This is a genomic window from Bacillus sp. TH50 (assembly GCF_016650565.1).
GTDB classification, from domain to species: Bacteria; Bacillota; Bacilli; order Bacillales; family Bacillaceae_G; genus Bacillus_A; species Bacillus_A mycoides.
The window spans coordinates 346029-437562 of sequence record NZ_JAEKFM010000008.1 but is presented as its reverse complement, the minus strand read 5'-3'; the positions used below and the strand labels follow the sequence as shown (position 1 = coordinate 437562).

General features: G+C 32.9%; 75 protein-coding genes, 23 pseudogenes and 1 riboswitch (1 of these 99 running past the window's edge). Of the genes and pseudogenes, 36 read left to right on the top strand and 62 right to left on the bottom strand.

The window, feature by feature from the left end; genetic code table 11:
* The first annotated feature begins 56 nt into the window (after nt 1-56).
* The 3 genes and pseudogenes from JFU23_RS30175 (at nt 57) to JFU23_RS30165 (ending at nt 1762) form a co-directional block, all read left to right on the top strand.
* Entirely contained in the window at nt 57-290 is a 234-nt protein-coding gene (locus JFU23_RS30175; protein WP_193665755.1) for a CGEA protein, read from the top strand.
* 216 nt (nt 291-506) lie between these two features.
* Nucleotides 507-752, top strand: a complete 246-nt coding sequence (locus tag JFU23_RS30170; protein ID WP_085311207.1) for a CGEA protein — start codon at nt 507-509, stop codon at nt 750-752.
* A 31-nt stretch (nt 753-783) separates the two neighbouring features.
* Nucleotides 784-1762 (top strand): annotated as a pseudogene (locus tag JFU23_RS30165) (CgeB family protein).
* Nucleotides 1763-1887: 125 nt separating this feature from the next.
* Here JFU23_RS30165 and pseI read toward each other — a convergent pair.
* The 9 genes and pseudogenes from pseI to JFU23_RS30120 form a co-directional block, all read right to left on the bottom strand.
* A complete protein-coding gene (gene pseI / locus JFU23_RS30160) occupies nt 1888-2937 on the bottom strand; it encodes a pseudaminic acid synthase (RefSeq protein WP_201033537.1) in 1050 nt (349 codons plus the stop codon).
* Nucleotides 2930-3491: pseudogene (gene pseH, locus JFU23_RS30155) on the bottom strand (UDP-4-amino-4,6-dideoxy-N-acetyl-beta-L-altrosamine N-acetyltransferase). The gene pseI and the pseudogene pseH overlap by 8 nt, the downstream one beginning before the upstream one ends.
* Before the next feature lies 1 nt (nt 3492).
* Entirely contained in the window at nt 3493-4593 is a 1101-nt protein-coding gene (gene pseG, locus JFU23_RS30150; RefSeq protein ID WP_201033536.1) for a UDP-2,4-diacetamido-2,4,6-trideoxy-beta-L-altropyranose hydrolase, read from the bottom strand.
* Nucleotides 4594-4632: 39 nt separating this feature from the next.
* A pseudogene (locus JFU23_RS30145) lies at nt 4633-5627 on the bottom strand (cytidylyltransferase domain-containing protein).
* Nucleotides 5628-6833: a UDP-4-amino-4,6-dideoxy-N-acetyl-beta-L-altrosamine transaminase gene (gene pseC / locus JFU23_RS30140; protein ID WP_201033535.1), complete on the bottom strand. Its 1206-nt coding sequence runs from the start codon at nt 6831-6833 to the stop codon at nt 5628-5630.
* On the bottom strand, nt 6833-7795 hold the full coding sequence (locus tag JFU23_RS30135) for a dTDP-glucose 4,6-dehydratase (protein WP_201033534.1): 963 nt from the start codon (nt 7793-7795) through the stop codon (nt 6833-6835). Before JFU23_RS30135 ends, pseC begins: the two co-directional genes overlap by 1 nt.
* Nucleotides 7792-8817: an SDR family NAD(P)-dependent oxidoreductase gene (locus JFU23_RS30130; RefSeq protein ID WP_201033533.1), complete on the bottom strand. Its 1026-nt coding sequence runs from the start codon at nt 8815-8817 to the stop codon at nt 7792-7794. Before JFU23_RS30130 ends, JFU23_RS30135 begins: the two co-directional genes overlap by 4 nt.
* A gap of 228 nt (nt 8818-9045) precedes the next feature.
* Nucleotides 9046-10449: a CDP-glycerol glycerophosphotransferase family protein gene (locus tag JFU23_RS30125; RefSeq protein WP_201033552.1), complete on the bottom strand. Its 1404-nt coding sequence runs from the start codon at nt 10447-10449 to the stop codon at nt 9046-9048.
* Nucleotides 10450-10453: 4 nt separating this feature from the next.
* Nucleotides 10454-11221 carry a glycosyltransferase family 2 protein gene (locus JFU23_RS30120; RefSeq protein WP_201033532.1) on the bottom strand — a complete coding sequence of 256 codons (768 nt, stop codon included), beginning with the start codon at nt 11219-11221 and terminating at the stop codon, nt 10454-10456.
* A gap of 310 nt (nt 11222-11531) precedes the next feature.
* Here JFU23_RS30120 and JFU23_RS30115 point away from each other — a divergent pair, with 310 nt between their 5' ends.
* Nucleotides 11532-12821: a glycosyltransferase family 2 protein gene (locus JFU23_RS30115; protein ID WP_201033531.1), complete on the top strand. Its 1290-nt coding sequence runs from the start codon at nt 11532-11534 to the stop codon at nt 12819-12821.
* Nucleotides 12822-13099: 278 nt separating this feature from the next.
* On the opposite strand, the pseudogene JFU23_RS30110 reads toward JFU23_RS30115, so the two are convergent.
* A pseudogene (locus tag JFU23_RS30110) lies at nt 13100-13808 on the bottom strand (IS6 family transposase).
* 318 nt (nt 13809-14126) lie between these two features.
* Nucleotides 14127-14435 carry a hypothetical protein gene (locus JFU23_RS31150; protein WP_307873345.1) on the bottom strand — a complete coding sequence of 103 codons (309 nt, stop codon included), beginning with the start codon at nt 14433-14435 and terminating at the stop codon, nt 14127-14129.
* Nucleotides 14436-14911: 476 nt separating this feature from the next.
* On the opposite strand from JFU23_RS31150, the gene JFU23_RS30100 reads away from it, so the two are divergent.
* The 3 genes from JFU23_RS30100 to JFU23_RS30090 are packed head-to-tail and all read left to right on the top strand — an operon-like array spanning nt 14912 to nt 18634.
* The gene (locus JFU23_RS30100) at nt 14912-16420 is read left to right on the top strand and encodes a spore germination protein (protein WP_201033530.1); all 1509 of its coding nucleotides are present in this window, start codon (nt 14912-14914) and stop codon (nt 16418-16420) included.
* Entirely contained in the window at nt 16407-17510 is a 1104-nt protein-coding gene (locus tag JFU23_RS30095) for a GerAB/ArcD/ProY family transporter (RefSeq protein ID WP_201033529.1), read from the top strand. Before JFU23_RS30100 ends, JFU23_RS30095 begins: the two co-directional genes overlap by 14 nt.
* Nucleotides 17507-18634 (top strand): Ger(x)C family spore germination protein, encoded by a 1128-nt coding sequence (locus JFU23_RS30090; protein ID WP_201033528.1) that lies wholly within the window; start codon nt 17507-17509, stop codon nt 18632-18634. Before JFU23_RS30095 ends, JFU23_RS30090 begins: the two co-directional genes overlap by 4 nt.
* Nucleotides 18635-18930: 296 nt before the next feature.
* On the opposite strand, the gene mgtA is transcribed toward JFU23_RS30090, so the two are convergent.
* The 4 genes from mgtA to JFU23_RS30070 form a co-directional block, all read right to left on the bottom strand.
* On the bottom strand, nt 18931-21561 hold the full coding sequence (mgtA, locus tag JFU23_RS30085) for a magnesium-translocating P-type ATPase (protein WP_207200029.1): 2631 nt from the start codon (nt 21559-21561) through the stop codon (nt 18931-18933).
* 497 nt (nt 21562-22058) lie between these two features.
* Nucleotides 22059-23387: a magnesium transporter gene (gene mgtE / locus JFU23_RS30080; RefSeq protein WP_201033527.1), complete on the bottom strand. Its 1329-nt coding sequence runs from the start codon at nt 23385-23387 to the stop codon at nt 22059-22061.
* 213 nt (nt 23388-23600) lie between these two features.
* Nucleotides 23601-23777: riboswitch (M-box (ykoK) riboswitch) on the bottom strand.
* Between the two features lie 381 nt (nt 23778-24158).
* Nucleotides 24159-24554 carry a hypothetical protein gene (locus tag JFU23_RS30075; protein ID WP_207192991.1) on the bottom strand — a complete coding sequence of 132 codons (396 nt, stop codon included), beginning with the start codon at nt 24552-24554 and terminating at the stop codon, nt 24159-24161.
* An 18-nt stretch (nt 24555-24572) separates the two neighbouring features.
* A complete protein-coding gene (locus JFU23_RS30070) occupies nt 24573-24815 on the bottom strand; it encodes an alpha/beta hydrolase (protein ID WP_201033525.1) in 243 nt (80 codons plus the stop codon).
* A gap of 37 nt (nt 24816-24852) precedes the next feature.
* Here JFU23_RS30070 and JFU23_RS30065 point away from each other — a divergent pair.
* A pseudogene (locus JFU23_RS30065) lies at nt 24853-24993 on the top strand (IS6 family transposase); the annotation flags it as partial.
* Here JFU23_RS30065 and JFU23_RS30060 read toward each other — a convergent pair.
* The 6 genes and pseudogenes from JFU23_RS30060 to JFU23_RS30035 all read right to left on the bottom strand — a co-directional run.
* Nucleotides 24982-25149: pseudogene (locus JFU23_RS30060) on the bottom strand (IS4 family transposase); the annotation flags it as partial. The pseudogenes JFU23_RS30065 and JFU23_RS30060 sit on opposite strands and share 12 nt — an antisense overlap.
* A 111-nt stretch (nt 25150-25260) precedes the next feature.
* Nucleotides 25261-25791, bottom strand: coding sequence for a GNAT family N-acetyltransferase (locus JFU23_RS30055; protein WP_002204269.1), 531 nt, complete (start codon nt 25789-25791; stop codon nt 25261-25263).
* Nucleotides 25792-26032: 241 nt separating this feature from the next.
* The gene (locus tag JFU23_RS30050) at nt 26033-26476 is read right to left on the bottom strand and encodes a carboxymuconolactone decarboxylase family protein (RefSeq protein ID WP_002010721.1); all 444 of its coding nucleotides are present in this window, start codon (nt 26474-26476) and stop codon (nt 26033-26035) included.
* Nucleotides 26477-27188: 712 nt separating this feature from the next.
* Complete coding sequence (locus JFU23_RS30045; protein WP_201033550.1) at nt 27189-28226, bottom strand: serine hydrolase domain-containing protein; 1038 nt, start codon at nt 28224-28226, stop codon at nt 27189-27191.
* Between the two features lie 817 nt (nt 28227-29043).
* The gene (locus JFU23_RS30040; RefSeq protein ID WP_201033524.1) at nt 29044-30834 is read right to left on the bottom strand and encodes a helix-turn-helix transcriptional regulator; all 1791 of its coding nucleotides are present in this window, start codon (nt 30832-30834) and stop codon (nt 29044-29046) included.
* Between the two features lie 4 nt (nt 30835-30838).
* Nucleotides 30839-31429: a sensor domain-containing protein gene (locus JFU23_RS30035; RefSeq protein ID WP_201033523.1), complete on the bottom strand. Its 591-nt coding sequence runs from the start codon at nt 31427-31429 to the stop codon at nt 30839-30841.
* A gap of 277 nt (nt 31430-31706) precedes the next feature.
* Here JFU23_RS30035 and JFU23_RS30030 point away from each other — a divergent pair, with 277 nt between their 5' ends.
* Nucleotides 31707-33743 carry a serine hydrolase domain-containing protein gene (locus JFU23_RS30030; protein ID WP_201033522.1) on the top strand — a complete coding sequence of 679 codons (2037 nt, stop codon included), beginning with the start codon at nt 31707-31709 and terminating at the stop codon, nt 33741-33743.
* 321 nt (nt 33744-34064) lie between these two features.
* Nucleotides 34065-35400: pseudogene (locus JFU23_RS30025) on the top strand (IS4 family transposase).
* A 334-nt stretch (nt 35401-35734) separates the two neighbouring features.
* Here the strand turns inward: JFU23_RS30025 and JFU23_RS30020 are convergent.
* Nucleotides 35735-36112: a hypothetical protein gene (locus tag JFU23_RS30020; RefSeq protein WP_002166862.1), complete on the bottom strand. Its 378-nt coding sequence runs from the start codon at nt 36110-36112 to the stop codon at nt 35735-35737.
* 255 nt (nt 36113-36367) lie between these two features.
* Nucleotides 36368-36829, bottom strand: coding sequence for a helix-turn-helix transcriptional regulator (locus JFU23_RS30015; RefSeq protein WP_201033521.1), 462 nt, complete (start codon nt 36827-36829; stop codon nt 36368-36370).
* Nucleotides 36830-37848: 1019 nt separating this feature from the next.
* Between JFU23_RS30015 and JFU23_RS30010 the strand changes: the two are divergent.
* A pseudogene (locus JFU23_RS30010) lies at nt 37849-38721 on the top strand (hypothetical protein); the annotation flags it as partial.
* Between the two features lie 1644 nt (nt 38722-40365).
* Here the strand turns inward: JFU23_RS30010 and JFU23_RS30000 are convergent.
* Nucleotides 40366-42294 carry a methyl-accepting chemotaxis protein gene (locus tag JFU23_RS30000; protein ID WP_201033520.1) on the bottom strand — a complete coding sequence of 643 codons (1929 nt, stop codon included), beginning with the start codon at nt 42292-42294 and terminating at the stop codon, nt 40366-40368.
* A gap of 837 nt (nt 42295-43131) precedes the next feature.
* Here JFU23_RS30000 and JFU23_RS29995 point away from each other — a divergent pair.
* The 5 genes from JFU23_RS29995 (at nt 43132) to JFU23_RS29975 (ending at nt 46300) form a co-directional block, all read left to right on the top strand.
* Nucleotides 43132-43512, top strand: coding sequence for a GntR family transcriptional regulator (locus tag JFU23_RS29995; protein WP_002144210.1), 381 nt, complete (start codon nt 43132-43134; stop codon nt 43510-43512).
* Nucleotides 43509-44207, top strand: a complete 699-nt coding sequence (locus tag JFU23_RS29990; protein ID WP_002144211.1) for an ABC transporter ATP-binding protein — start codon at nt 43509-43511, stop codon at nt 44205-44207. Before JFU23_RS29995 ends, JFU23_RS29990 begins: the two co-directional genes overlap by 4 nt.
* On the top strand, nt 44204-44998 hold the full coding sequence (locus JFU23_RS29985; RefSeq protein WP_201033519.1) for an ABC transporter permease: 795 nt from the start codon (nt 44204-44206) through the stop codon (nt 44996-44998). Before JFU23_RS29990 ends, JFU23_RS29985 begins: the two co-directional genes overlap by 4 nt.
* 39 nt (nt 44999-45037) lie before the next feature.
* Nucleotides 45038-45772 (top strand): Bax inhibitor-1/YccA family protein, encoded by a 735-nt coding sequence (locus tag JFU23_RS29980; RefSeq protein ID WP_201033518.1) that lies wholly within the window; start codon nt 45038-45040, stop codon nt 45770-45772.
* Between the two features lie 252 nt (nt 45773-46024).
* Nucleotides 46025-46300 carry a hypothetical protein gene (locus JFU23_RS29975; RefSeq protein WP_201033517.1) on the top strand — a complete coding sequence of 92 codons (276 nt, stop codon included), beginning with the start codon at nt 46025-46027 and terminating at the stop codon, nt 46298-46300.
* A gap of 67 nt (nt 46301-46367) precedes the next feature.
* Here the strand turns inward: JFU23_RS29975 and JFU23_RS29970 are convergent, their stop codons facing one another.
* The 6 genes from JFU23_RS29970 to JFU23_RS29945 all read right to left on the bottom strand — a co-directional run bounded on the left by JFU23_RS29970 (nt 46368) and on the right by JFU23_RS29945 (nt 51248).
* Nucleotides 46368-46601 carry a YuzF family protein gene (locus JFU23_RS29970; protein WP_002068860.1) on the bottom strand — a complete coding sequence of 78 codons (234 nt, stop codon included), beginning with the start codon at nt 46599-46601 and terminating at the stop codon, nt 46368-46370.
* 238 nt (nt 46602-46839) lie between these two features.
* Nucleotides 46840-47073 carry a hypothetical protein gene (locus JFU23_RS29965; RefSeq protein WP_201033516.1) on the bottom strand — a complete coding sequence of 78 codons (234 nt, stop codon included), beginning with the start codon at nt 47071-47073 and terminating at the stop codon, nt 46840-46842.
* A 272-nt stretch (nt 47074-47345) separates the two neighbouring features.
* Entirely contained in the window at nt 47346-47510 is a 165-nt protein-coding gene (locus tag JFU23_RS29960) for a BC1881 family protein (RefSeq protein WP_016119583.1), read from the bottom strand.
* A gap of 557 nt (nt 47511-48067) precedes the next feature.
* Nucleotides 48068-48529, bottom strand: coding sequence for a CarD family transcriptional regulator (locus JFU23_RS29955; RefSeq protein ID WP_002130368.1), 462 nt, complete (start codon nt 48527-48529; stop codon nt 48068-48070).
* 215 nt (nt 48530-48744) lie between these two features.
* The gene (locus JFU23_RS29950) at nt 48745-49653 is read right to left on the bottom strand and encodes an acyl-ACP desaturase (RefSeq protein ID WP_002065481.1); all 909 of its coding nucleotides are present in this window, start codon (nt 49651-49653) and stop codon (nt 48745-48747) included.
* Nucleotides 49654-50051: 398 nt separating this feature from the next.
* Nucleotides 50052-51248, bottom strand: coding sequence for an MFS transporter (locus JFU23_RS29945; protein ID WP_201033515.1), 1197 nt, complete (start codon nt 51246-51248; stop codon nt 50052-50054).
* Between the two features lie 114 nt (nt 51249-51362).
* Here JFU23_RS29945 and JFU23_RS29940 point away from each other — a divergent pair, with 114 nt between their 5' ends.
* The 4 genes and pseudogenes from JFU23_RS29940 to JFU23_RS29925 all read left to right on the top strand — a co-directional run bounded on the left by JFU23_RS29940 (nt 51363) and on the right by JFU23_RS29925 (nt 54977).
* On the top strand, nt 51363-51893 hold the full coding sequence (locus JFU23_RS29940; protein ID WP_201033514.1) for a CGNR zinc finger domain-containing protein: 531 nt from the start codon (nt 51363-51365) through the stop codon (nt 51891-51893).
* A 1-nt stretch (nt 51894) separates the two neighbouring features.
* Nucleotides 51895-53317 (top strand): annotated as a pseudogene (locus JFU23_RS29935) (IS4 family transposase).
* Nucleotides 53318-53747: 430 nt separating this feature from the next.
* Nucleotides 53748-54212, top strand: coding sequence for a DinB family protein (locus tag JFU23_RS29930; RefSeq protein WP_201033513.1), 465 nt, complete (start codon nt 53748-53750; stop codon nt 54210-54212).
* A 465-nt stretch (nt 54213-54677) separates the two neighbouring features.
* Nucleotides 54678-54977, top strand: coding sequence for a hypothetical protein (locus JFU23_RS29925; protein ID WP_201033512.1), 300 nt, complete (start codon nt 54678-54680; stop codon nt 54975-54977).
* A gap of 271 nt (nt 54978-55248) precedes the next feature.
* Here the strand turns inward: JFU23_RS29925 and JFU23_RS30855 are convergent.
* Nucleotides 55249-55371: pseudogene (locus JFU23_RS30855) on the bottom strand (recombinase family protein); the annotation flags it as partial.
* A gap of 90 nt (nt 55372-55461) precedes the next feature.
* On the opposite strand from JFU23_RS30855, the pseudogene JFU23_RS30850 reads away from it, so the two are divergent.
* Nucleotides 55462-55677, top strand: a pseudogene (locus JFU23_RS30850) (hypothetical protein); the annotation flags it as partial.
* Nucleotides 55678-55825: 148 nt separating this feature from the next.
* Here the strand turns inward: JFU23_RS30850 and JFU23_RS29920 are convergent.
* The 3 genes and pseudogenes from JFU23_RS29920 to JFU23_RS29910 all read right to left on the bottom strand — a co-directional run.
* Nucleotides 55826-56251: a DUF4879 domain-containing protein gene (locus tag JFU23_RS29920; protein ID WP_201033511.1), complete on the bottom strand. Its 426-nt coding sequence runs from the start codon at nt 56249-56251 to the stop codon at nt 55826-55828.
* Nucleotides 56252-56757: 506 nt separating this feature from the next.
* Nucleotides 56758-57636 carry an Rpn family recombination-promoting nuclease/putative transposase gene (locus JFU23_RS29915; protein WP_201033510.1) on the bottom strand — a complete coding sequence of 293 codons (879 nt, stop codon included), beginning with the start codon at nt 57634-57636 and terminating at the stop codon, nt 56758-56760.
* 74 nt (nt 57637-57710) lie between these two features.
* A pseudogene (locus tag JFU23_RS29910) lies at nt 57711-58316 on the bottom strand (recombinase family protein); the annotation flags it as partial.
* Nucleotides 58317-58578: 262 nt separating this feature from the next.
* On the opposite strand from JFU23_RS29910, the gene JFU23_RS29905 reads away from it, so the two are divergent.
* Nucleotides 58579-58953: a hypothetical protein gene (locus tag JFU23_RS29905; protein ID WP_088045367.1), complete on the top strand. Its 375-nt coding sequence runs from the start codon at nt 58579-58581 to the stop codon at nt 58951-58953.
* 54 nt (nt 58954-59007) lie between these two features.
* On the opposite strand, the gene JFU23_RS29900 is transcribed toward JFU23_RS29905, so the two are convergent.
* The gene (locus tag JFU23_RS29900) at nt 59008-59859 is read right to left on the bottom strand and encodes an IS3 family transposase (RefSeq protein ID WP_172805416.1); all 852 of its coding nucleotides are present in this window, start codon (nt 59857-59859) and stop codon (nt 59008-59010) included.
* A gap of 23 nt (nt 59860-59882) precedes the next feature.
* Nucleotides 59883-60203, bottom strand: coding sequence for a helix-turn-helix domain-containing protein (locus tag JFU23_RS29895; RefSeq protein WP_201033509.1), 321 nt, complete (start codon nt 60201-60203; stop codon nt 59883-59885).
* Between the two features lie 531 nt (nt 60204-60734).
* On the opposite strand from JFU23_RS29895, the pseudogene JFU23_RS29890 reads away from it, so the two are divergent.
* Together JFU23_RS29890 and JFU23_RS29885 are read left to right on the top strand one after the other, a co-directional pair.
* Nucleotides 60735-60930: pseudogene (locus JFU23_RS29890) on the top strand (IS3 family transposase); the annotation flags it as partial.
* Nucleotides 60931-60992: 62 nt separating this feature from the next.
* Nucleotides 60993-61223: a transposase gene (locus JFU23_RS29885; RefSeq protein WP_002187325.1), complete on the top strand. Its 231-nt coding sequence runs from the start codon at nt 60993-60995 to the stop codon at nt 61221-61223.
* A 252-nt stretch (nt 61224-61475) separates the two neighbouring features.
* On the opposite strand, the gene JFU23_RS29880 is transcribed toward JFU23_RS29885, so the two are convergent.
* Both JFU23_RS29880 and JFU23_RS29875 read right to left on the bottom strand, forming a co-directional pair.
* On the bottom strand, nt 61476-62306 hold the full coding sequence (locus JFU23_RS29880; protein ID WP_201033508.1) for an ABC transporter permease: 831 nt from the start codon (nt 62304-62306) through the stop codon (nt 61476-61478).
* Nucleotides 62299-63504, bottom strand: coding sequence for a quaternary amine ABC transporter ATP-binding protein (locus JFU23_RS29875; RefSeq protein WP_088045364.1), 1206 nt, complete (start codon nt 63502-63504; stop codon nt 62299-62301). Before JFU23_RS29875 ends, JFU23_RS29880 begins: the two co-directional genes overlap by 8 nt.
* Before the next feature lie 246 nt (nt 63505-63750).
* Between JFU23_RS29875 and JFU23_RS29870 the strand changes: the two genes are divergently transcribed.
* Together JFU23_RS29870 and JFU23_RS29865 are read left to right on the top strand one after the other, a co-directional pair.
* Nucleotides 63751-64608: a glycine betaine ABC transporter substrate-binding protein gene (locus tag JFU23_RS29870; protein WP_201033507.1), complete on the top strand. Its 858-nt coding sequence runs from the start codon at nt 63751-63753 to the stop codon at nt 64606-64608.
* Nucleotides 64609-64778: 170 nt separating this feature from the next.
* Nucleotides 64779-66109 (top strand): IS3 family transposase gene (locus JFU23_RS29865; protein ID WP_201033506.1). Its coding sequence is split into 2 segments (ribosomal slippage): nt 64779-65163 and nt 65163-66109, totalling 1332 coding nucleotides; the frame shifts between segments, so codons are not numbered across the junction.
* A gap of 220 nt (nt 66110-66329) precedes the next feature.
* Here the strand turns inward: JFU23_RS29865 and JFU23_RS29860 are convergent.
* A complete protein-coding gene (locus JFU23_RS29860; protein ID WP_201033505.1) occupies nt 66330-66839 on the bottom strand; it encodes a ClbS/DfsB family four-helix bundle protein in 510 nt (169 codons plus the stop codon).
* A gap of 80 nt (nt 66840-66919) precedes the next feature.
* On the opposite strand from JFU23_RS29860, the gene JFU23_RS30845 reads away from it, so the two are divergent.
* Nucleotides 66920-67339 carry a helix-turn-helix transcriptional regulator gene (locus tag JFU23_RS30845; protein ID WP_235702255.1) on the top strand — a complete coding sequence of 140 codons (420 nt, stop codon included), beginning with the start codon at nt 66920-66922 and terminating at the stop codon, nt 67337-67339.
* Nucleotides 67240-67881, top strand: a complete 642-nt coding sequence (locus JFU23_RS30840) for a WYL domain-containing protein (protein ID WP_307838379.1) — start codon at nt 67240-67242, stop codon at nt 67879-67881. Before JFU23_RS30845 ends, JFU23_RS30840 begins: the two co-directional genes overlap by 100 nt.
* 363 nt (nt 67882-68244) lie before the next feature.
* Here the strand turns inward: JFU23_RS30840 and JFU23_RS29850 are convergent.
* From JFU23_RS29850 to JFU23_RS29830, 5 genes and pseudogenes are all read right to left on the bottom strand, one after another.
* Nucleotides 68245-68508, bottom strand: a pseudogene (locus JFU23_RS29850) (siphovirus Gp157 family protein); the annotation flags it as partial.
* A gap of 13 nt (nt 68509-68521) precedes the next feature.
* Nucleotides 68522-68671 (bottom strand): hypothetical protein, encoded by a 150-nt coding sequence (locus JFU23_RS29845; protein ID WP_162533051.1) that lies wholly within the window; start codon nt 68669-68671, stop codon nt 68522-68524.
* 96 nt (nt 68672-68767) lie between these two features.
* A complete protein-coding gene (locus JFU23_RS30835) occupies nt 68768-68926 on the bottom strand; it encodes a hypothetical protein (RefSeq protein WP_242483565.1) in 159 nt (52 codons plus the stop codon).
* A 473-nt stretch (nt 68927-69399) separates the two neighbouring features.
* A complete protein-coding gene (locus JFU23_RS29835) occupies nt 69400-69579 on the bottom strand; it encodes a hypothetical protein (protein ID WP_078177517.1) in 180 nt (59 codons plus the stop codon).
* Nucleotides 69580-69763: 184 nt separating this feature from the next.
* Entirely contained in the window at nt 69764-69907 is a 144-nt protein-coding gene (locus JFU23_RS29830) for a hypothetical protein (protein ID WP_002144241.1), read from the bottom strand.
* A gap of 129 nt (nt 69908-70036) precedes the next feature.
* On the opposite strand from JFU23_RS29830, the pseudogene JFU23_RS29825 reads away from it, so the two are divergent.
* The 5 genes and pseudogenes from JFU23_RS29825 to JFU23_RS29805 all read left to right on the top strand — a co-directional run.
* Nucleotides 70037-71314: pseudogene (locus JFU23_RS29825) on the top strand (IS4 family transposase); the annotation flags it as partial.
* A gap of 240 nt (nt 71315-71554) precedes the next feature.
* A complete protein-coding gene (locus JFU23_RS29820) occupies nt 71555-72766 on the top strand; it encodes an IS110 family RNA-guided transposase (protein ID WP_201033503.1) in 1212 nt (403 codons plus the stop codon).
* A 142-nt stretch (nt 72767-72908) separates the two neighbouring features.
* A pseudogene (locus JFU23_RS29815) lies at nt 72909-73064 on the top strand (IS4 family transposase); the annotation flags it as partial.
* A 513-nt stretch (nt 73065-73577) separates the two neighbouring features.
* On the top strand, nt 73578-73868 hold the full coding sequence (locus JFU23_RS30365) for a sodium:proton antiporter (protein ID WP_207192992.1): 291 nt from the start codon (nt 73578-73580) through the stop codon (nt 73866-73868).
* Between the two features lie 70 nt (nt 73869-73938).
* Entirely contained in the window at nt 73939-74331 is a 393-nt protein-coding gene (locus tag JFU23_RS29805) for a DUF3244 domain-containing protein (protein ID WP_201033501.1), read from the top strand.
* 348 nt (nt 74332-74679) lie between these two features.
* Here JFU23_RS29805 and map read toward each other — a convergent pair whose 3' ends face one another.
* The 9 genes and pseudogenes from map to JFU23_RS31300 all read right to left on the bottom strand — a co-directional run.
* Nucleotides 74680-75420 carry a type I methionyl aminopeptidase gene (gene map / locus JFU23_RS29800; RefSeq protein ID WP_016093807.1) on the bottom strand — a complete coding sequence of 247 codons (741 nt, stop codon included), beginning with the start codon at nt 75418-75420 and terminating at the stop codon, nt 74680-74682.
* A gap of 511 nt (nt 75421-75931) precedes the next feature.
* Nucleotides 75932-76093, bottom strand: a pseudogene (locus JFU23_RS29795) (IS4 family transposase); the annotation flags it as partial.
* Nucleotides 76094-76235: 142 nt separating this feature from the next.
* Nucleotides 76236-77447, bottom strand: a complete 1212-nt coding sequence (locus tag JFU23_RS29790; protein WP_201031483.1) for an IS110 family RNA-guided transposase — start codon at nt 77445-77447, stop codon at nt 76236-76238.
* A gap of 41 nt (nt 77448-77488) precedes the next feature.
* The gene (locus tag JFU23_RS29785; protein ID WP_201033500.1) at nt 77489-78964 is read right to left on the bottom strand and encodes an IS4 family transposase; all 1476 of its coding nucleotides are present in this window, start codon (nt 78962-78964) and stop codon (nt 77489-77491) included.
* A gap of 271 nt (nt 78965-79235) precedes the next feature.
* Nucleotides 79236-79532: pseudogene (locus tag JFU23_RS30830) on the bottom strand (hypothetical protein).
* Nucleotides 79533-79547: 15 nt separating this feature from the next.
* Nucleotides 79548-79847, bottom strand: coding sequence for a hypothetical protein (locus JFU23_RS29780; RefSeq protein ID WP_201033499.1), 300 nt, complete (start codon nt 79845-79847; stop codon nt 79548-79550).
* Between the two features lie 83 nt (nt 79848-79930).
* Complete coding sequence (locus JFU23_RS29775) at nt 79931-80146, bottom strand: hypothetical protein (protein ID WP_201033498.1); 216 nt, start codon at nt 80144-80146, stop codon at nt 79931-79933.
* A 65-nt stretch (nt 80147-80211) separates the two neighbouring features.
* Nucleotides 80212-80412 (bottom strand): methyltransferase, encoded by a 201-nt coding sequence (locus JFU23_RS29770; RefSeq protein WP_201033497.1) that lies wholly within the window; start codon nt 80410-80412, stop codon nt 80212-80214.
* Between the two features lie 379 nt (nt 80413-80791).
* Nucleotides 80792-80968: pseudogene (locus JFU23_RS31300) on the bottom strand (helix-turn-helix domain-containing protein); the annotation flags it as partial.
* Between the two features lie 288 nt (nt 80969-81256).
* Between JFU23_RS31300 and JFU23_RS29765 the strand changes: the two are divergent.
* The gene (locus tag JFU23_RS29765; protein ID WP_002191560.1) at nt 81257-81532 is read left to right on the top strand and encodes a hypothetical protein; all 276 of its coding nucleotides are present in this window, start codon (nt 81257-81259) and stop codon (nt 81530-81532) included.
* 112 nt (nt 81533-81644) lie between these two features.
* On the opposite strand, the gene JFU23_RS29760 is transcribed toward JFU23_RS29765, so the two are convergent.
* The 4 genes and pseudogenes from JFU23_RS29760 to JFU23_RS29745 form a co-directional block, all read right to left on the bottom strand.
* Nucleotides 81645-81878, bottom strand: a complete 234-nt coding sequence (locus JFU23_RS29760) for a hypothetical protein (RefSeq protein WP_002187308.1) — start codon at nt 81876-81878, stop codon at nt 81645-81647.
* 293 nt (nt 81879-82171) lie between these two features.
* On the bottom strand, nt 82172-82318 hold the full coding sequence (locus JFU23_RS29755; protein WP_000738547.1) for a BC1881 family protein: 147 nt from the start codon (nt 82316-82318) through the stop codon (nt 82172-82174).
* A 546-nt stretch (nt 82319-82864) separates the two neighbouring features.
* The gene (locus JFU23_RS29750) at nt 82865-83326 is read right to left on the bottom strand and encodes a CarD family transcriptional regulator (protein WP_002130368.1); all 462 of its coding nucleotides are present in this window, start codon (nt 83324-83326) and stop codon (nt 82865-82867) included.
* Between the two features lie 215 nt (nt 83327-83541).
* Nucleotides 83542-84450: pseudogene (locus JFU23_RS29745) on the bottom strand (acyl-ACP desaturase).
* A 477-nt stretch (nt 84451-84927) separates the two neighbouring features.
* Between JFU23_RS29745 and JFU23_RS29740 the strand changes: the two are divergent.
* Nucleotides 84928-85227 carry a hypothetical protein gene (locus tag JFU23_RS29740; protein ID WP_201033496.1) on the top strand — a complete coding sequence of 100 codons (300 nt, stop codon included), beginning with the start codon at nt 84928-84930 and terminating at the stop codon, nt 85225-85227.
* Between the two features lie 319 nt (nt 85228-85546).
* Here JFU23_RS29740 and JFU23_RS30825 read toward each other — a convergent pair.
* Nucleotides 85547-85669: pseudogene (locus JFU23_RS30825) on the bottom strand (recombinase family protein); the annotation flags it as partial.
* A 90-nt stretch (nt 85670-85759) separates the two neighbouring features.
* Between JFU23_RS30825 and JFU23_RS30820 the strand changes: the two are divergent.
* Nucleotides 85760-85975, top strand: a pseudogene (locus JFU23_RS30820) (hypothetical protein); the annotation flags it as partial.
* A 148-nt stretch (nt 85976-86123) separates the two neighbouring features.
* Here the strand turns inward: JFU23_RS30820 and JFU23_RS29735 are convergent.
* The 4 genes and pseudogenes from JFU23_RS29735 to JFU23_RS30815 form a co-directional block, all read right to left on the bottom strand.
* The gene (locus tag JFU23_RS29735; RefSeq protein WP_151304133.1) at nt 86124-86549 is read right to left on the bottom strand and encodes a DUF4879 domain-containing protein; all 426 of its coding nucleotides are present in this window, start codon (nt 86547-86549) and stop codon (nt 86124-86126) included.
* 1761 nt (nt 86550-88310) lie between these two features.
* A pseudogene (locus JFU23_RS29730) lies at nt 88311-88934 on the bottom strand (IS4 family transposase); the annotation flags it as partial.
* Nucleotides 88935-89044: 110 nt separating this feature from the next.
* Nucleotides 89045-89320, bottom strand: a complete 276-nt coding sequence (locus JFU23_RS29725) for a barstar family protein (protein WP_201033495.1) — start codon at nt 89318-89320, stop codon at nt 89045-89047.
* Nucleotides 89321-89334: 14 nt separating this feature from the next.
* On the bottom strand, nt 89335-91534 hold the 3' portion of the coding sequence (locus tag JFU23_RS30815) for an S-layer homology domain-containing protein (protein ID WP_307838450.1). The gene runs 917 nt beyond the window's last position; the window shows 2200 of its 3117 coding nt (coding positions 918-3117); its start codon lies beyond the right edge, outside the window; it ends in the stop codon at nt 89335-89337.

Below are 91534 nucleotides of genomic sequence, written 5' to 3'. Positions count from 1 at the left end.
ATAAAATGTTTGGACTGTATTATTTTAATCAAAACTTAAAGTTAGGAGGATTTAATATGGCAGATTGTACAGGTTTAGCCTGTTTTTTATTCTCTTCGTGGCCAACGGGAACAGTTGTTACAGTTACTACTAGATCAGGTCAAATTATTGGACCTGCTATTTTTTCACTGTTCTTTCCGAATATATGTGCAGTAGTATTGGTAGAAGAAGATGTGATAACCCCCTCTTCTACCAATACTATATTCATAAGTTGTGAAGATATAGAAAGTGTTACTTTAATCACTCCTTAAGATGATTCATATTGTTCTAGCTTAATCCATATTTAAGACATTCTAATGAATGTCTTTTTTCATGAAAAATCTAATCAGCGTACCCTAAAATGTACCATTCTATTGTTTCAATAAATTGCCTTAATTTCATTTTTTTCTCTTCTAAAGGTTACTTGTCTACACATCGTTCTACAAACTTTCATATGATATAGTATATTGTTTAAAGGAGGGATAAATTTGTTCTTATGCAATTTATTTGGTTGTTCAGGTGGAGTATGTAGTATTTTTAAAAATTTACAACCAGGCGAAGTCGTTACTGTTACTGGTAAATCTGGAAATATTATTGGACCTGCTATTTTTACAAATTTCAATCCTACTACTTGTATCGTCACATTAGAAGAGGAAAATTCAGTTACTCCTCCTACTACAAGTATTACTAAGATCAGTTGTAAAGAAATAGAAAGTGTTACGTTTATCTCATAATATATTTTAAACCTAAAGCAGGGATTGAAATATGAAACTCTTATACATTACTTCTGGTTACTCAAAAATCTATCAATATCTAGATCAAAGCATACAGAGAGCATTTATCGATCAAAATTTTGAATGGTTAGCAGTACAGCCGTGTGAATTACTCGAACAATTGGATTTCATTACGGCAACATTTCATCCTGATATTGTTTTCACCTTATTAGGGAATCATCTACCACAAAAAGCAATTCATTATTTTAAAAAAAGGAACATTAAATTAGCTGTCTGGTTAACTGAGGATCCATTTTATATAGATACTTCGCTTCTTCTATTAAATAACTTTGATTTTATATTTACTATTGATAGCGAAGCACTTAAATATTACACAGCTTTAGGATATATCAATGTATATCACTTACCATTAGCAACTAATATAGATGTATTTAAACCTAGTCTAAAAAATCCAAAATATAAAAGTGAAGTTTTGTTCATTGGATATCCTTATCCAATCCGTGTGAAATTGATACAGTTTCTTTTGGAAAAAACCCCTTATCACTATACCATTATTGGTAAGCACTGGAGAAATAAGTTATTAAAAAAATGGAAAAATCACCGAAGAATTAAGATTATAGAAGAATGGATTCCACCTCAAGAAGTTGCTCTCTATTATAATAACGCTAGTCTTATATTAAATCCGCATCGTAGTCATCTATTTCCACAGAATAAAAATAAAAATAGAGTGAAAAATAATACTATTAATAATCGTACCTTTGATATTGCAGCTTGCCAAGGATTTCAAATTATTGAAGAAAAATCTGACCTTTCATCTTTCTTCAATAAAGATGAAATTATATCCTATAACAGCTTTGAAGACTGTTTAAATAAAGTATCTTTTCATTTGAATGATACGATTTCGAAAAGAATTAATAGTCGAAAAAATTCATACAAAAGTTATTACACAGCATACTTTTCATGAGAGAATCCATTTTATTACGACTATTTTACAATCACAACTTCATTAGGTTATTAAATTAAAAATATCTTTTCTTCTATAATCATTCTGAATAACTTAAAATGCCTTTTCATTAAATTGAAAAGGCATTTTAAGTTATTCAACGAATTCCTAGTAGTATCTAATTGTACCCTATCAAATAAGATCCCACGAAACAGGCGTTCCTTTTTCAATGTCCTTATTCGCTTTCTTTCCGATAATTTTGGATAAGTGTTTTGGCAATAAACCATTCCCTGGTCTAATAGCTTTAATATTCTCATTTGTAAAGACTTCTCCCGCTTTTATGTTTTCTACTACATATAATGATCTTCTAAATTTTAACGAATCTTTTTCTATATCAGTAGGGCCATAATATACATTCCCCAAAGATTCCCATGCTTTTTCAGTTTCGCTTACTAATAATTTAAATTCAGCAGGTTCCATTGAAAAATCAGCGTCAACTCCTCCATCCGATCTCGAAAGCGTTAAATGTTTCTCAATTACTGTGGCTCCCAAGGCGACACTCGCTACAGATACTCCTACCCCAAGTGTATGATCAGACAAACCTACTTCACATTTAAATAACTCCTTCATATGAGGTATCGTAGCTATATTTGTAGATTTCGGAGATGCAGGATACGTACTTGTACATTTTAATAGAATTAATTCTTTACATCCCTCTTCTCTCGCAGCACTTACTGCTTCATCTAGTTCAGCAATCGAAGCCATACCTGTCGAAATGATTATTGGTTTTCCTGTTGCTGCTACTTTACGTATAAGGGGAATATCAGTATTTTCAAAAGATGCGATTTTATAACAAGAAACATTTAATGACTCTAGAAAGTCTACAGCTGTTTCATCAAACGGCGTACTAAATGGTACCATCCCTAACTCTATACAGCGATCAAAAATGGGTTTATGCCACTCCCATGGTGTATAAGCTTCTTTATATAAATGATAAAGTGTTTTACCTTTCCATAAGCTTTTCGTATCCTGAATTAAAAAATCACCATTTTCTATATTTAAAGTCATTGTATCTGGTGTATATGTTTGAATTTTAAATCCTTGTGCCCCAGCCTCCGCAGCTGCCTCTACAATTTGCAACGCCCTATCTAATGATTGATTATGATTCCCTGACATTTCTGCAATAATAAATGGTGGCAAGCTATTGCCAATCTCTCTACCTCTGATATATACATTACTCATTTTTTTCACCTTCAAGTTCTTTTTTTATTGCTTCTTTCCTTTCCGCCCATTGTTCATGAGACAGGGCCATTGTAATAACATCAATATAATTCATTATCCCTGTAAATATAGTTTTCATATCTTCCATCTTCTTGGAACCCAAATTTCTGATGGAAATTTAAACTAATACGGTTTGATTCTATTATTTCTGCACAAACTTTGTGTATGTCATTTGTTTCAAAAATATAGTCTAATGCTAATAAACCTAATACCGTTCCAGCACGTTTTACGCTTTGTTTGTCACCTATATAAAATCCCCAATAACAAGTCCGATCCATTTTATCTATTTTTGTAAAATTAACAAATCCAATTGGTTTTTCTTCATATGTTAATAATCTTGCAACTTTTGTATCATCCACTACTAGTTTTTCATACCACTTTAAATGTTCGTCTATTGTTATTTGATGATCTTCATACATAACCGAGCGAATTTCTTTTGTATTCCGCCACTGTAAAATAAGTTCTAAATCTTTCTTTTCTAACTTTTTCAATTGAAAATCCCCAATATTTAACATACTATCCTCCTAAAATAATTTTTGCTATTTCATTTGAATTACTGGCACACTTTATGGCAAGAGCTTTATTAGACATTTCTCTCACTTTATCTGAATCTGTTAAAAGTTTGTTTAGACATTTCGTAATGGTTTCATCTGAAACACTTTCAGCTGTACCGATATTCCATGTAGCTCCGGCCTCCGCCACAGCTTTGGTTACTTCTATTTGATTTTGTGCAGTTGTAATTGTTATAGAAGGTAATCCAAGAAAACAGCGCTCCCATGTTGTTGTTCCCCCAGCTCCTATCCCTAAATCCGCTCGTATCATAAACTCTTCAATATTCTCTATTTGACAATAAAATGAAGCGTTTGAAATGCTCTTGCAATAATTTTGAATATCTTTCTTATGAGGATTTTGGCTTCCTACCACTACATCTATTTTTAAAGTATCACTATTAATATTTTCTAAAGCTCTTAACGTTTTTAATGTCTCATTTGTTACATCATGTCCACCAAAAAAAATAAAGATTCTCTCAATTTCTCCTGTTCTTTTTCGTGAAAATTTCTTAGCGGCATGAAACTCTGGCCGTAGTATAGCGTATTTAGGCCCCAATTTTACTAATGAGTGCTCTGGTATTAAATCTTTATAGCGACCATTAAGGTTATCGTATAAATTTTGGTCTAGTAACAAATCACAGTCGTGCATTCGATTTGCAAGATCATCGATTACCATGATTTTTCTTACATTTTTTCTTAAAGCAGACTCCCACTTATTATCTAATCCATAATGATCAACAATTACCCAATCAAAGTTGGGAAGTTGTGACAAGATATCATTTGTCTGTTTTGCATCAACAAACCAATGATATTTTAGCCAGTATAAATAACTCCCGTGTACTGTACTTAAGAAATTCGTATTTTCACCATCTGCATCTAATAAAAATACATGAAATCCTTTATTTAAAATATATTGATGCAAATCACCTTGTAGCTTACGACAAATGAAATATACTTGAGCACCTTTATTCCGTAACTCATGAGCCAATGTTAAACAACGCATAATATGACCAGTACCTATCTCAATAGATGCGTCGGCGCGAAAGGCAATTTTTTTCTCAAGCAAGTTACTCCCTCCTCACTAAAAGCACTACAATTTATTAATTTATAATTTTGTTTCTCTATTTAGCTCATCTACTAATGATTGTTGATTTGCCCATTTCAATTTCACATGACTATTAATTTGAATAAGTTCAGAATTTCGAAGGATGTAATCTTTTATTTGATGAAAAAATAAAGGTTTAGATTTTACATTCAAAATTTTATAAAGTTTATTGAACATATCTAGATCTGGTTGTTCGTCTAATGTTAACCTCCAAGTAGGATAACAAAATGCTGGGGGAGTTTCACTATATTGATACGGAATAAATGTGGATTATTAATAAAATAAAACGGAAGGTATTCTGCATAGGTTAAGGTTTTTGGGGTTTGTAGCAAACGTTCAATTGCTTCTAATGTGAAAATATCGCCTGCTGTTCCGACAGGTAACGTACTTAGCTGTGCTTGTGTATAATCTGCTCCACTTTTCAAATGTTGCTCTAGTAAATAATTATTGATTTCTGGTGATACAACTGGGCAATCTCCTGTAATCCGCATAACAATGTTTGCATTTTCTTGTTTTGCAGCTTGGAGTATGCGATCTGCGGTATTTTCTGGATCACCTCTGAAAATTTTAACCTTCCCACCTAGATCAAATTTTTCTAAAGGATCATCTTGTGCTACATCTGAAGTAGCAAGTATGACTTGGTGTCCCCCAGGAATAGCTAATGCATTTATAAGACAGCGTTCAATAGAAGGGATTCCATGTATTGGCAATATTGCTTTTAAAGGCAACCTAGTAGATTTTAATCTACAAAGTACAATAATTACTACTTTAGGAGGTTCAATAACCTCATTCGTTAATGGAGTTCCTGCTTGCAAATTATATAAAGCTACTTGAGGTAATAATTCCTCAAACTGAAGCTGGTTCAGTGCATTTTCAACGATACCTAGTTCCATATCAACTTTATTAGCTGTAATGATTTCTCCTTTTTTTATATCAACTTTTGTTACTGCTCTTAACAACTTTTTGTTTCGCAATTCTAATAACACCCCTTTCATTTAATGTTTAGCAACTCTATAAAACGAAAGAACTTTTCTTACTGCTTTTATTACATCCCATACATCATCCTCTGCCATTTTAGGAAATAGAGGAAGAGTAATAATTTCCTCGTATAAATTTTCTGCTTCTGGACAAAGGCCCTTTCCATAACCTAAATTTTGATAAAACGGTTGTAAATGAACCGGTATATAGTGCACATTCACACCAATATTTTCTTTTTGTAATGCCTCATAAATTTCTTTTCGATTACCCTTTAATAATTTAGTATTTAACCGAATGATATAAAGGTGCCAACTTGAGTGGGTTTGGGGCAATTGCTTTGGTATGATGATTTCAGGTAAACTATTAAATTCTTTATTATAAATGTCTACATATTTCTTTCTAATCTTAATAAAAGAATCTAATTTACTTAACTGTGATAAGCCAAGAGCAGCCTGTATATCAGTCATCCTGTAATTGTAACCCAAAAATTGCATTTCATAATACCAAGGCCCATGATTATCAAGAAGTTTTTGAGGATTCCTTTCAATTCCATGTGTACGAAATTGAACAAGCTTTTCATAAAGCAAAGTATTATTTGTAGTAATTACTCCACCCTCTCCTGTTGTAATATGTTTCACAGGATGAAAGCTAAACATTGTCATATCACCAATTGAACCAATCTTTTGGTTTTTATAAGTGGCTCCTAATGCATGTGCTGCATCTTCAATGATAATCAAGTTATTCTCATTTGCTATTTTTTTTATTTTATCTAATTCTACAGGCTGCCCAGTAAAGTGTACGGGAATAATAGCCTTTGTTTTGTTTGTAATCTTTTCCTCTATAGACTTAGTACTGATATTGTATGTTTCATAGTCTATATCAGCGAAAACTGGATTTCCACCCTGGTATAAAATACAATTTGCACTTGCTACAAATGTCATTGAGGTTGTAATTACTTCGTCTCCCTCTGTGATTCCAGCTGCATAGCAGGCAGCATGCAAAGCAGCTGTACCACTTGAAAAAGAAACAGCGTATTTTGCCCCAACGTATTTTGCTATAGCCTCCTCAAACTGTTGAATCGTTGGTCCTGTCGTTAAAAAGTCTCCTTTTAATATATCTATAACTGCCTGAATATCATGGTCATCAATTTGTTGTTGACCATAAGGCAAATATGTTCCTCTAACAGGATTTCCCCCATGTATACCGAGAATTTCCCTGGCCATTATTCTTTCTCCTTAGGGTTAATTTTTAAAGATTTAATCCACTCTTCTGTTTTAATAACTCCATCTTCTAAAGAAATTTTCGGTTCCCAATTTAATATTGTTTTTGCTTTTTCATAGTTACATAATAATTTTTGAATTTCACTTTGTGGATGGATATGAGTTACATGTTGAATCCTTACTTTATTTCCCGAAATCAATTCTGCTAATTTATTAATTGATATATCTTGTCCTGTTCCTGCGTTGATAATATGACCATTTGCTTTAGAAGAATAGCCTGCTTTCAAAACGAAATCTGCACAATCTTCAACATATAAAAGGTCTCTCGTTTGTTTCCCATCCCCATAAATATTTAGTGGTACTTTATCTAATTTATTATTTATAAAAATGGCAACAACCCCACCTTCACCTCCAGTTTTCTGGAATGGTCCGTACGTATTAAATGGACGAATTACCACAACTGGAAGCTTATAAGCATAATAGTAAGATAAAACCATATTTTCAGCAGCTATTTTTGATCCAGCATATGGAGAAGCTGGTTTAATGGGGTCTAATTCTGATATTCCTTGTGTATTAGTAGCTTTATCATATACCATACAAGTACTCATAAAGACCATTTTGACATTATGCTTATGACATTGTTCTAACAAATTAAAAGTACCTATTGTATCATTTTCAAAAGTCGTTCTAGCATCATCTATACTATCTTGAACATTAATACTTGCTGCTAAATGATAACAAAGGTCAAATGAATGATTTTTAAATAATTGGTCAACCAATTTTTTATCTTTAATATCTCCTTGTATACATTGCTTCAAGTTTAAATCATGAACGAACTCGATAATATTTGCTGTAGTTGAATTCGCTAAATTGTCTAATATCCATACTTCATGCTTATCTTGCAATAATCGCTTTACAACCCACCTACCAATAAATCCTGCACCACCAGTTACTAATATTTTCATAATTTCTCCCCTCCTGCTAGTAGTTGCTGGTTTATAATCAAATTTCTAAGCTCTTCTTTTGAAATCGCATCTTGATAATCAGAACGATAAAATCCTGGCTTCGCTCTATTGGCATTTTCATATTGAGCACCCTTTTTTAGTGGACTTGGTATGATAAACATATCCGGTAATTCAAAAGCCTGTAAAGATTCATCATGTGTCATAAGTTCTTCATACATTTTTTCACCAGGTTTTAATCCAATTTCTTCAATCTTAATACTATCCTTGGACAAACTATACAACTTTGTAACTTCTTCTATCATCACTTCACTTAAATCTTTTAATGAAATAACTGGCATTTTCAATATGAAAGTTTCACCGCCCTTTGCTATTTTCATTGCTTCAATTGTTAACATAGTTGCTTGGTTCAGTGTCATCATAAATCTGCTCATACTAAGATCCGTTACAGTTATTTTGTGATTTTGTTTAATTTGGTTTTCAAATAAGGGAATAACAGAGCCTCTTGACCCCATAACATTCCCGAAACGAACACTTGCGAATATCGTTTCACTTGAACCTTTTGAATATTCCGCTGACGTAATCAATCTTTCAGCAGTCAATTTTGTTGCACCGTAATTATTTGTTGGTGAAATTGCTTTATCAGAGCTTGTAAAAATCACCTTTTTTACTTTCTGGGCAATTGCCGCTCTTATTACATTTTGTGTTCCAAAAATATTGGTCAAAACCGCTTCAAACGGATTATATTCACAAAAAGAAACATGCTTCATCGCTGCAACATGGAACACATAATCAATATTTTCCATTGCGCTATATAGGCGATCATAATTGCGAATATCCCCGATTAAATAACGTATATTTTGATTATTATCCCTAAATTCTTCTTGTAATAAAAATTGATTATATTCACTTCTACTAAAAATCCTTACAACTTTTGGCTTTTCCTGTAGAACATTAGAAAGAATGCTTTTTCCAATTGTTCCTGTTCCACCAATAATTAAAACGTTTTTATCTTTAAAAAACATAGAAATGTATACCTCCTCTTATTAAAATAACTTTTAGCCAAGAATATTCTCTCCTCAATTCGTGTGTAGTTCTATAGGCAAACAATTAAGTGAGAGATAAACTAGCTTTTGCATATTGAAACATACGTTTTTATTGCAAATTTATGTTACATATTGATCATTAAAATCTGAGGATATGGTGTTGTTTTAGGAATCCCTTACTTCAAAAATAAATAAGGGATGATGAGCTCAATCTTTTTCACTTTGAATTAAATTTATCAATTTTTTAGTGCATGCTTCTTGCGGATAGTTTTCATTAATAAATTTTCTTCTTAATTCTTTCGCTAGATTTGATTGTGAAGAATCATTTAGGACCTTTTTAACTGTGCTAAGCATATCTTCAATAGAGTGATTTACAAGCCAATCTAGTGTATCGTAATATTTATAATCTCTATCTTCTAATAGCGATTTATAAACAACTACAGGTATATCTAATAACATTGCCTCTAACCCTACCGTTGAATTCGAGATAACCACAAGATTTGCATGTAAAATAACATCATACATGTTCACTTCATTTGTTATATATTTAACATTAGGATATAAGTTACTTAACCTAATATATTCTCCCACTAGGTTACGCCCTTTTTCCCAAGGATGAGGCTTTATAATAACCGTAATATTTTTGTCCTTCACTAACTTTTCTGTCAGTTCAATATAAAATGAAGTTTTAAATGGCTGGGTTGCAATAAAAATTACTTTTGTAGTGGGATCTATTTTTAATGTTTTAAAAAGCTTCTTTTTATCCATATATGTCCTATTGAAGATGTCATCAAATCTGGGGTGCCCCACAATCTCTATTTGAGATTCACTACTCCCTTTTTGAAGGTACCAATCTTCTTCATATTTCCCATATACGACCTGTTTTGTAGCGAAAACTGGAAAGTATGCTTCTTCACCCATTATCGCACCATGCTGAAGACAATAACTCGGTATCCCTTCACTTTTAGATAGAAAAGTAAGAGCTCTGCTTGCTATATCCTCCGTTGTGCCAACAATCACACCAGAAATAACTTGTTCTTTAAAAATGAAATATGCCATATTAAGTTTCTCAATCATAATAGGGAGGTCGCTGAGTAATTTTTTTTGAAAAAACATGTTTGAAAATAGTGGATGTTTATTAAACTTTGAATAGATTTTTTTAGCCTTTTCGATAAAAACATGTGCAGTATTAGGGGCTTTATTTATATAATCTGGTGCACAAATTGTAGGAAGACCATAAAGTTCTGTCTTTTTTGATCTAGTTAATATCTTTGTATGATTTGGATTAAAGTGAGTAAAATTACTTACTGAAAAACGGAGATAATCTGAATTCAGGAGAATCACTCCATTTTGATTTATTCTTTTTATCTTTGATTGAAATGAAGACATTCTTTTTTCAAACTCTAACTGCAACTGTGTTTCCTCTATAGGTTCAATTGACAGTTGTTTATAAAAATCTTTTTCTTTCATTTTATTTTTTACATCTTCGTCCAAATATTGATAGAAATTACTCAGTAATGGTAAAGCAACATTATAATGCTTTAATTCTGAAAAAATATTTATATACTCTAGATTTAATAACCAATAATTTTTCAAATAGATGTCACTCAACATTTCACCCTCTTTTTTTTCTTAAGTCTTCTCTTAATTCTTTACATGTTCTTTGTGGTGGTAATAATTGTACAAATTCATTTTTTTCTTCCGCAAATAACTGCGCATGGATTGAATGTGAAGTTATATAATTGATATCTAAAACTTCATCTAAAGGATGAAAATCCCAATAATGATTTAATCTCCAAAAAAAGCGTGCATCTCCAATACGATAAAACTGAGGATCTTCATCCCAGTAAGAACTCCACCTTTTTTCAAGAATCGGCAAAACAGATGCTCTATGCATTATAGAACAATGATCAATTGCGCATGGCGCATTATTAGTGACTTTTTTTGCAGGCCTTTCAACAATTTTGATAGGTAAATCTGATTCATCTAGATGGATCGTTTTTGATGCAGAATATACAATTTGAACATCTTTATTCTCATCAAGATAACTAGACATCATTTTAAGTCGCTCTTTTTCGTATTGATTATCATCTGTAATATAAGTAATATACTCCCCTTTTGCATGTTTAAGTGCCTCGTTAATTAAAGCAGCATATCTGACTTTTTTTGTTCGTTCAGAAATATGGGCTACATTACTTTTATAAAAGTGTACATTTTTCTTGTTTATGAATGGTTGAATCACTTTCTGAGTCATTTCGTTAGAATCATCATCCATAATAAAAAGTTCAAAATCTTGGAAAGTTTGGTTTAATACACTTAATATCGATTTTTCTACAAATGTGGGCTTATTATAACTCGTCATAATAACTGTAATTTTAGGCAAATATTACTCTCCTCCTTATCATTAAATACAAAAATAGTTACGTTATTATATAAACGAGAAAGGACGAATCCGTTCCGATAATTTTTAAAAAGATTTATATATGTAATAAAATGATAAAGTAGCTATTTTATTTGCCCATGCATCTTTTTTATAATCCGCTATAGTCTATACCATATCTATGAACAAGTAATAAACTATTTAAGTACAAAAAAGAAAATATCAATAGTTAGAAACAACTAACTCCAAAGATTCAATTAATATCCACCTGAAAATATTAAGCTATCCAAAATTCTCACAAGAGGTGACAACTTTGAAACCCCTAATTTCAATTATCCTCACTAGCTATAATAAACCTTCTTTAATTAATCAAGTTATTGAAAGTGTTCAGATGCAAACTTTTAAAGAATGGGAACTTTTCATTATGGATGATAACTCTTATCCAGATACTATAAATATCATAAAAAAGTATTTAGATGACCCTCGACTTTATTATAAGAATAGTTTTATACAAGGTAATGAAAGATATAAAACCACAAGATATGCAACGCTCATTAATGAGGCGCTTCCATTAACATGCGGAGATTTTATTTGCTATTTAACCGATGATACTATGTACGTTCCAAATAGATTAGCTGAAATGTTATCTTTCTTACAAAAAAGTCCTGAAATAGATGTGGTGTATTCTTCTCAGCACGTAAAATGTGTTGATTATAATCTACAACCTACTCATGAATATGTAAGAAAAGCCTCGGAAATTTTATATACAGCTGCAAATGTTGTGGATCACTGTTCAGTTATGCATACAAGAAGAATTTTATTAAAGGTTTATCAAAAATACAGTAATTATTGGGAGACCGATTCTCTATATTGGTTTAACGGAGATGCAATGTTTTGGAAACGTCTAAATACATTCCAACCTTTCTATCCTATTAACAAAGTGCTCGATATTACTTTCAAAACACCTTTTTCCTTCCAAAATCTATATGCCAACCTCCCATCTAAAGATTTAAATGGTATATTGCTTAGAAATTCACAAGGTGACGTATTTTTAGTTGATAATTATAAACGTAGGTCCCTATCAAAAGAAATGCTTTCTTACTTCAAATATAATCAAAATCAAATTGTCCCAATTCCTGAACCATTTATTTACAAATATACAGAAGGACCACCTATATCTCTTACAGAACCCATTCCAAATTTACGTGTTGTAAAAAATGAAAAAGGAGAATTATTTTATATAGAAAATAATCAAAAACGTCCATTTATTAACACTACAGCATTTCGCAAGTTTAAATTTTCAGCTCAAGAAATTATTAAAGTTTCGCAACGTAGTTTAGATGAATTTTCAGATGGACCACCTATTTACCCGAATTTATCTAATTACACGATTCTACCTGAAGGGAAAGTATTTATCTATCATCACAATTATTTCATTATGACAGATCGCATGCTTCACCCAATAGATAAAGACATGTTACAAAAACTGTATCTATTAAAGAACTGTATACCGATTTCAAAAACTAGCTTATCCTACTTTAAAATTGGTCCTCCTATTTCATCATATCCATCTCACTTAGCTGAAGAGTACCAAGAAGACTGACAAACGAGATTGTGCCAAGAAGGACTATCCCCATGCCCATCAACTTAAGAAAAGTAAACACCCCAAAACAAAAAAATGAGCTGTTTTCTCAAAATATCTACCTGTAGAGAAAGAAAGTTTTCATTTAGGGGGTACTTCAAAACCTTAGCTTGCTAGTAGGGGTCACCATCTATCAATATTAGTAATGCAGATAACATTATCCTATCGAATAAAACGGTTCTGGTGCAAAAATAAAGTAAAAGAGAATAAAGCATATATATTCCTAACGGAATCGTATCTTATGCTACAAGTCCAAACAATTGATGGACGAATTCTTTCTGATTTTGGATAGACTGGTTCCGTAAATTAATCTGTTCTTTTTTAATCATATGCATGGCTTCTACTCCAGAAAGAATGGATATAGCTGTGTCAAAAGATTTGAGCCCTAGCATAGAACGGATACGCTTCTTTATAAAGCGATGATCTTGTTCTACTATATTATTCAAGTACTTTTGTTGTCTAAGTTGCATACCATCAGGTATGCTTTTTTCTTTTTTCAACAGTTCAATTGCTATAGGATAAGCCGGATTCTTATCGACTGTCATCACACGTGGCTTTGATACATGAAAAGACCGCAAAGCTTTCTTGAAAAAGCGCTTTGCAGCCTTTCGGTCTCTTGTTTTGCTTAGACAAAAATCGATTGTGTTTCCTTTCGAATCATCAGCACCGGTACAGGTACATCCATTGCCCTTTAACTTTTATATATGTTTCATCAACTCTCCAAGAGTCATTGGTTTGCTTGAGGTGACGACGAATTCGTTTGTCCAATTCCGGGCCATACTGATGAACCCAACGCATAATCGTGGTATGAGAAATAGATAAGCCCCGTTCCTTCATCATTTCCACCAAATCACGAAAACTGAGGTTATACCGTAGGTACCATCTTACCGTTAACAAAATTATATCAGGCTGATAATGCTTCCATTTGAACAAATTTTCCTTTTTCATACTGATCACACACCTTTTCTAGAGTAGTAATATCAGTATGTCCAAGTTTTATAGATTTTTTGCACCAGAACCTCTTTCGGATAAACGATGTCTAATGTGCCATCTGGAAAGTTAGATTTATAACTTATATCCTTAACGATTTTTGTTTCTTGTAGGGCTTTTTCATAACCCAGTGACGGAATGAACGTTCCCCCTTCGAATGCTTTTTTAATCCAAAAACTATGAGGAAAGATATAAGAATTTTTTCCATGCTCCTCTAGGTTTTTGTTTTTTTATTTTCATAATAAAATCTTCTCCATTTCTTATTTGGTTACTACCTTAATTTAGACCTAGATTAGAATATGAATTAAATTTGTTTCCCCCTCCTTGACCTGGTGATAATGGTTCACCGTTGAATATATTGTTTATTGGTAGATCAGCTGTTACTCCTGTTAAAAGGGTTACACCACCAATGAATCCACTAAGAGATGGTGTTGCTCCAAATTCTTTTGCAGCATTAATCCCTACATAAATAACCAAATAACTAAATATCTCATTTTTAATAACATTAAAAATAGTTACATACTGCTGCCATGTAGCACTGTCTAAAGTTCCTGCAGTAATATTGTTTGACAAAATTACTGCAATAACCGCGATTAAACCAGCCCCAACAAAAGGTGGAATTAAAGGGGTGAATATATTCCCGATTTTTCTTAAAAATGTTTTAAAAGGTGTATTATTTCTTTCTTTTGTTCAGCCTTCATTTCTGCACCTTTTGCTTGTAAATCTTCAGCGGACGGTGCTGCTGAGCCAACATACTTCTCTTTCCCTTGTGCTACAACAATATCGAATTGTTCTATATGCTAATATGCTTGTACGATTTTGTAATATGTAAAATTAATGTTCTTTAAACTTTTATATACGGGGCCATCAAACCAAGCAAACAGGTCACCACAAAAATAATGATAAAATGAAATTCTTTGTTTCAAGAAGGCTTTAAAATTTCGTTCTGGGGGTGCCACAAAATTTCAAGTTGATAGCGATGTGTTGCTATCCCAATGAATAAAATTTGATTATATAAAAATAATAAAAACACGACTGTTATACGTAAAGAGGTGTAAATCATGTCTTTAAATGAAAAGACCTTAGAAACCATGGAAAATACCATTGTTGAAACTATCCAGACAAATAATTTACAAGAACTTAAGAATACATTAGAACAAATCTTTGATATTTGTGCCGATTTAGTTGAACATCCATTACAATTAAAAACAAAAACGAATGTTTTACTATATTATTTTGAAGGTCTGACAGATGGTTTTGCACTAAAAGGAAATGTCGTTACACCATTATTACAAGAAATAAATGAAGACAGGCAAGTGTTTAATTCTAATATTATTGCTACTTATACAAAAACAGTATATACATGGAATGAAATTAAAAAAGGGCTGCTCGAGGGACAATGTGTACTGTTTATGGAAGGAGAAAAGAAAGCCCTTCTCATAAATACAAAGGGATGGGCAGAAAGATCGATTCAGGAACCTATTTCAGAAGTTACCATTAAAGGTTCTCATGATGGGTTTATTGAGAATGCCACTAAAAACATAGGTCTCATTCGTAGATATATTCCTTCTACTGAGTTAAAAATCAAAAAATTGACAATCGGAGAACGGGCCACTACTTTTGTATATTTACTTTACTTAGGCGATGTAGCTAACGAAGATGTGGTACAGGAAGTGGAGACAAGAATCTGTAAAATTAAAACTGATACAGTATTGAGCATAGGAGAATTGTCCAACTTTACAAAAGATCAAAATTGGACTCCCTTTCCACAGGCTTATTTAAGTGAACGCCCAGATGCTATTTCTAATCATATTCTTGATGGTAAAGTAGCAGTGTTAATTGATAGATCTCCTGGTGCAATGATCGTTCCAATGAATTTAATTGGATTTTTTCAGACTCCCGATGATTATAATGTACATTGGCTGATTGCATCATCTTTTCGCTTATTACGATTTTTAGGATTTATTATAGCTATATTTTTACCCGCAATATATATTGCAATGGTTTCATTCCACTTTGAAATCATTCCTTTAGATCTATATACTTCTATTGCAACGTCAAGAATTAAAGTCCCTTTCTCGCCTTTACTAGAAGCATTTATTATGGAAATCACATTAGAAATGCTTCGTGAAGCTGGTATTCGTCTACCACAACCAATTGGACAAACAATTGGAATTGTTGGAGGTATTGTAATTGGACAAGCAGCTGTTCAAGCAGGACTTGTGAGTAATGTTATGGTTATTATCGTATCTATTACTGCCATTGCATCATTTGTTGTTTCTAATTATGATTTATCAAGTTGTATTCGGCTTATTCGTTTTCCAATGATGTTATTTGCCTACTTTTTTGGAATTGTAGGTATTGTTAGTGGATTAATGCTCTTATTTGCTCATTTTGTTTCACTAACTTCCTATGGTTCACCATATGGATTGCCAATTGCACCTTTTCGTTTCCAAGAATTAAAAGATTCTTTTGTAAGATTTCCTATTTCCATGATCACGACCCGCTCGAGTACAGGACAGCCGAAACAAAAAAAGAAAAAAGAAGGTGGTTCGCATGGGGAATCTTAAATTTCAAAACATAACTTTATTTGAATTTATTGTTTTCATCCATTCACTGCAACTTGCATCAGGTATGTTAATTATGCCAAGTCCACTTGCCACTACCGCTGGCACAGATGGCTGGATTTCTATCATTCTGGGATGGATAATCACTTCTATAATTGGCGTATTTATTATATTAATGTTACAAAAAAACCCTAACAAAAATTTCTCACAGATTTTAACAACTTATTTTGGTAAATGGCTGGGGACAATATTTATTCTTTTATATGCCTTTTATCTATTTTTTGCTGGTTTTAATACTTTATTAAAGGCAACTGATATTGTAAAAGTGTGGATATTCCCTTCCACTCCCGCTTATCAAATCGCCATATTATTACTATTGCCTTTTATTATTTTATCACTGAGTGGGATAAGGGCTCTTACTAGTTACTCTATGCTTGTTTTCTTCTTCACTACTTGGATGCCAATCTTTCTCCTTTTCTCATTACAGAGTAATTACAATCCATTACACCTACTACCCATTTTAAAAGATGGTATATATCCTATTGTAAAGGCAACTAAAGAAACAATTACCCCTTATGCCGGCTTAGAAATTGCATATTTTATTTATCCGTTTTTACAAAAAAAACATAAAGCGATAAAAGGAATACTTATAGCGAATACAGGAACCATGTTTTTCTACCTATATGCTACTATTCTTTCTTATATATATTTTAGCCCTGAAGGTATAAAGGAAGTGATTTGGCCAGTATTTCATCTGTTAAAAGGGGTTAGTTTTTCTTTCATAGAACGATTAGAAATTATATATATTGCTTACTATTTGATTGTATTTTCCACTACAATATATCCGTATTTATTTTTCAGTTTCGAATCTGTGACCATTTTATTTCAAAAAACCGTTCGCAATTGGATGCTGGTTGGTTTTATGCTATTAATAGTCGGCTTATTCATTTTTCTAAACCCCGATGTGGATCAATATTTATTTATATATTCTCTTATAGATATCTTAAATATCATTTTCTTTATTCTATTACCAATCTTCTTTTTCGCTTACAGCATTGTTTTTACTTGGTTTACTAGGAGGAAACAGCTTTGATTCGAAAATGGATATGGATTGTAATCTGTTGTGTATGTTTAATTGGTTGTAGTCAGAGAATTCCTCTTGAAAAAGTTTCTTTAATCCTTTTAATCGGCTTAGATAGAACTTCTAATGGAAACATAAAAGTGGGCACAAGCATACCACTTTTTCATCATAAACAGCAAAGCAGTACTGTAGAGCATTGGATTCAGGCGTCAACCATATATGATGGATTTAGCAAAATGGATACGAAATTAACAGGGTATGTGACATCATCCAAAGCTGAAGTTATTTTAATTGGGGATAAATTAGCACAAGAAGAAAATTGGATACAGGCGCTCGATTCCTCTTACCGTGACCCTTACGCTACGATCAATGCTAAAGTGGTGCTTGTTGATGGACCGACAGAAGATGTGTTTAAAGTTAATAGGCCTGATAAGCCATCACTTCCATCTTATATAAATGGTGTAATCGAATCGTCTATTCAAAATAATCAATCCGTCTCTTCCACGATTCAACAATTAATGAGAGAAAAAAATGAACAGGGAATGACGCAAACTGTTCCCATTATCAAGAAAACAAATAATGAAATTGATACGGTAGGAATTGCATTTTTAAATCATCAAGGAAAGTACTTAACGAAGATTCCTAAAACCGATGTGAAGTTTTTCAACCTTATTAATAAGTCAAAAAATACAGGTCGGATGATACTACACCTTGTTCTTTCTCCAAAAAAATCTGATAAAAAGCCAAATACGTCTGTTTTCGTACAAAATGCAAAGAGAAAAATTCGTGTTGATTTCCAAAAAGGTAAATTTATTTTTAATATAGATGTAAGTATGAATGTATCCTTAATTGAAAAAACCAACGGAAACTTAACTAAAACTCGTTTACATGGTAATAAGAATATAGGTAGATTGGAACATGAAATCCAGGAAGAGTTCAATAAAAAATTACAAGGCATGTTACAGGATATGCAGAGAAATAAAATTGATCCAATTGGTTTATCATTACACGCTAGAGCTTTTCAATATAAAGAATGGAAAAAGGTAAAAGAAGATTGGTTGCGCGCTTTTTCAAAAGCTAAAATACGTGTGAATACACACGTTAAAATAAAAGATACAGGAACAATTAGAAATTAAACTATCTAGATTATTTTTAGCCAAGAAAACTTCCCCCTCAATTTGTGTGAAGGTGCATAGCACCAATAAGTTAAGTGGAAGATGAATTCACCTTTTCTGTAGGGAAACATGTGTTTCTAGGGTATATATGGTTCTGGTGCAAAGTTTCTCAAGAGATAAACAGAGGCATGAATATATGAGGAAATATTATGAGGCTACTAGTAATTCCTGTAATTCATGATATACCGAAAAGGCGAAGTCTCCAAAGAGACTCCGCCTTTTCAACGTACAATGAACTTCAACAAAATGTTTTAGTTTTAAAGCCATCTATTAAACTTCCTGATGTATATTCTCTTTATAATTTCAGTAACTAGAGCATATATTGTTAAAATTCCAAATAACCACGGGAAATAATACAACGGAAGTGGAGTTAAGCCAATTTGGATACTTAACCTGGTAAATGGAAGGGAAATCCCTATAATCATAACTAAACCTGTAAGTATCAAAACAGGTCTAGCAGCCGTACTTTGTAGGAAAGGAATATGTTGAGTACGAATCATATGCACAATCAATAATTGTGTTAATAATCCTACTACGAACCAACCCGTTTGAAATAAGGATTGCATTTCAGGAATATTTGCACCAAATATATTCCACATTACAATAAAAATGGTTATATCAAAAATACTACTTACCGGCCCAATAAAAATGATAAAGCGAAATAAATCTTTCTTATCCCAACTTCTTGGTTTTACTAAAAATTCATTGTCTACTTTATCCCATGGAATTGAAAGTTGGGATAGATTATATAGCAAGTTCTGACATAATATCTGAATTGGTAGCATTGGAAGAAAAGGAATAAAGGCACTAGCAATTAATAAACTTAATACATTTCCAAAATTCGAACTTGCTGTCATCTTAATATACTTTAATATATTCCCAAACGTTGTACGACCTTCCACAATAGCATCTTCTAATACATATAAGTTCTTTTCTATAAGTATAATATCTGAACACTCTTTAACAATATCATCTGCTGTATGGATAGATATACCAACGTCAGACTGCTTTAAAGCAAACACATCGTTAATTCCATCTCCCATAAACCCAACTGTATGCCCATTCATTTGTAGTGCCTTAATAATACGGAATTTTTGACTAGGATTTAATTTTGCAAACACACTCGTATTACTCGCAAGTTTTACTAATACCTTATCAGGAAGATTATCAATTTCATAACCAAGTACTGGTTCTCCTATATACAAGCCCATTTTCCTACATATATTTCTTGTAACGGACTCATTATCACCAGTTAAAATTTTTACTTGTACTCCTTTCTTTTGTAGAGTATGAAGTGCAGCGATAGCAGATTGTTTGGGTGGATTTAAAAAACCTACATATCCAACAAGTGTCATATCTGATTCATCATCAATAGAGTAACCCCCTACTTTATCACTCTTTAACTCATTATATGCAACTGCAACAACACGCATCCCCCGTTCATGCCAGAGTTCAATTAAGTGTTTATTTTTACGTTGAATGTCATCTGTAATAGGAATTATCTTATTATTTTCTTTTATATAACTACAAAATGATGTAACTTCTCTAACAGCACCTTTACATAACAATATTCGTTCGTTAGCATTTTTTTCTATTACAATAGAAACTCGTCTTCGATCAAAATCAAATGGGCATTCATCTATTTTTGAGTATTGAGATATATCAAATTTACTACTATCTCTTACATAACGCATAACCGATAGATCAATTTCATTTTTATATGCTGTATGAAAGTAACCATTTAAATACGCTAATTTCAAAACCTCATCCGACTTCTCTCCATTAGTATCTGTATGGCATACCAGGTCCATTTTATCTTCTGTCAATGTGCCTGTTTTATCGGTACAGAGAATATCCATAGCTCCGAGATCATGGATAGAAGATAGTTGTTTTACAAGTACCTTCTTTTTACTCATATTAATAGAACCTTTAGCCAAATTAGCGGTTACAATCATTGGAAGCATCTCTGGAGTAAGTCCAATCGCTACAGCTAAAGCAAATAAAAATGCCTCATACCAATTCCCATTTATAACTCCATGTATCATCATAACAATAGGTGTCATGATAATCATAAATTTAATTAATAGCCAGCTAACTTTGCTTACCCCTTTATCGAATCTAGAATCAGATTTCTTGTTCAGTTTAAACTGATTCTTTGCTATTGAACCAAAGTAAGTATCTGTTCCAGTACTTACAACTATCGCTTTTGCGGTACCACTTATAATATGTGTTCCCATAAAACAAAGATTTTCTAATTCAATTAAATTCTGGATTTTTCTAATTTTACGTTTTTTGTACATATGGAAATATTGATTTGATTTTTCAATGGGCAATGCTTCCCCTGTTAGAGAAGATTGATTTACAAGTAAATTTTCTGATGAGATAATTCGTACATCTGCAGGTACAATGTTCCCAGCAGATAATTCTATAATATCTCCTGGTACAAGATCCTCAAGAATAACTTTTACCTTTTCACTTTCTTCTAATAACGCCCTCTTATTTTCCCTATACGAAACATTTTTTCCCCTGAGAACAGTTACCTTTTCATATACAAGATTTTTTAATTTTTCTATAGACTTTTGAGAACGAATTTCTTGTATGAACCGAATTAACACACTTAAAGCCACCATTATACCTACAATAATAGTACCTATTTTATCATTAGTAAGAAAAGATAATATTCCTAATATGATTAAAAGAAAAATAAATGGACTTCTAAAAGAATTAAATAATGTTATATACCATTTGATTCTTTGTTGATAAACCACTTTATTTTTTCCGTATACTCCAAGCCGCTTAGTAGCTTCCTCCTGAGAAAGTCCATGAGACGTTGTTTTAAAAAAAGCTAGCGTCGACTCAACATCACATTTTGCAATCTCACTTAGCATTTTATAATTTTTGCTTAGTACTTCCTGATTATAAAAAGATTTTTTTATTAATTCGCAACAACTTTACCTCCTATTCATTTAATAAAATCCCCCTGTTTTTCAAAATATAATTTTAAAACTACATTTTTTTAACTACCATGAATTTTTAATCAAATTTAGAAGCGCTATTGCACTTAAATAGTATTATTCTCACCATAAAAAGTAATATTTATTTATAAGTTTTACTTTTATTAGCAGCAAAACTTTAGAATATAATGTGGTCTGTCGCTAGTATAGTGTAGACGCTTTATTTATTTTTTTGAAGTTAGTTTTAACTATATAATGGGTTATTAAGGCCCATAAAAATCCTTAAACAGTTCCTATTAATACATCCAGCGGATAATCTATTAACTTTAATACTTTTTTCATTTCTATTCTCTCTTTCTCTATACTTCCAACATACTTGTTTGCAAACTTTGTGGAAACTAACTTAGGTATAAAAACGAAAAATAAATTTTTTATAAACCTAATAGCATTTTTGCAATGGTAAAGTACAGAACTAACCCCGTCCCATCGACTAACGTCGTAATGAACGGACCCGAGATAACAGCTGGATCCAGCTTTAACTTATTTAGAATCAAAGGTAATACAGATGAAACAATAGACGACCAAATAACAATGAATAATCCTGTAATAGCTACAACTTGTGCGACTTCAGTACCTACGCCTAAAGTGTATGCACGAATTAATGCTGCCACGGCTAATGTAAGCCCAAGTAAAACACCTACTAATGCCTCTTTTTTCATGACACGAAATATATCTTTAAATTTCACCTCATTTAGAGCTACAGCACGCACCAATGTAGTTACAACTTGTGTACCTGTATTTCCACCAGTTCCGATTAACAATGGAATAAAGAAAGCCAGTGCAACTACATGAGTCAGAGTTTCTTCATAATGTCGAAGTACAGAACCAGTATATGCTTCTGCTACAAACAGAAGTAATAACCAACCTATACGTTTACGGTATATATGCCAAATAGAGGTTTCGAAATATGGCTTATCTAATGGGGTACTTCCTCCTAATTTTTGAATATCTTCGGTTGCTTCTTCTTCGAAAACATCCATTGCATCATCAAAGGTAATAATACCTATCATCCGATTTTCCATCGTTGTTACAGGTATAGCGGATAAATCATAATCCATTAGCTTTTGTACAGCTTCCTGTTGGTCTAAGTCTACTGAAACTGAAATAACATCTGATGCCATTATTGATGATAAAGTTTTATCATCTGATGCTAGCAATAATTCACGAATAGAAACAATTCCATTAAGCTGTCCACGTGTATCAAGAACATAAATATACGATATAGATTCTACCCCTGCCCCAATTTTCCTAATATGCGACAGCGTATCTTTCACTTTCCAATTTTCCCTGGCAGCGCTATAGTCAATTGTCATCAGGCTGCCCGCTGTTCCAGGTTGAAAAACCAGCAGATCTCTAATTTTTTGTTGAGATTCTTCAGATAAAAGTTGTATCAATTTTTCAGCCTGAAGTGGATGAATTGAAAGAATTACATCAACGAGGTCATCAATGGATTGCCTAGCTAATAGCTTTCCCCCTTTATCCACAGACAAGTTGGTGTAAATATTATATTGCTCCTCTGGAGTAAGGTAACTAAGAATTTTCGCTCCTTTTTCAATAGGAAAACATTTCATTAAAGATATCTGATCTTCATGATGAAAATCTTTCATTCCCATTGCAATATCATAGGACTGAGTTTTTAAAAGTTCTCGCTCTAGGTGTATGTCTTTTGTCGTTAATAATTGTTGTAAACATTTTTTCATCGTAATTCCTCCTTAAGGACAGTAGTACTATTTATTCATTTTCCCACTTCTGGGAAAACAAATTTCTTAATAAATATGGGATCAATATCATCAATCATTAGTTTTCCCCCCTTTTTTAAGAGATTTATTACAAATAAAATTTTGCATATAAAAAACCTCCCCTAGTGATTCAACTAAAGGAGGTTGATTTAAAAAAGACATAGCTAAATAAAGCTCATTCCCCCCTAGTTGAGTTTTGGCACTATACAACGTAAAGGATGAATCATTCATCACTTAGCTATCTTAAGAAGAGCCTTAATCCGACAATTCCTGTTCTACCCATTGGCATCTTTCGATATTTTTGGGCAATAGCCTGTGTTTGTATAGGAGCCTCACCTAACAGGTTATAAATATTAAAATTTTTTTGCTTGTTTCATGTTAAAGAATATCCACTATTTTTAGACTTGTCAAGTACATATAAAACTTATTATTCCACTTTTTGGTGTCAATCCAATACCAAATGCTAGATATTAACATTTTATATTTATACAATAAATTTCACAATTTATGCATTTGATTTTCTAAGTTATACAATATCTAAACCTTCGTGAGTGGATTGCTTAATGTGCCACACGTATAATGATAGAGATGTAAATACCAGTATTAATTCACTGAAATTAACAATGTAATTGGCATTGTTTTTTAGGGTAGGAACTCCCCTTATAGGTTGGTAAACTTAGATGGCTATAAACAATCATCTACCTCCCAAGAAGCTCCTACTTATAATTATCTCTAATAGGTTAGTTCTGCCTTTAAGAACTTCAAAATTTCAGGGGACACTATTGTATTTGGATATTCATCTATCGAGCAAGAACCTCGTATTTTATCGACACATAACCAAAAATTCCCCTGATCAGGTACAGAAAAAGATTCAGTATTAACATTATATTCCTTCAAAACTTTAATAAAATTTATAACTTCTGCCGGAGAAACAATTTCATCTTTCTCTCCCCAAATAACAAAAAAGATACTTTTAAACATTGGGTTATTTGTTGCTTTCTTTATTTGATATATGGGAGAAGCATCTATATAAGCTTGAGTTGACTGATAAGGCGTTGTGTCCATCATTTTCAAGATCACATGATTGGTCCCTTGTTGTTCAGGTAGTTCATAGTTTTTTTGTATCATAAAGACCATATACTGGAATTACTGCACGTATTTTAAAACAAGCATTGCAGCTAGATAGCCACCTGCTGAGTCACCCATAACTCCTATATTTTGTGGATTTAAATTCCATTCATATGATTGATCCACAATATAGTCGATTGCTAATCTCATATCATCCATGATGCCCGGCCAAGTAGAATAAGATGGAGTAGCCAAGCGGTAATTTAGGTTCTGGTGCAGAAAATTTAAAATGACTGAAAATAGTCTTTCAAACTTGGACATACTGATACTATTACTCTATAAAAGGTGTGTGATCAGTATGGAAAAGGAAAATTTTTTTAAATGGAAACATTATCAACCTGACATTATTTTATTAACGGTTAGATGGTACCTACGGTACAATTTAAGCTTTCGTAATGTGGTGGAAATGATGGAGGAACGAGGGCTAACTTTGGCTCATCCATACACATAATGCGACTAAATCTTTTGCTTGGTATTTACTTGTTCGTTGTACGAAACCAACATCTCTAGCAAGATCTCGTAAGATATTTGGAGATAAAAAGCTTTGAATCTCTTGAGCAAATAGTTGTAATTCATCAGATACAGAAATAGACATACAAAAAACGCCATCCTTTCCTATGATTCTACAGAAAGAATAACGTATTTTTTTCATTTTGAGGGTATTTAATAGCCTACATTTTAAGGAATGTAGGCTATTAAATATAAGTTAATCCGTTATTAATTTTGAATAAATACTTAGATCAATAAACTTTTCATTAGATTTTTCACACTTTCTCATTGTCCCTTCGAATGTAAAGTTTAACTTTTGTAAGACTTTTATTGAATTGATGTTTTCAGATTCAACTTTTGCTTCTATTCTATTGAATTCTAAAGTACTAAACGCATAATCCATTAAAGAGAGAATGGCTTCTGGCGCATATCCCTTACCCCAAAAAGCTTTACTAATATCGTAACCAATTTCTGCTTTGGCGTTTTTGAAATCAAATGAATTATAACCACAAGAACCGATAATTTCATTTGATTCTAATTCAATTATTGAATAACGAATAGCTCTGTTTTCCCGAGATAACTTATCAAGCATTTCAATCATATCTACCGCTTGGCTTTCATCAGTAAAACTATTGATATTCATAAATTTTGTAACTTCTGGATCAGCCCAAATTGTAAACATGCTAGCTGAGTCTGATGCTTTCATTTTTCTTAAAACTAATCTTTCGGTTTGTAGTTCTGTAATCAATATTTTTACCTCCATTATGTTTTTATTTTGGGGTTAAGATATTGATATCTGCGCATAGTTCAGTCCCTTCGTGTTTCAAGATAATATTATTATAAAAGCTATAAAGGATGAAACAATAAATTTCAAAAATTTGGTTATGTCACAGTTTATGATAACTGCGTAATAAAGAAAAATGAAACAATTGCATTGTGATTTTTAAACATCTTTAATTTTATTCTTATTTACCGTTCGTTGAGAGCAATTATTTTTTCGTTGCTGTATTTCCCATTGCAATAGAAATTCTATTCCAACTGTTGATTTGATTGATTACCAAAACAAGGTCAACATATTGTTTCTCGTCATAGTGTTCACGTACTCGCTTATATAGGTCTTCAGGAACTCTTTTAGTAGGAATTAGAGTAATATGCTCAGATAGTTCAAGAGCAACTTTTTCTTCAGGTGTATAAAAATCACATTCATTCCAAGCATTCAAACAATAAATTCGTTGTTCGGTTTCACCCATCTTACGCGCATCGGATGTATGCATATCTATGCAGAAAGCACAACCGTTAATTTGAGAGACTCTAATCTTTATAAGTTCTCTAGTAATTCGATTAATTGTAGACTTCTTAGTGTACTTCTCCATATCCATCATAATTTTCATGCCATCAGGTGCAACATCATAGTAGGAAATTCTTTGACTCATAAGGCAAGACCTCCTTTAATTTTAAGATACTTATAATTATACCGTCACACGAACATTTGTGCTAATATTTTGTTTGTAAGGCATTCGAAATCAAAGAGAATTTCAGTTGTAGACAGTGTAATTAGTTGTTTCATGCTACGTAAATATCGCAAATGAGTAACCGTATTTTCCAAACAAATATTTTCACTTTTTAATTATTTTATTATTACCGTCAGAATAAATTGAATAACTTTATTAATTTTTAAATGATTTTATTATAAATGAAACAATTTTATTATCACCAAACAATTACATAATTTTGATCAAACTTTATTCGAAAGCTACAGTGTTTTTATCTTCCTATAGTTATTTATGGGGATTTAGTTAATTTTTTCGTTTTGGAGAACAACTAATTTCTTAGCTTGATAGGCATGTGGCGTTACCCCATCGCTATCAAGCTAAGAAAAGCAATTTCCCTCAAAACGAAAATTTTGTATTTATTATATCCCTGCATTCTCATTAAATAAAAATGAGAATGCAGGGATACTCGATTTGCAATATTACCGCAACGATAATAGTGATTATCCAGAACATTAAAAATACAAATCTGATTCTAAGGTTATTTCCGTTTGTTTGATTGGATTCTGAGAAAGTGTAAGGTACATACTTTTAAACAATATTAAAAAACGTGGGTAAACCAAATCCAAATACTGTATCCTTCGCTCTATTTTTTTTACTTTTCTAAAACAATTTCTGCTATTTCATAAGCATATTTTTTAGAGTCAAATTCGTCATAGTTACTTAATACCGCAACAGACAAATATTCTTTTGGAAACCTCATGAAGTGTGAACGATAACCTGCCCAGCTTCCTGAATGTTCCAGGTATCGACAATTAAAACCTTCTGCAACTCTCAGCCCAAAAGCATAATCTTCATTGTCAATAATCGATTCTCCAGTTGGAGAAATTTTCGGACCTATTTCGCTCATTCTTTTAACAAGGTCTTTTCCACCAACGGTACCTATAGTTAAATTCTCTCCCCATTTTACCAGGTCTTCAACTGTTGTATGAACTGCCCCATCCCCTGTATGTTCCCAAGGGCTTTCATAGATTTTATATATTCCTTGTTCATTCTTCGAATATCCGCTAGCAATTGCTATAGTAGTTGGGTAGTAATCCACAATTGTTGTGGCCCTCATATTTAAAGGGTCAAAAATACGCTCCTTTTTAAACTGACATAGAGACTTGCCACTTACTTTCTCTATCACTTGTGATAATAAAAAATATCCTGTATTGCTATACTCAAATTTTGTTCCAACTGGGAACCTTGCAATTTGATGACTTTTAAGATGTTCTAGCGATTCTTCCACAGTTAATGTATCAGTATATTTAATATTTGCTGCTTCAGCCAATCCCATATAATCAACTAGTCCACCAGTGTGATGAATTAGGTGTCTCAATGTTACAGGTTCAGCATATGCTCCTATAGAAGGGACAAACTTTACAATTGAATCATCTAAATTCAATTTCCCCTCTTGTTCTAAAAGTAATATAGAAAATGCTGTAAATTGTTTAGAAACTGAAGCAATATTAAAAATATTTTTTGTATTTATGGGTAGATTTCCCTCTATAGAAGCTAAGCCAACTGCACCTTTATAAGTTACTCCGCTATCGAAACTAGCAATATATGCAAAGCCAGGAGCTTTTGGCGAAAACTTGTTAAATAATTGTTTAATCGATGTATGTGTCTTTTCATTATATGTATTATTCATCTCAATCACATACCCTTCCTTTAAATGATTAGCAATATATTAACCTGTTATCTTTCTCATATTTAATCCAATTGGACTCCGTATCGGATTATGAAATCCAACAATGGGATGACCAGCTTCAGGCTGGTTGCGCAGACCTACTTGGATACTTCAGTTTTGGACTATCTTTTGCATCATTCCAATATATTTTAAATTTTAGAATTAGGTTCCACATTTCACTTCAACTCAAAACGACATATTTTATATTTGACTACAATAAAGCATCATCACACTAATTTCTTTAGTTTCTAAATTCTTCTCTTTTTAGAGGGCTTAAATTTAGTGAGTGCTATTATGCCCGACTTTACGGAAGTACCTCTTTCAATCCCAAAACCACTCATGGCAACGTAATAGATATTTTCGAAATGAGGGAAATAGCATCTAAATCACAGATGTTATTGACCAAAATATCTATTTTACTTTCAGATTTAGGACCGATGTACTAGCGAATATGAAAACTATTTACCAGTCCTCTGTGAAGATAGGCTTTAATAAAATATTCAACTCCCTTATACCTTATACCTTTTCCCGATTTCGGTTATAGTCTACAATTTTTATAGTCATCGACATCTTATTCCATAGTGTTTTACCTTTTCGATATAAAAATCCGAATACCCATTTTAAACAACTAAATTATATTAGACTATATTCACAAAAAAGCAGGGGGGTTCCAACTCTTTATTTTTCATTGTAGTTTCAAATGTAGTATTGGGTAGTGATGCCCTGCATTATCTGTAAGTTCCCCATTGACTTCAGCTAACTAGTTCAAGTGAGAGTGTCAAGAAAGTAATCCTGTATCTTTTGCCTTTTGTACGGCTTCTTCTCGATTTTTAACTCCTAGCTTCTCATAGAGATTGGAGGCGTAATTTCTTACCGTTCCGTTTGACAAGTAAAGTTTCGAAGCTATTGTTTTATAACGGCTTCCTTGTGATAATAGTTCCAAAATCTCTAGTTCTCGTTTCGTTAATCCATACTCTTTTCCATCTGATTGTGATTCAAATGATCCTGTTTCTTCATTTTTTCCCCACATTCTATGGAACAAGTCATGATTAATCATCGTGCCTCCTCGATAGACTAGACGAATTGATTCAGCTAGTTCACGCGAATCTATGGACTTCAATAAATATCCATCCGCACCATTTCGTATGATTTCTTTTGCCCTTTCTGTATTCTGAAAGGTTGACAGAATGAGTACACGAATGTCCGGCCATTTTTCCTTAATCATTTTGGTCGCATGAATTCCATCCAAATTAGGCATCTCTAAATCCATTAATACTACATCTGGTTTTAGTCTTTCACACAATTCCATAGCCCGTTCTCCATCTTCAGCCATTCCCACTACCTGTAAATCCTCCTGTCCATCCAAAATTGTATGAAGACTTTCTCGAATAAATGAATGATCATCGACAATACACATGCGGATTTGTTCATTAGACAGTTGTGCTTGTTTCGGTAAAACACATGAAATTAACGTCCCTTCCCCCTTTTTGGAATAAACAATGACTCTTCCTTGAGACTGACTCACGCGCTCTTTCATTGCAGTTAATCCAAAGCCATCCTTCCACTCTTCTACCCCACAGCCATTATCCTGTACATCCAATCTTATCTGTTGTGGTTCAAAGTGAAGTGACACAATGATTTCTGTGGAATGCCCATGGCGAACAGCATTTGTTAGTGATTCCTGCAAGCTCCGATATAGTGTCATTTTTGATTGTTTGGAGGCCATATACTCTTCCCCTATTATTCGAGTACGTACATTTACTTTTGCATGTTTCTTAAATTCCTTTGTCAATTGTTGTAATGTGACAGCTAAGGGAAGCGATTCTTGTGATAAATCCAATTGATGTACATACAGTCTTACTTCTTCCATACTGTTACGGGCCAATTGTAATAATGAATCGAGCTGTTGCTCTCCTTCTTTAGACTTTAATTCCATACGTAATGTTTCCATTCCCATAATAATTGAGGTATAGGAATGCCCCATCGTATCGTGTAAGTCTTTTGAGAGCCTATCACGTTCCTCCAGTAAAGTAATCCGCTCAACTTGGGATACGTATTGTTCCAATACATGTTTCTGGTTCCGAATAGTTTCACTTTGACGGTAATTAATAGCCAGTAAACGAAAGAAAGAGCCCATAGCAAAAGCTAAACTGAGTTGTAGGATGATTACCCATAAATCTGTTACTTTGGAAAATATCGCAATGAGCAACGGGAACAAAATAATTGTGATAGGACCCGACCAGCGGTAAGATTTATGAGCGCTATTTGCCGCAATCATAAAAGTTGGCATTAAAAAAGTAAGATACGCTGACGGAAATAATAAAGTTAAATAGAAACACACTCCGCCAAATAATATTATTTCAGTAAACAAATAATAGCGATAACTGAACATTAAACAAATCCAAGGTACTGAAAATGAAGCGATTTCCCAAAGAATGATGATCCAAAGTGGTACTGTCAAATGATCTTGTCGTTGGATAGTCGTTGATATCAATGATAGCCAAATAATAAAACGTATACAAAGTAAGGCCCAATCGTACCAGAACCATAGTTTCAAAGTCTTAAACAAATTATCACTCCTTTATAGCTTTAAACATGGAACGCGTGTACATTCCAATCATTCGAACTAAGCAGTTTCCAATAAGATTATGTATCCAGATGAGAATGAAACCAACAATCATGACAAAAATTGCCGTCTCCCATGAATTCACCGCAATTCCCAATAAGTATATATTAAAACATCGAAAAAGTAAGGGGGTAACGATACATACTAGCGGCATTACATACAGTAAAACAGCACATATAAGACTCATTATTCCGACAAAAAATTTCTGCATGAGCCAAAAAATAGCCCTCCAGTTGCTATTATTAAGAATTGTATCTCTTGCTTTAATCCATTTATCTCCCTCCTCTTTTATTCTTGGTTCGAATAACTCTATCGATATATCTGTATAAACCTTCGTCTGAATACGTTCATACTGAATAAACGTATGAGTTGTTTGTAGCACCCATGCCAACAAAGGAATACCCAAAAAGATAATCGTCATTACTAATGCCAATGTAATGCTGACCAGATAGAAACAAAAGTAAAAGAATCCGGATACAAAGGTAAATAACAAGAAATAAAAATCTTGCAAAGTTTTTTGAGCTGATGCTTTCGTCATTAAAATCTCTCCTCCTCATTCATTGCTAATGCGTTAAAAGCTACTTTTTGATTCTAAGTATTTTTCTGTCACATATGGTAGTGTCAAAATGTCATAACTTTTATGACATAACTATCAATACAGCCTTATCCACTCAATTTTTGTTGTTCTTTATAAATATGACAGAAGTTCACTATCTACTATGACTTGCTGCTTGCTACACTCTGTTCATAAGCTAGCGAGTCGCTAACTCGTTGTGCTAACAAAAAATCCTAACTAAATAAAGGAGCGTTCAAAAATGAAACAAGCAATTAACAAACTGGGGATCGTTGCAATTCTTCTTTCTTCTTCAACCATGATTTCTGCATGTTCCCACCAATCATTAGAAGGAGAAACATCAAAACCATCGGCATCCACAACTAATATTGAAATGATGAAAGGACCCAATAATAAAAAAGAAATAGAATTTTTTGCTGATTCATTGTTTGAGGAAAAAATGAAAAAGTATAATGTGAATGGTTCTAGTTTTGTCGTCGTTCATGATGGAAAGGTTGTTGTTAATAAAGGGTATGGATATGCTGATAAAGAAAAGAAAATTCCTGTTACTAAGGACACGGTCTTTCAAATTGCTTCAGTCTCAAAAACTTTTACTGCCTTGGCTGTGATGCAACAAGTCGATAAAGGAAATCTTAAACTAGATCAAGACGTACAAAAATATCTTGGTGGATTACAAATACCTAATCAAACAGGGAAACCTCTAACACTGTTTGATATGCTCACTTATACCAGCGGATTAGATTTTCCCGACCTTACGAATATAACTGGACCTGAATATATCGATAACAACAATAGCATACCAATGAAGGAATTTTTCTCTAAACATATGCCAACGGTGGTACGGCCACCAGGGGAAGTTTATACGTATGACAACGTCTCATTTGCGCTCGCAGGGTTTGCAGTAGAGAATGTTACTAACACCCCTTTCTCGAAATATATGGAAAAGAATGTTTTTAAACCATTAGATATGAAATCTACAAGTATGAGCTTTACACCTGATTTTCTCGAAAGAATGGCTACACATTATGGTCCCACTGGCGATCCGATTCCAACAAGTGGGAGCGGTTTAAGGGATACACCACAAGGAAGCATTTTATCTACTGCGGAAGACATGTCAAAATACATGATTATGCAACTACAGAAAGGGAAGTTTAAAGACAAAGAAATTGCAAGTAAAAAAAGCATGGATATGATGCATGACTATCAAGTTTTTGATGATAAGACGACTCCTGTTGCGACAATTGGATTTGAAACGCCTTTTAATAAATTTGCTAATGGCCAACACGTTGTAATTAAAGGGGGAAGCATGCCAGGACATCAATCAATGCTGATTTTAGTGCCTGAACAAAAAACAGCATTCTTCATGTCTTACAATAATGATTCAACAATGAGCATAGACATATATGAAGCTCTCATGGATCACTATTTCCCTGCTAAGAAGAATGAAGTAAAAACAAGTTATCTCCCGTTAGAGGAAAAAGAAGCTCATAAATACTTGGGCTTATTCCAAAATACGCGTTTCGCTACAATTCGCACTCATTTTACTTATGAAAATGGGAATTTAGTCATGGAGGGTGGAATAACTGGAAAACAAGTTCTCAAAATGATTCATCCGTTGTTATTTGAAGATTCGGAAGGCAACAAAGTTGCTTTCAAAAAGAATTCAGCTGGAGAAATCACATATTTTCACTACAATTCTCCTAAAAGCCTTGATTTTGTAGCAGATGCCCAGAAAATTAACAACAAATCACCTTTTGATGACGTTCCACAAAAGAGTAACTATAGACGTCACATTAATAATCTTCATGCCCTAAATATTATGGGTGCTAAAACAGGTAATCTATTCAATCCGATGGAAACCATGACACAAGGAGAGTTTGCGGATACGTTGTTACTTGCTCATGGATGGAACGGTTTTCCAGACGACTCCAAGGAGGCAAGGGAGAAAATGATGAAAGGAATTCCAGAGTATAACCGTGCTACTCCGATTACCCGACAGGTCGCAGCAACCATGATTCAAAACGTAAAGCAAATTCAAGACTTGAAACCGATTCAACCTGACAAAGCTATTAAAGTTAAATTACTTGATGCCGCAGATGACTGGGCAGTCCAATCGATTCAGGCACTTGCCTCCCAAGGAATTCTAGACCCTGATACTTCCATTAACGCTGACGGATCCTTTATGTTCCGTCCGAAAGATCTGTTACTGCGTCAAGAAGCAAGTGCCTTGCTAGATTTAGCTTTTGGCTATTATGCATTGCCTATTAAACGGCAGTAGATATTTATCCTAAATTAAATGCTGGTATCTCATCAGCATCCAGCTAAAATAAAACAAGAAATTCAACTTTGTAAAATCGTTATGGAAACGGAAACGCTTCGAATCATAATCCGACACATCTGAAGTTTTTACATTTAAAGAAGGAACCTATTAGGAAATATGATAGGTTCCTATTTTATTATATAGAGGGCACCATACATACCCTTCAACTTAAGAAATTAATTGTTCCCCATCGCTATCAAGCTAAGGTTTTACACTACCCATAAAGCAAAAAAGGCGTTATCCTTTCTGTAGAATTATAAGAAAGGATGGCGTTTCTTTATGAATCTTTCGATTCTTGATGAATTTCAACCGATTTCTGAAGAATTACAACGACATATGTCTTCTCATGTTCTAGAACACTTACCCAAAGAAAAAGGATTCGTTCAGCGAAAGAGTAAATATCAAGCAAAGGAGTTAGTTGCTTTATGTGTATGGCTTAGTAAACAGGTCGCAAGTACATCACTCACGCAATTATGTAGCTGTCTTGAAGTATCTACAGGTGTTCTTATAAGTCCTGAAGGACTTAACCAACGATTTAATGCTTCCGCATTAAAGTTTCTTGAACAAGTTCTAGCTAACCTTCTAACCCAAAGAATTCATTCAACACAAGAAATAATTCATCAATATACTACGAACTTTAAGCACATTCGGATTCTAGATTCTACAACATTTCAGCTTCCAGATAAGTTTTCTTCACATTATCAAGGTTCAGGTGGAAGTAGCCATACGGCAGGAGTCAAAATTCAATTAGAGTATGACTTATTGAGCGGGAAGTTCCTGTACGTTTATGTAGGAGAAGGAAGAGAAAATGATAAAGCCTTTGGTTCCACAAGCCTAAAAAACATTCAATCCAAAGACTTGTATATAAGAGATTTAGGTTGCTTTGACTTACATGACTTACATGACTTACAAAAGATCCAGGATAAAGGAGCTTACTATGTCTCACGTTTGAAATTAAATTCTCGAATCTATCGTAAGAATGATGAGCCAGAGTATTTTCACAATGGGACCGTGAAGAAAGGAACACTCTATATTCAATTAGATATGGAAGAACTCATGAATCAATTGTCCCCTGGTCAAACAATGGAAATTTCAGAATCATACATTGGACAGTATCAAAAATTACCAGCTCGTGTTATTATTCATCGATTAACAAAGGAACAAACAGAGAAAAGATTGAAGGCACAAGCCAAAAAAGAAAAAAAGAAAGGTATTACCTACAAAGAAAGAAGTACACGGTTGAGTGGAATCAACGTGTATATTACGAATCTTTCTGCAGAAAATGTTCCAACGGAACATATCCATGACTTGTATTCATTACGCTGGCAAATTGAAATTTTGTTCAAAACATGGAAATCTTTCTTTCAAATTCACAAGTGCAAAGAAATTAAGAAAGAACGCTTAGAATGCCATTTATATGATAAAGAATTATTATCTATTGTTTTACCAAGGATTACAAAAGGGCACCCAAGAATTATCAAAGATTTTCCTACGTCTGTTCAATCTTTTAGAGAAAAACGGACGGAAATCTCACCGTTACGAAAAGAAAACAGTCTTTGATATCCTAGGCGTTATGTATGAGTGTACGTTGTTAAAGAGTTTCAAAGTTGCATAATATTTTTCAAAACACCCTTTTGGTAGGTTTATTTGTTATGCACATTTTTAGTGTAGTCGTAGAAATTTCAAAAAATACACTCACATATACCCTCTTGATACCCTTAGCTTGATAGCGATGGGGTCCAATCCGAAAACGAAAAAAACGAGTCCTTGAGGGTCTAGTCCACTAATGCGAAAATAACAAAGTAATAAACCGATTGCTAAAGATAAAAATGTATAACTTTTTAACATCTGTTTTAATAGGTTCATTATAAATAGATTCCTTTACTTATTAATAATATAGTTTTATAGACTGAAAAACACTGATTGAGTTTTCGCAACCAAAATAACTATTAGATATAAAATGAATCTTGTACAGACATTAAATAATAGAAAAAAGTCCCTAATATTCCAGTAGTAAAAATAATAAATCCCATATTGCGTATGCTTTTAATTTTTGCTTGTAGACCATTAAATGCTGCTAACAACCCAGTTAAAGAGAATAGAGTCCAGTATAGCAGGGGTGGAATAGGAGGAATTATATCTCCACCAATCCCCAGACCCCAATCAACATAAGGTAGAACGATAAAGGAAAGGCTAAGTAATCCCATTACACTCGCGAGTAATTTACGATATTTAACCCCTGTAATTATTAAAAAAATCCCACCAAAAAAACCGCATGAACAAAGAATAGGCGTAAATAAAATATAAAGTAAGCTCAAGATGTACATATATAATCTCCTTCAAGTTGATAAGTTTTATTTTAACTCTATTTATATATAGAGAAAGGAACTGAGGAATCAAATTCAACAAAATCACAACTACCAATAGTTAAGAAGCTGAAAAAGGCTTAAAATAACCGTCATCCCTTCGATATAGTATTGGGGATAAAATAAGCACATCCTAATAATAAGGTCAGGGTCAACAACATTAGTAAAATATTTTTCATTTATGTATTCCCCCTCTTTTTAGCTCCGATAAATTATTTATTTTTCCGAATTTATCGTTAATTTAAATAGTTGATCTAGCGCTTCTTCTCTATCAAACGAACTAAACCAACGGTAATCATGTTCGTCTAAAATACGATAATGCTGACTAATCAGATTTTTCTGTAAGCGGAAGTCCCCTTTTTCTCGAATTTTTTTCCACCATAATTTCCCTCCCAATGTTTTTTCTTTGGAGTTGTTAATACTTTTGTGGGCCATTGTTTCGATTACTACTAATGGATCATCTCCCAAAGCGGACTGTAAAACCTCACTCCCCCTAAATAATGCACAAATAGCCACGGTATTGGTCCAGCCTGCATTAGATCTCCCCTTTTCGATTTGAACGAGTGTTTTCTTTGAAATGCCGAGAACTTCAGCCATTTTATCTTGCGTATACCCCTTTTCAGTACGAATTAACTTTATTTTCGTTGAAATGAGTTCGATTATAAGCTCCTTATTCATCTTTTTCCCTCCCTAAAAGTAACTTTTGTATTATTTAGTGTAATTTTACACTTTTGTTAATCCTTTTTCAACTTGATTTTCCCCTAGGCCTCGGACGAAAAAATCAATGTTTACCTTCTGTTTTCATTTTTGTACATAAACTCATCAATTTCTGAACATGTAAAATTGCTAGATAGTTTTCTAGTTTTTTCACAGACCTTAGTACCAATGAAGGTCGCTACGGCGCGATAACACCCCCATTAGGGATGGGAGGAATTGGTACTAAGGTCTGTGACTCGCTTTCATGAGATTTCCTAAGATGTTTTATTTCATTAATATATGAAATAGAAGAAGCATTATATATGCTAAGCTATAGCCCTATGTTATAACTGTTGGTTATCCAGGAGTGAAATTTGGCCATTAATCCCTTTAAGTGCTGCATTCTTATTTCGCCAAAAGATAGCAAAGACAGTACGAGCTTCGGCGATTGATTATGAAAGGTATAATTCCCTTATAGGAGGTGTCATGGTACTATGTCAGATACGGAGATTGTATATACCGCTAATGAAGTGTATAAGCGTTTAGGAGGGAGTGGAAGTACGCAGATGTTTGTGTTGCAACATCTTTCCCATCTTGCGTACTCTTCCTGTTAACATGCAACATCTTTCCCATCCTGCGTACCCTTCCTGTGAAACATGCAACATCCTTCCCATGTTGCGTACTCTTCCTGTAAAACATGCAACATCTTTCCCATGTTGCGTACTCTTAGTGCAAAACAAGCAACACTTTTCCCAATTCACGTACTCTTTCACTAAAATAAGCAACATTCTTCCCGTGTTGCGTACTTATTTCTCTCAACAAGCAACACCTAATATTAAAATTATTTAATTTCATGTTAAAAAGAAGCAACATTTTTCCCAAGTCGCGTACCCATTTTTCCGAAAAAGAAGCAACATCTTTCCCAAGTTGCGTACCTAAAGTTTATTTGAATACCCATAAAGTATTGATATTAAAGGATTCCTCTTATTCTCAATTAAAAGCAGCATACAAAACGATATACAACCTTATATCTATCTATCCATTCAGACTTCTTATGTACGAAAGAATCTGGAGAAGAGCAACACAGGGATCCATTTACACCAAAAGCTACCTATGCTCGTAAAGCGAAATTTATTGAATCGGTCCTACAAGAAATGAATATCGGTGAACTGTCTTCAGACATGAATAAATTCGTTCATGTTTTAAAGCATACTTGTCATCGTCAAATTCGTGGTGTGATTCGTGGACTTCGTGACATGGTTGATCGAAAAGAAGGATATCCAACGAAAATTGTATATACATTGAAAAAATTATTGCATCAAACATCTCAATATCAAATTCTTGATACTGCGGCGAAAGAAGGCATCTACCCTCTTATTGTGCAACATGTACCAAAAGAGAGAAATAGTGACCGTGAACAAGCTGTCTTTAATTTTGGTCTACATTATTCCATGTACTCTCTTCGCAACATTAAGAAGATGTTTAAAAATGTGCATGCACTACTAAAGCAGAAGTTTGCGGTACCAGTGACGGAAGAATCTTATCACCGTAATTACCTAAAATACCAGGAAGAAACGTTATTTAGAAAATATGCATATGATCAGGGAGTGAATCTCCATGCATATATCGCTTTAGAAATTGAAATGCGTGAAAAATTAAAAGTTCGTGGCCATAAAGAACGCACGATTCCAAGTGATGTACGTGAATGGTTTATCGAGGCAATTGATAAGCTGCCACAAGAAAAACTTCGTGTTATTGAGCTACCAAAACAGTTTAATTTACTAGAGTTTATGCGGACATTCGAACGTTTAGTACGTGCTGATGTAACAATAACAGCTCCAGATCAGGTGCTAACCGCAATGGAAATAAAATAATAGCAACGAGCTCTCTATTTTTGAAAAAATCGAAAGTGGAGGGCTATTCGTGTTTGTTTCATTAACACCCCTTTTCTACTACTCTATTTATAAATACCAAATCAGAAGAACTTCATGTAAAATGGAGTCTTTTTTTATACATTTCTATACAAATCCTCTTCTACCTATAGAAGAATCTCCACACTACACATTGAATATACTTCACGTGTAGTAAAACATCCGATTTTATATCTACAATAAATCAGAGAGATATTTATAAAAATAGTGGATATGAGGACAAATATGATCTAATGTGAATAATATTTCCCCAATATCCTTGAAAATACTAGTGTCGTTGCATTTATCTAATAAAAATCATCAATAATAATGTGAGTTATGTGTAATACTGAGTAATGTTAACAAATTGTGGGTAATTCTTCGATGAATACTACATTATTTACCAAAATAAAGAAAATACTCCATATTTACAGTCTTGAATAAATATAATGTGCTTTGTATCAATTTCTTTCCGATTTCATGTAGAAACATATAATTTCTTTTCTGCTTTTTTGTAGAATTGAAAGTCTAATAATCATTGAATCTACGGAGACATTTTCTTCTATTTATGATTTTTTACGTGCTTATATCAATTTCCCCCTTGCAGGAGTTAGTCTGCCCTATATTTTTCACAACCTATAGAAGTTTTATCTTTATTTCTTTTTAATATATAAGATCTATATTTATAATAGATTTTAATATATGAAGTATTACTAAAACTTGCATATGGAATTGCTAGCCTTCATCTTTGAGAATTCTTTCTACCAATATCATTCTCATTCAATATACATATAAGATTGAATGAATCTGAAAGAAGTTCTTTATCATTTCCTCTTAATTTTTCTTCATCACAACACTCATATTTTATATAGAACGCTTCCAAAAAATTAAGACTATACATATTTTCAATAAATATACTTATTCTAATTATTCGGAATACGCATTATACTTGAAGTGAATTAATTGAAGATAGGAGGATTTAATTATGAAAAAGAACAAATTATTTTCAGTATTACTTTCTATCGCTTTAATGTTTGGTTTTGTTTTTACAGCATTTTCATTTCCAACGGGCGCTAGTGCTTGAGTAATGGAAGAAAATAGCCGTACTACAATAGCCCACCAGAAAAGTAGTGATTATATACCATTTAGTGTTACTGCAGGATACAGTCACCTTAAAGTATATGTCAAAAATCGAGGTTAATCTAATTCATATGTTTCTCTTAAACATAAGACTAGTGGAAAAGTAATAAAGAAGGTTTCCCGCAAGGCTTTAAGGCTGGTGATTTTGAACTATCATTTAGTAGTGGCGGTAAACCTGCATACCTTGACTGGGCTTACAAATCATCAGATATTATTTGAAATTAGATGAAGAAGACGGATTTTCCGTCCTCTTTCTTTGTATCTTTTTAAAAAAGGATATATTGTCATTTTCTCAATTTTTATTAAATCTATTTAAACTTTTCATTTAAATAGATTTAATAAATTTCCCTCCAAGAAAAGAGGCCAACTACCTTTTAAAGTAGTTGGTCCTCATTTACAAGTGTCATAATTAGCATTTACTTGCTATGACTTATAACACTTCACACAATTATATTTTAAAATGCTCACTTATACCTTAAACCCTCCAATCAACTCTTGAAGTTCTTCTGCCATTTGTGCCAATTGAGTTGCTGAAGAATTTATCTCTTCCATGGAAGCATGTTGTTCTTCGGATGAACCAGCTATAGTTTGCATACTTGTGGTGTTCTCTTTTACAGCTACTGCTATTTGATTAATAGATGTATCGACTTGCATTGCATCAGATGTCATCTTATTTGATAGGTCCACCATACCATGTATTTTGGAAACGATATCATTCGCTGAATTTGAAATCTCATAAAAACTTTGTTTTGTATCATTCGCTACCTTAATTCCCGACTGTACTTCTATTCCTACTTCATTCATAGCTTTAACAGTCTCATGTACATCTAATTGTATTTCCTTAATTAATTTTCCAATTTCCATTGAAGATTGTCCTGATTGTTCCGCTAATTTCCCAACTTCATCCGCAACAATTGCAAATCCACGTCCCTGTTCTCCTGCCCTAGCCGCCTCAATCGCCGCATTTAGTGCTAGTAGATTTGTTTGTTCAGCAATATTTTGAATCGCTTCTAATATAGTGCCTATTTGCTGCGATTTCTTATCTAATAATTTAATTACATTATCGGATTGGGAAACAGAATTATGTATAGACTGCATTTGTGTTACAGTTTGTTCTACTAATTGTTCCCCCTCATTTGCTTTTTGTTTTGTGTATAAAGATGAGCTCGATACTTCAGAAGCATTATCAGCTACACATTGAATATTTCGTGTTACCTCACCTATTAATTTAGCTCCAGACTCAACTTCATTATTTTGAACTTCTGCACTATGTGAGATTTCTTCCATTTCTTTTGTAATTTGTTCTGTTGCAACACTTGCTTGCTCTACACTAGCAGTTAGTTCCTCAGAAGAAGCTGCTACATGTCCTGCAGATGTGTTAATTTGTGAAATAATATTGCGTAAAGACTCTGCCATAGCATTGAAACTATAACCCAATTGACCAAGTTCATCCTTTGAACGAATATCAATTTTCTCCGTTAAATCTCCTCGACTAATTCTTTGAGCTGAAATAACTAATTGTCTTAGTGGATTAATAATAGATCTAAGAACGAAGAAAATTATTATTCCACCTAATAATAATGAAGCTCCTATTATAGCAAATGTTTTATAAAAAATAGGATTGGTAGCTTCTTCAATTTCTTTCGTAGGCATTACACCAGCTATTTTCCAACCTGTTTTTTTATTTGTCTTAAAGCTTATGTTGCGGTCCTCACCATTGAGGCTATACGTAATCTCTCCATCTTCTTTCTTATAAAGTTCATCTGCTAAAGATTTATCTAATTTTTCACCAGGTTTTAATGTTGGATGAACAACTATAGTTTTATCTTGACCCACTATAGCTACAAAACCTTGCTTTCCTATCTTTATCATTTTAGATGTTTTTACGATATCATCAATATTTAAGTCCATACCAATGACACCACTTTTATCTGCATTTTGTTTGGCAATCGCTATTACCATATTTCCTGTAGCTTTTGATTTATACGGAGATGAAACAATAATTTCTCCATTCGCTTTTACAGCATCCTTATACCAACTACTTTCTAACGGATTAAATCCTTCTGGTATTTCTCCAACAGGCGCATGAATAAATTGATTGTTACTGGATGCGGAATAAATTGTTTCTATCTCTGGATGTAACTGTATATATTGTTCAAATTTACTCTGTACATTTTGTAATTGATCAGGATTATAATTGCCTTGTATGAGTAATTTTGCAAAATAAGTTACATCTATATATTTATTTTCTAATTCATCATCAACAATCTTATCTAAAATACTTACATTATCTTTTGCTGTTTGTAGAATTGTTTCATTAAGATCTTTTTTCGCCTCATCATAAGATGTTATTCCTACGATAAGACTAGGTATAATTAATATTGCAATAAATGCCATAGACAACTTCGTTTTTAACTTTATTTGTTCCAATCTTTTTTTATATTAAACACGATTTACTTCTCCTTTTCATTCTTACAACTCATATTATTTATTTAAATGTTTACTCCTTTATCTTTTTCTACAATTATTTATGGTATCATTTGAAATGAAATTACTACTATATTCTTTTACATGCATCTTCATAGATAGCGATATAGCTTTCACAAGCGGAGTTTTATTTATCCCCCCTTACAAATATGTTATTTTTCTATTTTAAGCAAATATAAAACTAAAAATTATTCCAAATAAACCGTATTAAATATATACTTCACTCTATTAAAATGGTTTTTAGTTTTGATTGGATAAAAGGTTTAATTTAGGCCTATTTAAATTGTATGAAATCCTTAACATAAGAAATCCCCTAAAACTTAACTAAGTGAATATATCCCCTGGATAATTCTACTTAATGGCTTTTTAAACTACTCTAAATTCTTCACTTCATTAACAAATCTAGTTACTACAGCCGCTTTTTTATTGGATTACTGAACCATAAATTCTAAATAGAAGAATAAAATAAATTGGAGGACTATATTGTAACATGTATACATAAGTTTTAAATATTAAAATGAAAAAATATTTGGTAAGGGGTTTTGAAACTGAATTTGACTAGTAGATTTCTCTATTTGGATAGAAATAAATAAAGTCCCATAAACGGTCATTTTTGGCACCTGGGTGTTTACATGAATTCACTAAATATATCACCTTCCATTTGTTATGGTTTTCAAAATAACTATTTACATATAATTTACATTAGTGTACTATTTGTCTAGTACACTAATACAGAGGAGGAAAGAAATGAAAACTGAGTTTTCTCCTAATACCCCTATTTATGTTCAGGTAATGGAATACATCAAAAAAGAAATTGTAACAGGACGTTTGGCGCCAGGTGAAAAAATTCCTGCTGTACGTGAATTAGCGGGTGAATTACAAGTTAATCCAAATACAATTCAACGTACGTTTCAAGAGCTAGAACGGGAAGGTATTGCTGAGACACGTAGAGGAACAGGAAGATTTGTAACAATGAATGAAGAAAAAATTACAGAGCTACGCAAAGAAATGGCAAAAGAGTTGCTTGATAATTTTATAAATGGAATGAATAACTTAGGATTTATGGAAGAAGAGGTTCTCTCAATACTCCGTTCTTCTTTGGAAAAGAAAAAGGAGGGAAATGAATGAAAGAATTATTGAAAGTTGAAAATCTGTCGAAAAGATATGATTTAAAAACAGTGATTCAAGATGTAAGCCTAACAATCTCAGAAGGAAAAATTATCGGTCTTGTTGGTGAAAATGGTAGTGGGAAAACGACATTATTAAAAATGATTTCGGGTTTACGTTTTCCTTCTAAAGGAAGTATTACAATTAAAGATAAAAAGGTGGGATTAGAAACGAAAAAAATCGTTTCATTTATGCCTGATAGTCCTGTTTTTGAAAAATGGATGACCGTAAAAGATGCTTTGTTGTTCTATCGAGATATGTATGCTGATTTTAATCTACAACAAGCAATAGATTTAATAGCTAACTTTAAGATCCCGCTAGAGGAGAATATAAGCATCTTATCAAAAGGGAAAACAGGGATATTACAGCTAATATTAACTTTTTCAAGAAAAGCAACGGTATATGTATTAGACGAGCCATTAGGTGGAATTGATCTTGTTTCTAGAAAGCATATAGTAGATTTAATTCTTAGCTTTTATCGTGAAGATAGTACCATTCTTATTTCGACTCATTTAATAGAGGAAATTGAAAATATATTTGATGAGGTAATCTTTTTAAAAGACGGGAGCATTGTATTGCATGAAAATGTAGAAGAAATTCGTTTTCACCATGGAAAAGCAGTACATGAGTTATTTAAGGAGGTTTTTGAGAAATGAATCCACTTTTTCGCTATTTATTTAATTGTAATAGAAAAAAGATAGCCATCCTTTATTTTGGATTTATGACTATTTCATTACTTTTTTTATTTAATATGAAGGGACTATCAAAGCTAACAAATCAGCTTACAAAGGATATAACATTAGGTATATATGTATTAATTATAGGTATCACTGCATTTTTATTGCTTTTAATAGCTTTGCCTTCTTTCAATAAAATGCTAAAAAATACTATGATACGTTATACAGCCATCTCAGGAAAAAAAAATATATATGCAAACTTATTCTTTTTCACGTTAATGTTTATTCTTTTACTAGTAATAGGCTTAATTTTTCTATACTATTTCTCCCAAAGTACCTACGGAGGAAAAGTGGTCGGGGGATACCAACAAGAATTTTATAAGTTATATGCATATGGATTTCTTCATCACATACTTTCTGTTTTATTATGGGGAATCGATTTCATGAGTATATTAATCTCCTGCTATTTCACCATGGTAATTACAAAGCTGATTCCTATAAAGTCATCAATGAGTAAGATGGTTTTATCAGTTATTTTCCTTTCTTTATTCTTAATAATCCAAACATTCATACTGGACGTTTTAAGTAAATTAGAGAAATATGTAATCACCATAAAGAGTACGGGGTTCATAGATAACAATGGTTTTATTGACACATCACTGTATCCGAGTGAAGGGTTCACTATTTTAGATATTTGTTTCACTTGCTTATTCATAATTGTCCTAACAGCTATTACAGGTCGTATCATTGATAAAAAATTAGAAATATAAAGATCTGCTTCAAAGGTAGAGTGTATTTAGGAGGAAAAAATGAGAACAACTAATCCAATATTAAAAAAAGAAAAATTTCATAAAGAGAATACAAATGCTTCTACGATGACTATTGGCGGAACGATAGCAAAAACATTCATTTTGCTTATCTTACTTCTTGCAGCGTCTGTCTATTCATACGTACAGATGACACAAGGAACAATGAAAATACCTGTGTTAGTTGGAATTATAATAGTTACTCTAATTGTCGCATTTGTAGTTATATTCATTCCGCGCATATCCCCAATTTGCGCACCGATTTATGCAGTATTACAAGGGATTTTATTAGGAAGTATTTCAGCATATTATACAATGCGTTTTGGTAATTCTATCGCTTTAACTGCCGTATTACTAACGATTTCAATTTTATTTGCCATGTTAGTGTTATACGCAACTCGAATAGTAAAAGTAACTAAAAAGTTTCGCGCGGTTGTAATGGTTGCAACACTTGGAATTTTTATTATGTATTTTATTGTTTTCTTATTGAGCATCTTAGGGATGACTGTTCCATATATTCACCAAGGTGGGACAATTAGTATCATCATAAGTACAATTGTAATTGTTGTTGCTGCATTAGATTTATTACTAGATTTTGATTCAATTGAAAATGGTACTCAGAGTGGAGCGCCAAAGTATATGGAATGGTACAGCGCAGTAGGGCTTATGATGACATTAGTATGGTTATACTTGGAGATCCTTCGTCTGGTTTCTTACATTATGAAAAACAAAGACTAGAAAACATCCTGCATGCTTCAAACATGCAGGATGTTTTTGAATGCCCATCAACCTAAAATTTTGAAGTACCCCCAAAACAAAAATTGTACGTTTAGACACAACTTGGACACATTTTAAGATGTTTGCTGTACGTTAAGGAATTAGTTTGTATATTTGAGGAGATGTACAAGACAGGTGTGAATTTAGGGGAATCCAATATTTTCTATTCAAATATGATAGAATGGAAATATATCCAAAACGGAGGAACAACAAATGAACTCAAACACAAAACAGTTTATTTATGATATCCAGCAAAGAAAGAACAATTATATGGAAAATGGATTAAAGGCAATACAACACCCTAAAAAAGAGCAATCTGAACAGGTCATTCAAAATATAGTAGAGAAAATGGATATGATGATCAGTTTAGTTACTACTTACATGGCTATTGAATCAGAATCTATGAAAGAATTAAAAGAGCTTCTGGAAGAAATTATTCATGCTCAAGCATATATTCAAAAACGAAAATTTGAAGAAACACAGAGATAAAACCCTGTGTTTTTACTTGGTCGTCTATGACGCTAATCTGTTATAAATCTAATTAGATGTAATTTGATTATTGTTTTGGCATAATCCATACAATTTGTTGAATGCGTACAATATACGGTACCGTATCTTCAATGAGCAAATGATCGGGTTTCACATCCTTTAACTTTCCTCTTACATTACCTCTTACAGTTTCAATAACCACATGTTTACCAATTACCGATTGTAATGTCTGATATACGTAGGGATTAGGTACACTTACCATATTTTGTTCACTAAAGTCATTTCCCTCCAAATAACTCATTCTATAAGACTCCTTTCTAACTTACATTCTTTCTCTTAATATATGATATAAATCTTATAAATATGCTAGAAGGATAAATCATTATGTGAACGAAAATAACATTTTAATAAGGTACGTGTTCTATTTCTAAATTGCTAAAAAATTATTTATATAAGGTCACTTTTTCTAGTTAATAGGTGATGATATCGGGATACTTTGCATGTACATCCAGGTTGTTCCTTTCAAGATATGTATCATTTTAAATACGCCCTTTATTAGAATACTGCTCATACTTTTTTTGAGATTCTTTAGTAATACGTGCGTTAAGTAAAATTGCTACCAACAAAAACACTCCATATTCCCCCCCTGTAGCTCCTATGATAATCACACTACTACAAACAAGTACAATTAATAGGAGTAACGAAACTAAAGAAATACGTTCATAGTTCTTTGACATCTTCTCGTATTTTATGCGTTGTTTCCTTGCATCCATCTAAATTCCTCCTTAAAATTATCAATTTTCCTATAAAATAAATCTCGCCCTTAAAAAGAAAACAATCTATCGGTTCAAATAATTAGTTTTTTTAAGCAACTAATTTATATAACATAAAAAGAAATCCTACCAATATTAAGCTTACCACTATGATAATCCCGACCCTCTCCTTCCTTTTAACCCCAATACATTAGATAAAAGTTATGTATATCCCATATTAGCTGCAGCAAACAAAAAGGATCATCCCTTTTCGTAAAGGATCATCCTTTTCTTCATTCAACAATTTTTAGGTATTCTTGATTAATTAAAATAACAGCCGGTCCATCTACAAGAATTCCACCAACTTCAATTTTTTCATAGGACTCAATCTTAATAGAAGTAATCCCTTTCCGCTTCTTTAACTCGTTACTTAATTCGTGCGTTGGCATGTGTTTCATATCTTCACTCCTTCTTATTGTTTCATTTCATCTTATTATGTTAAATGAATTATAAAAATGGTTTCTAGTTCTAGAAATTCCATCAATTTTTATCGTTGACCATATATTTAGATGTTACCAACTCGCGTATCTCTTTTATGAAAAGAAGATAAACAATTACTATTCACTGTCTCAGTAAATGTAAAAAATTCTTAAAGATAGAGATGAGATTGATTTGTTTTTTCTTCTAGAAATAATGACTTATATATATATACCTAAAATAATGAAAGCCCTACCTCTCTTTCATCCTTACGGCTCCTTGTCCGTGCCAGTGTGAATCAGGATTGCAAAAATCAAGTGACTATTTGATCGAGTTATTTGATGAAACTTCGAACGTTCGTAAAAGAAATTTAAAAATAAAAATGGATTAGATTGAAGTAATAACAAAAGAGGTTCCTACTCTAAAAGTGAGTTGAAGAAGTTGAATGTCTTTGAAATGATTTACTTTTAATAATAATCATATTCCCGAAAAATTCAGGATATTTTCGGGGGATGTAATACATTATCTATAATGAACCTTAACAGAAACTTTTTAATTGATTTTCAGTGATCCCTTTAATTAAACCCAGTTCACTTATCAAAAATTCATGTGCGTTATCCAACATTTTTTTTTCGCTTGTATTAAGTGCCTTTTCTTTCTTCATACGCATTAAATCACGTACAACTTCAGCACCTTCTTGTATTTCACCCGTTTTTATTTTGTCCGTGTTCACTTTATACCTTTGTTTCCACGGCAATAATTTATCTGATTCTCCATGCTGAAAAATGTGTATAATGTGTTTTAATGCAAGTATATCAGTAACTGGGCGTATACTCGAACTTAATATTTTACCCATAGGAATCATGACTTGCATATTACTGATTGACATTTTTATAACAAAATACTGTTGTTTTTTCCCTGAGAATTCTTTTTCTTCTATGGCTTCAATTATACCTGCTCCGTGCATTGGATAAACAATGTTATCGCCAATTTGAAACATATAATCCACCTCCATATATGGTAACCTTCTTAACCTTAACATATATGTTATTTTTTATCAAACATTTTATAATATCACAAATTTATTTTTGGAGTCAACTACTTTTTTGTTAAAAATTAAATTAAGTAAAAAACACCCCCAAAACAATAGGGTGTGTCAGATTCTCAATAAAGGGACGGTCAATTTGCCCATATACATCCTAAAATATCGATTAATTAACATAGATCAGTTTTCCCTTGAAAACGACCAAATCGATCCCGTATTTTTTTCAATCTTATGTGGTACTCCAAAATCTCAATTCTTGCTTTTTCAGCTAGAGGTGCAATGGGTCGTAAGTCTTTTAACCCCCAATAATCAACTACTACATCAAGTACTTGATCAAAATATTGCAGCGGCCCATAGTTAGCTTCTTTTGCAATTACAGTCATTCTATTTTCAAAATCTGGCATGACAGCACCTGGCATTTTAAAATTCCTAATCACATTGGCAATATGATAGCAATAATTAGGTTCCAATTCCAAATGTGTTCGAATGACGTCTCGATAAAACGCATAATGAAGAGTTTCATCTTTGGCGAGACGACGTAATAATGTAGCAAGATCTGGATCATGCTTACTTGCAACCTTAGCTACATTATTGTAAAACACCATCGTTGCAAGTTCTTGTAGCGTCGTATATGTCATTGCTTCGATTGGTGTGTGAAAATCGGGCTCAAATCCACCCTCAACGACTGACTTTCTTAATTCATGTAATCGTTTGGGATTCACACTTCGAGTGAGTAGTAAATATGTCTCCAATAAATTCGAATGTTGATCCTCTTCTGAGGTCCAGGTATGAATAAAGTCTGTAATAACAGAAAGGGATCCTTTAAAAGTTGCAGATAAATACGTTGTAAACCATGGTAAATTCACTTCTGTTAATAAAGCTGTTTCAATGGCCGTAATTACACCAGAAGGAAGAGTAACTTGACTTTCATCCCAAGGAACTCTTTTAAAGTCCATTCCCTTATCCCATGGTAAAAACTCATGATAACCCCAGTCTATCTTCTGCGCTCTTATTTTATGTTGTTCATACAATTCTTTTAAACGTGGTTCTAATCGGAAATCTAAATCATTTGTTAGCATATATAAGTGCCCCCCTTTTCTTATCATAAATAGTCATTCTATTTTCACATTCATTTGTATCCTTAAAAATTTTCTACAAATAAATATTACTTTCCTTTTTTTAAGTCAAACATAACAAATTTGTAACAAAACTCTTTAATAACGCTTTATTTCTATATGGGGTACAGACCCATGCCCATCAAGCTAAGATTTTGGAGTAACCCCAAAACGAAAATTTTATCTCTCCACACTTGTGTCTATGAGGATTCAACTCATTTTTTTCGTTTTGGGGAACAATGAATTTCTTAACTTGATGGCAATGTGACAGGATTCTAGGAATAAATTTGTTGGTTAAACGGGCATAATTCTGTCATTCTACAGATGACATCAACAAAGTTTTTATATCTATAATACGGTAGTTATTGTTGATGAGCATGTAGTTGAAATGATTCTTTTTTAGTTTCCATCTTTCTATGAATAAGGTGGAATAATATAAAGGCAAGAATTCCTATTAAAAAATAAATAAACCACGCCCAATATGTATGATTAAATTTATTTAACCATGCACCAAAATAATTCCCTATAGATCCTCCCAATGCCCAGGAGGTTTGAAACATTCCAAAAAATAATCCAGCAGGCCTATTGGTACTAAATTGAGCTACCACCATTTCTCCACCTGGTAAAGCCAGGGTTTCCCCCAATGTATAAAGGAAGATGCAACATAGCATCCAATATATAGACGGAATAAAAGGTATCATAGCTATAGATGTTCCCATAATTAAAACCCCTACTTTAACCATTATTATGGGATTCAACTTGATAAATAATTTTCGTAAGAAAAACATGAATATTAGCCCCGAGATTCCATTTACGATAAAAATAGAACTTACTAATTCTTTATTTCTAGATAAAGCATAGGCTTTAATCGGAAATGAAATATTTAATTGAGCGAACATAATCCAAAATAGAATCATAACACCTATGAAAGTTAAGAATAGTGTGTTAGAAAATGCATACTTTACACTTTCAGATATATTTTTATTGTCCTTAATAGTTTCTGGGTATTGTTTACGATATACAAAAACAGCAAATGCTAATATCATCATAGAAATACCAGCTATGGCAAAGGGGTATACGGGATTCATCTTGACTAGTAATGCTCCAATTGCTGGTCCTATAATAACTCCTGCATTCAGCATTTGATTAAAATAAGTAAACGTTTTTTTTCTCAATTCTTCCTTTTGGGAAGCAAAAAAGGCTGTTACTGAGGGATCAAATAGCGCTCCTCCGAGGCCAATACAAAAAGAAGATAAAACTATAAACCAAAAATCCTCCGCATAGACAAATAACCAAAAACCTAATCCCCTTACGATAACACCTAACAATACATGTATGGTATGACTTCCTCGATCACCGATAAATCCTGTAATGACTGATAACCCACGTTGTGAAATTAAAATTGTAGTCAATACCGTTCCTAATTCTAAAGGAGAAAAATGTAGACTATCTGTTAAATAAATAGCGAAAAAGGGCATTATCATGAAACTTCCCGTATTCATGAATAGAACAGCTGCAAGCAATATCCTGATGGAGACAGGAATTTTGAGAGTAGTCATGGTAAGAATCCTCCTTTTGTTAACTGTTAAAAACTTTAAATGGTTACATGTTGTGTTATAATCGTATCAGTACGAAGAAAAAACGTCAATTATTAAAATAGTTAGGTGGTTAACATGGAACATAATCAATTAGCGCCAGGAAGGTTGGAGATTATACGTACCTTTTTAAATACTTGGGAAATATCTAATGATACAAGACAACCGACAGATCATTTAAAAAACGAAAAAAACTTAGAAGCATTTATTAAGAAAAATTTTTCTAATGTTGATGTTAGTGAGAACTTAGATAACCTATATCAATTTCGTTATGACATTCGAAAATCAGTTAAAAATCATGATATAAGTTATTTAAGCGAATGGTTACTTAGAAATCCTATTCAGGTTGCCCTTATAGATCAAAATACAATTCAATACTCTCCAATGAAAAAACACGACTTCCTTTATGAAATGCTAACAATTATTGTAGAAAGCATTGCATTAAATCAGTGGCAACGTCTTAAAGCTTGTCCTGATTGTCAATGGGTTTTTTATGATTATTCAAAGAACGGAAGTAAACGTTGGTGTAGCATGTATGCGGGTGGGCCAAAAGGTAGGGCCTGTGGGACGATTGCTAAGGTGAAAAGATACCGGGGAAAAAATAAATAAGATGAATCCTATCATTTCAAATGAACTAAATCTTTTCGCGCAAGAGCTACAATACTTTTTATCTCCAGTAATCCTACAAGACATCGCCAAACAAGTTGGTTTTGTACAACGATCTAGTAAGTATCAAGCAAACGAACTCATTGCCCTTTGCGTATGGCTCAGTCAGGAAATAGCTAGCAACACAATTGTGTAGTCGATTAGAAGCTTCCACTGGGGTACTGATGAGCCCATAAGGACTGAATCAACGCTTTAATACAGCAGCTGTCGCATTTCTTCGAGAAGTCTTTACTTCTCTTCTCACACGAAAACTCTGTTCAAATCAATCGCTTTCTGCACACATAATTTCTACTTTCAATCGTATCCGTATTTTAGATGCGACAGTGTTTCAACTGCCTGATCATTTCGCCACTGACTATCAAGGTTCAGGTGGAAGTAGTAATACGGCAGGCGTGAAAATCCAATTGGAATATGATTTACTGAGTGGTCAATTTCTTAACGTACAGCTTGGACCAGGAAAGAATAATGATAAAACATACGGTACCATCTGCCTTGAAACCGTAGAGGTGGGCGATTTATGTTTGCGTGATCTTGGTTACTTTGATTTAGGAGACTTACAATCCATTCATGATAAAGAGGCTTACTATATCTCGCGGTTGAAGCTGAATACACGTATTTATATCAAGAACCTTGAGCCAAAACACTTCAAAAATGGGACATTAAAAAAGCAAACAGAATACATCCAGCTTGATATGACACAAATTATGTTTGGTCTAACCCCTGGTGAAACGATGGAAATCCCCGAGGCATACATTGGCCAAAATCAGAAGCTTCCAACACGTGTCATTATCCATCGTTTAACCGATGATCAAACGCAAACACGCCTGAAAAACCAAGCGATACGTGAAAAGAAGAAAGGCATTGTCATGAAGGATAAAAGTAAAAGTTTAATGGGTATGAATGTATATATCACGAACACGTCGCTAGAAGAATTACCGACGAACTACGTGCATTCATTGTATTCACTTCGTTGGCAGGTTGAGATTTTGTTTAAAACGTGGAAGTCATTCTTTGAAATTGATGAATGTAAAAATATTAAAAGAGAACGCCTAGAGTGTCATTTATATGGACAACTCATCGGCATTCTCCTCTGTTCTTCTACGATGTTTCAAATGCGACAGCTTCTGCTTGAAAAGAAAAAGCAGGAGCTGAGTGAATACAAAGCGATTTATATGATTAAAGATTACTTTCCGTTACTGTTTCAAGCGATAGCCGTTGGCGCAGAAGAACTTTTGAAAATTCTGCATCGCCTTTATCAGCTGCTCAAAAAGAACGGTCGTAAATGTCATCGGTATAAGAAGATGACCGTCTTTGATATTCTAGGGGTTGTGTATGAAACAACGATGAAGCATAGACAAGCTGCCTAGTGAAAAAATTGCGTTTTAGTAGGCTTCTTTGGCATGCCTATTCTTCCATCACTCACTAGTTTTGAAACAAGAATCATTTCGTATCTAGTAATTTACGTTGTTAGCTTGATGGCAATGGGGTACAGACCGCAAATGGGAAAAAAAACACGTGAAGCAAATTTCAGCATAAAATGATGTGAATTTTGTCCCGTTAAGAGTATTTCAATGCAACACAACATCATTTAAACAGACTATAATAAAAAGAGGATACTATGTTCAATACGAGAGCATATTTCCTCTTTTTTTATACATAATGGAATTATTAATCAGATATTAATAGGATGGTATATGATTTACACAATGTTTACAGAGGTTTATAAAAAAAGCTAAGGGAACACCGTTCCACTCCCTTTTTAACTAAAGGGCAGTAGAGTTTAACAAGGGGGTACTTATGAGTTGTGAAAGTGTATTACACCAAATTGAAGTAGCTGTAAAAACAGTAATCGAAATAATAGGCAATTTAGAGGAAAACGATTTACAAAAAAGACCAACACCTAATAAGCATTCTATCGGGGAACTATTAGAACATATGGCAGTGATTTGTGAAGCTGATTGGCGTATTTCAAAAGAAGCAACGCAAGAAGAAATGGAAAATTTTTATTCAGGAGTAGCATATAAAACCTTAGACTCAATAAAAGATGGTTTCCTTACCAATTTTGAATCATTAAAAAATAAATATATGAATTTATCCGAGGCAGAACTCCTATCTCAAACTACTTCATATTGGGATTTGACTTATACAAGATATGAATGGCTGTTAGAGATATTAGCACACGTTTATCATCATCGGGGACAATTACACGCTATGCTTGTTCACTGTTATGATAAAGACCATAAAATCTTAATGTTTGAATGATATTTCTTCCATTAACGTGCGCTTTAGTTGAATTGCGTGTTACCTAGTAGGCTGTTTGACATATTGTACATGACCAGTATGCAAAATAGCTTATTTTCACAAGTTTTTTTGATATTAGGTCTTGATAAATGATGTTGTGTTGTATTGTATTACAGGGGTAGTGACAGGGTTATTGCTATGAACCGCAAAGTAAATTCTTTAAATCATATAAAATAATAAGGCTCGTTTTCATACGTTTTCACTACTTTCTAATTTTGTTATTGGTAGTAAAAAACTTAAAAGATTAATGGTATTTTAAACACACTAACAACTTATTTAGATGTAAGATGTTAGATTAAGCGCTTGAAAATATATACAGTTGATGAGATAGCCTTAAAGGACAATTCCCAACAAGATCACTGTACATTGGCTATGATGGGGTTATTTAAACGGTTAGACTGTGCACAAAGGGAAGAGGCGATAAACATGCAGTCAACGGAAGCGCATATGAAGGAAAAGCAACGTAGAGAAAAAATAGAAATAATATTTAGTCACAGGGTAAAAGGAGAAAGTTATTTTCACGGTTCCTCCTATCAATGGAAAAATATTGTATACCAAAATTATAATAGGATACAACAAAAAGAGTTGAAAATTGAACAACTCATTTCCGAAATGGAAAAAGAAGGGATTCGTTTTACGCAGCATCGTTCACTCATACACTATCCCGTCATTGATTTTGTCAAATATATAGCTAAGGTTTATAAGGAAACCCTCGAAAAACAATAACCATGATTATATTTTTAAAATAAATAATTATATTCAAAGAAAACCTTTACAAAAAGTTTATTTGTGAACATTGTTAACAAAAAGCTCAAAAACCATAACGTATTCTAGTCGTTTGTATATCTTCAGATTTTGTAAAATTTATTACACAAAAAGACAACTCTTAATTAGAGTTGTCTTTTATTTTTTCTCGATATACATCATACTATTCTGGTGCAAAAACTCCAAGATTCCTACACCTGGAGAAAAAGTAGGACCTCTCATAGGAAAGATGCTATTTTTTTCTCTCATATTCCTTCATTATTTTATAAAACGCATTTTTCTTTCGCTCTAACATTTCCATAAATATAATAGCTGTTATTTCCTCACTTTTCCATTTAGAATAAGTTTCTTCTATATTAATTATGATAATAGATGGTTTTAATGCTACTGTTGGTTCAACCTTACTTATTTTGCGGTCTATGACAACTACCCTGTCACTACCCCATTTAGTAAGAAAGAAGATTTAGAGAAAGCTAAGAAGTACTATGATGAGCTAGGAAACTCAGCTCCAATACTATTCTTTCCTATATAGGCTAAAGGCGATTTCCTTTCACAGATAAATGGTGATATAAAAAATAAAGAGTTTAATACATATAAAGAAGTTATGGATAAAACCATTAAGCAGACTAATGAATGCACTTTCATTTTGCGGAAAATATGATAAAATTGTATTTGGATAGAAGTCCAATACATATTATTAAAAGTAAAGTGGTTTAAGTCGGAGGAAGGCACCTTAAGGTGTCTTTTCTTTATGAAAAAATCCCCACACAAGGTGCAGGGATTTTTATGCTACGAATATATAAAACTGACTATTTAATATATAGTGAAGTACGCCACGTATCTCTTGGATAGTTTATTGAAGTCTTTTGATATTCAAAAGTCCCTTCTTGATGATTTGATGCATCCCATTTATATTCCCAACCTACAATAGGATTACCCCCAATTATTTGTGAACCAATACTTTTCACATCAAATCCATTCATTTTCGCAAAAGGAAACTGGCCATACCCTATTTCTTTTGTGTAAACATATAAGTAACTTCCCCCATGATCTTTAGTTGTACTAAAACTATTAGGATTAATGTATTCAACCCCACCCAATTGTGACTCTACTTTCACTACACTTAAAGAAGTTAGAGGTGCCGCTGGTCCTGCAGATGCCTCCGATGCCATTCCTAAACCAACTACCGATGCCATTGCTAATGATGATATCCCTAATGTAACTTTTTTAAACATATAAACATCCCCTTCTTTTATATAAGTACAATTTTAATATTAACAGAATTGTATAAGAATAGCCCTTATTTTGAAAATGTTAACAAATTATACTTTTTTAGACATGTGATTTAGCATATTGATTGACATGTATGATAATATATCCGTTGCTTTCAAGATAAAAAACTCCTTAATGGGGTAACGTCCCATCGTCATCAAGCTAAGGTTTTGAAGTATCCCCTAAATGAAAATTCTCTTTCTCTACAGTTAGTTATCTTGAGAAATTAGCTCATTTTTTTGTTTTGGGGGTGTATACATTTCTTAAGTTGATGGGCATGTATGGTGAGGCCTTATATAGGATTTTTAATCAAACTTTTTACAAACGGTACAACTTACTTCTAAAATCACACTAATATAAATCAAAAGTAAACTGTCTAAAAAAGGAAAAATTTTTAAGGAGTTGATGTTTAAAGGATTAAATAAAAAACTTTGCGATATTTTTCGCAAAGTTTTTGTAATAATACGTATTATAATAGTAATTTTCGTATTTCTTCTGTACGTAGACCAGTGAATTTCGCAATGTCTTCTAATGGCATACCATTTTTATGCATACCACGAATTAATTGAATTTTCCCTTTTTCAATACCTTCTTCTAATCCTTCTTCTCGAGCATGAGCTAACTTAGCTTGTTCATCTAGAAGTAACTTTTCACGAGCTTCATAAGCTGTTCGGAAAGAAGAGTCATGGCTCATATTTTCCCACTTATTCATTGCTTTTTGTAAAATTGGATCTTGATTCATTGCAATCTCCTCCAATGTTTGAGTTAAATGTTCATCTTCATGTGCTGGTAGTAATAACATCCAGCGAACAAATGCATTTTCCCATGGATTTACTTTTTCTTCACGCCATTGTTTGACCAATTTTGGAATTTCTATAAAATGAATTTCAATATCATCACTTAGTATCTGTTGCTTTTGGGGATTCCATAATTGTCCTATGGTGTGAAATGAATCATCCTGGGAGAATAATATAAAATCTAATAAGTTAATGGTAATTGTTTTCCGAAGTGAACGATACGGCATCCCCTCTTGCATTTGGGATGTATAGAGTTTACTCCAGTAATATAAAGATCGCTTCACCATATCATGTGTATTGCGAAGTTGTATCTCTATATTCACTTGCGTTCCGTTGTCTAATGTTGCTAATAAGTCTAATATGGATAACTTATCATCTTCATAAGATTTATGAAGATGTGGATCTTCTAGTTGTAGAGAGGCAATAGGTGCATCTAAAGATTCTTCTAGGACAGCGTTTAGAAATCCAGTTAAAATTTCTTCGTTTCCCTTCGTTCCGAATAACTGTTTAAAAGCGAAATCAATTCGTAAATTTACTAATTTTGTGGACATGGATTTCCTCTCCCTGTCTTTCTTTTCTTCTTATTATTTTATAATGTAATTCTATATATAAGCAAATGCTACTTTTACCATTGTAGCTCCAATTCATCACAGTACACATCCAACTCAGTAAAACAGTTTTGTAAATTCGCTTCAAAACCAATTTCACGAATTATGCTATCTACCTTTTTTTCTAAATCTGAAAGTGTGTTGTAAGGAACATAAAATATATATTCTCCTGAACGTTGTTCCATATAGTATTGTGATATGAGAAAGGATTCGATATTCTTTCGAACTTTCCCCTTTCCTTGTACAAATTTATTATTATTTTCTACACGTAACAACATACGAATAGTGGCTGTTTGTTCTTTAGTTTGTTCGCTTTTTTCAGTTTGCTTATTTTTTCGTATATATCGGTAGAGTGTAGCTTGACTAATACCTGTCATGTTTACAATTTCTTGGATGCTATATTCTTTAGAATCATATAACTTCAATGCTCTCTGAAGGAAACTATCCTTAACACGAGGGCGTCCACCTACTCTTCCCCTTGCTCTTGCACTTTCAAGCCCCTCTTGTGTTCGTTGAGCAATTAAATCTCTTTCAAACTGGCTAAATGCTTGAAAGACAGTTAGCATTAGTTTTCCTTGAGGAGTATTCGTATCAAACTGTTCTTTAATACTAATCAATTTAACGAATTAAATCTTGCTGCTTTGTACTTACCCTGGCATAACCATAAAATGTATGAACTCATAAAACCACCTACCCTTTACACAATGATTTTATCATAAAGGGTAGTTAAAGTTAATTTGGTTTTGACAATAGTTTTGATAACGAAGTTAAGCGATTTATAAAGATTAAATTTTGCTCATTTTATATTTATCAAAAACCATCGTTTTTGAAACACTTATAAATAATAAATCTAATAATTATGTACTTTGTAATAGGTAAGAGTTTATGATAAAAATAGGAAATATCCAAAAAAACACACGAGGGGCGTTGATTAAGATTTTTTTTAAAGACTTTAACTACAAAAATGAAGGTGATTATTTATATCCAGTTGAGTATTATCAATTTCGCCAAGCAAGCACACATAATACATTCAAAGTTGAACTATTATGTTTTGATGATCGTTATGATTTCCATTTAACAATTGATAATGAAGCTATCCCTTCAAAGTATAGACTTGTAACAAGCATCTCCTTTGAAATTTATGAAGAATTTGGATTTGAGCCTTATGATTTTAGTTCTAAACACGCTACTCTACAAAGGGCAATTGATATGGCAAGTGCAATTGCAAAGAAATATTGTGAAAATCCAGTTAATCAATAATAAGTAAAGACCAGATATGGTCTTATCCCTGTCAAGTAGACAATATTAAAAAGACTAAGCAGCCATCGAGATTCGATATTCTATCGGAGCTCGGTGGTTGAGTCGTTTTTGGAACCGTTTATAGTTATAAAAATAAATATACTCTTCAATTGCTTGTATTAAATCTGCTTCTGTTTTAAAATGATTCAAATACAACATTTCCGATTTAAAATGGGAGAAAAATGACTCAATACAGGCATTATCATGGCAGTTTCCTTTGCGAGAGTGGCTGCCAATGATACCTAAACCTAAAAGTCGTTTGTTGTAGGCGTGAGATGTGTACTGGAATCCCTGATCTGAATGGAGAATGGTTCCACGCACATCTCTTTTTTGTGCCAACATTTCAATTGTATCTAATACAAGTTCATTATCGTTGCGCTTGGATATTTTCCAAGAAACAACTTCGTTATTATAAATATCTTGTACAACAGAAAGATACCGAAATCCCTCTTGGAATCGTAGGTAAGTAATATCTGTAACAAGCGCTTCATTTTGTTGGCGATCTTTGAATTCACGGTTTAAAACATTCGGAAAAACATTGGAATAGTTCCCTTTAAAGAAGCGACGCTTCTTTCGAATAATAGATTGAATGTTGAGCTCGCTCATTAAGCGATATACTTTTTTGTGATTTATAAAGTATCCCTCTTCCTGTAAAGCGATTTTCATACGTGGATAACCATATTCCTTGTGCCTTACGTGAATAGATTGTATTACTTTTTTTAATCGTTTCTCGGATTCTAGTCGTATGTTTTTCATACTTTTTGTATGAATCCACTTATAGTAACTTGAACGATGTACACCCGCAAATTTCGTAAGCCATATAACTGGATATTTCCCCTTTAATGATTCAATGATATGATATCTCACCGTATATTTTAGTGCACCTCCATTTACAGATTCGGATACTGCTTTTTTAAATATTCAACCTGTGCCTTATAGTAGTCAAGTTCCTCTTCAATCGTCTTAAAATGAACGCGTTTGCCTTTTAGAGGATTTGATATACCTTTCATTCCACCATTTTTTCCACGAGTATCTGTAATTTCACCAGATTCTTTATATTTTTTCACCCAATTTTTTAGTTGTGTAGAGCTTCTAATCTGATATTTTTCCTTTATCATATTATAACTTCCTTCTCCGTTTAAATAACTTTGAACAGCCGCTAACTTTAATTCTTCTGAATATGTAATAAATGTTGAACCTTTTTTAGTCATGAAAAATCCCCTCCAAGTAATAGTGTAAAAAGACCATGTATGTACATGGTCTTTTTACACTGTCTACTTAAAGGGGATAATATCAATATTATATCCGGTCTTTTTAGTATTTGCTGTATGTTAAGGTGATTTTTCTGTTAAATTATCACAATTATTAATGCGTCTTTTAAATTTGAGGTTAAGGACTCAAATTTAAAAGAAAAAGAGAACCCAAATGGATTCTCTTTTCTTGGCATATTTACAACATGGAGAATACTGAGACAACTCTTTCAAAACTTTATTAGGGGAAAGTTTTAAAAAATGCTCTTATAACAATACTTACATAAATGTAATATATAGTAAATTGATAGAATTAAGACTGACTATTCTTAACTTTTAAAAAACTAAACCCTCACCATACTAATGTGGTTAGATATCCAGTACTTCATGAAACATTAATAGAAATTGAAATTACTCTTCGTCTATCTCGTATTCATTAAGATATTAATAATTGGATGTATCTGTTCATGAATATGGTAATCTGATTAAGATTCTCACTACACAAGTCCTACCTACCATAAATTAGTAAAAAAGAGGAAACTGTTGGGATAAAGCACCACAAGAATCGTTTTTGGGCTATCTGAAAGATAAAGCATATATAAAATCTTACGAGTGTTTTACTGAGTTGAAACAAGAGATAAAGAAATATATGACATACCTTAATCATGATAGATATCACTGGAATTAAAAAGGATTGGAGATGCTACAATAAATTGCACACTAAGTTAAAAGATAAAGGTGATTCAGTTTATGAGTAGAAAAGTCTATAATCGTCAATTTAAATTGGCTGCAGTCCAATTACTATTGGAAGAGAATATGTTTGTGAAAGAGGTTTCAAAAGAATTATCTATCCATTCGAATACTCTTTATCATTGGATAAGTGAATATGGAGAAAGTGCGTTACCATTTGGAATTTGTTTTACCCACATTTTCAATGGAGTAACAATTGGCATTCTTAGTTCTTTAGCAATCGCATCATAGCTCCGTCCATCATTTTTATACAAATGTACAGCTTTCAATTTAAATGTCTCTGCATATTTTTGAAATGTTGTTCTTTTTTTGCCATTAAAATATCCCTTCAAGTATAGTGTAACATTCCACATTAAGAATGTAGTCTTTTTACACTGTCTACTTAAAAGGGATAATACCAACTAATATTACCTTACTTGCACCAGCTTTAAGCAATAAATTTCTCGCGGTTTCAAACGATAACTTTTAGTATGTACATTATAATTATTTTTTATGAAAACCTTGTGTAATTCGATCTAATATAATTGCAATTACTACAATTGCAAGGCCTGCTTCAAAGCCCATACCTATATTAACTTGTGTAACCGACCGATAAACGTCTACGCCAAGACCTGGTGCACCGACAAGAGATGCAGTGACAACCATTGATAGAGAAAGCATAATACTCTGATTTACACCAGCCATGATTGTTCCAGTTGCAAGTGGAAGCTGTACTTTGAATAGTTTCTGTGACGATGTTGAACCAAAGGCGTTAGCTGCTTCAATTAAATCTTCTGGTACTTGCCTAATCCCTAACTCAGTAAAGCGAATAGTAGGTGGCATTGCAAAAATAACAGATGCAATAATACCTGGTACTACTCCAACACCAAAGAATGTAATTGCCGGAATAAGATAAACAAATGCAGGCATTGTTTGCATAAAATCAAGAGTTGGTTTTAAAAATTTGGAAAACCTTTCGTTCTGAGATGCCAAAATCCCAATTGGTATACCTATAATGATAGAGATAATAACAGACGTCAAGACAAGCGCTAGTGTTTGCATAGTCTGTTCCCAATAGTTAACGTTAAGGATAAACAGAAATCCAATTAAAGAAAATACTATAAGTGAAATTTTACGGGAGGTGTACCAAACTAATAAGCATGTGAGTGCAATAAAAATAATGGCTGGGATAAATATTAATAGATTTGTTAATAAATCAACAAATCCTCCGATAATAAAAGAAAAGCCTTTGAAAAACCCTTCGAAATGCTGATACAAACTTGTAACAAGTGTATCAACCCATTCTCCTAAAGGAATACGTGGAATACTATTCATTATCATTCACCTCTTCCTCTACATTTCCTGCTAAAGCTTGAATAATACTTTCACGCTTTATTATCCCTCGTAATCTATGTTTATCATCTAGAACAGGAAGAGGTAACTTTGCCTTAACCATTTTTATATACATTTCTTCTAATAGAGTATCTAAATAAACAGGAGGAATGTCTGTTACTAATAAATCCGCTATCGGAACCTGTCTTTTAACAGCTTTACTAGCATTATCAGCAGTTAAGACACCTAAAAACTCATGTTTCTTATTCACTACATATACGCTAGAAACACTAGCATTTTTCATGATTTGGAGTGCAACACGTGGACCGCGATCAATTAATAAGGTTTCCGGTCTTTTCATAATGGATTCAGAGGTTAAAACTTTTCCTAAATTTACATCAGCAACAAATTGCTCTACAAATTCATTTGCAGGGCTCACCATAATTTCTTCTGGTGTTCCAATTTGAACAATTTCTCCGTCTTTCATTAAAGCAATACGATCACCAATTCGGAGTGCTTCATCTAGATCGTGTGTAATAAAAATAATCGTTTTTTTCATTTTATCTTGCAGTTCTAATAATTCATTTTGCATTTCTTTTCGAATAATCGGATCTAACGCACTAAATGATTCATCCATCAGTAGGACATCTGGATTATTTGTTAGTGCTCTTGCGATACCAACACGCTGCTGCATACCACCGCTAAGTTGTTCCGGATAACTATCTTTATTGTTTTCTAAACCTACTAATTTTAGAGATTCTAACGCTTTTGTTTCTCGTTCTTCTTTTGATACTTTTTGTATTTCTAAACCATATGCAACATTTTGTAAAACCGTTCGATGAGGGAATAAGGCGAATTTTTGAAATACCATACTCATTTTGTTTCTTCTTACTTTTCGAAGAGATTCTTTTCCCATTGTTGCGATATCTTCACCATCAATATATATATGGCCAGAAGTCGGTTTGATTAACTGATTTAACATACGAACAAGTGTAGATTTCCCACTACCGGATAATCCCATAATGACAAATATTTCACCAGCATAAACATCGAATTTTGCCTGCTTCACGCCAATATTCATACCAGTTTCTTTTAATATAGCAGCTTTGCTTTTTCCCTCTTTTAGTAAAGCGATTCCTTTAGAAGGATTCTTTCCAAATACTTTTGTAACGTTTTCAACACGTAATTTCGTTTCTTTCATTCTTTCACTCCTTTTCTTTGACTCTAAACAAATACTGTAACTATTTCTAAACCAAATAGTACATTACAATAGTTCATCAAAGACTTTTTTTATTTTTTTGTTAAGCTATTAATAGTTAGTTTATATTATTCATAGTTATAATTATAAAATATTTATTTATAATTATAAAGTATTTAGCTTTACTGAAATAATTTTCTACGTTAGTTAAAGAAGAAATATCTAATCATAGAGACTAGGAGGAGCTTGATGAAGAAAAAAATATGGCTTCTGTGCATACTATTATTAATTAGCATAATTACTACATCTTGTAGTGGCGTGAACAGTAATGCAAAGGGAAAAATTAAAATTGGTGTAACGAGTTGGAAAGAAAACATAGCTACCGCGAATATGTGGAAAGTATTACTTGAGGAACAAGGTTATAAAGTTGAATTGTTATATTTAGAAAAGGCAGCCGTATGGACCGGGGTAGCACGAGGAGATGTGGACGCCAACTTAGAGGTCTGGCTACCAATTACTGATAAGCCATTATATGAAAAATATAAGGATGATGTTGTAATAAAATCAGCGTGGTATAAAGGTACTGGTCTTGGTTTAGTTGTTCCTTCATACATGACAGATATCAATAGTATTGAGGATTTGAATGCGAATAAGGATAAATTTAATAATAAAATCATTGGTATTGAACCTGGCAGCAGTTTAATGGGCTTAACAGATAAGGCGATACACAAATATGGGATAGAGCTAAATCTTGTTCAATCTTCAGAAGCCGCTATGATGAGTGAATTAAAAAAAGCATATAATCAAAAGAAACCCATTGCAGTAACATTATGGAATCCACATTGGGCTTTTTCAGAGTTTGATCTTAAATATTTAAAAGATCCTAAAAAGGTGTATGGAGAAAAAGATGATATTTATTACTCTGTTCGTAAAGGATTTGAAAAAGATTATCCAGAGCTTATAAAGTATTTTGATAACTGGAACATGACCGATGAGCAACTCGGAACGTTGATGACCATGATTAATGAATCGAATGACCCTGAACAGGCCGCTGAAAAATGGATAAAAAAGAATAAAAAATTAGTAAATACATGGATGAAAAAGTAATCATTTATGGGGTACGGCAACCATCCCTTCTTTTTGGAGCCACTCGTAAATAAAAAGAAAGAGAAGTGATGTTTAAAATGTACCCTATAGAATAGACACTGAAAAAAAAGTCTATTCTATAGGGTATTTCTTGTATAATGAGAGAAAATTGGGATCGGAGAAAGTTCAAAATGACAAAAAAGCTATTTACAGAAAGAGACATTCAAATTCTATCAAATAACCCCTACATAAAATCTGTAAGTCAGAAAGGTATCACTTATACAGATGAATTTAAGCGTATTTTTATTGAGGAAAATGAGAAAGGAAAACTACCTCGAAATATTTTTGAAGAATGTGGTTTTGATATAGATATGATTGGAATGAAACGAATTATGTCATCAGGAAGTAGATGGCGTGCTGCTTACAGAAAAAATGGTGTATTTGGTTTGCGAGATACACGCCAAAACGCGGGAAGAACTCTTGAGAGAGAGCTTACGTTAGAAGAGAAGTATGCTCGTTTAGAAGCCGAACGGAACTTACTAAAGGCAGAAAATGAATTGTTAAAAAAGATCAAACTTATGGAAGGGAGGATGAGAAGGAAATAACTTTATCACCTAGTCAGAAATATATCCTGATTCGTTCTGTCATCATAAAATATAACTTAAGAAATATGGTGAGTTATTTGTGTAAAGTAGCTGGTGTATCCCGTTCGGGATACTATAATTATTTTTCCATTTCATCTCTAGAACAACGGAAACAAAAGAACAATCAAGATGAAATCGTGAAAGAAATCATATTAAAAGCACTTCGATTTAGAAATCGAAAGAAAGGGGCTCGTCAAATAAAAATGACATTGGTGGGTCATTTTCAAGTTGTCTACAATTTAAAGCGTATCCGTAGAATCATGAAAAAATATGAGATTGTCTGTCCGATTCGGAAAGCAAATCCTTATAAAAGAATGCTGAAAGCTTCAAAAGAACATCGAGTAGTGCCGAATCAATTAAATCGAGAATTTAAACAAAACACCCCAGGAAAAACGCTTCTTACAGATATCACTTATTTAGTTTACGGTAAGAATAAAAGAGCTTATTTATCTACAATTTTAGACGGCTCAACCAATGAAATTTTAGCTTACCATGTTTCAGAACAGATGACATTAGACCTCGTAACAACAACTCTTCATAAACTAAAACGGAATAAGAGGATTCGATTGACTGAAGGTGCATATATTCATTCAGATCAAGGAGCCCACTACACAAGCCCTACCTACCAAAAATTAGTCAAAAAGCTAAAGCTCGGACAATCTATGTCAAGAAGAGGGAACTGTTGGGATAACGCTCCACAAGAATCATTTTTTGGTCATCTGAAAGATGAAGCACATATAAAACCTTGCGAGTCTTTTACTGAGTTGAAACAAGAGATTAAGAAATATATGACGTACTATAATCACTATAGATATCAATGGAATTTAAAAAAGATGACTCCTGTTGGATACAGAAATCATCTTCTTGATGTTGCCTAACTTTTTTCAAAATGTCCTTTACAAAGGGTACAGATTAGTTTTCATATAATCATTTCTCTTTCTTTTTATTAGCTTGATAGCGATGAGGTTCCTTCAACAAAGCGCGAATTTCGTACACTAAGAAAATTCAAATAAATAAAGTCCATTTCTTTTAGTGTATAAGAAATGGACTTTATTGTCTTTTGTCTAACTTTCTGGATACTTACTTTTCTTAAATTACTTATAAAACTATTTTTTTCCATTTAAGAATTTTAGTTCTGAAATTCTTAAATGGAGCAACTGTATTGATATGCACCCATTTCCAAACAGGCCACATTGCTTTTGTTGTGGCCCATTTTCTTTGTTCTGATTGGAATAATTCTTTTTCAGAAAGATCATTTATCCAATCGACTAACTTTCGAACTAACTTTGTCAATTCTTCCTCCTGCTGTTTTAAAGTTAAAACACCGTACTGCTCATAAAAAGATTGATAAAGTTTACCTAAGTTATTCCATTTGTAGTCTGGAGTGGGCGTTTGTACGTCAAGTCCACATTGTTCGTCTTTTTCCCACGATAACAACAAGTTGATCCACCCCAATTGATAAGAAAGTATTTCAGAAGGAGATTTATCCACTTCAGAGATATGTTTATCTCTCAACTCTTCAGGAATCACCTTAAATTCTTCAATAAATTTCTTATAGGCTTTATCGATTGATTCAATTAATTCTTCAGCATTAGAGTACTGTTTCATAATACTTTCACACCTTTATTTTTGATACCTTCAGTATATGATAGAATGGTATCAAAACATGATACCATTAGGAGCTTTTTATGAAAAAAGACGAGCGACTCATTCAAGAAATGATCTATATCAATTCAAAAAAGAATTTTAACCTTAACGACTTGATTGGAGAATTCGATATTTCTAGAAGTACCGCCTTACGAGACATTTCTTCCTTAGAAGAACTAGGTGTTCCTCTTTATTCTGAAAAGGGAAGTCATGGTGGATATCACGTGTTAGAAAATCAACTTCTACCACCAATTTATTTTAGTAATAATGAATTACATTCTATATTCTTTTCGCTACAACTATTAAAAACATTGCTAAAAACTCCATTTGATAAAGACTACAAAGAAATTAAAGAAAAACTATTAGCTATACTGCCAAAGAAGCAAAAAGAAATGGTTCAACAGGCGGATCAAGTCATCCAATTTGTAGGAACAAATCAAAAAAAGAGTCTCCCTTTTTAGGAGAACTTTTCTCTGCAATATTCAATAAAAAGGTAATAGAAATCAGTTATTGTCGCTATGGCAACAATCAAAGAGTCATTCAACACCTAAGATTATTAATCACGGATGGAAATTGGTATTGCTTTAGTTGGGATTTAGACAAAAACGAATTTCGAAATTTTCGTTGTGACTATATTCAATCCGTAAAGTATAAAGATAAAGAAAGCATTCCTTTTACTGAAGAGACAATTAGTTCTTTATTTAGAAAACAATTCAATACACAACGCCCTTTTTCTTTTAAAGTCAAAGTTAGTGATAAAGGGGTCGAACAGTTCTATAAACGCATTTACGATAACATATCTCTTCAAGAAGAAGAACAAAATAAATACATTATTGGGACTTTTGGAGAAAAAGAGATAGATTTTCTAGTTCAGTATTTTTTGTATTTCGGTAAAGAAATTAAAATCATTTCTCCAGAAATGCTACGCTCCAAATATAAGGAATATTTAAAAGATATATTGGCGGATTGTTATAAGATAGAAAGTAGATCACATACAAAATAGTAGGTCAAACTCGCACAAAATAAAATAACATTCCTTATTTAATTTCAATTAGGTTTTTGATGCCATTTTAATAGATATATTTAGACGGAAGTGAAATGACTTGATTTTTGATGAAGAACTATTAAAACATATTTCTTCATTAGGATGGAAACATAGTAATTTCCTAGGAGAATACCGATTTAATTAGAAAGAAATTGCACCTTCAACTTAAGAATATTCACTAGTCCAACGTTATCAAGTTAATATTTATAATGCCCCCAGAACGAATTTTTTTTGTCTTTTATAGCAACAAGATTCATTTTTATCGTTTTGGGGGTACTTTTTATTTTTAACTTGATGGGCATGTATGGTGACCCCTAATAAGATCATTTGCTGATATAAGTAATCTTTTAAGCTCTTGCAGTTGTTTTCTACCGCTCTTCTACGGTCTGCTAATCGTTTTTCTTCTAACTTGATAGCTTCTGTATCTGCTTCAAGGTTGCGGATTAATAGAGCGATATTTTGCGCCTTATCTTGAATGCTTTCTTCAATTGCTTGTAATGTATCTTCCAATGCTGATGGATCTACGCCATCCTCAATCATCATTTGTAGTTCGCGGTAATTATTTGTTAAGTCATAAAGTTTCATAGTTTATTTCCTCCTAGAACGGCATTTCGCCATGTGGTTTATTTGTTAAAACTGTGATTACATAGTCAAGATCTATCTTTTTCACACTGTCTTGTTCTTTATCAGACATTTGCTTTAAAGTTTCGATTGCACGTTCTACATGTTTATCTTTAATTTCAACCACATCTTTCACCCCATCCGATTGTTTTCCCGCAATCTACACAATAGTCATACTGCGGTTCCATAACTGCTTCACCAGGGATGTATCCATAATGCGTATCTATGTTTTTGTGCTTGCATTTAGCTTGTTTTTCTTTTTTTTCCTTTCTAGAACCACTGAGCAATATTGTTCTTCATGGACTTTTGCGCCGTTTTTTGTAAGTAGGCGTTTTCCGCAATGATCACATTGATACAAGGTTTGATTTGTTAAAACTTTCATTTCCACATTCCTCCTTATTTACTACGAAAAGTCGATGTGATATAATGAAGGCATCTTAATCTTTCGACTTTTCGAAAAACGCCCTGTCTCCCAACTGGGCGTTTTTTCATTTTTAATATCCAAACCGTCTTAGGGGTAAGTCGTTTTTTTATTTTGTTTTGATAATTTCTAACTATTCTGTTAAAATGTAATTACCGTTGTGTTACAACCGGCCTGTGCTTCTGTACGGGCTTTTTATTATGCTAGTTTTTAGCTAGCGGATACATTATTCTCACTCCTTTCTGATGCTTCGCGCATCGGAATATCCAGGAATCCATTTGCTAGGTGGGAGATACCGTTAGATTACTGAATATTCAGACGAGCGAAGGCTTGTCTATATTTGTGAATTTGTGGTATTATAAGTTTGTAAGGTCGCCAATTCGACCTTACCCTTATAAAATGAGCCGTTGAGTTTCACACTCATGGCTCATTTTTTATTTAGCTTTAGACTCTTTTTTTAGTTCTAAAAGCGTATGGAACGTATTTCTTTTAATCGTTTCTAACAGTTGAAATGCTTCATGTGGCGTATAATCTTCTTCCTCAACTAATCTCGCAAGACCAGTAATTATTAGCTGTTGACCAAAACTCTCTAGATTCAATTCATCTTTATTCAATTCCCATTCCCCTCTCTATTTAGCTAGAGTGATATACTCTTCTAAGGACTTTTCAATTGGACACATTTACCACTTTTTATTTTTGAAAATTATGATAATATAACTTTACCGAGTCCCTTCATTCTCGGTACAACTCATATTAGAGAGCCCCGAATCCCTCAACATCCCTTTGCTCGGGGCTCTTCTATTTAATTAACTCCGCTAAAACGATGTATCCATGATGATTTACAATAGCTTCCGCACTGTTATGTACTCCTCTAGCCTTTAAATCTCGTATCATTTTGATGATGTTTTCTCGTTCTTCTTTATCTCGCTGCTGTTTATCCATTGCCTTATCACCTTATTTATCTATTAGGGGTCACCATACATGCCCATCAACCTAACAGAACAAGTTGCCCCTAAAATGAAAAAATGCGCTATTCTTTCTGTAGAATCATAGGAAAGGATGGCGTTTTTCATGTCTGTTTCTGTGTCTGACGAATTACAACTATTTGCTCAAGAGATTCAAAGTTTTTTATCTCCAAATACCTTACGGGATCTTGCTAGAGATGTTGGTTTTGTACAACGAACCAGTAAGTATCAAGCAAAAGATTTAGTCGCTTTATGTGTATGGGTGAGCCAAAATGTAGCTATGACTTCTTTAACTCAGTTATCTAGCTGTTTAGAAGCATCAACAGCAGTACTTATCAGTCCTGAAGGACTGAATCAACGATTTAATAAGGCGGCCGTCCAACTTTTACAACACATACTAGCTGAACTACTAAACCAAAAACTGATCTCATCTATGCCGATTTCTTCTCCATATACTTCTGTTTTCAAGCGTATTCGTATTTTAGATTCAACTGCATTTCAACTCCCGGATGTATTTTCATCGGTTTATCCAGGTGCAGGAGGATGCAGCCATACAGCTGGGATAAAAATTCAACTTGAGTATGATTTGTTAAGTGGACAGTTCCTACATATTCATACAGGTCCAGGTAAACAACATGATCGCACTTACGGCTCTCTGTGTGCCCCAACTGTGACAGCGAATGATTTATGTATCCGAGATTTAGGTTATTTTCATTTAAAAGACCTTCAATATATACAAGATAAAGAGGCCTACTATATCTCTCGTATCAAGTCAAATACACGTATTTATCAAAAAAATCCTAACCCTGATTATTTTCAAGATGGAAGAATTAAGAAAGGTACAGAGTATATACAGATAGATATGGAGACGGTAATGAACTCCCTTCAACCAGGACAAACATGTGAAATAGCTGATGCTTATGTAGGAATGATTGATAAAGTGCCAGCTCGTGTAATTGTTCATCGATTAACAAAACAACAGCAACAAAAACGATTACAAGATCAAGCTGTAAGAGAAAAAAAGAAAGGAATGAAGTATTCTCCTCGTAGTAAACGACTCAGTGGTATCAATGTATACATGACAAACACTCCTACAGATAGTGTCCCGATGGGACAGGTACATGACTGGTATTCTTTGCGTTGGCAAATCGAAATTTTATTTAAAACGTGGAAGTCATTCTTTCAAATTCATCATTGTAAAAAGATAAAACCAGAACGATTGGAGTGCCATTTATATGGTCAATTGATTGCCATTCTACTCTGTTCTTCTATCATGTTTCAAATGCGCCAATTGCTCCTCGTGAAGAAAAAACGAGAGCTTAGTGAGTATAAAGCTATATATATGATTAAAGACTATTTTCTTCTTCTATTCCAAACTATACAAAACATACTAAGATTAGTAGTGTAGACCAAGGCATTGGTTCGCACTACTATTTTTTTATATAGTAGAAGTGAAGAAAAGGTCGTGGGTGTTTTGGGATCCTGAATCCGTATACAAAACTGACCTTCTTCACTTACCTTATTTCAATCAGTTTTTAGTATGTTGGTCTTCGAGATCGTGTATAAGAAATGAGAATAGATAAGTGTAAGTTGAAGACTTCAATTCCACCTGAGGAGGAGCTATATGAAACACGTTATTGCATTTGATATCAGTATGGGTAAAAGCTATATGGTAATTTATAATGTACAAAAACAATGCGTATTCGAAAGTGAAATCAAGCATACTAAGCCTGATTTTAAAAAGCTACAAGAAAAGATACATAAGCTTACAGATGAAAACGGCGAATCACCTGAAATTGTTTTCGAATCGACAGGCATCTATTCCAGGCAGCTAGAACGTTTTATGCAAGATAATCAGTATACATATTGTTTATTAAACCCATTAGAAGCCAAGCTACAATGTGATTCCTTACGGATTCATAAGACGGACCGAAGTGATGCACACCGATTAGCTCTCACTCATTTCACAGTTACCCGAAGGGTATCTAATGGAACTAATAATTTATTCCATCAGTTAAAATCTCTTTCTAGATTGTATAGCGAACTGGATAGTGAATTATCGATAATTCGTGGTCGTATGCATAAAGTAATCCAATTAACATTTCCTGAGTTGGAGAGAATGTTTACCAGTAAATCGGATTTGTTTTTAAATTTTGTTCAACTATTCCCCCACCCAGATTGTATTTTAGGTCTTTCAAAAACCATTATAAAAAATCGTATTCGTGCCAACACCAATAAAAAAATATCAAATATTACAGCGGAGAAAAAAGCGATTCAAATACTTGAAATAGCGAAAACTTCCTATCCTGCTGTTTCTCAGAACGATGTTCTGTGTGATCAACTCAAATTATACGCAAGGCGCTATCAAGAGCTTCTTCACCAAAAAGAATGCTGTATTAACAAGATGGTATATATAGCCGAGCAACGTGCAGAATACGATATCATTCTCAGCCTTCCTGGGATTGGACCGAATACTGCAGTACGCTTGATGGCTGAAATAGGAGATATTACTCGTTTTAACAATAACAAGCAACTCAATGCATTTGCTGGTATTGATATACGCCGTTTTCAATCAGGTAAAACCTTTTTTAAAGATAAAATCAATAAACGTGGAAATAAACATTTGCGGAAGCTCCTTTTCCTCATCATCCAGAATATGATTAAACAACGACGTTACGGACAAAATCACGTTGTTGAGTATTACGATAAATTAAAAACGCAACCCTATAACAAATGTCATAAAGTTGCGTCCATTGCATGTGTAAACAAGTTCTTGAAACTCCTCTTTCACCTTATTACACATGATATACACTATGATTATCGGTTAACGGCCTAACATCATAGTTTCTTTCATCATATCTCACCCCTAGTAAAAAAACGAGTATATATTAGGGGTCTTTGGTATGCATGATAACAAGTACTTGTTCATTCTGATATTCACTCCAGTAAAACTTTAAAAATACAGGTTGACTAATCGTAAGAAAAACACCCAAGAGCTATCGAAGGTGTTACTTCGCCTGTTCAATCTCCTACAGCAAAACGGGCGGAAATCTCATCGATATGAGAAAAAAACGGTCTTTGATATATTAGGTGTCGTTTACAATTGTACCCTGTCTTATAATCAAGCCGCTTAATTCAAAAAAGTGAAACCCGCTAGGGTTTATTTCGTATGCAAATCTTTCAATCAACTACACTTGCCCTTTAGAAAAAAGAAACAATCTCGTCTAAAATTGACTTTGCATAAGCTTAGCTTGATAGCGATGGGGTACCGCCAGCATTTCGGAAAAAAACCACGCTAAGAGTATGCAAGATTTTATGCGTAAAATAGGGAGACATAGGGAAATCAAAAGGCGCTCCAGAATAGGAATGTATAAAAAATGCATAGGGTCATAGAAAAAGAAAAAGGCGAATCCCTTGTGAGAGTAAGGGGACGCGTTTTTATTTGCTACCGATAATGAGACGTTATGTTAACCTAGCATGTATAGAGTATACATGAAATTTATAGATGAATTCGTTAAGGTGCCGTTCGGAAAAATTCGTCTATAAATTCCATAGTTAGAGCATAAACAAAAAAACTTATAGGCAATAAATTTACAATTAAAGCAAAAATTCTTTTAGCTAAATTTTCTTTACTGAACAATGAAACGATGCTTAAAGGAATACCAATCAAAGAAGCAAAAAACGCAAGTGATGTAAAGACCCTTAGGATAGATTCCATGCTTTCAGCCGAAGTTTTTAATGATATGTATAAGGAAGTTGGTATAACAATAATTGTAACAAGTGCTGTAAAGAACGAAATTTCAGTGAATATCTTCAGATTTCTTCTTTTCAAAAAATTCATCTCTCTTCACAAAAATTATTTGAGTTTTGTTGACTTAATCGGGATTTCAGATAATTATTTATCAATATTGAATATATTGATTATTAACATATTTTAAACCGATTTGTTTCTGTTTATGTTAATATTTATATGGTAATTAAAATACATTATTTAGGAGGATTTAAACTATGAAAAAAGTTTTAGTAAGCATTATGAGTTTATTGTTATGTTTCTCTATTTTTGGTTTCACACCCGCATCCGCAGCAGGTTATACACATTTTGATTATGAAGAAGATGGAGTAAGAGCAGGACGTACTTTGGAATTTCCTAAAGAAATGACCTTAAGTGGAACAGTAGAAATAGTAGCTGTGCAACATTCACCTAAAACAAAAGATGTAAATATAAAGTATACACTAGTAAATGTTGATACTGGAAAAACAGTATCTGAAACTATAGATGGAACTTATGATGGTAAATCTAAGACAATTAAATTTACTAATGTCAAAGAAGGAACATATACAATAAAAATTAAAAATAACTCAGAAGAAAAAGTATACGGTAACTTTTACGTATATGACTAATACAAATCTAAAAATAATATAATAAAAGTAACAATTTAATTATTAAATGACTATATTGTTGATTTAATAGTTAAAGAAAGCGCTGCATCACATTTGTTGTTCTAAAAACAGTTGGTACGTTTCACTAATACTTGTACATGCTAACAGCAAATGATAACAGATTGTAAGAGCCAAAACCTATCTCGTGATAGGTTTGTCCTTTTTTATTATATGGGGTACCGTCAGGAAAATGCGGATTTACAACGTTAAGGAAATTTCAATATTAAAAAGCCTAATTTCTCAGCATAAAAATGAAAAATTAGGCTTTTCATTGCTCCATTAAAGCGCCCTATTGTGGTATTAGTGCTCTTACAATGTAGTAATAATCGGTCCTTCCTTGGTAAGGATAATCGTATGTTCGTATTGAGCCACAAAGCTTTCATCGGTTAGGCAGGTCCATCCATCTTCGGATTGGAAAACTTCCTCTTCAAATGTAGAGATCATAGGCTCAAAGGCAATTACCATACCATCCTTTAAAATTTCGTCATCACAGTGAGAGAAGTAATTGAAAATGTGTTTTGGTTCTTCATGAATCGAACGCCCAACACCGTGTCCAGTAAGATTTTTTATGACTGTTAAGCCATGCTGTTTTGCTACATTGTGTGCAGCTTTTCCGAGCGCGCTTTTTTTTGAACCTGGCTTTGCCTTCTTAAGTCCAGCATCGAATGCTTCTTTAGCAACGTCACATATTTTCTGTAAAATTGTCTCTCCTTCCCCTACTACAAAGGAAATTCCGGTATCTGCGAAATATCCGTTTTTTGAACCTGAAACATCAATATTTACAATGTCCCCTTCTTGAATGGTCCGTCTCCCTGGAATCCCGTGCGCTACTTCTTCATTTATGCTAATGCACGTATATCCAGGAAAATCGTATTCACTTTTTGGGGCAGATTGAGCTCCTGCTTTTTCAAACATCTCTCTCGCAATTTCATCGAGTTCTTTTGTGGTAATTCCAGGTTTCGTACTATGGACTAATTCATCTCGAATCGCGCCACAAATTTCACCAATTACTTTTAATCCATTAAAATCCTCTTCAGTCTTTGCAACCATTGTATATCCTCCCTTTTTAAAGTATTTTATGATTAGTATACCATTTAGTTTCTAGCAGGAACGGGGGTTTTCTTCAACAATCTGGCCCTTTAATGAGGGAAGAAAACACTATTTGTTCTTTTCCGATAGCTTTCTATATAATGAGGCTCTGGATACATTTGTAATTTAACAAATTTAACGTTGTTAGAAACAGGGGAATCGTCTTGAAAATGGGCTTAGCGTTGTAAATCCGCATTTTCCTGACGCTACCCCATCGCTATCAAGCTAATAAAACAAAATCCCCCCTAAATTGAAAAAACAAGCTATTTCGTTATAAGTTAGCACAAAATTTCGTTCTGGGGGTACTATAAAATTTTAGCTTGATGGCTATGGGGTCACCATACATGCCCATCAACTTAAGAACGGAAACAAAATGAACTTTCGTTCAAATAAACTAAAAAACTCTTAAAACACTTTTTCTCCTTAAAAATGAGCATGCCAAATAAACCTAGGTAGGTATTATTTTTAAAGATTATGCAGCTTTCTTTTGTTTTCTAAATCCACTATACTCATAGATAACACCCATAATATCAAAGACTGTTTTCTTCTCATATCGATGAGATTTCCGCCCGTTTTTCTGTAGTAGGTGGAATAGGCGGATTAGAATCTTTGTTACTTCTTGGGTGTTTTTCTTACGATTAGTCAAATGTTTTTTAGAGTTATAATTGATTAAATGCCAGAGATTTTAAGCCAATTAGAATGCAAGCCAAATACCCCTAATATGTGTCCATTTTTTACTAGGGGGAAGATATGGTACGATGGATGAAACTATGGTTTTAGGCGGCTAACCGATAATCATAGTGCATATTATGTGTAATGAGATAGAAGAGAAGCTTCAATAATTTATTTACACATGCAATGGACGCAACTTTATGACACTTGTTATAAGGTTGCGTTTTTAATTTATCGTAATACTCAACAATATGATTTTGTCCGTAACGTCGTTGTTTAATCATGTTCTGGATGATGAGGAAAAGGAGCTTCCGCAAATGTTTATTTCCACGTTTATTGATTTTATCTTTAAAAAAGGTTTTACCTGATTGAAAACGGCGTATATCAATACCAGCAAATGCATTGAGTTGCTTGTTATTGTTAAAACGAGTAATATCTCCTATTTCAGCCATCAAGCGTACGGCAGTATTCGGTCCAATCCCAGGGAGACTGCGAATGATATCGTATTCTGCGCGTTGCTCAGCTACATACACCATCTTGCTAATACAGATTTCTTTTTGGTGAAGAAGCTCTTGATAGCGCCTTGCGTATAATTTGAGCTGGTCACACAGAACATCGTTCTGAGAAACAGCAGGATAGCAAATTTTCGCTATTTCAAGTATCTGAATCGCTTTTTTCTCCGCCGTAATATTTGATATTTTTTTATTGGTATTGGCACGAATACGATTTTTTATAATGGTTTTAGAAAGACCTAAAACACAATCTGGGTGGGGAAATAGTTGAACAAAATTTAAAAACAAATCAGATTTACTAGTAAATATTCTTTCCAATTCTGGAAATGTTAATTGGATTACTTTATGCATACGGCCGCGAATTATTGATAATTCATCATCCAGTTCACTATATAATCTAGAAAGAGATTTTAACTGATAGAATAAATTATCAGTTCCGGTAGATACCCTTCGGGTAACTGTAAAATGAGTGAGAGCTAATCGGTGTGCGTCGCTTCGGTCTGTCTTATGAATCCGCAAGGAATCACATTGTATTTTGGCTTCTAATGGGTTTAATAAACAATATGTATACTGGTTATTTTGCATAAATCGTTCTAGCTGTCTGGAATAGATCCCTGTTGCTTCGAACACAATTTCAGGTGATTCGCCGGTTTCATCTGTAAGCTTATGTATCTTTTCTTGTAGCTTTTTAAAATCAGGCTTAGAATGCTTGATTTCACTTTCGAATACGCATTGTTTTTGTGCATTATAAATTACCATATAACTTTTACCCATACTGATATCAAATGCAATAACGTGTTTCATATAGCGCCTCCTCAGGTGGAATTGAAGTCTTCAACTTACACTTATCGATTCTCATTTCTTATACACGATCTCGAAGACCAACATACTAAAAACTGATTCAAATAAGGTAAGTGAAGAAGGTCAGTTTTGTATACGGATTCAGGATCCCAAAACACCCACGACCTCCTCTTCACTTCTACTATATAAAAAATAGTAGTGCGAACCAATGCCTTGGTCTGCACTACTAATCTTAGTATGTTTTGTATAGCTTGATACAGAAGATATAAATAATCTTGGATCATCCCTATTGCCTTATATTCGCTTAATTCTCTTTTCTTCTTTTGTAAAAGAAGTTGACGCATTTTAAACATAGTAGAGGTGCACAGGAAAATAGCGATTAGCTTTCCATATAGTTGGCACTCTAATCGTTCTTGTTTTACATTACGATAATGATCTATTTTGAAGAGTGATTTCCACGTTTTAAAGACAATCTCTATTTGCCAACGCAAAGTATATAACTCATGTACCTGTTCCATCGGAACCCATTCCCAAGGTGTATTCGTCACGTACACGTTTAATTCCGCTACAACTTTACTTTTCTCTGAGTACGTTCTATTTTTGGATTTTTCTTTTTCCGCGATCTTCGCTCGTCGTTTTTGAAGTTGTTTTTCTGTTAATCGATTAAAAATAACACGCGCAAACAGTTGTTGTTTATCACCAATATAGGCATGTTTTAATTCAAATGTTTCTCCGGGCTGTAGTTGGTTTAGAAGCTGTTTCACATCGATTTGTATGTATTCCGATTGTTTCTTAATAGCACCATTTTTAAAGTATTCTGGATCTGGATTTTTCACATATACATTCGTATTTAATTTTAAACGAGAAATATAGTATGTACCTCGTTGGTCCATTTGATCTAAGTCTTCCAATGAAAAATAACCCAAATCACGAATACATAAATCTCCTGGTCGTAAGGTATCTAAGCACTCCGTACCAAATGTTTTGTCATTATTTTTCCCTGGTCCAACTTGAAAGTTAAGAAATTCCCCACTGTGCAGATCATATTCTAATTGAATTTTGATTCCGGCTGTTTGGGCACATCCTCCAGAGCCTGGATATGTATTCTCTAAAGCATTTGGCACTTGAAATATGGTGGCATCTAGGATACGAATTCGTTGAAAATAAGAGAAAAGATGGTTAGAAATTTGTGTTTGTTCACAGACTTTTTGTTGTAACAGTAAAGAAAAAATATGTTGTAAAAATAAAACTGCCTTTGTATTTAAGCGTTTATTTAAGCCCTCAGGGCTGAGTAAAGTACCAGTGGCTGCATGAAGCCTACTACATAATCGGACTAAGGGATCACTTGCGACTCGTTGACTAACCCAGATACAAATGGTAGCTAAGTCTGAGCCAGAAAACTTACGTTTTCGCTTTACAAACCCAAGTTCTCTTGCAAGTTCTTCTAAAAATACAGGTGTCACATATCGTTGTAATTCCTCTGCAAATGGTTGTAGTTCATCTTGAATCGAGAGATTCATCAAAAAACGTCATCCTTTCTAATCTAGCTTATTTAGAAAGGATAACGTTTTTTGATACTTGAGGGTATTAAAATCTCTTAAGTTGATGGGCATGTATGGTGACCCCTATAAGTAGTTAAAACTTTGTATTCTTCCCCTACTAATTTATAAATTTTAGTTAGGAACTGTTCATGTGTAATTGAATTTCCGTTCCTTTTCTTTATACTTTCGGACATTATCAAAAATTCCCTCATGTGTATTTCAATAATGATTTATAAAGAAAAGTCCTGTATTAACAGGACTCAATTTCTATTATTTCTTTACAGATTTTCGCTATATACTTTATAAAATCAATTATCGGATATGTTATTAAAGAAGGATGTTATGTAAATGATATTCCTTCTTTTTGTATTATTGAAACGAGTTGTTCTATACTCATTTCTTTTCGTTTAATTTTATTGTAATGTTTAAATACGATATTTTTCCACCTGAAAGAATCGCATTGGAAATAACTTTCCCCTTTTATTGTACGGTTGGAAAATTGTTCTAACTTTTCTCTTCAATGTTTTTCTTTCAGATAGTTCTCCATAATACATACCCCCTCCTAATCATTAGCTATGCAAAGTTTTCTTCCGTATTTGCTATAACCAGTCTCTAAAGTTAAGATCCATTCGTGTAAATCTTCCCAGGAGTAACCTAGCTCAGATAAAATTACAGGAAATAAATCGAAATTATCACGCCAATTATACATATTATTGAGAGCATCCTCTAATCGACCAAATGAAAACAAGGGGATATTTTTCTTCTTTTGATTTTTATAAGTAGCACGTACTAAGTAAACATAAGTCCTCCCATGTTTCTTACTAAATACAAAAAAGCCTTTCGTTCCCTCTTTCCCTTTCATTTCTCTCACCCTTTACGTTTTTCCCACCATATTATTGAAAAAAGAAAATACGGTGGGAAAGATTTGTTTAAATGTGATCTTATTTAACTAGTTACTAGTACATTATCTTTTACGAATTTTTCAGCTTGTATATAGAGCAGAAACAAATCTGCACTAAGCGTTATAGTAGTTGAGTCTTTCATTCTTTTTAGGTTAATAAAGTCGTGTTCTTTATTACCGAACATTTTTGCGTAACCTAAAACTAAGTATACAGTGTTATCTTTTGAAAAGTGGAAAAATTCACCGCGTTTTGGCTTCATATTATATCCTCCTAAAAGTAATTAGTTATAAGGGAAAATTAGTGCACCAAGAGCAAATGTTGTTTTCAAATTTTTTTAAACTGACCAAACTTTACTAGTTGCCGATTTTCTAGTCCAGGGATCTTATTTGAAGAATCGGAGACATCCACAACAATGGTATTAGTTAATACATTAACTACCGAACCAATTAGTGTTACTGAAGAATCATGACGATGACGGAATCGCACAGAATCACCAATTTTTACATTTACAGATTTTTTATTCATAAAATAGTTCCTCCTTAATTATATAGGTTGAAAGATATTAGAATTAAAACCCAAAATATACTCCAGAGATCATATATGTAGCTACAACCATAAAAATAGATATTCCAAATGTACCGAAGAAGCAAATTTGGGAGGTAATACAATTATCTATACGAAACCATTTACAAGTGACATTATATCGCTTATTTAAATTGGTTTTTATAATAATTTTCATTTTTTCTTTTTTAGTTAAATGTGATAAAATATTCTTGCTGTGATGAGTTTTTAGGTATATATTTGCCTTCTAGAATCAGCCTTTCTTTTATAATGTATCTGGAAAAGCCCTTACTTACTTGGCGGTGGTGGGGGCTTTTTCGTGTCTATTTTTAATGGGTAATCCCTAATTCTTTTGAGATCCGTAAACTTTAGTCATAACCTCTTTAGTTAGAAGGCATGTATTTCCTGACTTCTTGACTAATCCTAATTCCACGTGATTTTTTAATTTACCACGTACACATGACGATCTCACGGTACCTTTTTCTAATCCCCACTTCTGTTCGGCTTCACTTGCTGTAAAAACATTGGAAAGTGGGGAGTTTAAAAAATTTTTTCTACAGAACTCTTCTTATCAGTCATTATATTCCCCCTCTCTAATCACGAAATCGTGATGTTCTATGTTTTTTATTTCATCACGTTTTCGTGATTATTCAATAATATTCCGAAAATTCTATCTGTTAATTTCGACAAAAAAGCACATAACCTAAATAGATTATGTGCGTAATAAAAATTTTCTTTTTAAAAGAATCCAATATTTCCTATTCAAATATGGCGGAATGGAAATATATGAAAAATGGAGGAACAACAAATGAACTCAAACACAAAACAGTTTATTTATGATATCCAGCAAAGAAAGAACAATTATATGGAAAATGTATTAATAGCAATACAACACCCTAAAAAAGAGCAATCTGAACAAGTCATTCAAAATATAGTAGAGAAGATGGATATGATGATCAGTTTAGTTACTACTTACATGGCTATTGAATCAGAATCTATGAAAGAATTAAAAGAGCTTCAGGAAGAAATTATTCATGCTCAAGCATATATTCAAAAACGGAAATTTGAAGAAACACAGAGATAAAACCCTGTGTTTTTATTTGTTCGTCTATGACGCCAATCTGTTATTAATAGGCAATGATATAGGGGTATTTTGAATGTACATCCAGGTTGTTCCTTTCAAGACATGTATCATTTTAAATACGCCCTTTATTAGAATACTGCTCATATTTTTTTTGAGATTCTTTATTAATACGTGCGTTAAGTAAAATCGCTACCAACAAAAACACTCCATATTCCCCCCCTGTAGCTCCTATGATAATCACACTACTACAAACAAGTACAATTAATAGGAGTAACGAAACTAAAGAAATACGTTCATAGTTCTTTGACATCTTCTCGTATTTTATGCGTTGTTTCCTTGCATCCATCTAAATTCCTCCTTAAAATTATCAATTTTCCTATAAAATAAATCTCGCCCTTAAAAAGAAAACAATCTATCGGTTCAAATAATTAGTTTTTTAAGCAACTAATTTATATAACATAAAAAGAAATCCTACCAATATTAAGCTTACCACTATGATAATCCCGACCCTCTCCTTCCTTTTAACCCCAATACATTAGATAAAAGTTATGTATATCCCATATTAGCTGCAGCAAACAAAAAGGATCTTCCCTTCTCGTAAAGGCTGATCCTTTTCTTCGTTCATACAACTATTTTTAGCTATTCTTGATTAATTAGAATAACAGCTGGTCCATCTACACGAATTCCACCAACTTCGATTTTTTCATAAGGCTCAACTGTAATAGAAATGATTCCTTCTCGCTTCTTTAATTCATTACTTAATTCTTTTGTTAACATTTTTTTCATGTGTGCACTCCTTCTTACTGCTTAATTTACTATTGTTATGTAAATAAAATTAAAAATGGTTTCCTGGTCTGGAAACCATTTTTTGTAGTTGACCATATGGTGTTACCAGTTCGTTTATCAATTTTACGTAAAGAAGATAAACAATTACTATTCACTGTCTCAGTAGATGTAAGGAACTCTGAAAGATAGCGGTGAGATTGATTGTATTTTCTTCTAGAAATAATGACTTAGATAGTATATTACCTAAAACAATGAAAGCCCTACCTCTCTTTCATCCTTACGGCTCCTTGTCCGTGCCAGTGTGAATCAGGATTGCAAAAATCAAGTGACTATTTGATCGAGTTATTTGATGAAACTTCGAACGTTCGTAAAAGAAATTTAAAAATAAAAATGGATTAGATTGAAGTAATAACAAAAGAGGTTCCTACTCTAAAAGTGAGTTGAAGAAGTTGAATGTCTTTGAAATGATTTACTTTTAATAATAATCATATTCCCGAAAAATTCAGGATATTTTCGGGGGATGTAATACATTATCTATAATGAACCTTAACAGAAACTTTTTAATTGATTTTCAGTGATCCCTTTAATTAAACCCAGTTCACTTATCAAAAATTCATGTGCGTTATCCAACATTTTTTTTTCGCTTGTATTAAGTGCCTTTTCTTTCTTCATACGCATTAAATCACGTACAACTTCAGCACCTTCTTGTATTTCACCCGTTTTTATTTTGTCCGTGTTCACTTTATACCTTTGTTTCCACGGCAATAATTTATCTGATTCTCCATGCTGAAAAATGTGTATAATGTGTTTTAATGCAAGTATATCAGTAACTGGGCGTATACTCGAACTTAATATTTTACCCATAGGAATCATGACTTGCATATTACTGATTGACATTTTTATAACAAAATACTGTTGTTTTTTCCCTGAGAATTCTTTTTCTTCTATGGCTTCAATTATACCTGCTCCGTGCATTGGATAAACAATGTTATCGCCAATTTGAAACATATAATCCACCTCCATATATGGTAACCTTCTTAACCTTAACATATATGTTATTTTTTATCAAACATTTTATAATATCACAAATTTATTTTTGGAGTCAACTACTTTTTTGTTAAAAATTAAATTAAGTAAAAAACACCCCCAAAACAATAGGGTGTGTCAGATTCTCAATAAAGGGACGGTCAATTTGCCCATATACATCCTAAAATATCGATTAATTAACATAGATCAGTTTTCCCTTGAAAACGACCAAATCGATCCCGTATTTTTTTCAATCTTATGTGGTACTCCAAAATCTCAATTCTTGCTTTTTCAGCTAGAGGTGCAATGGGTCGTAAGTCTTTTAACCCCCAATAATCAACTACTACATCAAGTACTTGATCAAAATATTGCAGCGGCCCATAGTTAGCTTCTTTTGCAATTACAGTCATTCTATTTTCAAAATCTGGCATGACAGCACCTGGCATTTTAAAATTCCTAATCACATTGGCAATATGATAGCAATAATTAGGTTCCAATTCCAAATGTGTTCGAATGACGTCTCGATAAAACGCATAATGAAGAGTTTCATCTTTGGCGAGACGACGTAATAATGTAGCAAGATCTGGATCATGCTTACTTGCAACCTTAGCTACATTATTGTAAAACACCATCGTTGCAAGTTCTTGTAGCGTCGTATATGTCATTGCTTCGATTGGTGTGTGAAAATCGGGCTCAAATCCACCCTCAACGACTGACTTTCTTAATTCATGTAATCGTTTGGGATTCACACTTCGAGTGAGTAGTAAATATGTCTCCAATAAATTCGAATGTTGATCCTCTTCTGAGGTCCAGGTATGAATAAAGTCTGTAATAACAGAAAGGGATCCTTTAAAAGTTGCAGATAAATACGTTGTAAACCATGGTAAATTCACTTCTGTTAATAAAGCTGTTTCAATGGCTGTAATTACACCAGAAGGAAGAGTAACTTGACTTTCATCCCAAGGAACTCTTTTAAAGTCCATTCCCTTATCCCATGGTAAAAACTCATGATAACCTCAGTCTATCTTCTGCGCTCTTATTTTATGTTGTTCATACAATTCTTTTAAACGTGGTTCTAATCGAAAATCTAAATCATTTGTTAGCATATATAAGTGACCCCCTTTTCTTATCATAAATAGTCATTCTATTTTCACATTCATTTTTACCCTTAAAAATTTTCTACAAATAAATATTACTTTCCTTTTTTTAAGTCAAACATAACAAATTTGTAACAAAACTTTTTAAGAGCGCTATATTTTTATATGATTTTATAATATAAAAAGGGGTTCTGAGGCATGCGATATGTTACTTAGCCTAAATAAAAAAACTATCTTCAATAAATAGAGAATAACATTCATAGATGAAGATACTCGTCATGTTGTAAATCTTGTTGATTGTAAAAAGGTGCATGCCCATAAAGAATCGTTTTATAATAAAGATTGATAATAGATTAAGCGCTTGAAAAAATATATACAGTTGATGAGATAGCCTTAAACGACAATTCCCAACAAGATCACTGTACATTGGCTATGATGGGGTTATTTACACGGTTAGACTGTGCACAAAGGGAAGAGGCGATAAACATGCAGTCAACGGAAGCGCATATGAAGGAAAAGCAACGTAGAGAAAAAATAGAAATAATATTTAGTCACAGGGTAAAAGGAGAAAGTTATTTTCACGGTTCCTCCTATCAATGGAAAAACATTGTATATCAAAATTATAATAGAATACAACAAAAAGAGTTGAAAATTGAACAACTCATTTCCAAAATGGAAAAAGAAGGGATTCGTTTTACGCAGCATCGTTCACTCATACACTATCCCGTCATTGATTTTGTCAAATATATAGCTAAGGTTTATAAGGAAACCCTCGAAAAACAATAACCATGATTATATTTTTAAAATAAATAATTATATTCAAAGAAAACCTTTACAAAAAGTTTATTTGTGAACATTGTTAACAAAAAGCTCAAAAACGAATATTTTTTTATTCAAAATAATATTCGTTTTTGTTATAATAAATAACATAACGTATTCTAGTCGTTTGTATATCTTCAGATTTTGTAAAATTTATTACACAAAAAGACAACTCTTAATTAGAGTTGTCTTTTATTTTTTCTCGATATACATCATACTATTCTGGTGCAAAAACTCCAAGATTCTTACACCTGGAGAAAAAGTAGGACCTCTCATAGGAAAGATGCTATTTTTTTCTCTCATATTCCTTCATTATTTTATAAAACGCATTTTTCTTTCGCTCTAACATTTCCATAAATATAATAGCTGTTATTTCCTCACTTTTCCATTTAGAATAAGTTTCTTCTATATTAATTATGATAATAGATGGTTTTAATGCTACTGTTGGTTCAACCTTACTTATTTTGCGGTCTATGACAACTACCCTGTCACTACCCCATTTAGTAAGAAAGAAGATTTAGAGAAAGCTAAGAAGTACTATGATGAGCTAGGAAACTCAGCTCCAATACTATTCTTTCCTATATAGGCTAAAGGCGATTTCCTTTCACAGATAAATGGTGATATAAAAAATAAAGAGTTTAATACATATAAAGAAGTTATGGATAAAACCATTAAGCAGACTAATGAATGCACTTTCATTTTGCGGAAAATATGATAAAATTGTATTTGGATAGAAGTCCAATACATATTATTAAAAGTAAAGTGGTTTAAGTCGGAGGAAGGCACCTTAAGGTGTCTTTTCTTTATGAAAAAATCCCCACACAAGGTGCAGGGATTTTTATGCTACGAATATATAAAACTGACTATTTAATATATAGTGAAGTACGCCACGTATCTCTTGGATAGTTTATTGAAGTCTTTTGATATTCAAAAGTCCCTTCTTGATGATTTGATGCATCCCATTTATATTCCCAACCTACAATAGGATTACCCCCAATTATTTGTGAACCAATACTTTTCACATCAAATCCATTCATTTTCGCAAAAGGAAACTGGCCATACCCTATTTCTTTTGTGTAAACATATAAGTAACTTCCCCCATGATCTTTAGTTGTACTAAAACTATTAGGGTTAATGTATTCAACTCCACCCAATTGTGACTCTACTTTTACTACACTTAAAGAAGTTAGAGGTGCCGCTGGCCCTGCAGATGCCTCCGATGCCATTCCTAAACCAACTACCGCTGCCATTGCTAATGATGATATCCCTAATATCACTTTTTTAAACATATAAACATCCCCTTCTTTTATATAGGTACAAGTTTGATATTAACAGAATTTTATAAGGATAATCATTATTTTGAAAATGTTAACAAATTATACTTTTTTAGATATGCAATTTAGCATATCGATGGACATACAGGATAATCAATCCACTACTTTCGATATAAAAACTATTAACCCACTATATTCTCATAAAAAGACTGGCTGTCTATACAATATTTTGCTGAAATGTAGGTATCACTTAAGAAGGTAAAGCTAATATAAATCAACTAAATAACGTAAAGAGAATATTTTATTGCATAAAAAAAGGCTCCATTGCTGGAGCATTCAAAAAATAATATAAGTAAATGAATTAAAACAAATAACAGACAATTAAAATATACAGATAGATTATAAATTAATCTATCTATATGCAATATTACATATAAAATCCCTATTTATTGCTGCTATAATAAGCTTACTCGATGATTGTTATATTTTTCATAGGTTTTAAAGCAATAAATTACCTTCTTAACACCAATTGTACAAGTAAAAGAAGACATCTTAATGGATGTCTTCTTTTCTTATTTAATAACCCAAAATATAGATTTGAATCATATTTCTCAATGAACAAAATAACTTAACATGGTAAAATAATATTTGGATGAGAGTCCGATACATATTATTAAAATTAAGATGGTTCAAGTCAGGGGAAGGCACCTTATGGTGTCTTTTCTTTATGAAATTTACATTAAATTAACTAAACTTTATAAGTAGATGTAGTAAAATATAGATTGGGTGGAAACCCAGATATATTTGTACTGTAAGAAAAGGCTTATGTAGATCAAGTAGGGAGAGGCACTCATGAGAGTGTCTTTTTTTATACATTAAAAAGCTCACCTATTTCCGTAGGTGGGCCTTATCTTTATTACACAATACCAAATTATACTCTCATTTTTTCATAAACTTTATGCAATTATACATATTTGTAAAAATTACACTAAATAAATATTACATGTAGTAAAATATAAATCGTGGACACGTTCTATAAAGCAGATTCTTTTGAAAGACGTAACATATCGACCATTATAAAAGATATGGCGTCACTCTAATACTGATCTCAAATCTCTTGCATTTTGTGAACTAACAATCTGGTGTATATAGACGATTCTGTTTTATAGGATGTGTTTACACGTATAACAAAGGGATAATACGGATAAGTTTATACTAAATGAACGTGGTTCAAGTCGGAGGAAGGCACCTTAGGGTGTCTTTTCTTTATAAAACATATAATGTATTATTAAAATAAAACAATTTTTTTATTGGGAAGGAAAATAATATGTATTTTCAAATAAATATACCCAATCCATTCGAAGGAGTACCTGAGATTATAGGGATTGGTTTATTGATTTTTATCGTGTTATGTGCTGGACTTGCGATTTTCTCAGACTGGATTCGAAGTGTAATTCCTAATCAAACTAGACAATATGTTAAAATTGTTTCCTTAACGCTAATACTTACATTTATCGTTTTAGCAATTTTAAAAAACTGAATGTATTACAGTATTATTTTAAGATCACTTGCGAAGGTGCTCTTTCCTCATAAAAAAATCCCCACATAATGTGCAGGGATTTTTTTATCTAATAGGGGTCACCATACATGCCTATCAACTTAAGAGCGGAAACAAAATGAACTTTTGTTCATATGGACTAAAAAACGCTTAAAATATTTGATGTCCTTAAAAGTAAGCACACCGAATAAACCCTAACGGGTTTCATTTTTAAAAAATCACGCAACTTTCTTTTGTTTTCTCAATCCACTATACTCATAGACAACACCCATAATATCAAAGACAGTTTTCTTCTCATATCTGTGGGATTTCCGTCCATTCCTCTGTAAAAGATTGAACAGGCGGGTTAGGATCTTTGTTATCTCTTGGGTGTTTTGCTGTATTGCTTGATACAACAGAAATAGATGATCTTGGATCATCCCAATCGCTTTATATTCGCTTAATTCTCTTTTCTTCTTTTGTAAAAGCAATTGACGCATTTTAAACATAGTAGAGGAACATAGGAAAATAGCGATTAGCTTTCCATATAATTGGCACTCTAATCGTTCCTGTTTTACATTACGATAATGGTCTATCTTGAAGAGTGATTTCCACGTTTTAAAGACAATCTCTATTTGCCAACGTAAAGTATATAATTCATGTACCTGTTCCATCGGAACCCATTCCCAAGGTGTATTCGTCACGTACACGTTTAATCCAGCTACCATTTTACTTTTCTCTGAGTACGCTCTATTTTTAGACTTTTCTTTTTCCGCAATCTTTGCTCGCCGTTTTTGAAGTTGCTTTTCTGTTAATCGATTAAAAATAACACGTGCAAATAGTTGTTGTTTATCACCGATATAGGGGTACGGAAACGATTCGAGGTATGAGGGGCCACTATGAAAGAAAATCAAATTGATACAATAAAAAGCGTAGAAATTAATTATTTCTACGCTTTTTAAATGCTATTAAATTATTTTACTTTAATGAAAAAATTTCCTGGCATTTCATTTTGGGCATCTTGAAATGTTTCTAAAATCAAATCTGCTTCTTGTCCTAACATATTCTGGCTTTCTTTGAAAAATTCCCATTCTATTGTTAAAGGAAGAGTAACCCATGCAGTTAAGCAATCCCACAACGCATTAGCATTTTCACCATAGTAATCTGGAAGATCTAATTTGTTCTTTAATGTTTTATGCAGTGCATCTTTACTTGTAAACATCCGTCCATCTAAATATATTTTTTCCATAACTAAATTCCTTTCTACTTTATTTCAGTAAACGTTTTGTAATGATCTGAAGTCTTATACACCAATCCATCACTAGAATAAAGAATTCTATCATTACCTCGATACCCTGATAAATAATTAATATCAGCTTCATACCAAACTCTACCTGGAGCATTTGGTAAGGGGTTTCCTTTATTTTGAAATATATTACCACCCATACTTTTTCCAGGGGCTACTTTATGAAGGTTCCCATCCTTACTAACCCAACCAAGTGCTTGTGCTTGTTCTTTCGTAATATAATTATCCGGTAATTTTTTATGTTCTTTTACATATTTAGCAACTTCATCAAAACCAGTAGGATATTTTGTGAAATTAGTTGTTTTTGCAGCCTTCTCAAGGTTTTTCGCTTTCTTTTCAATATCTTCAACAGTACCAACTACTTTTCCGATAGTTTTTACTGTTTTTATGGTTCCACCAGAAAATACTGTTGCGATACCCATGACATAATCTGACGGCTTATATTTTTCTTCCTCAGCTATTTCATGTCCTTGTACCATTTGGATTATTTCTTTAGGGATATTAATAATTGGCACAAGATCTAATGTTACATTCATGAATTTAGTTGTATCTCGATCGGATTGTGCAACCTCTTCCAATTTTACTGGTGTAACACCAAAATCACGGAACGCATTACCTAATTCAATATTCCCAATATTTCTTGCCGCAGCAGGTATATCAATCTTATGACTTGCTATTCTATTAGCGGAGTCCATAAATGTATTTGCAAGATCTATTCCCATATTGAAATCTGTGAAGAATCCTGGGACTTTGGCATCCAATGCTTGTAAATCTTTCGCAATGATTGGAGCGTTTTCTCTTGTTACTTGTACAAGTTCCTCCAATTGAGGTTTCGCTTCATCTACAGAATGTTTTAGGCGAATGGAACTATTTACAACTGGTCCTAAGTCTTTAACGACACCAGAAAGTCCTTCTGCTAACTTACGATGATTTTCCTCAATTTGAAGAATATTTTTATTAATTTCATTTTGGGTTTCAAGTGCTTTACCCGCAACCACATCTAATGTTTGATAATACCAAGCGTAGGTTTGATAAAGGGATGTATAGGATTGCAGGATAGATACATATACATCAGCACTAAATCCCATCCACTCTTTTCCATACGCTAGAGCATCTTCTCTCGTATTTCCAAGCAGTCTGAATAGTTCTTTTCTTTGGGTGACTGTTAAATTTTTTATGTCACCTTTCATTGCATTCACTAATTCTTGCAATTTATCATGTGATTCTTTCATCACTTGCATTTTATACTGTACATCTTGCTTTGCATTGTTTATATTTCTGGAAATACTTTCCCAGTTTTCTGTAGCATCTAACAAACCTTGTTCTGATTCTTCTAAAATTTTGATCGTGTTATTTATGACTGGTTCGTCACTTTTTAAATAATCTAATACACCTTCAAATATTTTTATTTTCCCATCGAGAAGAGTAAGTGGATTTTTGGCTTCCTGATCAAAAATAATTGCATCATGAATACTTACATATCCTTTTTCTTCTTGATAATTCACCTCATACCAAGAACCAACTTTCCCCGTTACTTCTATCACTTCACCATTATTCACACGTTTTGCACGCAATACTTTTTTCAAATCTGGCTCTGGATATACTTTTTTAACAAGGGATTCTAATGTAACCCACCCTTTAACCATTTCTCCGTCTTGATTAAAGGAGAATTTCTTGTCTTTATATGTAAAATCTCCTGTTTGTAATGCACCTGAAGGTTGCAGTAAATACCAATTAAACTCTTGCTTTATCCAACCATTTTTGGATTCATGAGAAGCATCAAAATAATACGGTTTCCCATCAACATGTGTAAATCCTGATTGCACAGGACCTAACGGACCAAAGTAATAGATTTTCCCGTCAATATGTTGGATTCCAGTTTGCATCACACCATCTGTTCCCAGATAATAATCTGACCCATTTGTGTGTACCCATCCCGTTTGCATAAAACCATCGGTACCAAAATAATAACGTTTCCCATCAATTGCTTGGAAACCAGTTATTCTTTGCCCATCTTTTTTATAGTACGTCCATTTTCCTTCTTCTTGTACCCACCCTTGTTTATTATCTAAATAGAGTGCTTCTTTTAATTGATCAATCCATTGTAATCCATTCGCAAGAAGAGTTAAATCACTATCTAATTGTTTATCAAATTTC

What these genes read in the sequence shown, in the direction of transcription:
- JFU23_RS30175 (WP_193665755.1), top strand. Translation starts at nt 57, where the DNA reads ATGGCAGATTGTACAGGTTTAGCCTGTTTTTTATTCTCTTCGTGGCCA.
- pseI (WP_201033537.1), bottom strand. Translation starts at nt 2,937, where the DNA reads ATGAGTAATGTATATATCAGAGGTAGAGAGATTGGCAATAGCTTGCCA.
- pseC (WP_201033535.1), bottom strand. Translation starts at nt 6,833, where the DNA reads ATGGCCAGGGAAATTCTCGGTATACATGGGGGAAATCCTGTTAGAGGA.
- JFU23_RS30135 (WP_201033534.1), bottom strand. Translation starts at nt 7,795, where the DNA reads ATGAAAATATTAGTAACTGGTGGTGCAGGATTTATTGGTAGGTGGGTT.
- JFU23_RS30130 (WP_201033533.1), bottom strand. Translation starts at nt 8,817, where the DNA reads ATGTTTTTTAAAGATAAAAACGTTTTAATTATTGGTGGAACAGGAACA.
- JFU23_RS30100 (WP_201033530.1), top strand. Translation starts at nt 14,912, where the DNA reads ATGTCTTTAAATGAAAAGACCTTAGAAACCATGGAAAATACCATTGTT.
- JFU23_RS30095 (WP_201033529.1), top strand. Translation starts at nt 16,407, where the DNA reads ATGGGGAATCTTAAATTTCAAAACATAACTTTATTTGAATTTATTGTT.
- mgtA (WP_207200029.1), bottom strand. Translation starts at nt 21,561, where the DNA reads ATGCTAAGTGAGATTGCAAAATGTGATGTTGAGTCGACGCTAGCTTTT.
- mgtE (WP_201033527.1), bottom strand. Translation starts at nt 23,387, where the DNA reads ATGAAAAAATGTTTACAACAATTATTAACGACAAAAGACATACACCTA.
- JFU23_RS30075 (WP_207192991.1), bottom strand. Translation starts at nt 24,554, where the DNA reads ATGATACAAAAAAACTATGAACTACCTGAACAACAAGGGACCAATCAT.
- JFU23_RS30070 (WP_201033525.1), bottom strand. Translation starts at nt 24,815, where the DNA reads ATGTCCAAGTTTGAAAGACTATTTTCAGTCATTTTAAATTTTCTGCAC.
- JFU23_RS30050 (WP_002010721.1), bottom strand. Translation starts at nt 26,476, where the DNA reads ATGAGTCAAAGAATTTCCTACTATGATGTTGCACCTGATGGCATGAAA.
- JFU23_RS30045 (WP_201033550.1), bottom strand. Translation starts at nt 28,226, where the DNA reads ATGAATAATACATATAATGAAAAGACACATACATCGATTAAACAATTA.
- JFU23_RS30035 (WP_201033523.1), bottom strand. Translation starts at nt 31,429, where the DNA reads ATGACGAAAGCATCAGCTCAAAAAACTTTGCAAGATTTTTATTTCTTG.
- JFU23_RS30030 (WP_201033522.1), top strand. Translation starts at nt 31,707, where the DNA reads ATGAAACAAGCAATTAACAAACTGGGGATCGTTGCAATTCTTCTTTCT.
- JFU23_RS30020 (WP_002166862.1), bottom strand. Translation starts at nt 36,112, where the DNA reads ATGTACATCTTGAGCTTACTTTATATTTTATTTACGCCTATTCTTTGT.
- JFU23_RS30015 (WP_201033521.1), bottom strand. Translation starts at nt 36,829, where the DNA reads ATGAATAAGGAGCTTATAATCGAACTCATTTCAACGAAAATAAAGTTA.
- JFU23_RS30000 (WP_201033520.1), bottom strand. Translation starts at nt 42,294, where the DNA reads ATGGCATTTATTGCAATATTAATTATACCTAGTCTTATCGTAGGAATA.
- JFU23_RS29995 (WP_002144210.1), top strand. Translation starts at nt 43,132, where the DNA reads ATGAAAACTGAGTTTTCTCCTAATACCCCTATTTATGTTCAGGTAATG.
- JFU23_RS29990 (WP_002144211.1), top strand. Translation starts at nt 43,509, where the DNA reads ATGAAAGAATTATTGAAAGTTGAAAATCTGTCGAAAAGATATGATTTA.
- JFU23_RS29985 (WP_201033519.1), top strand. Translation starts at nt 44,204, where the DNA reads ATGAATCCACTTTTTCGCTATTTATTTAATTGTAATAGAAAAAAGATA.
- JFU23_RS29980 (WP_201033518.1), top strand. Translation starts at nt 45,038, where the DNA reads ATGAGAACAACTAATCCAATATTAAAAAAAGAAAAATTTCATAAAGAG.
- JFU23_RS29975 (WP_201033517.1), top strand. Translation starts at nt 46,025, where the DNA reads ATGAACTCAAACACAAAACAGTTTATTTATGATATCCAGCAAAGAAAG.
- JFU23_RS29970 (WP_002068860.1), bottom strand. Translation starts at nt 46,601, where the DNA reads ATGAGTTATTTGGAGGGAAATGACTTTAGTGAACAAAATATGGTAAGT.
- JFU23_RS29965 (WP_201033516.1), bottom strand. Translation starts at nt 47,073, where the DNA reads ATGGATGCAAGGAAACAACGCATAAAATACGAGAAGATGTCAAAGAAC.
- JFU23_RS29960 (WP_016119583.1), bottom strand. Translation starts at nt 47,510, where the DNA reads ATGAAACACATGCCAACGCACGAATTAAGTAACGAGTTAAAGAAGCGG.
- JFU23_RS29955 (WP_002130368.1), bottom strand. Translation starts at nt 48,529, where the DNA reads ATGTTTCAAATTGGCGATAACATTGTTTATCCAATGCACGGAGCAGGT.
- JFU23_RS29950 (WP_002065481.1), bottom strand. Translation starts at nt 49,653, where the DNA reads ATGCTAACAAATGATTTAGATTTCCGATTAGAACCACGTTTAAAAGAA.
- JFU23_RS29945 (WP_201033515.1), bottom strand. Translation starts at nt 51,248, where the DNA reads ATGACTACTCTCAAAATTCCTGTCTCCATCAGGATATTGCTTGCAGCT.
- JFU23_RS29940 (WP_201033514.1), top strand. Translation starts at nt 51,363, where the DNA reads ATGGAACATAATCAATTAGCGCCAGGAAGGTTGGAGATTATACGTACC.
- JFU23_RS29930 (WP_201033513.1), top strand. Translation starts at nt 53,748, where the DNA reads ATGAGTTGTGAAAGTGTATTACACCAAATTGAAGTAGCTGTAAAAACA.
- JFU23_RS29925 (WP_201033512.1), top strand. Translation starts at nt 54,678, where the DNA reads ATGCAGTCAACGGAAGCGCATATGAAGGAAAAGCAACGTAGAGAAAAA.
- JFU23_RS29920 (WP_201033511.1), bottom strand. Translation starts at nt 56,251, where the DNA reads ATGTTTAAAAAAGTTACATTAGGGATATCATCATTAGCAATGGCATCG.
- JFU23_RS29915 (WP_201033510.1), bottom strand. Translation starts at nt 57,636, where the DNA reads ATGTCCACAAAATTAGTAAATTTACGAATTGATTTCGCTTTTAAACAG.
- JFU23_RS29905 (WP_088045367.1), top strand. Translation starts at nt 58,579, where the DNA reads ATGATAAAAATAGGAAATATCCAAAAAAACACACGAGGGGCGTTGATT.
- JFU23_RS29895 (WP_201033509.1), bottom strand. Translation starts at nt 60,203, where the DNA reads ATGACTAAAAAAGGTTCAACATTTATTACATATTCAGAAGAATTAAAG.
- JFU23_RS29885 (WP_002187325.1), top strand. Translation starts at nt 60,993, where the DNA reads ATGAGTAGAAAAGTCTATAATCGTCAATTTAAATTGGCTGCAGTCCAA.
- JFU23_RS29880 (WP_201033508.1), bottom strand. Translation starts at nt 62,306, where the DNA reads ATGAATAGTATTCCACGTATTCCTTTAGGAGAATGGGTTGATACACTT.
- JFU23_RS29875 (WP_088045364.1), bottom strand. Translation starts at nt 63,504, where the DNA reads ATGAAAGAAACGAAATTACGTGTTGAAAACGTTACAAAAGTATTTGGA.
- JFU23_RS29870 (WP_201033507.1), top strand. Translation starts at nt 63,751, where the DNA reads ATGAAGAAAAAAATATGGCTTCTGTGCATACTATTATTAATTAGCATA.
- JFU23_RS29860 (WP_201033505.1), bottom strand. Translation starts at nt 66,839, where the DNA reads ATGAAACAGTACTCTAATGCTGAAGAATTAATTGAATCAATCGATAAA.
- JFU23_RS30845 (WP_235702255.1), top strand. Translation starts at nt 66,920, where the DNA reads ATGAAAAAAGACGAGCGACTCATTCAAGAAATGATCTATATCAATTCA.
- JFU23_RS30835 (WP_242483565.1), bottom strand. Translation starts at nt 68,926, where the DNA reads ATGAAAGTTTTAACAAATCAAACCTTGTATCAATGTGATCATTGCGGA.
- JFU23_RS29830 (WP_002144241.1), bottom strand. Translation starts at nt 69,907, where the DNA reads ATGGATAAACAGCAGCGAGATAAAGAAGAACGAGAAAACATCATCAAA.
- JFU23_RS29820 (WP_201033503.1), top strand. Translation starts at nt 71,555, where the DNA reads ATGAAACACGTTATTGCATTTGATATCAGTATGGGTAAAAGCTATATG.
- JFU23_RS30365 (WP_207192992.1), top strand. Translation starts at nt 73,578, where the DNA reads ATGCTTAAAGGAATACCAATCAAAGAAGCAAAAAACGCAAGTGATGTA.
- JFU23_RS29805 (WP_201033501.1), top strand. Translation starts at nt 73,939, where the DNA reads ATGAAAAAAGTTTTAGTAAGCATTATGAGTTTATTGTTATGTTTCTCT.
- map (WP_016093807.1), bottom strand. Translation starts at nt 75,420, where the DNA reads ATGGTTGCAAAGACTGAAGAGGATTTTAATGGATTAAAAGTAATTGGT.
- JFU23_RS29790 (WP_201031483.1), bottom strand. Translation starts at nt 77,447, where the DNA reads ATGAAACACGTTATTGCATTTGATATCAGTATGGGTAAAAGTTATATG.
- JFU23_RS29785 (WP_201033500.1), bottom strand. Translation starts at nt 78,964, where the DNA reads ATGAATCTCTCGATTCAAGATGAACTACAACCATTTGCAGAGGAATTA.
- JFU23_RS29780 (WP_201033499.1), bottom strand. Translation starts at nt 79,847, where the DNA reads ATGAAAGGGAAAGAGGGAACGAAAGGCTTTTTTGTATTTAGTAAGAAA.
- JFU23_RS29775 (WP_201033498.1), bottom strand. Translation starts at nt 80,146, where the DNA reads ATGAAGCCAAAACGCGGTGAATTTTTCCACTTTTCAAAAGATAACACT.
- JFU23_RS29770 (WP_201033497.1), bottom strand. Translation starts at nt 80,412, where the DNA reads ATGAATAAAAAATCTGTAAATGTAAAAATTGGTGATTCTGTGCGATTC.
- JFU23_RS29765 (WP_002191560.1), top strand. Translation starts at nt 81,257, where the DNA reads ATGAACTCAAACACAAAACAGTTTATTTATGATATCCAGCAAAGAAAG.
- JFU23_RS29760 (WP_002187308.1), bottom strand. Translation starts at nt 81,878, where the DNA reads ATGGATGCAAGGAAACAACGCATAAAATACGAGAAGATGTCAAAGAAC.
- JFU23_RS29755 (WP_000738547.1), bottom strand. Translation starts at nt 82,318, where the DNA reads ATGAAAAAAATGTTAACAAAAGAATTAAGTAATGAATTAAAGAAGCGA.
- JFU23_RS29750 (WP_002130368.1), bottom strand. Translation starts at nt 83,326, where the DNA reads ATGTTTCAAATTGGCGATAACATTGTTTATCCAATGCACGGAGCAGGT.
- JFU23_RS29740 (WP_201033496.1), top strand. Translation starts at nt 84,928, where the DNA reads ATGCAGTCAACGGAAGCGCATATGAAGGAAAAGCAACGTAGAGAAAAA.
- JFU23_RS29735 (WP_151304133.1), bottom strand. Translation starts at nt 86,549, where the DNA reads ATGTTTAAAAAAGTGATATTAGGGATATCATCATTAGCAATGGCAGCG.
- JFU23_RS29725 (WP_201033495.1), bottom strand. Translation starts at nt 89,320, where the DNA reads ATGGAAAAAATATATTTAGATGGACGGATGTTTACAAGTAAAGATGCA.